This is a genomic window from Haloechinothrix sp. LS1_15, assembly GCF_033042135.1.
In the GTDB taxonomy this organism is placed as follows: Bacteria; Actinomycetota; Actinomycetes; order Mycobacteriales; family Pseudonocardiaceae; genus Haloechinothrix.
This window is the reverse complement of sequence record NZ_WBXM01000005.1, coordinates 1-115,343: the sequence shown is the minus strand read 5'-3', so window position 1 is coordinate 115,343 and position 115,343 is coordinate 1. Positions and strand designations below refer to the sequence as shown.

102 protein-coding genes, 1 tRNA gene and 1 riboswitch are annotated in these 115,343 nt (G+C 69.7%); of the genes, 64 read left to right on the top strand and 39 right to left on the bottom strand.

The window, feature by feature from the left end; genetic code table 11:
- Positions 1-33: 33 nt before the first annotated feature.
- The 3 genes from F8178_RS09800 to F8178_RS09790 form a co-directional block, all read right to left on the bottom strand.
- Complete coding sequence (locus F8178_RS09800; RefSeq protein WP_317494403.1) at positions 34-1,008, bottom strand: beta-ketoacyl-ACP synthase III; 975 nt, start codon at positions 1,006-1,008, stop codon at positions 34-36.
- A gap of 2 nt (positions 1,009-1,010) precedes the next feature.
- Positions 1,011-1,973 (bottom strand): ACP S-malonyltransferase, encoded by a 963-nt coding sequence (locus F8178_RS09795; RefSeq protein WP_317494402.1) that lies wholly within the window; start codon positions 1,971-1,973, stop codon positions 1,011-1,013.
- 95 nt (positions 1,974-2,068) lie between these two features.
- Positions 2,069-3,337 (bottom strand): helix-turn-helix domain-containing protein, encoded by a 1,269-nt coding sequence (locus F8178_RS09790; protein ID WP_317494401.1) that lies wholly within the window; start codon positions 3,335-3,337, stop codon positions 2,069-2,071.
- Positions 3,338-3,626: 289 nt separating this feature from the next.
- Here F8178_RS09790 and F8178_RS09785 point away from each other — a divergent pair, with 289 nt between their 5' ends.
- Positions 3,627-4,379 carry a mechanosensitive ion channel family protein gene (locus F8178_RS09785; protein ID WP_317494400.1) on the top strand — a complete coding sequence of 251 codons (753 nt, stop codon included), beginning with the start codon at positions 3,627-3,629 and terminating at the stop codon, positions 4,377-4,379.
- A 94-nt stretch (positions 4,380-4,473) separates the two neighbouring features.
- Here F8178_RS09785 and aceE read toward each other — a convergent pair whose 3' ends face one another.
- Positions 4,474-7,293 (bottom strand): pyruvate dehydrogenase (acetyl-transferring), homodimeric type, encoded by a 2,820-nt coding sequence (gene aceE, locus F8178_RS09780; protein ID WP_396345223.1) that lies wholly within the window; start codon positions 7,291-7,293, stop codon positions 4,474-4,476.
- A gap of 351 nt (positions 7,294-7,644) precedes the next feature.
- Here aceE and F8178_RS09775 point away from each other — a divergent pair, with 351 nt between their 5' ends.
- The 3 genes from F8178_RS09775 (at position 7,645) to F8178_RS09765 (ending at position 8,814) form a co-directional block, all read left to right on the top strand.
- Complete coding sequence (locus tag F8178_RS09775) at positions 7,645-8,070, top strand: DUF3052 domain-containing protein (RefSeq protein ID WP_317494399.1); 426 nt, start codon at positions 7,645-7,647, stop codon at positions 8,068-8,070.
- Positions 8,071-8,241: 171 nt separating this feature from the next.
- A complete protein-coding gene (locus F8178_RS09770) occupies positions 8,242-8,706 on the top strand; it encodes a peroxiredoxin (protein ID WP_317494398.1) in 465 nt (154 codons plus the stop codon).
- Positions 8,707-8,742: 36 nt separating this feature from the next.
- Positions 8,743-8,814, top strand: a tRNA-Val gene (locus tag F8178_RS09765).
- A 78-nt stretch (positions 8,815-8,892) separates the two neighbouring features.
- On the opposite strand, the gene moaA is transcribed toward F8178_RS09765, so the two are convergent.
- On the bottom strand, positions 8,893-9,936 hold the full coding sequence (moaA, locus tag F8178_RS09760) for a GTP 3',8-cyclase MoaA (protein ID WP_317494397.1): 1,044 nt from the start codon (positions 9,934-9,936) through the stop codon (positions 8,893-8,895).
- Positions 9,937-10,022: 86 nt separating this feature from the next.
- On the opposite strand from moaA, the gene F8178_RS09755 reads away from it, so the two are divergent.
- From F8178_RS09755 to F8178_RS09705, 11 genes are all read left to right on the top strand, one after another.
- A complete protein-coding gene (locus tag F8178_RS09755; protein WP_317494396.1) occupies positions 10,023-10,628 on the top strand; it encodes an HAD family phosphatase in 606 nt (201 codons plus the stop codon).
- A gap of 108 nt (positions 10,629-10,736) precedes the next feature.
- Positions 10,737-11,543: an ABC transporter ATP-binding protein gene (locus F8178_RS09750; protein ID WP_317494395.1), complete on the top strand. Its 807-nt coding sequence runs from the start codon at positions 10,737-10,739 to the stop codon at positions 11,541-11,543.
- Positions 11,544-11,614: 71 nt separating this feature from the next.
- The gene (locus tag F8178_RS09745; RefSeq protein ID WP_317494394.1) at positions 11,615-12,586 is read left to right on the top strand and encodes an iron-siderophore ABC transporter substrate-binding protein; all 972 of its coding nucleotides are present in this window, start codon (positions 11,615-11,617) and stop codon (positions 12,584-12,586) included.
- A gap of 52 nt (positions 12,587-12,638) precedes the next feature.
- The gene (locus F8178_RS09740) at positions 12,639-14,624 is read left to right on the top strand and encodes an iron ABC transporter permease (RefSeq protein ID WP_317494393.1); all 1,986 of its coding nucleotides are present in this window, start codon (positions 12,639-12,641) and stop codon (positions 14,622-14,624) included.
- 116 nt (positions 14,625-14,740) lie between these two features.
- A complete protein-coding gene (locus F8178_RS09735; protein ID WP_317494392.1) occupies positions 14,741-16,258 on the top strand; it encodes a pyridoxal-dependent decarboxylase in 1,518 nt (505 codons plus the stop codon).
- A 2-nt stretch (positions 16,259-16,260) separates the two neighbouring features.
- Positions 16,261-17,682: a SidA/IucD/PvdA family monooxygenase gene (locus F8178_RS09730; RefSeq protein ID WP_317494391.1), complete on the top strand. Its 1,422-nt coding sequence runs from the start codon at positions 16,261-16,263 to the stop codon at positions 17,680-17,682.
- Positions 17,683-18,888 (top strand): MFS transporter, encoded by a 1,206-nt coding sequence (locus F8178_RS09725; RefSeq protein WP_317494390.1) that lies wholly within the window; start codon positions 17,683-17,685, stop codon positions 18,886-18,888.
- A complete protein-coding gene (locus F8178_RS09720) occupies positions 18,860-20,575 on the top strand; it encodes an IucA/IucC family protein (RefSeq protein ID WP_317494389.1) in 1,716 nt (571 codons plus the stop codon). The genes F8178_RS09725 and F8178_RS09720 overlap by 29 nt, the downstream gene beginning before the upstream one ends.
- A 44-nt stretch (positions 20,576-20,619) precedes the next feature.
- Positions 20,620-22,479 carry an IucA/IucC family siderophore biosynthesis protein gene (locus F8178_RS09715; RefSeq protein ID WP_317494388.1) on the top strand — a complete coding sequence of 620 codons (1,860 nt, stop codon included), beginning with the start codon at positions 20,620-20,622 and terminating at the stop codon, positions 22,477-22,479.
- Positions 22,476-23,042, top strand: a complete 567-nt coding sequence (locus tag F8178_RS09710) for a GNAT family N-acetyltransferase (RefSeq protein ID WP_317494387.1) — start codon at positions 22,476-22,478, stop codon at positions 23,040-23,042. Before F8178_RS09715 ends, F8178_RS09710 begins: the two co-directional genes overlap by 4 nt.
- Positions 23,043-23,072: 30 nt before the next feature.
- Positions 23,073-25,034, top strand: coding sequence for an aconitate hydratase (locus tag F8178_RS09705; protein ID WP_317494386.1), 1,962 nt, complete (start codon positions 23,073-23,075; stop codon positions 25,032-25,034).
- A 95-nt stretch (positions 25,035-25,129) separates the two neighbouring features.
- On the opposite strand, the gene F8178_RS09700 is transcribed toward F8178_RS09705, so the two are convergent.
- The 3 genes from F8178_RS09700 to F8178_RS09690 all read right to left on the bottom strand — a co-directional run bounded on the left by F8178_RS09700 (position 25,130) and on the right by F8178_RS09690 (position 27,408).
- Positions 25,130-25,708 (bottom strand): hypothetical protein, encoded by a 579-nt coding sequence (locus F8178_RS09700; RefSeq protein ID WP_317494385.1) that lies wholly within the window; start codon positions 25,706-25,708, stop codon positions 25,130-25,132.
- Between the two features lie 100 nt (positions 25,709-25,808).
- On the bottom strand, positions 25,809-26,786 hold the full coding sequence (locus tag F8178_RS09695) for an oxidoreductase (RefSeq protein ID WP_317494384.1): 978 nt from the start codon (positions 26,784-26,786) through the stop codon (positions 25,809-25,811).
- A gap of 76 nt (positions 26,787-26,862) precedes the next feature.
- Positions 26,863-27,408, bottom strand: coding sequence for a hypothetical protein (locus F8178_RS09690; RefSeq protein ID WP_317494383.1), 546 nt, complete (start codon positions 27,406-27,408; stop codon positions 26,863-26,865).
- A gap of 210 nt (positions 27,409-27,618) precedes the next feature.
- Here F8178_RS09690 and F8178_RS09685 point away from each other — a divergent pair, with 210 nt between their 5' ends.
- The gene (locus F8178_RS09685) at positions 27,619-28,317 is read left to right on the top strand and encodes a TetR/AcrR family transcriptional regulator (protein WP_317494579.1); all 699 of its coding nucleotides are present in this window, start codon (positions 27,619-27,621) and stop codon (positions 28,315-28,317) included.
- Positions 28,318-28,351: 34 nt separating this feature from the next.
- Here the strand turns inward: F8178_RS09685 and lipB are convergent, their stop codons facing one another.
- From lipB to lpdA, 4 genes are all read right to left on the bottom strand, one after another.
- Positions 28,352-29,107, bottom strand: a complete 756-nt coding sequence (gene lipB, locus F8178_RS09680) for a lipoyl(octanoyl) transferase LipB (protein WP_396345284.1) — start codon at positions 29,105-29,107, stop codon at positions 28,352-28,354.
- 88 nt (positions 29,108-29,195) lie between these two features.
- Positions 29,196-30,101: a TIGR01777 family oxidoreductase gene (locus tag F8178_RS09675; protein WP_317494578.1), complete on the bottom strand. Its 906-nt coding sequence runs from the start codon at positions 30,099-30,101 to the stop codon at positions 29,196-29,198.
- A gap of 83 nt (positions 30,102-30,184) precedes the next feature.
- Complete coding sequence (gene sucB / locus F8178_RS09670; protein WP_317494381.1) at positions 30,185-31,966, bottom strand: 2-oxoglutarate dehydrogenase, E2 component, dihydrolipoamide succinyltransferase; 1,782 nt, start codon at positions 31,964-31,966, stop codon at positions 30,185-30,187.
- Between the two features lie 163 nt (positions 31,967-32,129).
- Complete coding sequence (gene lpdA / locus F8178_RS09665) at positions 32,130-33,503, bottom strand: dihydrolipoyl dehydrogenase (protein WP_317494380.1); 1,374 nt, start codon at positions 33,501-33,503, stop codon at positions 32,130-32,132.
- 281 nt (positions 33,504-33,784) lie between these two features.
- Here lpdA and F8178_RS09660 point away from each other — a divergent pair, with 281 nt between their 5' ends.
- Positions 33,785-34,153, top strand: a complete 369-nt coding sequence (locus tag F8178_RS09660; protein ID WP_317494379.1) for an oxidoreductase — start codon at positions 33,785-33,787, stop codon at positions 34,151-34,153.
- A gap of 31 nt (positions 34,154-34,184) precedes the next feature.
- On the opposite strand, the gene F8178_RS09655 is transcribed toward F8178_RS09660, so the two are convergent.
- Together F8178_RS09655 and F8178_RS09650 are read right to left on the bottom strand one after the other, a co-directional pair.
- A complete protein-coding gene (locus tag F8178_RS09655) occupies positions 34,185-35,450 on the bottom strand; it encodes a hypothetical protein (protein WP_317494378.1) in 1,266 nt (421 codons plus the stop codon).
- 13 nt (positions 35,451-35,463) lie between these two features.
- Positions 35,464-36,969 (bottom strand): leucyl aminopeptidase, encoded by a 1,506-nt coding sequence (locus F8178_RS09650; protein ID WP_317494377.1) that lies wholly within the window; start codon positions 36,967-36,969, stop codon positions 35,464-35,466.
- A 256-nt stretch (positions 36,970-37,225) separates the two neighbouring features.
- Here F8178_RS09650 and F8178_RS09645 point away from each other — a divergent pair, with 256 nt between their 5' ends.
- Both F8178_RS09645 and F8178_RS09640 read left to right on the top strand, forming a co-directional pair.
- Positions 37,226-38,158 (top strand): hypothetical protein, encoded by a 933-nt coding sequence (locus F8178_RS09645; protein WP_317494376.1) that lies wholly within the window; start codon positions 37,226-37,228, stop codon positions 38,156-38,158.
- Between the two features lie 122 nt (positions 38,159-38,280).
- Positions 38,281-39,384, top strand: a complete 1,104-nt coding sequence (locus F8178_RS09640; protein WP_317494375.1) for a branched-chain amino acid aminotransferase — start codon at positions 38,281-38,283, stop codon at positions 39,382-39,384.
- A gap of 6 nt (positions 39,385-39,390) precedes the next feature.
- Here the strand turns inward: F8178_RS09640 and F8178_RS09635 are convergent, their stop codons facing one another.
- Entirely contained in the window at positions 39,391-40,575 is a 1,185-nt protein-coding gene (locus F8178_RS09635; protein ID WP_317494374.1) for a nicotinate-nucleotide--dimethylbenzimidazole phosphoribosyltransferase, read from the bottom strand.
- 27 nt (positions 40,576-40,602) lie between these two features.
- Positions 40,603-41,277: a DUF3043 domain-containing protein gene (locus tag F8178_RS09630; protein WP_317494373.1), complete on the bottom strand. Its 675-nt coding sequence runs from the start codon at positions 41,275-41,277 to the stop codon at positions 40,603-40,605.
- A gap of 169 nt (positions 41,278-41,446) precedes the next feature.
- On the opposite strand from F8178_RS09630, the gene F8178_RS09625 reads away from it, so the two are divergent.
- Positions 41,447-41,821, top strand: a complete 375-nt coding sequence (locus tag F8178_RS09625) for an iron-sulfur cluster assembly accessory protein (RefSeq protein ID WP_317494372.1) — start codon at positions 41,447-41,449, stop codon at positions 41,819-41,821.
- 113 nt (positions 41,822-41,934) lie between these two features.
- Here F8178_RS09625 and F8178_RS09620 read toward each other — a convergent pair whose 3' ends face one another.
- Both F8178_RS09620 and asnB read right to left on the bottom strand, forming a co-directional pair.
- On the bottom strand, positions 41,935-42,111 hold the full coding sequence (locus tag F8178_RS09620; protein ID WP_317494371.1) for a hypothetical protein: 177 nt from the start codon (positions 42,109-42,111) through the stop codon (positions 41,935-41,937).
- 206 nt (positions 42,112-42,317) lie between these two features.
- A complete protein-coding gene (asnB, locus tag F8178_RS09615; RefSeq protein ID WP_317494370.1) occupies positions 42,318-44,246 on the bottom strand; it encodes an asparagine synthase (glutamine-hydrolyzing) in 1,929 nt (642 codons plus the stop codon).
- A 246-nt stretch (positions 44,247-44,492) separates the two neighbouring features.
- Between asnB and F8178_RS09610 the strand changes: the two genes are divergently transcribed.
- Positions 44,493-45,416: a cytochrome c oxidase subunit II gene (locus F8178_RS09610; RefSeq protein WP_317494369.1), complete on the top strand. Its 924-nt coding sequence runs from the start codon at positions 44,493-44,495 to the stop codon at positions 45,414-45,416.
- A gap of 78 nt (positions 45,417-45,494) precedes the next feature.
- The gene (locus F8178_RS09605; protein WP_317494368.1) at positions 45,495-45,917 is read left to right on the top strand and encodes a cytochrome c oxidase subunit 4; all 423 of its coding nucleotides are present in this window, start codon (positions 45,495-45,497) and stop codon (positions 45,915-45,917) included.
- 60 nt (positions 45,918-45,977) lie between these two features.
- Here F8178_RS09605 and trpD read toward each other — a convergent pair whose 3' ends face one another.
- Both trpD and F8178_RS09595 read right to left on the bottom strand, forming a co-directional pair.
- Positions 45,978-47,066 carry an anthranilate phosphoribosyltransferase gene (gene trpD, locus F8178_RS09600; protein WP_317494367.1) on the bottom strand — a complete coding sequence of 363 codons (1,089 nt, stop codon included), beginning with the start codon at positions 47,064-47,066 and terminating at the stop codon, positions 45,978-45,980.
- A complete protein-coding gene (locus tag F8178_RS09595; protein ID WP_317494366.1) occupies positions 47,063-47,497 on the bottom strand; it encodes a hypothetical protein in 435 nt (144 codons plus the stop codon). Before F8178_RS09595 ends, trpD begins: the two co-directional genes overlap by 4 nt.
- 238 nt (positions 47,498-47,735) lie before the next feature.
- Here F8178_RS09595 and F8178_RS09590 point away from each other — a divergent pair, with 238 nt between their 5' ends.
- The 4 genes from F8178_RS09590 (at position 47,736) to F8178_RS09575 (ending at position 52,114) form a co-directional block, all read left to right on the top strand.
- Positions 47,736-48,365, top strand: coding sequence for a heme-copper oxidase subunit III (locus F8178_RS09590; RefSeq protein WP_317494365.1), 630 nt, complete (start codon positions 47,736-47,738; stop codon positions 48,363-48,365).
- Between the two features lie 76 nt (positions 48,366-48,441).
- The gene (locus F8178_RS09585) at positions 48,442-49,269 is read left to right on the top strand and encodes a c-type cytochrome (protein WP_317494364.1); all 828 of its coding nucleotides are present in this window, start codon (positions 48,442-48,444) and stop codon (positions 49,267-49,269) included.
- Positions 49,266-50,441 carry a ubiquinol-cytochrome c reductase iron-sulfur subunit gene (locus F8178_RS09580; RefSeq protein WP_317494577.1) on the top strand — a complete coding sequence of 392 codons (1,176 nt, stop codon included), beginning with the start codon at positions 49,266-49,268 and terminating at the stop codon, positions 50,439-50,441. Before F8178_RS09585 ends, F8178_RS09580 begins: the two co-directional genes overlap by 4 nt.
- Positions 50,438-52,114: a cytochrome bc complex cytochrome b subunit gene (locus F8178_RS09575; RefSeq protein WP_317494363.1), complete on the top strand. Its 1,677-nt coding sequence runs from the start codon at positions 50,438-50,440 to the stop codon at positions 52,112-52,114. The genes F8178_RS09580 and F8178_RS09575 overlap by 4 nt, the downstream gene beginning before the upstream one ends.
- A 37-nt stretch (positions 52,115-52,151) precedes the next feature.
- Here the strand turns inward: F8178_RS09575 and F8178_RS09570 are convergent, their stop codons facing one another.
- Positions 52,152-53,870 (bottom strand): DEDD exonuclease domain-containing protein, encoded by a 1,719-nt coding sequence (locus F8178_RS09570; RefSeq protein WP_317494362.1) that lies wholly within the window; start codon positions 53,868-53,870, stop codon positions 52,152-52,154.
- Between the two features lie 239 nt (positions 53,871-54,109).
- Here F8178_RS09570 and F8178_RS09565 point away from each other — a divergent pair, with 239 nt between their 5' ends.
- The 3 genes from F8178_RS09565 to F8178_RS09555 all read left to right on the top strand — a co-directional run bounded on the left by F8178_RS09565 (position 54,110) and on the right by F8178_RS09555 (position 58,815).
- Positions 54,110-55,921: a D-alanyl-D-alanine carboxypeptidase family protein gene (locus tag F8178_RS09565; RefSeq protein ID WP_317494361.1), complete on the top strand. Its 1,812-nt coding sequence runs from the start codon at positions 54,110-54,112 to the stop codon at positions 55,919-55,921.
- Positions 55,922-56,563: 642 nt separating this feature from the next.
- A complete protein-coding gene (locus tag F8178_RS09560) occupies positions 56,564-57,607 on the top strand; it encodes an NlpC/P60 family protein (RefSeq protein ID WP_317494360.1) in 1,044 nt (347 codons plus the stop codon).
- 41 nt (positions 57,608-57,648) lie between these two features.
- Positions 57,649-58,815 carry a glycosyltransferase family 4 protein gene (locus F8178_RS09555; protein WP_317494359.1) on the top strand — a complete coding sequence of 389 codons (1,167 nt, stop codon included), beginning with the start codon at positions 57,649-57,651 and terminating at the stop codon, positions 58,813-58,815.
- Between the two features lie 4 nt (positions 58,816-58,819).
- On the opposite strand, the gene F8178_RS09550 is transcribed toward F8178_RS09555, so the two are convergent.
- On the bottom strand, positions 58,820-59,263 hold the full coding sequence (locus F8178_RS09550) for a hypothetical protein (protein WP_317494358.1): 444 nt from the start codon (positions 59,261-59,263) through the stop codon (positions 58,820-58,822).
- Complete coding sequence (locus F8178_RS09545) at positions 59,256-59,621, bottom strand: hypothetical protein (protein WP_317494357.1); 366 nt, start codon at positions 59,619-59,621, stop codon at positions 59,256-59,258. The genes F8178_RS09550 and F8178_RS09545 overlap by 8 nt, the downstream gene beginning before the upstream one ends.
- A 132-nt stretch (positions 59,622-59,753) precedes the next feature.
- On the opposite strand from F8178_RS09545, the gene F8178_RS09540 reads away from it, so the two are divergent.
- The 5 genes from F8178_RS09540 to F8178_RS09515 all read left to right on the top strand — a co-directional run bounded on the left by F8178_RS09540 (position 59,754) and on the right by F8178_RS09515 (position 65,106).
- Positions 59,754-61,034: an adenosylmethionine--8-amino-7-oxononanoate transaminase gene (locus F8178_RS09540; RefSeq protein WP_317494356.1), complete on the top strand. Its 1,281-nt coding sequence runs from the start codon at positions 59,754-59,756 to the stop codon at positions 61,032-61,034.
- Between the two features lie 107 nt (positions 61,035-61,141).
- On the top strand, positions 61,142-61,861 hold the full coding sequence (gene bioD, locus F8178_RS09535; protein ID WP_317494355.1) for a dethiobiotin synthase: 720 nt from the start codon (positions 61,142-61,144) through the stop codon (positions 61,859-61,861).
- Between the two features lie 170 nt (positions 61,862-62,031).
- The gene (gene bioB / locus F8178_RS09530) at positions 62,032-63,069 is read left to right on the top strand and encodes a biotin synthase BioB (protein WP_317494354.1); all 1,038 of its coding nucleotides are present in this window, start codon (positions 62,032-62,034) and stop codon (positions 63,067-63,069) included.
- A gap of 284 nt (positions 63,070-63,353) precedes the next feature.
- Positions 63,354-63,950, top strand: a complete 597-nt coding sequence (locus F8178_RS09520) for a DUF2567 domain-containing protein (protein WP_317494352.1) — start codon at positions 63,354-63,356, stop codon at positions 63,948-63,950.
- 82 nt (positions 63,951-64,032) lie between these two features.
- The gene (locus tag F8178_RS09515) at positions 64,033-65,106 is read left to right on the top strand and encodes a M48 family metallopeptidase (RefSeq protein WP_317494351.1); all 1,074 of its coding nucleotides are present in this window, start codon (positions 64,033-64,035) and stop codon (positions 65,104-65,106) included.
- An 18-nt stretch (positions 65,107-65,124) separates the two neighbouring features.
- Here the strand turns inward: F8178_RS09515 and F8178_RS09510 are convergent, their stop codons facing one another.
- Positions 65,125-65,760, bottom strand: coding sequence for an NUDIX domain-containing protein (locus F8178_RS09510; RefSeq protein WP_317494576.1), 636 nt, complete (start codon positions 65,758-65,760; stop codon positions 65,125-65,127).
- A gap of 149 nt (positions 65,761-65,909) precedes the next feature.
- Between F8178_RS09510 and nadA the strand changes: the two genes are divergently transcribed.
- From nadA to nadC, 3 genes are read left to right on the top strand one after another with little or no spacing between them, the layout of a single operon-like run.
- On the top strand, positions 65,910-66,929 hold the full coding sequence (gene nadA, locus F8178_RS09505) for a quinolinate synthase NadA (RefSeq protein ID WP_317494350.1): 1,020 nt from the start codon (positions 65,910-65,912) through the stop codon (positions 66,927-66,929).
- Positions 66,926-68,647, top strand: a complete 1,722-nt coding sequence (nadB, locus tag F8178_RS09500; protein WP_317494349.1) for an L-aspartate oxidase — start codon at positions 66,926-66,928, stop codon at positions 68,645-68,647. The genes nadA and nadB overlap by 4 nt, the downstream gene beginning before the upstream one ends.
- Entirely contained in the window at positions 68,644-69,546 is a 903-nt protein-coding gene (gene nadC, locus F8178_RS09495) for a carboxylating nicotinate-nucleotide diphosphorylase (RefSeq protein WP_317494348.1), read from the top strand. Before nadB ends, nadC begins: the two co-directional genes overlap by 4 nt.
- Here nadC and F8178_RS09490 read toward each other — a convergent pair.
- Positions 69,500-70,378 carry a carbon-nitrogen hydrolase family protein gene (locus F8178_RS09490; RefSeq protein WP_317494347.1) on the bottom strand — a complete coding sequence of 293 codons (879 nt, stop codon included), beginning with the start codon at positions 70,376-70,378 and terminating at the stop codon, positions 69,500-69,502. The genes nadC and F8178_RS09490 overlap by 47 nt on opposite strands.
- Before the next feature lie 49 nt (positions 70,379-70,427).
- Between F8178_RS09490 and hisD the strand changes: the two genes are divergently transcribed.
- From hisD to F8178_RS09465, 5 genes are all read left to right on the top strand, one after another.
- On the top strand, positions 70,428-71,753 hold the full coding sequence (gene hisD / locus F8178_RS09485; RefSeq protein WP_317494346.1) for a histidinol dehydrogenase: 1,326 nt from the start codon (positions 70,428-70,430) through the stop codon (positions 71,751-71,753).
- A 15-nt stretch (positions 71,754-71,768) separates the two neighbouring features.
- On the top strand, positions 71,769-72,917 hold the full coding sequence (locus tag F8178_RS09480; RefSeq protein ID WP_317494345.1) for an aminotransferase class V-fold PLP-dependent enzyme: 1,149 nt from the start codon (positions 71,769-71,771) through the stop codon (positions 72,915-72,917).
- A gap of 72 nt (positions 72,918-72,989) precedes the next feature.
- A complete protein-coding gene (locus F8178_RS09475) occupies positions 72,990-74,126 on the top strand; it encodes a histidinol-phosphate transaminase (protein WP_317494344.1) in 1,137 nt (378 codons plus the stop codon).
- Positions 74,127-74,211: 85 nt separating this feature from the next.
- Entirely contained in the window at positions 74,212-74,811 is a 600-nt protein-coding gene (gene hisB, locus F8178_RS09470; RefSeq protein ID WP_317494343.1) for an imidazoleglycerol-phosphate dehydratase HisB, read from the top strand.
- A 65-nt stretch (positions 74,812-74,876) separates the two neighbouring features.
- Entirely contained in the window at positions 74,877-75,023 is a 147-nt protein-coding gene (locus tag F8178_RS09465) for a hypothetical protein (protein ID WP_317494342.1), read from the top strand.
- 34 nt (positions 75,024-75,057) lie between these two features.
- On the opposite strand, the gene soxR is transcribed toward F8178_RS09465, so the two are convergent.
- Entirely contained in the window at positions 75,058-75,519 is a 462-nt protein-coding gene (gene soxR / locus F8178_RS09460; RefSeq protein ID WP_317494341.1) for a redox-sensitive transcriptional activator SoxR, read from the bottom strand.
- 54 nt (positions 75,520-75,573) lie between these two features.
- On the opposite strand from soxR, the gene F8178_RS09455 reads away from it, so the two are divergent.
- The 5 genes from F8178_RS09455 (at position 75,574) to priA (ending at position 79,989) form a co-directional block, all read left to right on the top strand.
- Positions 75,574-76,278, top strand: a complete 705-nt coding sequence (locus F8178_RS09455) for a transketolase (protein ID WP_317494340.1) — start codon at positions 75,574-75,576, stop codon at positions 76,276-76,278.
- Complete coding sequence (locus tag F8178_RS09450) at positions 76,275-77,234, top strand: transketolase (protein WP_317494339.1); 960 nt, start codon at positions 76,275-76,277, stop codon at positions 77,232-77,234. The genes F8178_RS09455 and F8178_RS09450 overlap by 4 nt, the downstream gene beginning before the upstream one ends.
- Positions 77,235-77,308: 74 nt before the next feature.
- Positions 77,309-78,496, top strand: coding sequence for an MFS transporter (locus F8178_RS09445; RefSeq protein ID WP_317494338.1), 1,188 nt, complete (start codon positions 77,309-77,311; stop codon positions 78,494-78,496).
- Between the two features lie 11 nt (positions 78,497-78,507).
- Complete coding sequence (gene hisH / locus F8178_RS09440; protein ID WP_317494575.1) at positions 78,508-79,128, top strand: imidazole glycerol phosphate synthase subunit HisH; 621 nt, start codon at positions 78,508-78,510, stop codon at positions 79,126-79,128.
- A 129-nt stretch (positions 79,129-79,257) separates the two neighbouring features.
- Positions 79,258-79,989 (top strand): bifunctional 1-(5-phosphoribosyl)-5-((5-phosphoribosylamino)methylideneamino)imidazole-4-carboxamide isomerase/phosphoribosylanthranilate isomerase PriA, encoded by a 732-nt coding sequence (gene priA / locus F8178_RS09435; protein WP_317494337.1) that lies wholly within the window; start codon positions 79,258-79,260, stop codon positions 79,987-79,989.
- A 7-nt stretch (positions 79,990-79,996) separates the two neighbouring features.
- On the opposite strand, the gene F8178_RS09430 is transcribed toward priA, so the two are convergent.
- Positions 79,997-80,413 (bottom strand): PPOX class F420-dependent oxidoreductase, encoded by a 417-nt coding sequence (locus F8178_RS09430; protein ID WP_317494336.1) that lies wholly within the window; start codon positions 80,411-80,413, stop codon positions 79,997-79,999.
- Positions 80,414-80,491: 78 nt separating this feature from the next.
- On the opposite strand from F8178_RS09430, the gene hisF reads away from it, so the two are divergent.
- The 8 genes from hisF (at position 80,492) to lgt (ending at position 87,976) form a co-directional block, all read left to right on the top strand.
- Complete coding sequence (hisF, locus tag F8178_RS09425; protein ID WP_317494335.1) at positions 80,492-81,265, top strand: imidazole glycerol phosphate synthase subunit HisF; 774 nt, start codon at positions 80,492-80,494, stop codon at positions 81,263-81,265.
- Positions 81,262-81,624, top strand: a complete 363-nt coding sequence (gene hisI / locus F8178_RS09420; protein ID WP_317494334.1) for a phosphoribosyl-AMP cyclohydrolase — start codon at positions 81,262-81,264, stop codon at positions 81,622-81,624. Before hisF ends, hisI begins: the two co-directional genes overlap by 4 nt.
- 60 nt (positions 81,625-81,684) lie before the next feature.
- Positions 81,685-83,313 (top strand): anthranilate synthase component I, encoded by a 1,629-nt coding sequence (locus F8178_RS09415; RefSeq protein ID WP_317494574.1) that lies wholly within the window; start codon positions 81,685-81,687, stop codon positions 83,311-83,313.
- On the top strand, positions 83,306-83,860 hold the full coding sequence (locus tag F8178_RS09410) for a Trp biosynthesis-associated membrane protein (protein ID WP_317494333.1): 555 nt from the start codon (positions 83,306-83,308) through the stop codon (positions 83,858-83,860). Before F8178_RS09415 ends, F8178_RS09410 begins: the two co-directional genes overlap by 8 nt.
- A 185-nt stretch (positions 83,861-84,045) precedes the next feature.
- Complete coding sequence (gene trpC, locus F8178_RS09405; protein WP_317494332.1) at positions 84,046-84,855, top strand: indole-3-glycerol phosphate synthase TrpC; 810 nt, start codon at positions 84,046-84,048, stop codon at positions 84,853-84,855.
- Entirely contained in the window at positions 84,834-86,078 is a 1,245-nt protein-coding gene (gene trpB / locus F8178_RS09400; RefSeq protein WP_317494331.1) for a tryptophan synthase subunit beta, read from the top strand. Before trpC ends, trpB begins: the two co-directional genes overlap by 22 nt.
- The gene (gene trpA, locus F8178_RS09395; RefSeq protein WP_317494330.1) at positions 86,075-86,860 is read left to right on the top strand and encodes a tryptophan synthase subunit alpha; all 786 of its coding nucleotides are present in this window, start codon (positions 86,075-86,077) and stop codon (positions 86,858-86,860) included. Before trpB ends, trpA begins: the two co-directional genes overlap by 4 nt.
- 102 nt (positions 86,861-86,962) lie before the next feature.
- Complete coding sequence (lgt, locus tag F8178_RS09390) at positions 86,963-87,976, top strand: prolipoprotein diacylglyceryl transferase (protein WP_317494329.1); 1,014 nt, start codon at positions 86,963-86,965, stop codon at positions 87,974-87,976.
- Here the strand turns inward: lgt and F8178_RS09385 are convergent.
- The 6 genes from F8178_RS09385 to F8178_RS09360 all read right to left on the bottom strand — a co-directional run bounded on the left by F8178_RS09385 (position 87,920) and on the right by F8178_RS09360 (position 93,944).
- Positions 87,920-88,990, bottom strand: coding sequence for a diacylglycerol kinase (locus F8178_RS09385; protein ID WP_317494328.1), 1,071 nt, complete (start codon positions 88,988-88,990; stop codon positions 87,920-87,922). The two genes, lgt and F8178_RS09385, sit on opposite strands and share 57 nt — an antisense overlap.
- Before the next feature lie 46 nt (positions 88,991-89,036).
- Positions 89,037-89,825 carry an SDR family oxidoreductase gene (locus tag F8178_RS09380; protein WP_317494327.1) on the bottom strand — a complete coding sequence of 263 codons (789 nt, stop codon included), beginning with the start codon at positions 89,823-89,825 and terminating at the stop codon, positions 89,037-89,039.
- 54 nt (positions 89,826-89,879) lie between these two features.
- Positions 89,880-90,674, bottom strand: coding sequence for an ABC transporter ATP-binding protein (locus F8178_RS09375; RefSeq protein ID WP_317494326.1), 795 nt, complete (start codon positions 90,672-90,674; stop codon positions 89,880-89,882).
- A complete protein-coding gene (locus tag F8178_RS09370) occupies positions 90,671-91,720 on the bottom strand; it encodes an iron ABC transporter permease (protein ID WP_317494325.1) in 1,050 nt (349 codons plus the stop codon). The genes F8178_RS09375 and F8178_RS09370 overlap by 4 nt, the downstream gene beginning before the upstream one ends.
- On the bottom strand, positions 91,717-92,685 hold the full coding sequence (locus F8178_RS09365; protein ID WP_317494324.1) for a helical backbone metal receptor: 969 nt from the start codon (positions 92,683-92,685) through the stop codon (positions 91,717-91,719). Before F8178_RS09365 ends, F8178_RS09370 begins: the two co-directional genes overlap by 4 nt.
- Positions 92,686-92,836: 151 nt before the next feature.
- A riboswitch (cobalamin riboswitch) is annotated at positions 92,837-92,907 on the bottom strand.
- 47 nt (positions 92,908-92,954) lie between these two features.
- Entirely contained in the window at positions 92,955-93,944 is a 990-nt protein-coding gene (locus tag F8178_RS09360) for an Acg family FMN-binding oxidoreductase (RefSeq protein ID WP_317494323.1), read from the bottom strand.
- 228 nt (positions 93,945-94,172) lie between these two features.
- Between F8178_RS09360 and F8178_RS09355 the strand changes: the two genes are divergently transcribed.
- The 6 genes from F8178_RS09355 to F8178_RS09330 all read left to right on the top strand — a co-directional run bounded on the left by F8178_RS09355 (position 94,173) and on the right by F8178_RS09330 (position 104,842).
- A complete protein-coding gene (locus tag F8178_RS09355) occupies positions 94,173-94,844 on the top strand; it encodes a CBS domain-containing protein (protein ID WP_317494322.1) in 672 nt (223 codons plus the stop codon).
- 157 nt (positions 94,845-95,001) lie between these two features.
- The gene (locus F8178_RS09350; RefSeq protein ID WP_317494321.1) at positions 95,002-95,673 is read left to right on the top strand and encodes a CBS domain-containing protein; all 672 of its coding nucleotides are present in this window, start codon (positions 95,002-95,004) and stop codon (positions 95,671-95,673) included.
- A gap of 389 nt (positions 95,674-96,062) precedes the next feature.
- A complete protein-coding gene (gene gltB / locus F8178_RS09345) occupies positions 96,063-100,649 on the top strand; it encodes a glutamate synthase large subunit (protein ID WP_317494320.1) in 4,587 nt (1,528 codons plus the stop codon).
- Positions 100,642-102,147: a glutamate synthase subunit beta gene (locus F8178_RS09340; RefSeq protein ID WP_317494319.1), complete on the top strand. Its 1,506-nt coding sequence runs from the start codon at positions 100,642-100,644 to the stop codon at positions 102,145-102,147. Before gltB ends, F8178_RS09340 begins: the two co-directional genes overlap by 8 nt.
- 170 nt (positions 102,148-102,317) lie before the next feature.
- The gene (locus F8178_RS09335) at positions 102,318-103,379 is read left to right on the top strand and encodes a peptidase (RefSeq protein WP_317494318.1); all 1,062 of its coding nucleotides are present in this window, start codon (positions 102,318-102,320) and stop codon (positions 103,377-103,379) included.
- A gap of 59 nt (positions 103,380-103,438) precedes the next feature.
- Positions 103,439-104,842 (top strand): class II 3-deoxy-7-phosphoheptulonate synthase, encoded by a 1,404-nt coding sequence (locus F8178_RS09330; protein ID WP_317494573.1) that lies wholly within the window; start codon positions 103,439-103,441, stop codon positions 104,840-104,842.
- Between the two features lie 38 nt (positions 104,843-104,880).
- Here F8178_RS09330 and pknB read toward each other — a convergent pair whose 3' ends face one another.
- Positions 104,881-106,818 carry a Stk1 family PASTA domain-containing Ser/Thr kinase gene (pknB, locus tag F8178_RS09325; RefSeq protein WP_317494317.1) on the bottom strand — a complete coding sequence of 646 codons (1,938 nt, stop codon included), beginning with the start codon at positions 106,816-106,818 and terminating at the stop codon, positions 104,881-104,883.
- 115 nt (positions 106,819-106,933) lie between these two features.
- On the opposite strand from pknB, the gene F8178_RS09320 reads away from it, so the two are divergent.
- Positions 106,934-107,302 (top strand): Rv2175c family DNA-binding protein, encoded by a 369-nt coding sequence (locus tag F8178_RS09320; RefSeq protein ID WP_317494316.1) that lies wholly within the window; start codon positions 106,934-106,936, stop codon positions 107,300-107,302.
- An 88-nt stretch (positions 107,303-107,390) separates the two neighbouring features.
- Here F8178_RS09320 and F8178_RS09315 read toward each other — a convergent pair whose 3' ends face one another.
- Genes F8178_RS09315 through F8178_RS09300 form a run of 4 tightly spaced genes read right to left on the bottom strand, consistent with a single transcriptional unit; the run spans position 107,391 to position 111,778 of the window.
- Positions 107,391-108,179, bottom strand: a complete 789-nt coding sequence (locus F8178_RS09315; protein ID WP_317494315.1) for an LLM class F420-dependent oxidoreductase — start codon at positions 108,177-108,179, stop codon at positions 107,391-107,393.
- 10 nt (positions 108,180-108,189) lie between these two features.
- The gene (locus F8178_RS09310; protein ID WP_317494314.1) at positions 108,190-109,158 is read right to left on the bottom strand and encodes a phytoene/squalene synthase family protein; all 969 of its coding nucleotides are present in this window, start codon (positions 109,156-109,158) and stop codon (positions 108,190-108,192) included.
- Between the two features lie 4 nt (positions 109,159-109,162).
- A complete protein-coding gene (crtI, locus tag F8178_RS09305; RefSeq protein ID WP_317494572.1) occupies positions 109,163-110,650 on the bottom strand; it encodes a phytoene desaturase family protein in 1,488 nt (495 codons plus the stop codon).
- A 45-nt stretch (positions 110,651-110,695) separates the two neighbouring features.
- Positions 110,696-111,778: a polyprenyl synthetase family protein gene (locus tag F8178_RS09300; protein ID WP_317494313.1), complete on the bottom strand. Its 1,083-nt coding sequence runs from the start codon at positions 111,776-111,778 to the stop codon at positions 110,696-110,698.
- A 127-nt stretch (positions 111,779-111,905) separates the two neighbouring features.
- On the opposite strand from F8178_RS09300, the gene F8178_RS09295 reads away from it, so the two are divergent.
- Positions 111,906-113,597, top strand: a complete 1,692-nt coding sequence (locus tag F8178_RS09295) for a DUF885 domain-containing protein (RefSeq protein WP_317494312.1) — start codon at positions 111,906-111,908, stop codon at positions 113,595-113,597.
- Positions 113,598-113,624: 27 nt separating this feature from the next.
- Positions 113,625-114,566 (top strand): undecaprenyl-diphosphate phosphatase, encoded by a 942-nt coding sequence (locus F8178_RS09290; RefSeq protein ID WP_317494311.1) that lies wholly within the window; start codon positions 113,625-113,627, stop codon positions 114,564-114,566.
- Positions 114,567-114,673: 107 nt separating this feature from the next.
- Here the strand turns inward: F8178_RS09290 and F8178_RS09285 are convergent.
- The coding region (locus F8178_RS09285; RefSeq protein ID WP_317494310.1) for a DUF222 domain-containing protein at positions 114,674-115,343 on the bottom strand (670 nt) is incomplete at its 5' end.

The following is a 115,343-nucleotide window of genomic DNA, read 5'->3' as shown; positions in this document are numbered from 1 at the left end:
CCTTTCGGTTTTCTTCCTCTCACACCCTCCCCTTCAGGGAGCGATGATGACCTGCCCAGCGTAGGAGAGACCCGCGCCGAAGCCGACGATCAGTACCACGTCCCCCTTGGTGACCTGCCCTTTGACCCGCATGTGGTCGAGAGCCATGGGGATGGACGCTGACGAGGTGTTGCCCGAGTACACGATGTCGTCGGCGACGACCATGTCCTCCCTCGCCCCGTGCGTGCGCAGCCGTTTGCCGATGGCTTCCACGATGCGCAGGTTCGCCTGGTGGGGGATGAGCGCGTCGACGTCGGCGGCCGACAGGCCTGCCGCCTCGACGGCGCGCAGGGCCACCGGGGCGATCTTGGTGGTGGCCCACCGGAAGACCGCCTGGCCTTCCTGGTAGATGTACCGGTGGTCGCGCATGTAGATGGTGTCGACCAGGTCGCCTGCGCTGCCCCAACTGACCGGGCCGATCTCCGGCTGCTCGGCGGCACCCACCACGGCCGCTCCGGCGCCGTCGGCGAAGATGATCGCGTTCGCGCGATCGTACGGGTCGACCACGTCGGTGAGCTTCTCCGAACCGATGACGAGCACGGTTCCCGCGGAGCCCGCCTTGATCAGGTCAGAGGCCACCCCGAGCGCGTAGCAAAACCCCGCGCAGGCAGCGTTGAGGTCGAAGGCGCCCGCAGCTTGGATCCCGATCCGGTCGGCGACCTGCGCGGCCGCGTTCGGAATGGGGGCGGGCATGGTGCAGTTGGGCACGATCACGGTGTCGACCTCGGCGGCTGTCAGGCCCGCGTCGGCCAGCGCGCGCGTGCCCGCCTCCACGGCCATGTCGACCAGACTCACCTCCGGCCCCGCGAAACGCCGCTCGACGATGCCGACCCGTTCCCTGATCCACTGGTCGTTGGTATCCATCCTCGACGCGAGGTCGTCGTTGGTGACCACCGTGTCGGGCTGGGTGCTGCCGACGCCGAGAATGCGGGTCGCCGGGGCACCGGAAAGCTGTTTCAGGGCAGTCACCGTCACACCTCGTGAGCCTTGGCGGGCACCGTCGCGATATCGGCCGGTGTATTCACCGCCACTGTACTGGTCACCGTGCCTTTCAGTTGACGTTTGACCAGTCCGGTCAACGTTCCTGCGGGCACGAGCTCGACCGTGCCGGCGACCCCGAGCTCTGCCAGGGTGTCCATGGTCAGATCCCAGCGCACCGGGCTGGTCACCTGCCGGATAAGGCGTTCCAGGTACTCGGCACCGGAGTCGACGACAGCGCCGTCGGTGTTCGACAGCAGCGGCCTCGTCGGGTCCGCCGGTCGGATCCCGGCCGCGTGCTCGGCGAGCGCGTCGCGTGCTGGGGCCATGTACGAGGTGTGGAACGCGCCCGCCACCTTCAGCTCACGGACCTTGGTCCCGGCCAGCGGCTCCGCCACGATCCGCTCGATAGCCTCCGCCGAACCGGAGGCCACGATCTGCCCTGCCCCGTTCCGGTTGGCCGCGGAAAGTCCGTTGCTTTCCAGCCAGCCGACCACTTCCTCCGGTTCACCCAGCATCACCGCCGCCATGCCGGTGGGTTCGAGCGCGCAAGCCTTGGCCATCTCGGCGCCCCGTACGGCGGCCAGCGCCACCGCCTCGCCGTCGTCGAGCACGCCTGCGAGCGCGGCCGCGGCCAGCTCGCCGACCGAGTGGCCAGCCACCGGGCCGTCCGAGGGCAGCGCGCCGTGCCGTTCCAGCTCGCGAGCTGACAGCAGCGAGGCCGCCACGATCAACGGTTGGGTGATCGCCGTGTCCTGGATCTGCGCGGCGTCGGCCTCGGTGCCGAGGTGCAGCAGGTCAAGGCCCGCACGCTCCGACCAGTCCCGCAGTCTCGCCCGTGCCTCGGCGGCAGCGTCGCTGCCCGCTGTGCCGTCGTCGGTCACCCACGGGGTGAGCATTCCGGGGGTCTGCGAACCTTGTCCTGGCGCGAGTACGGCGGTTCGATCGGCGGTCACTGTCACTCCTTCAGCAAACACGGTGCCTCACGGTCATAGGGATGCTGGCACCTACGAAGTACCCGGGTCATTTTTGGAGGCTGCCGCCAATGGACTCACATCAGCCCTCGTGCCCGTGCGAGCCGCCCCACGATCAGGGCGATCCGCAGCACGAGCGCGTCGCGAGAGTTCGAGGCGTCCCGCCCGGTCAGCTCGGCGACACGCTTGAGGCGGTAGCGCACCGTGTTGGGGTGGACGTACAAGGTGCGTGCGCACATCTCGAGCACCCCGCCCACCTCCAGATAGGTGGTCAGTGTCTCCACAAGGCCGGTGCCGGAACCCTCCAGCGGGTCGACGATGGTCTCCACCAGCTGCCGCTCGGCTTCGGCATCGCCTGCCAGCGCCCGCTCGGGTAGCAGGTCTCCCGCACGTACCGGCCGGGGTGCCGACGGCCAGCCCGCGACCGCGCGCAGTCCGGACAGCGCCTCGGTTGCGCTGATGTAGGCCTCGGTAAGGCTCGGCACCGTCGGGCCGGCGACGACCGCGCCGTCGCCGAAGGCCTCCGCGATGCGTGGCAGTGCCTCGCCCGCGTCCCTGATGTCCCTGGCTTCCCTGGTGTCCCGGCGCTCGTTGCCCTGCCGTTCGGCCACGGTGCCTTCGGTCGCCCCACCGAGGATGACGACCAGTCGGGATCCCTGGACGCCGAGCAGTACCGGCCGCTCCAGCCGGGATGCCTTGCCCCGTACCGCCGAGACCACGGTCGGCGGATCCTCGGAAGGGGCGTGACCCACGATCACTGTGGCCGCGGCGTCGGGATCCCAGCCGAGCGCCGAGGCGCGGGAGAGCAGCGATTCTTCTGCGTCACCCCGGACGATGCCGTCGACGACCAGGGCTTCCAATCGGGCGTCCCAGGCTCCGCGGCTCTCCGCCGCGGCAGCGTAGGTGGTGGCGGCGGTGAAGGCGATCTCCCTGCCGTAGCGGAGGATGCCTTCGGTGAGGACGGTGCGCTCGGTCTCGTCGGCGGCGAACTCGGGTAGTTGCTCCTCGAAGACCTCCGTCGCGATCCGGATCAGGTGGACGGTATGGCGCAGGTTGATCCATCGTGACAGCTCCCTCGGCGCTTCCCGGAAGGCTTCGGTGGTCAGCTTCAGCGCCCCCTCGGGATCGCGGAGCCAGTCGATGAACCCCGCCACACCGGTCTGTGTGATGAGCAGGACGCTGGCGCGCTGGTCGGCAGGCATCCGGGAGAACCAGGGCAGCTGCTCTTCCATCGCCGCGACGCTCTTGGCGGCGAGCTCACCGGAGGCGCGTTCCAGGTTCCGCACCGTGGCGGCCGAGAGGTCGGTCCGCTGCTGCCCGGTGCGCTCCGCGCGATGTCCGCTCATGGTGCTAACAATCCCATGCTTGCCATCGAACCGTTCGCATGCGCTCGATCAGGGGAAATCACCCGTCGGGGTCCCCGTGTCGAGTTGCTGACCTCCCTTCGCTGGCGAAAGATCGCCTCACCACAGGCAGTGAACGAACAGTGAACGAAAGCGACGCCGGGTGATGGACCGCTTGTGACGAAGGACACCCTCCGGGTGTCCTGATCCGGCGGTCACCAGCCGCGTACGGGGCTGACGGCCGGGTCGTCCATCACCCTCATCGGCGCCGGGAGCAAGGAGGAACACTGTAATGGACCAGCTCAGAGACGGGCTGGGTGAAGCGTGGAGCCTGATCACCACGTTCGTACCCAAGCTCGTTTTCTTCCTGATCATCCTGCTGATCGGCTGGTTGATCGCGAAGGGTGTGGCGAAAGCGTTGAGCATGCTGCTCGACAAGCTCGGCTTCCCCAGCCTGGTGGAACGAACCGGTCTGTCAGGCGTGCTCAACCAGGCCAATATCGACGCGAGCGCGCTGGTCGCGAAGATCGCGTACTTCTTCATCCTGTTGATCGCATTGCAGTTGGCTTTCGGTGCGTTCGGGCCGACCAACCCCGTGAGCGAGCTGCTCGATGAAGTCATCGCGTTCCTGCCGCGCGTGGTGGTCGCGATCGTGCTGGTTATCGTGGCGGCGGCCATCGCCCGGATGGTGCGTGACGTGATCAGCTCGGCACTGGCAGGCCGCCCCATCGGTGGCGTGCTGAGCTTCGCGACCTACTGGTTGATCGTGGCGCTCGGTGTTATCGCGGCGCTCAACCAGGTCCAGATCGCGACCACGGTGACCACCCCGGTGCTGATCGCCGTACTGGCCACCATCGGCGGCGTCATCGTCGTCGGGTTCGGCGGTGGCCTGATCAAGCCGGCGCAGGAGCGGTGGGCGGTATGGCTGGACAGCCTGCAGAGCCAGCTCGGCTCGGGCAACCAGCAGTCAGGGACCCGCTCAGGGCAGGTGGGTGGCCCCGGCTCGCAGGAGCCGCCGACACCGCCGCACGGCACCCAGCAGTAACCGGCACGACCGGCAAGGACTGCCCCCGGGGCGTTCGCCCCGGGGGCAGTCGCGCTTGGTCGTCCTGTCGCCAGCGTCGCCGTGTCGCCCGATGTCAGCCCGGTTCGGCGGTGTCGGCCTCCTCGGGGGCCGCGGCGAACACGTCGTCGATCCGGTAGTGCCGCGCCGCCTCGACCACGGTGCGTTGGGCGACCTCACCCCTGCGGGCCAGCGAAGCCAGCGTGGCGACCACGATCGATTCGGCGTCGACGAGGAAGTACCGACGGGCAGCCGGGCGCGTGTCGGAGAACCCGAACCCGTCCGTGCCGAGCGTGTACATGTCTCCCGGCACCCACGGGCGGATCAGGTCGGGGACGGCGCGCATCCAGTCGGATACCGCCACCACAGGCCCCTCGGCCTGCGACAGCGCGCGGGTCACGTACGGCACCCGCGGCTCGTCGTCGGTGTGCAGCAGGTTGTCCCTGTCGACCTCGATGGCTTCCCTGCGCAGCTCGGACCAGGATGTCGCCGACCACACGTCGGCGGCCACACCCCACTCGGTAGCCAGGAGCCGCTGCGCGCGCAGCGCGTCCGGCATGGTGACACCGGATACGAGGATCTGCGCCCTCGGCCCACCGGTGGGCTCGCCCTCGGCGTACCGGTACAACCCGCGGAGCAGCCCATCGATGTCGAGGTTCTCCGGCTCGGGCGGTTGCTGGTACGGCTGGTTGTACACCGTCAGGTAGTACATGACGTTCTCGCCGTTGCCGTCCGGGCCCGTCTCGCCGTACATGCGGCGCAGCCCATCCCGCACGATGTGCGCGATCTCGAACGACCACGCCGGGTCGTAGCTGACCACGGCCGGGTTGGTCGCCGCGAGCAGGTGCGAGTGACCGTCGGCGTGCTGCAGCCCCTCGCCGGTGAGGGTGGTCCTGCCCGCCGTAGCGCCGAGGACGAACCCGCGGGTCATCTGGTCAGCGGCGGCGTAGAAGCTGTCGCCGGTCCGCTGGAACCCGAACATCGAGTAGAAGATGTAGATCGGGATCATCGGCTCGCCGTGCGTGGCGTACGAGGTGCCGATCGCGGTGAGCGAGGCGACCGAGCCTGCCTCGTTGATGCCCTCGTGCAACAGCTGACCCCGCTCGCTCTCCTTGTAGGCGAGCATGAGCTGGGCGTCCACCGAGGTGTAGATCTGGCCCTGTGGGTTGTAGATCTGCGCGGTCGGGAACATCGAGTCGAGCCCGAAGGTCCGCGCCTCATCGGGGATGATCGGTACGACGCGGTGCCCGAGCTCGTCGTCCTTGGCGAGCTCGCGCACCAGCCGCACGAACGCCATGGTGGTGGCGACTTCCTGCTTGCCAGAGCCCTTGCGCAGCGATTCGTAGAGCCGGTCGCCGGGTAGCACGAGCGGCTTGGCCTTGCTTCGCCGCTCGGGCAGGAAACCGCCGAGCGTGCGTCGCCTGCCGACCATGTACTCGATCTCGGCGGAGTCCTCGCCGGGGTGGTAGTACGGGGGCAGTTTCGGGTTCCGCTCGAGCTCCTCGTCGCTGATCGGGATGCGCTGGGCGTTCCGGAACAGCTTGAGGTCGTCGAGGGTCAGCTTCTTCATCTGGTGCGCCGCGTTGCGGCCCTCGAAGGAGGCGCCGAGGCCGTATCCCTTGATGGTGTGCGCCAGGATCACCGTGGGTTGGCCGTGGTGCTCCAACGCGGCCTTGTAGGCGGCGTAGACCTTGCGGTAGTCGTGCCCGCCGCGCTTGAGGTTCCAGATGTCGGCGTCGGATAGGTCCTTGACCAGCTCCTTGGTACGCGGGTCACGTCCGAAGAAGTGCTCCCTGACGTAGGCGCCGTCGTTGGCCTTGTACGTCTGGAAGTCCCCGTCCGGCGTAGTGTTCATCAGGTTGACCAGGGCGCCGTCCCGGTCGGCGTGCAGCAGCGCGTCCCACTCGCGGCCCCAGATCACCTTGATGACGTTCCAGCCCGCACCACGGAAGTACGCCTCCAGCTCTTGGATGATCTTCCCGTTGCCGCGTACCGGTCCGTCCAGCCGCTGGAGGTTGCAGTTGATGACGAAGGTCAGGTTGTCCAACCCCTCGCCGGAGGCGATGTGGATCAGGCCCCGTGACTCGGGCTCGTCCATCTCGCCGTCCCCGAGGAAGCACCAGACATGCTGGTCGCTGGTGTCCTTGATGCCGCGAGAGGCGAGGTAGCGGTTGAAACGGGCCTGGTAGATCGCGTTCATCGGGCCGAGCCCCATGGACACCGTCGGGTATTCCCAGAAGTCCGGCATCAACCTCGGGTGGGGATACGAGGGCAACCCGCCGCCGGGGCCGGCGTGCGAGTACTCCTGCCGGAAGCCGTCCAGCTGGTTGGCCGTCAACCGGCCTTCCAGGTAGGCACGTGCATAGATACCGGGGGAGGCGTGGCCCTGGATGAAGATCTGGTCCCCGCCCCCGGAGTGGTCCTTACCGCGGAAGAAGTGGTTGAAGCCCACCTCGTAGAGGGCCGCGGAGGAGGCGTAGGTCGAGATGTGCCCACCGACCTCGACACCCGGGCGCTGCGCGCGATGCACCATGACCGCCGCGTTCCACCGGATGAACGCGCGGTAGCGGCGCTCGACCTCCTCGTCGCCGGGGAACCACGGCTCGTTCTCGGTCGGGATGGTGTTGACGTAGTCGGTCGCTGTCAGCGGCGGCACGCCGACATTGCGCTCCCGTGCCCGTTCGAGCAGGCGCAGCATCAAGAACCGCGCGCGCTGCTGCCCGCCGTGCGCCAGCGCGGCGTCGAAGGAGTCGAGCCACTCGGAGGTCTCCTCCGGGTCGATGTCGGGCAGGTGTGCGGCCATTCCGTCCCGGATCACGCGGACGCGTTCCGGCGGGCGCTGGCGGGTCGTCTCGGGGCCGGTAGGGCCTTGACCGTGCGTATTCTGCTGGGGCAAGGGGTCTCCTAGCCTGAACTGTGATGGTGTGGTCTTCCTCATTGTCTCGCGTTACAGCGCGCGTATGGGAACCCGTTGCGGTATTCGCGCACGCGTATCCCTGCCATCGTTACATGCCTCCAGGGGCGGTGGCGCCCGAAATAGGCATCTACCGCGGAGTAATATGAGTGGATCGAAACGGCCTCGGAGTCGCGGTTCGCGTCGTCACTCGGTGCGCTCAGATGACCACTGATTTCCCCGATATGCGGTGTTGGTGGTTGCGCGTCGCGCCTTGCGGGTGTTCGCTGAACGTGGATGACATGGCAACTGCGGTAGGTTACTGCCGCACAGGAAGATGGAGGATTAACGCTCGTGGTCGCCGCGGGAGACGTTGACAAGAACAACGTCGCCGACAGGCTCGGTATCGAACCGAACATGGTGGTCCAGGAACTGGGATGGGACTCGGATGTCAGCGAGGAAGTACGTGCAGCCATCGAGCAGCGTATCGATGGCGAACTCCTCGACGAGAGCGCCGACGAGGTCATCGATGTCGTGCTGCTGTGGTGGCGCGACGGGGACGGCGACCTCGGCGACGCGCTCGTCGACGCGCGGGCCCCGCTGGACGAGACCGGCGTGATCTGGGTACTCACCCCGAAGACCGGCCAGCCGGGGCACGTCGAACCCGCCGAGATCGCCGAGGCGGTGCCCACAGTCGGGCTGTCGCAAACGTCCAATGTCAGCCTCGACCAGGAATGGACTGGGGTGCGGCTGGTTCCGCCGCGACAGTCACGGCGCTGACGGCACCGGGGCGCCTGGCACCGTGGGCTGTCGTCGGCATGCGGCGCGAGGGCCGATAGGCTGTGGATGGCAGGCCCCGCTCAGTCACCCGTACCGTGCGAAGCCCGGTGACACCGGGGTGGTGCGGGGACGGAGGGGTCGATGGAACCCAGCGAGCGAGAGGAAGCTTGAATGGCGGTCGAGGTTGGCTCGCAAGCCCCGGACTTCACGCTCAACGACTACAACAAGCAGCCGGTGACGCTGTCGGACTTCCGCGGTGACAAGCCGGTACTGCTGGTGTTCTACCCGTTCGCGTTCAGCGGCATCTGCCAGAGCGAGCTCTGCCAGCTGCGGGACGAGTTCGCCGACTACGACGGCAAGGGTGTACAGGTCATCGGCGTGTCGGTGGACACGCCGTTCTCGCTCAAGGCCTGGGCCGAGCAGCAGGGTTACCAGTTCCCGCTGCTGTCGGACTTCTGGCCGCATGGCGAGGTGGCCACGACCTACGGTGTGTTCAACGAGAAAGCCGGGCTGGCCACGCGCGGCACGTTCCTGATCGACACCGAGGGCGTCGTTCGGTACGCCGAGGCCAACGAGCCCGGTGAGCCCCGCGACCAACAGGCCTGGAAGAAGGCCGTCGCGGACCTCGTGGCGTGACAAGCTAGGGTGTCCCGGGACCTCGGGGCACCCTCCGGGCGCATAGCTCAGCGGAAGAGCACTTGCCTTACAAGCAAGGGGTCGCTGGTTCGAACCCAGCTGCGCCCACCGATTCCAGGTGAGCTGAACGCGACATTCGTTCCCGCTACGGCGCGGAGCGTCACGTTCAGCCCCCACACCTCGGCGCTAGCCTCCGATGTAGGACATCTCCACTTTGGGGTGCCGGGCCGTCTCGGCAGTGCGCAGTTCAGAGTAGCGGTCCGCACGCACGCGCCAGATCGAGCGCAGTCGCTCGTCCAGCTCCTCGTCGGTCGCGCACTCGTCGCGCAGCAGGCCGCGCAGATCGTGGCCCTTGGTGCCGAACAGGCAGGTGAACAGTTCCCCCTGGGCCGAAAGCCGGGCGCGGGTGCAGGTGCCGCAGAAGGGCTGGGTGACAGAGCTGATGACGCCGATCTCGCCTGCCCCGTCGGCGTACCGGTAGCGGTTGGCCACCTCACCCGAGTAGGCGGGCTCTACCGCCTCCAGCGGCCATTCGGCGTGGATGCGGTCGACGATCTCGCGGGCGGGGACCACGTCGTCCAGCCGCCACCCGTTGGTGGTGCCGACATCCATGTACTCGATGAAGCGCACCACCCTGCCGGTCTCCCGGCCGTGCGCGGCCAGCCCGAGGATGTCGTCGCCGTCGTTGAGCCCGCGCTTGATCACCGCGTTGATCTTGACCGGGGTCAGGCCCGCCTGCTCGGCCGCCGCCATCCCGTCCAGCACCCGTGTCAACGGGACCTGGGTGTCGCTGATCGCGGCGAACCTTTCGGGGTCCAGCGAGTCGAGGCTAACCGTGACCCGGGACAACCCGGCCTCGCGCAGCGTGGCGGCCTTCGCGCCGAGCAGCGAGGCGTTGGTGGTGAGTGCGATGTCGGTGATGCCCTCGACGGCGGCCACCATCTCGACCAGCCGTTCCAGCTCGGCCCGCAACAGCGGTTCGCCCCCGGTCAGCCGGATCTTGCACACCCCGAGCCCGGCGAAGGCCCGCACCAGCCGGGTGATCTCCTCGAAGCTCAACAGCTCCGCCTTCGGCAGGAAGGCGTGCTCGGGGCCGAACACCTCGCGTGGCATGCAGTAGCGACACCGGAAGTTGCAGCGATCCGTCACCGAGACGCGCAGGTCCCGCAGCGACCTGCCCATCTGGTCGGACGGCTTCGCCCGCTCGCTGGTACCGACCGGCATCTCCATCGCGGTTCTCCCATCCTCGCTGCCGTCTCCCGGCACCTTCCACGGTAGGTGCTGGGAGCGTAACCGACTACGATATCGTGCCGAACGTGCACGCGGCCGTCTTCGACCTCGGCGGGGTCCTGCTTGATTGGAACCCTGAGTACCTGTACTCCACCCTCATCCCGGACGAATCCGAACGGACCTACTTCCTGTCCGAGGTCTGTCCCGCCGAATGGAACGCCGAGCAGGACGCCGGGCGTCCATGGGGCCGGGCAGTCGCCGAGCGCGCCGCCCGGTTCCCCGGCTACGCGGATTTCATCGGGGCCTACCACGACCGCTGGGACGAGATGATCGCCGGACCGATACCTGGCATGCCCGAGGTGCTCGACGAGCTCCGGCAGGCCGGGATCCCGCTGTACGTGCTCAGCAATATCTCGCTGGCGAAGTGGCGGGACGCGGTGGCCTCCTGGGACTTCCTCGGCGGCCTGCACGGTGCCGTAATCTCGGGGCAGGAAGGGGTGACCAAGCCTGCGCCTGCGATCTATCGGACGTTGCTGGAGCGGTACGGGCTGCGCCCGGAACGGACCTTCTTCACCGACGACCTGCCCCGCAACATCGAGGCAGCGCGTGCGCTGGGTATCGACGCCGAACACTTCGTCGACGCCGAAACCACCAGGAAACAGCTCGGCCGCCGCGGGCTGCTCGACGGCTGAGAACCGCTGCTCCGTTGTGACGTATCTGATACCGTCAGGATTCCCAGATCGTTAGGTTTGCCTTACCTTCTTCGTTAGAGTGGCTCCGTCGTCACGCGGGAGGTGGGTATGACGTACGGCCGGGTGCTGCTCAGCGTGGACGGGCTGGCAGCTGGACACGGCGCGCATCGCGTGGTCAGCGACGTATCGCTCGGCTTCACCGCCGGTGAGCTCACCGTGCTGGTCGGCCCGAACGGCTGCGGGAAATCGACGGTGTTGCGCACGATCGCCGGTCTGCAACCGGCACTGGCCGGGGAGGTGCGGGTCGGGGGCGCGCCGCTGGAGTCGTACTCGCGCCGGGCGCTGGCTCGTCGGGTGGCGTTCTTGCCGCAGACACCGCAGGTGCCTGCCGGGCTGACCGTGCGGGAACTGGTACGGCACGGCCGTTACGCGCACCGGGGCGCGCTCGGCCGCCACCGCCCGGAGGACACCGAGGCCGTCGAGTGGGCACTGGCGGTCACCGACGCCGAGCCGCTGGCCGCCGCTCGACTGGACGAACTGTCCGGTGGTGAGCGGCAACGCGCTTGGCTGGCGACGGTGCTGGCGCAGCGCGCGGACATCGTGCTGCTCGATGAGCCCACCACGTACCTGGATCTGCGGCACCAGTTCGAGGTGCTGGACGTGGTACGGGCGCTGGCTCGCGACCACGGCATCGCGTGCGGTGTCGTGTTGCATGACCTGATGCAGGCCGCCGCTTACGCCGACACGGTGGTGGTGCTCGCCGAGAAAGGCGTGCTGTGTTCCGGACCGCCCGAGTCGGTGCTCACCTCGAGCGCGATCCACCGGGCGTTCGGCATCGACGTCACGGTGATGCGGGACCCGGAGTCCGGTTACCTGGCGTGCTTCCCGCGACGGCGGGAGCCGGTGACGGCGTGAGTACACACCCGACGATTCCCTCCTGGTGAGTTTCCAGCGGTTCAATCGATTTCCGATAAGGAGTGTGAAGTATGGACACCAGTCGCGCTCGCAGCTCGGCTGTCTTGGGTTGTGCGGTGGTGCTGGCGTTCACCGTGGCCGGCTGCGGTGCGGGCACCGCGGATGAGGCTGGCGCTGACGGGGAGATCACCGTGAACACCGCGCGGGGTGAGGTAGCCTTGGACGAGCAGGCGACGAACGTGATCTCGCTCGAGTACTCCGCCACCGAGAATCTGCTCGCGCTCGGCGTGGAGCCGGTTGGGGTGGCCGACACCGAGGGCTATCAGGAGTGGGTCTCGGCAGCTGGTGCCGAACTTCCGGACGGCGTGACCGACGTGGGCACCCGTCAGGAGCCCAGCATCGAGTCGATCCGCGCGCTGGAGCCCGACTTGATCGTCTCCGATGACGAGCGGCTGGCCGAGAATTACGATCAGCTCTCGGAGATCGCGCCGGTGCTGGCATTCGATCCGACGGCGGACCCCGAGTTGGAGACGATGCGCACCAACTTCACCGAGCTCGCCACCGCGGTCGGCAGGGAGGACGAGGCCGCCGACGTCCTGGAGGCGCTGGAGGAGCGCATCGCCGAGACCGGCGAACGGCTCGCCGAGGCAGGCGCCGAAGGAGCGACCTTCGCCCTAGCGCAGGGCTTCTCTGAGGAAGGCGCTCCCACGATCCGGCTGTTCACCAGCGAAGCCATGGCCGCGATGCTGCTCGAGGAAGCCGGCCTGCACAACGGTTGGCAGGGTGATCCCGACGAGTGGGGGATGACCACGGTCGGTGTCGAAAGCCTCACCCAGATCGAGGACGATGCGACGTTCCTGTACGTATCTTTGCCCGGCGACGACCCGTTCGCAGGCGAGCTCAGTGATAACGCCGTGTGGCAGGATCTGCCGTTCGTGGCGGAGGACAGGGTGGCAGCCCTCGATCCGGGAACGTGGCTGTTCGGTGGCCCGCTTTCGGCGATGATGCTGCTGGACGAGTCGGCGTCGGCCATTGCTGACTGACCCGGCGCCGAGCAGGACACGCCGGTTACCGCGCCGCCCACCGGTCACGTTGGTGGGCGGCGCGGTCGTGGCGGCGCTGGTTGGTGTCGTGCTCGTCCACATCGGTCTCGGGGCCTCCGAGGTCGGGCTTGCCGATCTTGGAAGCCTGCTCGCGGGAACGGCCGACCCGCGCACCGAGGCGGTGTTCTGGGACAGCAGGCTGCCTCGCACGCTCGCAGGGCTCGTGACCGGCGTAGCGCTGGGGCTCTCGGGGGTCCTGCTGCAAGGCGTAACGCGAAATCCGTTGGCCTCTCCTGACACCCTGGGCGTCAGCGCGGGTGCCTACCTCGCGGTGGTCCTGGTGACGGTGACCGGGGTCAACGTGGGCGTGCTCGGCGGTGGACTCGTCGCCTTCGCCGGTGGCCTGCTCGCCGCGCTGGTGGTGTATCTGCTGGTTTCGGGTGGGGTGCTCACCCCGGGCAGGGTGCTGCTCGCCGGTGCGACCGTCATGCTGGCCGCCACAGCAGCCGCGGATTTCCTGCAGATCGTCGACGAGAACAGCACCAGGGGCCTGTACTTCTGGGGACACGGCTCGTTGCTGCAGTCCGGGCTGGACCGGCCGCTGCTGGCTGGCGCGGTCGTGCTGGTCGCCGCGGTCGTCGCGCTGGGGTTCGCGCGGCAGCTCGACTTGCTGGCGCTCGGCGACGAAACCGCGGAGGCCATGGGGGTGCGGGTACACCGGGTCCGCCCAGCCGCTCTGGTCGTGTCGGTGTGGTTGGCCGCCACTGCCGTCACCGTCGCAGGGCCCGTGGCGTTCGTCGGGTTGATCGCCCCGGTTGCGGTGCGGTCGATCGGCGTGACCGCCCACGGGACACGCCTGCCGCTGGCTGCCCTGCTGGGGGCAACCCTGGTGCTGACGGCCGACGCGACCGCGCAGCTGGTGCAGCCACCCTCGGCTGGTTACGGCGAGCTGCCCGTCGGGGTGCTCACGGCGCTGCTCGGCGGTCCGGTGTTCGTGCTGCTGGCCCGCCGCATCACCACAGGGGATGCCGACGTCGGCGCGGCGGTGACCGCCGCGCGGGTGTTGCCTGCGGGGCGGTTCACGGCCGTACTGCTCGCGGCGCTGGCCGCGCTCGGCGTCGTGGTGCTGCTCGGGCTGCGGGCAGGCGATGTACCGGTTGCCTGGGGGGAGTTGGCGGCGGTGCTGTTCGGATCCGGCGACGGGGGCGCCGACGCCGTGGTCTCGTACCGCGCTCCGCGCATCGTGGTGGCCGCGCTTGCTGGCGCGTGCCTGGCCGTGGCCGGTGTGGCGGTCCAGGCGGTGGTGCGCAACCCGATCGCCGAGCCCAACCTGATCGGCGTGACCCAGGGCGCGGCGGTGGGGGCCGTGCTGGTGATCCTGGTGCTGCCCGCTGCGCCTGCCGTCATGCTTCCACTCTCGGCCGCGGTGGGCGGGGTGCTCACGCTCGGACTGGTGTTGCTCATCGCGGGCACGTCCTCGGGCATCGATCCCACCCGCGTGGTGCTGGTCGGCCTCGGCTGCGGGTACACGGCGCAGGCGCTGGTGCACCTCATGGTCACCGGGGCCGAGATGAACCTGTCCTCGGCACTGACCTGGTTGTCTGGCAGCACCTACGCGCGCGATCTCACGGCGGTCGGCTGGCTCGTGCTGCCGGTGCTGATCGTCGCGTTGCTGGTGGTCCTCGCCCGGCCGGTGGACCTGCTTGCGCTGGGTAACGTGTTGCCGAGGGCGCTCGGGCTGGGGCTGTCCCGTACCCGCGTGTTGGTTCTCGGCGGTGCGGCGGTGCTGGCCGCGGGAACCGCGGCCGCGGTAGGCACGGTCGGGTTCGTCGGGTTGGTCGCGCCCCACCTCGCCCGGCGCATCGTGGGGTCGGCAACGGCCCGGCTGGTGCCCGTCGCCGCGTTGCTGGGCGCGACCCTGGTGGTCGGCGCCGACGCGGTTGGCCGAACGCTGCTCGCTCCCGTGGAGATCCCGGTCGGGGTCGTCACGGCGCTGATCGGCGCTCCCTACTTGATCTGGTTGCTCCGGCGCGTGTGACGCGCTGTGACGAGCGTATCCCCGGATCGAGTTCGTTTTCCCCTCTTGTAGGTTAGCCTTACCTATTATAGGTTAGCCTTGCCTAAGATGATCTTTTCGTCGTTGGGAGCGAACCCATGTCGGTGGATGTCAACACCGCACCACCCGCCGCGCTCGGCCATGGCGAGCAGTGGCCCTTGGTCCCGGGAGCCGAGCTGGCGGCCGGGCCGAGCGGACCTGCCCGGCTGTCCCCGCTGATCGGCACTGCGGTCGAGGCGCTCGCGGCCGGGATCGCCGAGCGTGGCGGGCCCGCTCCCGCCCGCGCGCCGGAGGAGCTGGCCGAGCGCGTCCGTGATGCCCTCGGCTGGGTGTTACCCGACACCGGAACCGGGTCCCATGAGGCGCTCGACCGGTTGAGCCGGATGCTGGCCGCGGGGTCGGTGGATCCTGCGGATCCAGCGTGCGCCGCGCACCTGCACTGCCCGCCACTGGCGGTGGCCGTGGCCGCCGAGGTGGTCAGCGCCGCGTTGAACCCGTCGCTCGATTCGTGGGACCAGGCACCGGCGGCGACCACGGTGGAGACCGAGGTGATCGCGGCGCTGGCGAGGTTGACCGGCTACCGGCCGGACCGGGCCGCCGGCGTGCTCACCGGGGGTGGCACCGAATCCAATCTGATGGGGATGGCGCTGGCCAGGGATGCGGCGCTGCGGCAGCACGCGGGCACCGAACCCGCCTACGACGGCGTGGGCGGTGCCGGGTACCGGTTACGGATTTTCTGCTCCGCGGCCGCGCACTTCTCGGTGCAGCGCAACGCCGCGCTGCTCGGACTCGGTGAGGCCTCGGTGACCGCGGTCCCCGTCGATGACCGTCACCGGATGGACCCGGCCGCGCTTGCCAGGGCGCTGGAGCAGTGCACGGGGATCCCGGCCATGATCGTTGCCACCGCCGGCACCACCGACCTCGGGGCGATCGACCCGCTGCCGGAGATCGCCGAGATCGCCGCGGAGTACCGTGTCTGGCTGCACACCGATGGCGCCTACGGGGGAGGCGCGCTGCTGTCCGGGGCGCTGGCGCCGCTGCTTGACGGCATCGAGCGCAGTGACTCTGTCGCGTTGGACCTGCACAAGCTGGGGTGGCAGCCGATCGCGTCCGGGGTGTTCCTGGCAGCCGATGGCAACACGCTGGAACCGCTTGCGCGGCGCGTGGCTTACCTCAACCCGGCCGATGACGAGGATGCGGGCTACGACGGGTTGCTCGGCCGGTCGCTACGCACCACCAGGCGCGCCGACGCCTTCAAGATCGCGGTGACGATGCGCGCGCTTGGTAGGAGCGGGCTGGGTGAGCTGGTCGAGCGCTGCCACGCGCTCGCGAGGTACGCCGCCGAGCAGATCGAGGCTCACCCCGCGCTGGAGCTGGCCGCGCACCCCACGCTGACCACGGTGGCCTTTCGGTACCGGGCGTTCGGCAGGCCGGACCGGGTCAACGCGGAACTGCGGCGCAGGCTGCTGCGGAGCGGCAGGGCAGTGGTGGGCCGCACCGAGTTGTTCGGTGCGGTGTGGCTCAAGCTCACGCTGCTCAACCCGCACGCCAGCGAGACCGACATCGATGCGGTGATCAACGAGATCGTGATGGCCGGAACCGAGGAGGACGGTTAGGGATGACCGGACACAGGCAACCGGCGGCCGAATACGACCTGGTGGGAGTCGGTATTGGGCCGTTCAATCTGGCACTGGCCGCGCTGGCAGACGGTGCCGCGGGTGAGGGTCGGACGCGGGCGTTGTTCCTGGAGGACAGCGAGCGCTTCGCCTGGCACCCCGGCATGCTGCTCGAGGGCACCGTGTTGCAGGTGCCGTTCCTCGCCGACCTGGTGAGCCTGGTCGACCCAACCAGCCGTTGGTCGTTTCTGAACTACCTGCGCGAGCACGGCAGGCTCTTTCCCTTCTACTTCGCCGAGCGGTTCCACATCCCGCGGCAGGAGTACGACCACTACTGCCGGTGGGTAGCCGACTGCCTGCCCACCTGCCGGTTCGGATCGCGGGTGGAGCGGGTGAGCTGGGATGCCGACGCCGAGCACTTCCTTGTGGAGTACCGCGATGTCGGTTCCAGCGCCGCCACCACGGTCGCCGCCCGCAACGTGGTGTTGGGGGTCGGGACCGCCCCGGCAATCCCGACCGTGTTCGACGGGCTCACCGGCCAGCGGGTCTTCCATTCCAGCCGCTACCTGGACAACCGCGCGTCCCTGCACACCGCGAGCGACATCACGCTGGTCGGCTCCGGACAGTCCGGCGCGGAGATCTTCCTCGACCTGTTGCGCGCGCAACCGGAGTACGGGTGGCGCCTGCGGTGGCTGGCGCGCACCCCAGCGTTCGCGCCGATGGAGTACTCCAAGTTGGGTCTCGAACACTTCACCCCCGACTACGTCGAGTACTTCCGGCAGCTACCTGCGGATACCCGCGAGCGGCTGATCCCGGCGCAGTGGCAGCTGTACAAGGCGATCAGTGACGACACCATCGGTGCGATCTACGACCTGCTGTACGAGCGCGGCATCGGGGGGCAGTGGCCGGACGTGACGCTGGCGCCCAACGTGGAGGTCACCTCGGCGAGCGCGGAGCGAGCCGGTTACCGGTTGAACTGCCGCCAGGTCGAGCAGCGGCACGACTTCACGGTCACCACCGACCGGGTGGTGCTGGCGACCGGGTACGCGCCGAGGGAGGTCGAGTTCCTGCGCCCGCTGCGGCAGCTGATCGACTGGGATTCCCTCGGCAGGTACCGCGTCGACGGCGACTACCGGGTGGCGCTGGATCCCCAGGTCACCGGCGGGTTGTACGTGCAGAACGCGGAGATGCACAGCCATGGCGTCGGCGCGCCCGACCTCACCCTCGGGGCGTGGCGCGCGGCGCGGATCCTCAACCACCTCACCGGCCGCACCGTGTACCCGCTGCCGGATCGGGCCGCGTTCACCACCTTCGGGGTCCCGCCCAGCGCCACCGAAACCAGCGAGCCCAGCGAGGTCAGCGACTCAGGCGAGGCCGCCGGTCACGGCCGAAGCGTGCCCTCTCGAGTAGGAGCCCGGCACTGAATGCGTGCGGAACGGGCGGCACGACCGGTGCTCATGCTGGTCATCGGGTTGTTCCTGGTTGGAGAGACCGCGCTGGCGCCGTTCCTGCCGCAGCTGTTCCGGGAGTTGTTCGGCATCGACGACCTGCAAGCCACCGGCGCGTTCGTGTGGATCTCGCGGCTGGCCGGGCTGCTCGCGTTGCCGCTGTGGGGGCTGGCCGCACGCCGGTGGCCGATCCGGCGGCTGGTCATCGTCGGGCTGTGCTGTGCGGCGGTGTCCGAGGCCGCGCTGGGCCTGGCACCCGGATACGTCGCGTTCACCGCGCTCGCCGCCGTCGTGGTGGCGGCCAAGAGCGCCCTACTGCTGGCCTACCCGGCGCTGGTGGCCAGCTACGAGGGCAGCGGCGACCGCATCACCGGGGTACGGGCGTTCGTCGCGGTGTTCCACACCGCGATGGTGCTCTCCACCCTGCTCGGCGCCGCGATCGTGGCGCTGCCGGAACCGCGCTGGGGGATTTCGGCGCTCGCGGTGCTCGATCTCGCCCTGGCCATCGCCTGCTGGCGGGTGCTCGGCCGCGGCAGGCGTCCCGGATCCGGTGGCACGCGGCGCGCCCGTCCGCCCGGGCGGGGGCGGACGCGTTGCGCGCGTGCAGGATCGGCGCTAGTCGCGATCGCCGCGCTGGCCATGATCTTCGAGATGGCCACCACCATGATCCGGCCGTTCTTCACCGAGTACGTGCTGTCCGGCGGCATGTCGCCTGCCGCGGCGGCTGCGCTGTTCCTGCTGCCGCACGTCTCGGCGCTGGCGATCATACCGCTGGCAGGCCCGCTCCAGCGCAGGTTCGGCCGTGCGCTGCTGCCCGCGGCACTGGTGCTGGCAGCAGCCGGGCTCGCCTGCCAGGCTGTCGGCTTCGGACCGGCGGTGCTGGCTGCGGGGCGGGTGGTGTTCGGTGCCGGGCTCGCGCTCGCACAGATCGCGGTCGATCTACGGATGTTCGAGGTCACCGGCACCGGGGGGCCCGCCTACGCCGCGGTGCAGACGGCGCGTGCCGCCGCGCTGTTCGTCACCCCGTGGATCGCCGCGGTCGCCGCCTCGCACCATCTCGCGCTGCCGCTGGCACTGGCGGCGGTCCTGTACCTGGCTGCGGCCGGGGTAGCGCCCCGACTGACATCCCCAACGCACGACAAGGAGGAGCACCGTGACCGTGACCTCGCCTACGCGCGCTGAGCCGCTACCGATCGCCCGCTGGTCGCGGCGGGCGGAGGCGGCGGCATGCGACGCGCTGCTGCGCTGCTGGGTGCGTGAGACAGCGCTGCCGGTACCCGCCGGTGGCAGCCTCACGATCGAGCTTCCCATCTGCGGTACCCGGCTGGAAGTCGACGTGATCCACCGGTCACCCGCTGGCTTCCACCGGTTCGATGCCGCCCGGTTCCCCTCTGGACAGTCGGTGAGCGCGGTCACGCTAGCCGCATTGCTGGTCACCGAATCCGCTGCCGCAAGGGGTGGCGCGCTGGATCAGGTCACCGACCTCGTCGCGCGGGTCGCCGACTCCACCCACCGCATCGCTACGTTCCTGGCAGCGCGCACGACGCCGGAGGAAGCCGAACCCGAGCCCACGCCGTTCCTGGCAGCTGAGCAGGCACTGGTGCTGGGTCACCCGCTGCACCCGGCGCCGAAGAGCAGGCTCGGGTTGACCGACGCCGAGGCGGCCCGGTACTCGCCGGAGGTGCGCGGCAGTTTCCCACTGCACTGGTTCGCCGCCGACCGTTCCGTCGTGGCGGCCGACGGGGACCCGGAGAACCTGCTCGCCCCGTTTTCGCCGGAGGTGCCAGAGGGTTATGTCGCGGTGCCCGCGCACCCCTGGCAGGCACGTGAGGTGCGGTACCGGTCAGGGGTGACGGAGCTGCTGGCGGCTGGCGCGCTGCTTGACCTCGGCCCGCACGGCCCGCAGTGGTACCCGACGGCATCATTGCGCACCGTATACGCCCCCGATGAGGCGGTGATGCTCAAGCTCTCGCTCGGCCTGCCCATCACCAACTCCCGGCGTGAGAACCTGCGTACCGAGCTGTATCGCGGGGCCGAGATCGACCGATTACTCGACGCAGGCCTGGCCGACGACCTCACGACGCACCATCCCGGGTTCGGCATCGTGCGCGACCCTGCGTGGCTGGCGGTGGACCCCGCAGCGGGAACCGGGCGTGCCGAGTCCGGCCTGGAAGTGGTGGTCAGGGACAACCCGTTCGGCCACGCCGACCGCGTCTGGTGTGTGGCTGGGCTGCTCGCCGAGCGGCCGGATCGGGGCCACGCCGGGATCACCCGGGTCATCGAGCGGCTGGCGCAGCACACCGGGCGGGACAGGCAGGATATCGCCGAGCGGTGGTGCGCGCGCTACTTCGACACCGTCGTGGCCCCTGTGCTGTGGCTGTACCGGCACTACGGGCTCGGCCTGGAGGCCCACCAGCAGAACACCCTGGTGACCCTAGACGCCGATGGCTGGCCGTGTGGCGGCTGGTACCGGGACAACCAGGGGTACTACATCTCGCAGCGGCGGATCGACGCGCTGGATCGGCTGTTGCCCGGCGTCGGGTTGGCCGGGGACAACCGCTGCGACGACGCCGTCATCGACGAGCGACTCGGTTACTACATCGGCGTGAACAACCTCATCGGCCTGGTCGGTGCGTGCGGTTCGCTCGCAGGCTGCGACGAACGACCGCTGCTGAAGCTGCTGCGGGCCCGGTTGCGCGCGATCGACGACCTCCCGCTGGCTGCCGAGTTGGCAGGCGCGCCGACGCTTCGCTGCAAGGCGAACCTGCTCACCAGGGTGGACGGGCTGGACGAGCTCGTCGGTCCACTAGAGACACAGTCGGTGTACTGCGACATTCCCAACCCATTCACCACGACAGCCACGGCATGAACCACCTATCGGGTACGCGCCCGGCCACCGGAGAAAGGAGACGTATGTCGCTGACCGTTCCGAGCTCGCTGAATCGACAGACCTGGCGTCGGGCGGGGGCCGAGCTGCTGGCTAAGACGCTGGGCGAGTTGTCGTACGAGGACCTGTTGCGGCCGCAGCCGGTCTCCGGCGAGGAATACCGGATCGAGCTGCCCGGCGGGGTGACCTACGAGTTCACCGCCCGCCGTGGGGCGTTCGCCGACTGGCGTGTCGCCCCCGACCGCATCGTGCGTGTGGTCGGCGCGACCCGCGAGCAGGCCACCGACCCGCTTCTGTTCCTGCGCGACGCGCACACCGCGCTCGGCATCAGCGGCGACACGGCCGGTCACCTGGCCCGTGAGCTCACCGCGACGCTGGCGGCCGACACGCGGCTGCGTGGTTCGAACACCCTCTCGGTGGCCGAGCTGGCCGAGGTGCCGTACGCGGAGCTCGAGGGGCACCAGACGGGGCATCCCTGGTTGGTGCCGAACAAGGGCAGGGTCGGGTTCTCCGCGAGCGACTCCGAGCGGTACGCCCCCGAGGCGCGGCAACCGTACCGGCTGCCGTGGATCGCGGTACACCGCTCGCTGGCGACCTACCGTGCCGTGGCGGGTCTGGACCGGGATGTGTTGCTGGCTGGCGAGCTCGACGAAGCGACTCGGCACCGGTTCACCGTGGCGCTGGCCGCTCATGGCGTGGCCGTCGAGGAGTACGAGTGGCTTCCGGTGCACCCGTGGCAGTGGGACGAGGTCGTGTTGCCGACCTTCGCCGCCGATGTGGCACACAAGCGGATCGTGCCGCTCGGTGAGGCCCCCGACCGGTACCGGCCGCAGCAGTCGATCCGCACGCTGAGCAACATCGATCAGCCGCAGCGGCATCACGTGAAGCTGCCGCTGTCCATCTTGAACACGCTGGTCTGGCGCGGGTTGCCGACCGAACGGACGGTCGCCGCTCCCGCGGTGACCGCCTGGGTGCTTGACCTCGCCTGCTCCGACCCGTTCCTGCGCGACGAGACGGGCGCGATCCTGCTCGGTGAGGTGGCCTCGGTCACCGTGCGGCACACGGACCTGGAGAGCATCCCGGAGGTGCCGTACCAGTACCGGGAGTTGCTCGGCGCGATCTGGCGCCAGCCGCTGGAGGCGCGGCTGTCCCCTGGCGAGCGCGCCCGGACCCTGGCCTCGTTGCTGTACGTGGACGGACACGGCGAGGCGTTCGTCGCCGAGCTGGTGCGCCGTTGTGGTCTCGGTGCCGAGGAGTGGCTGGCGCGGCTGTTCGGTGCGCTGCTGCCGCCGCTGCTGCACTTCCTGTACCGCTACGGTGTGGTGTTCTCGCCGCACGGGGAGAACACCATCGTGGTGTTCGATGGTGACGTTCCCCGGCGGCTGGCGGTGAAGGATTTCGTCGACGACGTCAACGTCAGCGAGAGCGGGGTGGCCGAGCTGGAGAGCATGCCAGCCGAGGTCGACGCCGCGCTGCTGCGCGAGCCGCCCGAGTTTCTGCGTCAGTTCATCCAGAGTGGCCTGTTCGTCGGCCACTTCCGCTATCTGGCACCGATCGTCGAGCAGCACCTGGGCGTCGACGAGGACCGGTTCTGGACGCTGGTCGCTGACGAGGTGATCGCCTACCAGAAGCGCTTCCCGGAGCTCGCCGAGCGTTTCGCACTGTTCGACCTGTTCACCCCGGAAATCGACCGGCTGTGTCTGAACCGCAACCGGCTGCTGCTCGACGGGTACCGTGACCGTCCGGAGCGTCCGCACGCCGCGGTGCACGGCACCGTCCCCAACCCGCTGTACCACAGCATCTCGAAGGGCACGGAGAACGCCGGGAACACCGACAGCGCAGGAGGCGGCGCACCGGCGGGCGGCACGGCGGGGGCCGGCACGTGAACGTGCCGGGACCGCCGCGGCCGGATCCCGGCGCGCCGTGGTCGGTACGGGTGGCCCGCGCCGAGGAGGACATCGCACTGATCCACCGCTGGATGCACCAGCCCCACGTGGTGCCGTTCTGGCAGCAGGACTGGTCGCTGCCGCGGTGGCGGGAGGAGATCGCTACGCAGCTGGCTGGAGAGCACTCGCTGCCTTGCCTGGTCGCGCGGGACGGCACCGATATCGCCTACCTCGAGGTGTACCGGGTGCTGCGCGACCGGCTCGCTGGCTATTACCCGCACGCCCCGTACGACCTCGGGGTGCACGTAGCGATCGGGGAGTGGGGGTGCACCGGGCGCGGGATCGGCCGGTCGCTGCTGGCCGAGATATCCGCCGCTTTGCTGCGACAGGACGGGCGGTGTTCCCGTGTGGTGGCCGAACCGGACACGACCAACCAGCCCTCGCTGGCGGCGTTCGAGGCAGCGGGGTTCCGCGCCACCGGGGAGATCGCGCTGCCCGAGAAGGTGGCGACGCTGATGGTGCGAGCGCGTCCCGGGACGCCCGATCCGGTCACGGGTGATTGAAACTGTCCCGGTCGCGGGTATACCGGAGGCATGGCACGCAATGTCGCACAGAAGATCATCGCCTCGCACCTGACCAGTGGGCGGATGGAGCCCGGTGAGGAGATCGGCCTGGCGATCGACCACACCCTCACCCAGGACGCGACCGGCACGCTGGTGATGCTCCAGCTCGAAGCCCTCGGCTTGGAGCGCACCCAGGCGGAGGTCAGCGTGCAGTACGTGGACCACAACCTGCTCCAAACCGACCAGCGCAACGCCGAGGACCACGCGTTCCTGCACTCGGCCTGCCTGCGCTACGGCCTGTGGTTCTCCAAGCCGGGCAACGGCGTTTCCCACCCCACGCACATGCAGCGCTTCGGCGTGCCCGGCAAGACCATGGTGGGATCGGACTCACACACCCCGGCTGCGGGGTCGCTCGGCATGTTGGCGATGGGCGTCGGCGGGCTCGAGGTCGCCATGGCCATGGTGGGGGAACCGCTGTACCTGCGGATGCCGGAGATCTGGGGCGTGCGGCTGACGGGATCGCTCCCGCCGTGGGTCTCGGCCAAGGACGTGATCCTGGAGATGCTGCGGCGACACACCGTCTCCGGCGGCGTCGGCCGCATCATCGAGTACCACGGGCCGGGGTTGGCGGAGTTGTCCGCGATGGACCGGCACGTCATCGCCAATATGGGAGCCGAGCTGGGCGCGACGACCACGGTCTTTCCCGCCGACGAGGCGGTGCGACAGTTCCTGCGCGCCGAGGGGAGGGAGCACGACTTCGCCCCGCTCGACGCCGACGAGGGAGCCGGGTACGACGTCACCGAGGAGATCGACCTGTCCACCCTCGAACCGCTGATCGCCAAGCCATCGGCGCCGGACAACATCGTTCCGGTCGCCGAGGCCGCAGGCGCCGAGGTCAGCCAGGTAGTGATCGGCTCGTCAGCCAACCCAGGGCTGCGCGACTACGCGATCGCCGCGGCGATGGTGCGCGGCAGGCAGACCCACGCGGCTGTGAGCTTCGACATCAACCCGAGCTCCCGGGAGATCTTCGCCGATCTGACCAAGATGGGCGCCACCTTCGACCTGATATCCGCGGGTGCGCGCATCCACCAGGCCGGCTGCATGGGTTGCATCGGTATGGGCCAGGCACCCGCCGTTGGGCAGAACTCGTTGCGGACGTTCCCGCGCAACTTCCCGGGACGTTCCGGAACCAGCGAGGACTCGGTGTGGTTGTGCTCGCCGGAGACCGCGGCGGCATCGGCGTTGACCGGTGTGGTCACCGATCCGCGCGAGCTGGCTGAGAAGCTGGATATGGGCTATCCGGAACTGGCGCTGCCGGAACGTGCCTCGGTCAACACCGACATGCTGGTACCGCCACCGCCACCGGAGGAGTCGGCGAAGGTGGAGCTCGTCAAGGGCGACAACATCTCGGCGTTGCCGGACTTCCCGCCGTTGCCCGAGCGGATCGCCGCGCCGGTGCTGCTCAAGGTCGGCGACAACATCTCAACCGACGAGATCTCCCCGGCCGGGGCGCGGGCGCTGCCGTACCGCTCCAACATCCCGAAGCTCGCCGAGTTCACCTTCACCCAGATCGACGAGACCTACCCCGAGCGCGCGGGCGAGCTCGCGGGTGGTAGCGGGCACATCGTGGTCGGCGGCGCGAACTACGGCCAGGGATCGTCACGGGAACACGCCGCCATTACCCCGCGCCACCTGGGACTGCGTGCCGTGATCGCGAAGTCGTTCGCCCGGATTCACTGGCAGAACCTGGCGAACTACGGCATCCTCGCGCTCGAGTTCGCCGACCCGGCCGACTACGACCGCATCGAGCAAGGGGACACCGTGGAACTCGACGCGGTGCGAGAGGCGCTGAGCTCGGGTTCCGAACTGAGCGTCCGCAACCTCGACAAGGACGAGCGCTACCGGCTGGTGCACCAGCTCTCGCAGCGCCAGGTGGACGCGGTGCTGGCTGGTGGCCGCATCCCGTTGCTTGCCGCTGGCGACCAGCGGTGACTCGGCGCTTGGGACTCGCACCCAACCCGCACGATTGGATCCCGCTCCGATCGAGTATCGGAGCGGGATCGCGTCATGCGTGAGCCGCGTGCGCTCTACCGGCTCGCGCTGCCCGACCCGCTACGCGCGCCCGGATCCTGCGTGTACGGTTCGCCCTGCGAGGCCGCTTCGCTTGCGGTGTCGGAGGAACCGCCGGACTGGGGCGCGCCGAAGCTGGTTTCATGCGGGCGGGTGAGCGCGCCTCCGAGGAGGCCACCTATGACCGCGGCAATCAGCCCGATCAGGATGCCGAAGAAGGACGCCCACGTCGGTCCCGCGCCGATCTCAGGCAGCTCCGCCTGGAACACGTCGAACAGGCGCAGTGTGGCCGGCAACGGGAATGCCACGCTGGCCACCAGCACAAGGCCCCACACCGTCAGGCCATGCAGCAGCCCCGTGCCGGGTCCTCGGACGCCGGAGAGCCAACCGGCGAACAAGCCAGCGATTAGCAGCGCGACGACCGCGGAAACGAACGAGTACCAGTGCAAGTTGTTCGACACGGCGGTCACGTCCTGCGCGATCGCCACCCACAGGGACGACAGCAGGACCATGACACCGATGCCGATGACCGCACCGGCGATGATGGCGCCCCAGCGTATCCAGCCAGGACTGTACAATTGTTCGCTCCGTGCCATCTGAACCACCTTTCGTCACTGTGTGACAACGGATCTGCCGACTGGATACCCAGTGACAATGCGACGAAACGGCTATGGTTCAGGTGAGCGTGCGTTCCGGTCAGCTGGGGTCGGGTGTGACGCCGGTCAACGAGGCGGTCAACTCCCACAAGCGCCCGCCGAACTCCGGGTCCCGTGCCGGGCGCAGCGGCTTCACCGATGTCGGTTTGCCCCGCATCTGGCGGAAGCCGTCCGGCCCGAAGTACCGGCCGCCGTCGACCTCGCTTGCGGTGGCCGCGTAGAGCTGGGGCAGGCTGCCCTGATTCACGCCCTGCGCGAGTACGTGGTCGCTGATCCAGCTACCCGCCTTGAGAACCGTCGAGATCACGGGGTTGCGGTAGCTGCCCGCCATCGTGCCCGCCAGCCCTGTCGCGGTCAGGCCGGGGTGGGCGGCCACGCTGATCACGTTCTCCCCCGCGGTGCGCAGCCTGCGGTCGAGCTCCAGCGCGAACACCTGGTTGGCCAGCTTCGACTGGCCGTAGGCCGACCACGGGTTGTAGGAGCGGTGCTGGTAGTTGGGATCGTCCAGATCGATCTTGGCCTGCGTGGCGGCGATGCTGGAAACGGTGACCACCCTGCTGGGCCTCTCCGTCCCCGCCTCCCGGAGTGCGGGCATCAGCTGCCAGGTCAGTGCCGCGTGCCCGAGATGGTTGGTGCCGAACTGGCGCTCGAAACCATCCTTGGTGAACTCCTTCGGGGTCGCCATCACCCCGGCGTTGTTGATCAGTAGGTGCAGACGGTTCCCGGTGGTCTCGACGACCTCGCTCACGCACTGACGCACCGAGTCCAAGTCGGCCAGGTCCAGCTGGACCAGGCGGGGCTTCTCGCCGGTGGCCTGTCCGCTCACGGTGGCCAGCGCGTCGCCACCGCGCTCCGGGGAGCGGCAGGCCAGCAGCACCTGCGCACCCTTGCTCGCCAGCACGGTGGCGGTACGCAACCCCAGCCCGGAGTTGGCGCCGGTCACCAGCGCGGTCGTACCGGACAGGTCGGGAATATCGGCCTCGGTCCACCTGCCGTTGTGTTGTGCTCGCTGTGCCATGGTCACACCCTAGTGCTCGATCGGCTCGACGACGGAAGCCGCGGGGCGGAAGGTCGGGTGCCGGCGCCTGCCTTGGTCAGGCGCTGGCTGCCAGCCTGCGGAGCACACTGGCAGCGCTGCGGCTGCTGCGTTCGGCAGCGGTCGAATCCGCGTGGCGGGTCAGTGCCAGGAACGCGGACCCGACCTTGGCAACCTCCTCGGGCGGCTCCGTCGGCTCCGCGAGGCCCGCGGTCATCGCGAGCACCCGCTGTTCACGCTCCAGCGCGGGCACGCCGACATCGGGAAAGCGGTCGATGTTGGCGTCGAGCACGGCGCGCAGCGTGGCATGATCCGCGGCAGCGCGTCGCCAGGCACGCGCGACCCGGTCGGCGTGATCGGAGTCGTCCCTGCCCTCCGGCGCGTCGTGGTTGTCCTCCGGCCCGGCGGCCTCCGCGCGCAAGTAGCCGGTCATCAGCTGCATCCAGTCGTAGTACAGCGCCAGCAGCAGCTGCCGTTGGTCTCCGAAGGCCTCGGCGGCACCGTCGACCTCGGTGAACGGTAACGGGCCATCCGGGTTACGGCTGGCCGCGCGCAGAACGGCATCGATCACCTCGCGCCGGCGGTAGAAGTCCTCCCAGCTCATGGCCTCGTCTCCTTCCGGCTGATGCCCGGCGACTCCCGCGTGGCTGTGGCGCGGGAGTGCTCATTCCCCCGTTGTGTAAGGGTATGGCGCGCCACTCGTGACGTGCGCCATACTCGGAGTTTGCGCCATACTCTCGGTATGGACCACCGGGTCCAACCTACCACGGATCGCCGCGCGAGCTGGGTTTGTCAGGATGTGAGGGTGACGACAGTGAGGTCCAGACGGCTAGAGTACTCGGAATCCACGCGCAACGCGCTCGTCGACAGCGCGACCGCGCTGTTCACCAAACGCGGTTACGCGGGCACCTCGCTGGACGAGATCGCCAAACGGGCCCGGGTAACCAAGGGAGCGCTGTATCACCATTTCAGCGGCAAGCAGGCGTTGTTCGAGGCCGTGTTCGACGCCGTCGAACGGCGGGTGCACAGCAAACTCACGGCCGTGACCGAAGGTGACGGCGCACCGTGGGAGCGTGCCGTCGAGGGTCTGCGGACCTTTCTCGATATCTGCCTCGAACCGGAATACCAGCGCATCGTCATCCACGAGGCGCCGGTGGTCATGGGGGCCGAGCGGTGGCGCGAGGCCGAGAGCCACTACAGCTACGGGGTGGTGCGGTCGATCGTCAACGACCTGGTCGAGGCAGGGGAGCTGATCCCGAGCCCGGTGGAGATCACCTCCAGGTTGGTGTTCGGCGCGCTGTCCGCGGCGGCATCGGCGATCGCGAGCTCATCGGATCCCAAAGAGGTCAGCGCGCAGACCGAGGAGGTCATCACGCAGATCCTGATCCGGGCAGGCGCCTCGGCCGAGGTAGCGAAGCAGCCACGATCACGCGACGCCTGCGGGCGGCGGAAGAAGACGCCCTCCGCGATCGCCGGCAAGATCAAGAACAAGGTCGCAGGCGAGGAAACCTGAGCCCGACCGCCGAGCCTGCCGCCACGACCGGGCGTCAGCTGTCCGGGAACGCGAAGGTGACCCCCGGTGCTTGCGGGGCCGAGCGCGCGGCCGTGCGCTCCAGCCACCGCGAGTCGTCCACGGGCAGCGTGCCGTCCAGCGCGGCGAGTACCGCTTCCTGAGCCATCGGCAGCACCTCGGCCACGGTGACGTCGCGGCCGACCTCGGCCGACAGCGAGGTCACCCCGGCGTCGCTGATACCGCACGGCACGATGCGGCCGAACGCCGCCAGATCGGCATCGCAGTTCAGCTCGAACCCGTGCATCGTGACGCCTTGCTGTACCCGGATACCGATCGCCGCGATCTTGCGTTCCGGTCCCCGCTCGTCGCCGGGCAGCCACACGCCGCTCCTGCCGTCCACCCGTCCGGTATGCACCCTGAACCGGTCGCACACCGCCATCATGGCCTCTTCGAGGCGCCGCACGTAGTGCAGGACGTCGATGGGATCGGCCAGCTTGACGATCGGGTAACCGACGAGCTGCCCCGGCCCGTGCCAGGTGATCTTGCCGCCCCGGTCGACGTCGATCACCGGGGTCCCGTCGGTCGGGCGCTCGCTGTCCTCGGTGCGCTTGCCCGCGGTGTAGACGGACGGGTGCTCGAGCAGCAGCAGGGTGTCGTCACCGCCCGCGGCTCGCGCGGTGGCGAGCTTGCGCTGCAATTCCCAGGCCTCGGTGTACTCGATGGTGCCGAGTTCCCGTACCGCGACGGGATCGGTCGACTCGCGGCAACTGTGCTGTGCAGAAGTCACGATCCGAGACTACTCCCTTCGTGTGCCTGCCCGTCTGGCTGCGGTGGTACCTGAGCCGGGTCAACGTCGATCGGTACGCCCCACCCCGATGTCACCCTCGGCTGCCCGCGAGCTCGTCGACCAGTGCCGCGTCCAGCTCGGTATGGGTAAATGAGAAACCAGCCGAGCGTAACGCCGCAGGCACGGCGCGCTGGCTGACCAAGGCCATCTCGTCGGCGGCTTCACTGAGCGCCATTCGCAACGCGAACGACGGCACCACCCAGGGGGCGGGCCGGTGCACTGCCCGGCCGAGCGCCCGAGTGAACTCGGCGTTGGTCACCGGGTTCGGAGCGGACAGGTTGGCAGGACCGGACACCTCGGCGTGCTCGACGGCATAGCGGATCGCCGCGATCTGGTCGGTCAGGCTGATCCAGGGCATGTACTGCTCGCCCGCGCCGAGCCGCCCGCCGAGCGCGAGCGAGAACAGCGGCTTGAGCACGCGGAGCAAACCGCCGTCGCTGCCCAGGACGATCCCGGTGCGCAGCCGCACGACACGCGCTCCCGCTCGCTGCGCCTGCCGGGTGGCCTGCTCCCAGTCCGCGCACAACTCGGCGAGGAACCCGCTGCCCGCGCCCGCCGACTCGTCGACGAGCGTGTCACCGGTGTCGCCGTAGTAACCGACGGCCGAGGCATTGATCAGGCTAGGGACGCCGTGCTCGGCGACCGCCTCGGCCAGTACCTCGGTCGGCACGATACGGCTGTCGCGTAGTTGCTGCTTACGGGCCTCGCTCCACCGACCCGTCAGCGGGGCGCCGCACAGGTTGACCACCGCGTCGACACCGTCGAGAGCCTCCGAGGAGAGGGCGCCTCGTGGCGGGTCCCATGCGTACTCGGTATCGCCGCCGACGTTGCCCGGCTGCCTACGGACCAGGGTGCGAACCTCGTGCCCGGCACCGCGTAACTCGGTGGTCAGCGCGCTGCCGATGAAACCGCTCGATCCCGCGATCAGTACCCGCATCATCGACACCTTTCCGCCGCGTTGCAACCGCGCGGGTGGGCGGGGACCCGGCGCCCACCCGCGCGACACCACACCCGAAGCGCCTACAGGCCGAGCTCCGCTTCGAAGTTGCCCTCCTCCAGCCGCTTCTTGATGGTGGTCACGAACCGCCCGGCATCCGCACCGTCGATCAACCGGTGGTCATAGGTCAGCGCAAGGTAAGCCATGGAGCGGATGGCGATGCTGTCGCCGTTCTCGCTGTCCGAGACCACGACCGGACGCTTGACCACCGAGCCGACCCCGAGGATGCCGGACTGGGGTTGATTGATGATGGGCGTGTCGAACAGGGCGCCGTTGCTGCCGAGGTTGGTCACGGTGAACGTGCCACCGGACAGCTCTTCCGGCTTGATCTTGTTGGTGCGCGTGCGGTCAGCCAGGTCCGCGATGCGCGCCGCCAGCCCGGCGAGGTTCAGTTCGCCCGCGTTGTGCAGCACCGGCGAGATCAGCCCACGATCGGTGTCGACCGCCACGGCGAGGTGCTCGGCGTCGAAGTAGGTGATCTGCTGCGCCTCCTCGTCGAGGTAGGCATTGACGTTCGGGTGCTGCTTCAGCGCCTCCACCGTGGCCTTGGCGAAGAACGGCAGGAAGGTCAGCTTGACCCCCTCCCGCTCCTGGAACGAGGCCTTGGCCCGGTCCCGCAGCCGCGCGATCGCGGTGACATCCACCTCGTGTACCTGCGTCAGCTGAGCCGACGTCTGCAGCGACTCCCTGGTCCGCTTGGCGATGGTCATCCGGACGCGATTGGCCTTCTGCGTACTCCCGCGCAGCCCGGACGTGTCCGGGGCTGCGGGCGCCGGTGCGGCCGGGGCCGCCGCCTGCTGGGTCGCGGCCTGCGGCTCCGCAGGCTGGGCCGCGGCCTCGCGCTGCTGCTTCGCCTCGACCGCGGCCATGACGTCCTGCTTGCGGATGCGCCCACCGACGCCGCTGCCCTGGACGGCGTTCAGGTCGATGCCGTGTTCCGCGGCGAGTTTGCGGACCAGGGGGGTGACGTACGGTGTTTCGGTCCCAGCCCCGTCCGCGGTCGTCACCTCGCCGTTACTCGGGGCAGGGGTCGGTTCCTGCCGCTGGGCTTGTTGGGCGGTGCCCGGTGCGGGCTGTTCGGGTTGCGCTTGCTGCGGCTGGCCAACGGTCTGCTCGGGAGCCTGCTGGGGCGGCGGTTGCTCCTGTTGGGCGGGCTGCTGAGGCGGCGCGCCGCCCCCCGCCGGTGCGCCGTCACCGATCACGGCGAGCTGCGAGCCCACCTCCACCGTCTGATCCGCCTCCGCGGTGATCTCCAGGACGGTACCGGTGACGGGGGAGGGGACCTCGGTGTCGACCTTGTCGGTGGAGATCTCCAGCAGGGGTTCGTCCACCTCGACGCGGTCGCCGACCTGCTTGAGCCACCGGGTGACGGTGCCTTCGGTGACGCTCTCACCCAGCTCGGGCAGGGTCACCGGCGTCCCTTGGCTCGCCTGTTGGGCGGGGGCTTGCTGGGCGGCGGCCGGCGTGGGCTCCGGTTCCGGCGGCGCGGCCGCTTGCTGGGCGGGTTGCTCCTGCGACTGCTCGGCAGCCTGCCCGCCCTGGCTCGCGGGCGCGGCATCGCCGCCGGAACCGTCGTCGATGACCGCGAGCTCGGACCCGACCTCGACGGTCGTGTCCGCCGTGGCGACGATCCGGGTGACGGTACCGGCGACGGGGGAGGGGACCTCGGTGTCGACCTTGTCGGTGGAGATCTCCAGCAGGGGTTCGTCCACCTCGACGCGGTCGCCCTCCTGCTTGAGCCACCGGGTGACGGTGCCTTCGGTGACGCTCTCGCCGAGTTCCGGCAGTGTGAGGGAGAAGGCCATCTCTTGCAGACTCCTCAGGCTCTGGTTAGCGGAGGGTTATTCGCCGCCTGCGGGTGTTCACCCGCCTGCGGGTCGGGGCTGTTGGGTTCGCTGCCCTCGCCCTGTGGCCGAATAACCCGACTGGTGTGCATGGGACTCTCGTGCTGGTCTGTCGCTTCTTGGGTCAGCTGTGAACGTGCAGTGGCTTCCCGGCCAGCGCGAGATGCGCCTCGCCGAGCGCTTCGGTCTGGGTCGGGTGCGCGTGGATCAACGGCGCCACATCTGCGGGGAACGCCTCCCAGTTGTAGATCAGCTGGGCCTCGCCGATCAGCTCACCGACGCGGTCCCCGACCAGGTGCAATCCCACGACGGGGCCGTCGGGGGCCTGGATCACCTTGACCGCGCCCGAGGTCTTGAGGATCTGGCTCCTTCCGTTGCCGCTGAGGTCGTAGGTGAACGAGGTGACGTTCGGCCCGTACCGCTCGCGAGCCTGGTCCTCCGACAACCCGACCGAGGCGACCTCAGGGCGGCAGTAGGTCACGCGGGGGATACCGGCCTCGTCGATCGGCTGCGGCTGCTGCCCCGCGATCTCCTCGGCCACGAAAATCCCCTGCGCGAATCCGCGATGCGCCAGCTGGTACCCGGCGACGATGTCGCCGACAGCGTAGACCCCTGGCAGGTTCGTCCGCAGCCGTTCGTCGGTGGTCACGAAACCGTTCTCCATGGCCACCCCGGCCTCGGCGAAGCCATGGCCTGCCGTGTTCGGTCCCCGCCCGACGGCCACGAGCAGCAGATCGGCCTCCAGCGTCTCGCCGGTCTCCAGCGAGACCTGCACGCCGTTGTCGTCCTGGGTGGCCCCGGTGAACTTCACGCCGGTCTTGAAACCGATCTTGCGTCGCCGGAACGCGCGCTCGAGTTGCTTCGACGCGAACTCGTCCTCGGCGGGTACGAGCCGGGGCAGTGCCTCGACGATCGTCACGTCGGCTCCGAACGATGCCCAGACGCTGGCGAACTCCACCCCGATCACGCCCCCGCCGAGCACCACGACGCGCTCGGGAACGTAGTCGAGGGTGAGTGCCTGCTCGCTGGCGACGACCCTGCCGCCCAGTTCCAGGCCCGGTAACGTCTTGGAATAGGAGCCGGTGGCAAGCAGCACGTTCGTTCCGGTGTAGCGGGTGCCATCCACCTCGACGGTGTTGTTGCCCACGAAGGTGCCACTGCCTTCGACGAAGGTGACGTTGTGCGCCTTCGCCAATCCGTGCAGGCCCTTGTACAGGCGGTTGACGATGCCGTCCTTGTACTTGTTGACCCCGGCGATGTCGACGCCCTCCAGGGAGGCCTTCACCCCGAACTGATCGGCCTCCCGTGCCGCATCGGCGATCTCGGCGGAGTGGAGCAGGGCCTTGGTGGGAATGCACCCGCGGTGCAGACACGTCCCTCCGAGCTTGTCCTTCTCGATAAGGGTCACGGACAGGCCCAGCTCGGCCGCACGGAATGCTGCGGCATAACCGCCCGATCCGCCACCAAGGATCACCAGGTCAGCGGAATGATCAGACACTTCGTACTCTCCTTGTGCAGGCTGTGCAGTTGAAGACGTCGACTCGTCCTCCCTGCCACCGGTGCTGCCGTGTGACCGGTGGCATACATCATCTTGTCACTCCCGTTGCCACCGTAGCGAGTTACCCGCGGGTGCGCGTGACCAACAGGGGAAAGATCGTGGTGATAATGGGAACAGGTACGGCGACGGTACGGAGCCGTTACCGCGCGTGCCGGTTGGCCTGCCGCGGCGGGGGAACCAGCCGTGGCGTAGTGGATCGACTGGAACTGAGGTGGTGTCGCGTGGGTCTATTCGACGCGTTTCGCAGGCGTCGCAGGTCGGGCCGGACTGCGGGGGTGGCGGGCAAGGCCGCCAAATCGGACTCCGAGGACATCGCGCATCTCGACGAGTGGGCCGCGCAGCGGCGCGGTGTCGAGGCGTTCGTGGAACCGGCCACCCGGATCACCGAGACCACCGTGGTGCTGATCGCCCATGACGGTGAGTGGACACGTCGCAGGATCGGCAGCCTGGACGCCGCCCAGAAGTTCGGCCACGAACGCGCGATGCCGGTGTACGAGGTCTCCAAGGTGGGATACCCGCAGCGGATGCGGGACTATACCGAGCGGCAGCGGATCATGCAGCGGCGCAGGCGACGCCAGGAGGACAGCTAGCGGGCGGCCAGTACCACCACATGTCAGGGGGTCACCCGCGGGAGCGCCGCAGCAGGTGCAGGTGCCCCTCCAGTAGTTCGCGGAAGCTCGCGTAGACGGTCGAACCGAGCTCGGGGTCGTACTCGATGGCGCGCCAGCCACTTGCCCCGCTCGCCACCCGTCGGATCTCGGCGGGCACGTCACGGGCGCCGGTGCCGCCTGCCGCGAGCGTGATGTCCACCAGCAGCACCAGCGCTGCGGTGAGCGGTGCGGGCTCGCTCACCGGCACCACCCCGCGCTCGGCTCTTGGGCGCAGTTCGGCCGCGCCGAGCATCCGGGGAAAGGCGACATCGGCGGGTAGGCCGTCGCTGGTCAGCAGGAACTCCCGGTAGTCGGGGGGAAGCTGGAGGCGCAACCGGCGTTCGGCCGCGCTGACGGCGGCGGGTGGCGCCGGCGCGGGTAGCGGGGCGGCGGGAAGGTCAGGGTGGCCGCGCATTGCCAGTATCTCTTCGAGGAGTTCGCGCATGCCACGCCCGCCGGAGCGGTCGATCTCGTCCCTCGGGTACCGCTGCCGGATCGCGGCCTGCAACTCCCCGGCGCAGCGCTGCGCCCAGTCGTGGTCGACCCCGAGCGACCCCGCGAGCGCGCCGTCGCGCAGCATCGGCGCCAGTGAGCGGCAGGCGCCGAGCATGGCCACCGGAGGCCACGTCCGCTGCCGCGCGAGCTCGCACCAGCGTCGCAGGGCAGCGTCCGTGGCTGCGCCGTCACCGCCGCGAGCGGCCTCGTCCGCTTCCCGCGCAGCCGCCCTGAGCGGATCGGCAGGCGTGATCCCGCCCTCCGCCGCGGCGATGTCGCGCGCGAGACCTGCGAGCGCGCCCGCGACGTCGTCCCCGGCGCGCTCGTCCCGATCTCCGTCCGCAACGGCACCCTCGGCCCCCTCCGCGACGTCGGCCCGTTCCCGCGCGAGATAGCGCTGGTGATCGCGCTCGACGGCGTCGAGGTCGGGCGGTGGCAGCTCGCGCGCCCAGCCTGGGCGGTCGGTCCGGTTGGCGAGCTGCACGGTGAGCGCCCTGGTGGATACCGCGTCGGTGTGCAGCTCGCCGACCTGCCCGCCGGTCGCGCGCCACCACGTGTCGATCACCTGGTCCGATGCGGCCTCGAACCCGCAACACGACAGCAGCAACCCGGTATGGGTGACGGTGGCGGCCAGCTGCGCGCGCGAGGCCGTCAGTGCGGTGCCGACCACCAGCTCGACATAGCCGTCCGGCTGCCAGCCCGGCAACCGTGGCTCGGGCAGCGGAACCGGGGACCAGGACACCCGCGTACTCCCGTCAGTCCCCGCTTCCCGCGATCTCCGCCAGCACGGCAGCCAGCGTACGCACCGGAACGCCGGTACCGCCCTTGCCGGTGTAGCCCCAGGCGGAGGTGGTGTTGTAGGCAGGACCCGCGACGTCGATGTGTGCCCAAGGCAGGTTCTCGGCCACGAACTCGCGGAGGAACACCCCGGCGACGAGCATGCCGCCCCAGCGATTGCCCGTCACGTTGGCGATGTCGGCCACCCGCGAATCGAGATCGGCACGCAGCTCCTCCGGCAGCGGCATCGCCCAGCCTCCCTCGCCGGTGCGCCGGGCCACGTCGGCGACGCGGTCCCGGAACTCGTCCGAACCCATCACCCCCGCGGTGCGGTTGCCGAGCGCGATCGGCTGCGCACCCGTGAGCGTGGAGGTCTCGATGAGGTAGTCCGGATCGTCCTCCGCTGCCCGCACGATGGCATCGGCCAGCACCAGACGCCCCTCGGCGTCGGTGTTGATCACCTCGACGGTCTTGCCGCCGTACATCTCCAACACATCCCCCGGCCGGTAGGCCGTGGCCGACGGCATGTTCTCCGCGAGCGGGAGGTAGGCGGTGACCTCGAGCGGGTAACGTAGCTTCGCGGCGAGCACGGCCGTCGCCAGCACCGCGGCGGCACCGGCCATGTCGGAGGTCATGTTCTCCATGTTCGCTGCGGGCTTGATGGAGATCCCGCCGGTGTCGAAGGTGATGCCCTTGCCGACGAGCGCGACCTTGGCCACCGGCCGCTCGCCCCGGTACCGCAGGCGCACCAGCCGCGGCTTCCTCGCCGAGCCACCGCCGACCCCCAGGATGCCGCCGTAACGGCCGCGCTCCAGGTCCTTCTCATCGAGCACCTCGACGCTCAGGCCCTCGGCCTCGGCCTGCTCGCGTGCCCGGTCGGCGAACGACGCCGGGAACAGCTCGTTGGGCGGGGTGTTCACCAGGTCCCGGGCGAGCGCGACCGCCGAGGCGATGGCCGACGCCGCGGTGAGGGTGTTCCGGTGCTCGTCGTGCTCTCCTGACACCGGCCGCAGCACCTCCACCTCGGTGAGGGAGTGGCCGTTCGGTTCCGACTTGTACTCGGTGAAGGTGTAGGCGCCGAGGGCGGTGCCTTCCACGCTCGCCTGCAGGTCTATCGCGGAGAGCGTGGTCAGCGCATGCGAGGCGCCGTTCAACGCCCTGGCCGCGGCGCCGCTGGCGCGCCGCACCTGCTCGGCGGTGACCCCGCCCTCGGCACGCTTACCCAGCCCTGCCGCGACGACCACGGGCGCGGTGAGCCTGCCGAATGTGGGTATCTTGACGACCTCGTCGGCCTTGCCCTTGGCGCCGAGCGCGCTGAGCACCTCGGTCAGTGTGCCGTCGAACGCGGCATCGACCGCCTGCGCGCCGTCGGCGACCTCGACGCCGTCCTCGCCCTGTACGGTGCCGATGATGACGGCCTCGGCACGGCTCGCGGTCACGGCGTCGTCCCGGTTGTCGATGAGCGTGAACTGGGGAAGGGTCACGAGTTGCTCCTTGCTTCCTGGTCGAGGATGTGGTCGAGCGTCGGGTCCCGGACGGTTGTGCACGGTCCAGCGGGCGTGGCCGGACTGAGTGCCATGCTATTGACGGGGCGCGCGGTGGTGTCACGAGAGGGTCGGTTGCACAGGCGGGACGGGTGCTCCGGAGTTCGCGCAGCGGGGAGGCTCGCGCTGGCCGGATGCGAGGCCGTGATAGTGGGTGCGCCGGACACGGTCGAGGTGGAGAGGGCGGTGACTGCGGGTGCTGCTCGGCGGCGGGCTGTTGATCGGTATCGCCGTTGGCGCGGCCGTCGGCGGCTGGTGGCTGCTCGGCGGGCTGCTGCTCGCGGGCGCGGTTGCCGCTGTCTCGGTGTGGTTCGACCGTCCTGCCTGGCCAGAAATGCGTGTCGCGGCGGCGATCGGTCTGGCGGCGCTGCTCGCGTCGACCTTCGCGCGGTACCTCGCCCCGGACCACGAGACGCTCGCCGGACTAGCGGTGCTGCTGGTCGCCGCCGCGATCACGGCGATGGACCCGCCGGTGCCGCGGCCGGTGTCGTGGACGCTCACCGCGACGCTGGCGGTGGCCGCCGTCGCCTTCGTGGCGGTCTGCGTTGCCGTCGCCCCCGTACCCTCGGCAGGAGCGAGCCCGGAAACCGAGCTGGCAGCAGCCGGGCAGGCGTGGTTGCCAGCCTTCCTGGCCGTGCCTGCGAGCGCCGCGGTGATGTTCGGGCTGTTCACTGTGACCACCCCCGTGAGGCGGCGCGCTATACCGCTGCTGCGGGTGGCCGGGTCGACCGCGGTGGCCGTCGCGGTGTCCGCCGCTGCGCTGTACCAGCTGGGCCCCCACAGGCTCGGACTGTCGCCGGTTCCGGTGCGGGACGCGCTGGTGGCCGCCGACGCAGCGGCGCTGACCGGCATGCTGCACGGTGTCGTGGTGCTGGCGACCGTGCCTGGGGCGGTCGTCGCGCTCCGCATCGCCGCCGACGGGCTCGTCGCCACACCGTTACCGGGAGCAGCAGCCGCCGGTAGCCGTGTGGCGCTGCCTGCGGTGGTGGCGGCACTCATGGCGTCGTTGCTGACACCGGTAACGGCGCTACTGCTGGCGTCGGGAGTTGCCGTGGTCGGCGTGGCGGCGGGGTGGGTGTACCCGCGTGGGAGGGGCGATCGCCGCGCCGCCACCAACGGTTTAAGCTGAGAGGCCTCGCGGGCGGAGCCGAGGTGCCCGCGCCGGGGAGCACCGGCGGTACCGGTGCCACGCCCGCGGCCCGTTGCGAAAAGACCTACCGGACGATTCCAGCTCGAGGATACGGTTCTGCCATGACGACCTCACTACCATTCACGCGAAACCTCAGCACCTCACCGGCGACCCCGGAGCGCGTAGCTGAGGTACTGGCGAATCCCGGTTTCGGCACCCAGTTCACCGACCACATGGTGACGGTGCGCTGGGACAGCGACCGCGGCTGGCACGACGCCACTGTCGAACCGTACGCGCCGATCACGCTGGATCCCGCCACCTCGGTGCTGCACTACGGTCAGGCGATCTTCGAAGGGCTGAAGGCCTACCGGCAGCCCGACGGATCGATCGCGTCGTTCCGGCCGGGACGCAACGCCGTTCGGTTCCGCCGCTCGGCCCGCAGGCTGGCCATCCCGGAGCTGCCGGACGAGGTCTTCCTCGACTCGCTGACGGAGCTGATCGCCGCCGACGGCCGGTGGGTTCCCGAGGGTGAGGGCGCCTCGCTGTACCTGCGGCCGTTCACCATCGCGACCGAGGCCAGCCTCGGTGTGAACCGGCCTGCCAATCGGTACCTCTACATGCTGATCGCCTCGCCTGCGGGATCGTACTTCGCCGGGGGAGTCAAGCCGGTCAGCGTGTGGCTGTCCACCGACTACACGCGCGCCGCCCCCGGGGGCACCGGCTACGTCAAGTGTGCAGGCAACTACGGTGCCTCGTTCGTCGCGCAGGCCCAGGCCGTGGAGCAGGGCTGCGACCAAGTGGTGTGGCTCGACGCGGTGGAGCATGCCTGGGTCGAGGAAATGGGGGGCATGAACCTGTTCTTCGTGTTCGGGTCCGGCGAGAACGCCCAGATCGTCACCCCCGAGCTCACCGGGAGCCTGCTTCCCGGCGTGACCCGGGACTCGCTGATCACGCTCTGCCAGGACTTCGGCTACCCGGTGACCGAGCGCAAGATCTCGACCGACGAATGGGAGAAGGCGGCTACATCGGGGGAACTTACCGAGGTGTTCGCCTGTGGCACCGCCGCGGTGATCACCCCGGTCGGGCACGTCAAGCATTCCGGTGGGGCCTTCGACATCGCCGGGGGCCAGCCGGGCGAGGTGACAATGCGGCTGCGTGAGGCACTGATCGGGATCCAGACGGGTCGGGATGCGGACCCGCACGGCTGGCGGTACACGCTGTCCTGAGTGGCCTCAGGCGCTCCCGACCCCGGAGCCGGGGTCGGGATGCGTCTCGTCGGGAGCCGCCCTGCCGTGATCGGCGTGCGCAGCCGTCGCCATCACCAGCACCGACAGTGCGGCGGGCGCCGCAGCGGCCGCCATCGGCAGCTCGAGGACCGGCTCCAGCTCCAGCCGGTCGAGCACCGCGGGGTGCGCGGGCTCCGGCAGCCGGTGGGTGGGGCGCCACCAGGCACGGGCACCGGGCACCAGCTCGGCTGCCATCAGCGCCGCCGCGGCCGCACCCAGACCGTCGAGTAGCACCGGGGTGCGTCGCACCGCGGCCTGTGCCAGGAAACCGGTCAGCGCCGCGATATCGGCGCCGCCGACGGTGCGCAACACCGCGACGGGGTCGGCCAGTACCGACCGGGCACGGCGCAGCGCATCCCGAACGGCAGCGGCCTTGCGCATCCACGCCGCATCGTCGATGCCGGAACCTCGGCCGGTGACGGCGACCGGCTCGGTACCGGTCAGCGCCGCGATGATCGCGGCGGCAGGAGTGGAGACCCCGACGCCGAGGGCGGTACCGAGCAGCAGATCGCTGCCGGAATCGATCTCGCCGTCGGCGATCGCCCTTCCTGCAGCCACGGCGGCGCGGGCCTCTGCATCGTCGAGCGCGTCGGCCACATCGATGGGCCGGGAGGAGCGGCACACCCGGAAGCGGGTATCGGCCAGGTGCGGATCGAGCTCACCCGCGAGACCGATGTCGACCATCCTCGGAGCGGGGTCGCCTGCCGAGCGCAGCAACCGCATCGCCGTTGCCGGGGGAGCGGGCTCGGTCAGCCACGCAGCCGTCGACCCCGCCGCGCGTACCGAGACGCCGCGTTCGGCGATACCGTGATCGGCGGCGAAGATCACGTGCCGTGGCCGTGCCAGCGGCTGCGGCGGGTAGTGGCCCTGGCACGCGGCGATCCAGCCAGCCAGCTCGTCGAGCACGCCGAGGCCATCGGCACGGGCCCCGCCACGCGCGCCCGCATGGGTGTGCCCGGTTGCCTGCCGTGCGGACTGCACGGGCGGTCCGCACGGCACCGGTGTGCTGAGTAGCGGCGGACCCGCGCGGGTCAGCGCCGCGGTGCGGGCCTGCTCGTCGGGGGTCGCGGCGCGGTCGAAGGTGACGGCCTGGGCGGCCGGGTCGTCACCTCCGGTGTGCTCGGGCGTCATGGCTGGCGACATCCTGGGGCTCGCCGGTTACCGCACCTTGACCGGATCACCCGGTTTCACCCGCGGCCGTGGGACGCGGAGCCTGCGCAACTGAGTGGCGCGCACGAAGGCGTACCAGCCGATCGAACGGCCCTTGATGGTCTCGTTCGGGAAGTGCTCCCTGGCAAGGCGGGTGATCCTGCGACCGTTGGACACGCCCTCGATCACCATGCCGAACAGCATCACCGTGGTCACCAGCGTGGCCCACTGCTGGATGGCGGGATCCGGCACCAGCAGCGACATGAACACGATGATCGCCAGCGGCATGAACAGGCCGAGCAGGTTGCGGCGCGAGTCGACCACGTCGCGGACGAAGGCCTTCACCGGGCCGCGATCCCTCGGCAGCAGGTACCGTTCGTCCCCGGCCATCATGCGTTCCCTGCGTTCCTTGGCCGCGGCCTTGCGCTCCTCCTTGGTCATCTTCGAGGCAGGGCTCTGCTTGCGCAGCTGCCTGCTCCGTTTGATGGCCTCCCGGGTGTTGCGCGGTGGCGGTGGCACGGGGCCGCGCTTACCCGGCGCGGCCTGGTTCCGGCGCGGGGTCGGCCGCCCCTTCTTCGGGGTAGCCCCCTTCGGAGCCTGCTGGTCCACCTCGTCGACGCCTGCCTCGGTCTCGCTGTCGGCGTCGTTGTCAGCTGCGGACGTGTTACGACGGAAGAACCTCACTTCACCAGGGTATTGTAGGGGTCACGTTGATGTTCAGGTGGCCACGGCATGTGTCACCATGGACGTGGTGCCATCAACGCCGGAGCTCATCGGAATGCTCCGGGTCGATGGTGACGTTCACCCTGGTGGACGCGAACGACGCACCAGAGCGACACCGTAAGGGAGTGCCATGACGACTGCTGAGCAGACCGGCGAACAGCCGGGAACCGCCGAGGCCACGCACGGGGTGGTCCTGACAGACGCTGCGGCGGCCAAGGCGAAGGCCCTGCTCGAGCAGGAGGGCCGGGACGACATGCACCTGCGCCTCGCTGTGCAGCCTGGTGGGTGTGCGGGCCTCCGCTACCAGCTGTTCTTTGACGAGCGCACGTTGGACGGGGATCTCTTCCGCGAGTTCAACGGCCTGCAGGTGGCTGTTGACCGGATGAGTGCTCCCTACGTGCAGGAAGCCGTCATCGACTTCGTCGACACCATCGAGAAGCAGGGTTTCACCATCGAAAACCCCCAGGCCACGGGGTCGTGCGCCTGCGGGGACTCGTTCAACTGAGATCGTGCGCGCCGCCGTCGGCCGTGGCGAGGCGTGACGGAGTTGTCGCGAGTGGGGCCGCGAGCCTGCAGGCTCGCGGCCCCACTGCCTAATTCGCGGTGGTCTGGCCGGGGCTAGACGTACTCGTCGAGCTCGGCGACGTGTTGCCGACAGCGCTCGTCGATCTCCCACGCGGGCGCCGTTTCCGCTGCCCGGCTCGCCGTTGCGGTCGCAGCAGCACGCATCCTGGGGATCGCACCGCAATCCGCGATCAGTTCCTGCAAGCTTTCCGGCTCCGTTACCTTCGTCACATCCGCGACCGTAGAGGGTCGAGCAGGAACGCGACACCCTTACCTCCGAGTAATATCCACCAGCCTCCGCTGCGGTCACCCGTCCGAGGGAAGCCGGAGGCAAGGCTGGTGAGCCGAAGGCCTCCTTCGGTACATATCCGGTACCCGAGGACCCCTTCGGCTCGCACCGCCGAACCGAGCGCAACCGGGGTTTTGGCTTTCCGGAGTCAGAGCTTCACGGGGTAGTGGGGCTCCGGAACCTCCGGTTTGATGCGGCCCTCGATGAAGATGCCGTGCCAGAGCATGAAGACCAGCAGCGCCCAGATGCGCCTGCTGTGGTCGACGTTCCCGTCACGATGATCCGCGAGCATACGCAGCACGGCGGGCTTGTCGATCACCTCGTTGGTGGCCGAGTCATTGATGATTCCTTGCGCCCAGTCGTACATCTCGTCGCGCAGCCAGTAGCGGATCGGGACAGGGAAACCGAGCTTGCGGCGGTTCAGCACGTGTTCCGGGACGATCATCGCCAGCGCGCGACGCAGCGCGTGCTTGGTGGTCTCCTTGGTGACCTTCTCATCCAGCGGGATGTCGGCCGCGACCTCGAAAACCGCGGAGTCGAGAAACGGCACGCGCAGCTCGAGCGAGTTGGCCATGGTCATCTTGTCGGCTTTGACCAGAATGTCGCCGCGTAGCCAGGTGAACAGGTCGACATGCTGCATCCGGGCGACCGGGTCCCATCCCTGGGAGATGCGGTAGGGCTCGGCGGTGACGTCGCGGTGCCCCACGGTGCCGTCGAAGCAGCGCAGCACCTCGGCGAGCTGGTCCTGGCGGAACAACCGGGCATTGCCGTAGTAACGCTCCTCCAGCGGCAACGACCCGCGACGCAGGAGATCCTTGCCTCGTCTGCCCTCCGGCATCCGTGTCGATACCGCTGCGAGCAACCTCCGGATTCCGCCGGGCAGCTTCTCGAACGGTGCCAGTGATATCGGCTCGCGGTAGATGGTGTAGCCGCCGAAGAGCTCGTCCGCGCCCTCGCCGGACAGCACGACCTTGACGTGCTTGCGTGCCTCTCGCGCGACGAACCACAGCGGCACCAGCGCTGGGTCGGCCACCGGGTCATCCAGGTACCAGACGATCAACGGCAGTACGTCCATCATCTCCTGTGCGGAGACGGTCCGCACCACGTGCTCGACTCCGATGGCCTCCGCCGACTCCACCGCGACATCGACTTCCGAGTAGCCCTCGCGCTCGAAGCCGGTCGTGAAAGTGATCAGGTTCGGGTTGTGTTCGGCCGCCAGCGCGGCGATCGCGGTGGAGTCGATACCCCCCGACAGGAACGCGCCGACGGTGACGTCGGCGCGCATGTGCTTGGCCACCGAGTCCCGCAGCACCTCGGCGATACGGTGATGCAGCGCATCAGCCTCCCCGCTGCCGGTGACCTGCCGTGCGGTGAACTCGGGGAAGAAGTACCGCTCGATCACCGGCTGCTCACCTGGCCGCACCGTGATCGAGCAGCCGGACTCGACCCGCCGGATGGTGGTGTGCAGGCTTTCCGGCTCCGGGACGTACTGCAACGTCAGGTAATGCTGCAAGGCCGTGCGGTCCAGCTCCTCGGCGATACCCAGTGTGCCCGCGAGCTCGAGGAGGCTCTTCTTCTCGCTCGACAATGCCGTGCCGGTGGGGCCGGTGGCGTAGAACAGCGGCTTGATGCCGAACGGGTCGCGCGCGCCGAAGGCCAGACGCTGGTGCGCATCCCAGATCACGAACGCGAACATGCCGCGGAGCCTGCGCAGCGCCGCCGTGCCGAGGTAATGATATGCGGCGATGATCACTTCGCTGTCGCCTGAGGTGTGAAACACAGCACCGTACTGTGTGATCAGTTCCTCACGGAGCTCGAGATAGTTGTAGATCTCGCCGTTGAACAGCAGCGTGTAGCGGTCGGGCGCATCGGAAGGTCCCCAGGTCAGCGGCTGATGGGAGTGTTCGATGTCGATGATCGACAGGCGGTTGAAGCCGTAGACCACCTCGTCGGCGGCCCAGGTGTCGCTCTCGTCCGGTCCGCGATGTCGCTGACAGTGCAAGGCCGACGCGACCGCGGGGCGGGCGCGCTCCGCGCTGTCTGTCGTGCCGCAGATGAGTCCGAGCAAGCCGCACACGCCGATCCTCGCAATCCGTCGCCGTCACGCACCATCACGTACGTCCTGGTCGCTCACCAGGCCCGGAACCGCCTGGCCGGTGGCATCCCAGTATGCCGCGCGCGCCGAGGCCGACGATCACCGGTGGGGCCAGGGCACCGGCAGTCCGGGTCCGCCGAGCACGCTCCCCCGCGCGCAGAATCCGGTGGAGTTTCGGCTAGGCTCCGCTCCAGCGTTCGACATACATTGCTGAGGAGGCGTGGCGCAGTGACTCTGAAGGAGCGCAACCCGGCAACGCGATTGTCCAGGGTCGGCAAGGCCACCGCGCTTGCCGGCGCGGTGGCACTCACGGTGACGGGTTGCTCGGCCGAGGAGGTTCTGCGATTCGGATGGCCGGAAGGCATCACCCCGCAGGCCGAGGAGATGCGTCATCTCTGGACCGGCGCGACGGTGGCCGCCCTGGTCGTCGGCGTGATCGTGTGGGGTCTGATCCTCTGGTCGGTTGCCTTCCACCGGAAGAAGAAGGGTGACTCCGACGAGCTCCCCCGGCAGTTCCAGTACAACGTGCCGCTGGAGCTCTTCTGCGTGGTCATCCCGGTCGTGATGGTGTGCGTGCTGTTCTTCTTCACGGTCACCACCGAGTTCTCGGTGCTCGAGGAGGAGGACGACCCCGACGTGTCCGTCGAGGCGATCGGCTTCCAGTGGAACTGGGAGTTCCGCCATCACAACGCCGAAACCCCGGACGGAAACCCGGTCAGCACCGTCGGCAGTACCGACGAGATCCCGATCCTCGTGTTGCCGACCGACCGCACGATCGAGTACGAGGTGCGCTCCACGGACGTGATCCACTCGTTCTGGGTGCCGGAGTTCCTGTTCAAGCGCGACGTGTTCCCCGAGCCCGAGCGCAACAACCAGGACAACACCTTCCAGAACACCATCGAACGGGAAGGCTCGTTCGTCGGCCGGTGTGCCGAGCTCTGCGGCACCTACCACTCGATGATGAACTTCGAGGTGCGCGCGGTCTCCCCGGAGCAGTACGACGAGTACCTCGGCCTGAAGTCGCAGATCAACGAGCAGACCGGTGAGCCGTACACCACCCCGGAGGCGCTGGACGAGATGGGCTTGCCGCCGCGGGCCGAGACGACCACGCCGTTCGACCCGGATCGCACCGCCCGCGAGCCGTCCGGCTGAACCGCCGGTCATGGCGCGGTTCGGGACCGTCTACCCTGCAGACTGTCGTCATAAAGCGCAAGGAGTGAGGGCCTTTCCATGAAGGTCGAAGCCCGGATATTCGACATCGTCACAGTGTTCGCCGTGGTCGTGGCGGTGATCTACGGTGTGGGCACCCACCTGTGGATGCCGTACGGGATCGAGCCGATCGGCACGATCGCGTTGATCCTCACCGCCGGGCTGTCGCTGATGATCGGCAGCTACTTCCGCTTCGTGGAGCGCCGGATCACGCACCGGCCGGAGGACCGCGACGATGCGGAGATCCACGAGGGTGCGGGCGATCTCGGATTCTTCAGCCCGGGAAGTTACTGGCCGCTCGGTATCGCCGCTGGTGCGGCGTTGGCGGGGATCGCGCTGGCGATCGGGCAGTGGTGGATGGTGATCGTCGCTACCGGAATGATCCTGATTACGGTGGGCGGGCTCGTCTTCGAGTACCACTCACGCCCGCCGCAGAAGACCTGATCAGCTCGCTGAGACGGCAGCGGCACCGGACACCGCGTTTCCTCTTACTAGATCGACGTGTCAGTCCTGTTGCGCCTGCCGCAGGTGCTGTGAGGTCCGCGCCCAGTCGTCGAGCAGCGTGGCCGCCTTGCCGGAATCCACGGCCGCGGCTGCTTGCTCAAGGCCAGCGCTGAGGTCGTCGTCGAGCGAGGTGGAGAAGCCGCGGTGCGCCGCGAGGGCGGCGGCGGCGTTGAGCAGCACGGCGTCCCTGACCGGCCCGCGCTCGCCCGCGACAAGACTGCGTATCACCCGGGCATTGTGTGCGGCGTCGCCGCCGCGTAGGTCATCGGCTTTCGCCAGCGGGATGCCGAGTCTCTCGGGATGCACGGTGGCCTGCCGTAGCTCGCCCCGGTCAACCACCCAGGCTGTGCTCGTGGTCGTCGTGGTGAGCTCGTCGAGGCCGTCGTCGCCACGCACGACCATCACGCTGGCCGATCGCCCGGCGAATACCTCGGCCAGCACGCGCACCTTCTCGGGGTAGGCACAGCCGATGAGGCCCGCCCGTGGCTGCGCCGGGTTGGTCAGCGGGCCGAGCAGGTTGAACGTAGTGGGTACCCCCAGCTCCTTGCGGGGCGAGGCGGCGTGCCGCAACGCCGGGTGGAACAGCGGAGCGAAACAGAACCCGATGCCCACCTCGGCGACGCAGTCGACTACGGCAGCGGGGGAAAGGTCGATGGCCACGCCGAGTGCCTCGAGCACGTCCGCGGTTCCGGCCTGCGAGGATGCGGCCCGGTTGCCGTGCTTGACCACAGGGACGCCTGCCGCGGCGACGACAAGCGAGGTCATCGTGGAGATGTTCACAGTTCCCGCGCGATCGCCCCCGGTACCGACGATGTCCACCGCACCCGTCGGGGGGGTTGGTACCTCGATCCGGTGCGCGTGGGCGAGCATCTCGTCGGCCATCCCGGCGATCTCGTGGGCCGTCTCACCCTTGGCGCGCAGCGCCGTGGCAAAGCCCGCGATCTGCGCGGGGGTGGCATCGCCCGACATCACCTCGCGCATGACCCACGCCGTCTCCTCCGCGGTGAGATCGATGCCACGGATGAGCCGGTCGAGCACGCCTGCCCAGCTGTGTTCGGCCCGCCCGGTGCGCTCGGCCTGCCCGGTCACTGCGCTGCTCCCTGCCCCCGCAGCTCGGTCGGCGCGGGCAGGTTCCTGCCGCGGAGCAGCTCGGCAACGGTGTCGGCGGTCGCGATCGGATCCAGCGGGTGCACCAGTACGGCATCGGCACGCGACCAGGTGGCCAGCCAGCGATCGTCGCGCCTGCGGGCCGTCACCAGGATCGGTGGGCATTCGGCCACCTCGTCCCTGAGCTGCCGCGCCAGCCCCATCCCGCCGGTCGGCTGCGCCTCCCCGTCCAGCACGGCCAGGTCCACGGTGCCCGCGTCGACCTGGGCGATCACGTCGGCCACCCGAGCTGCTTCGATGTAGCTCACGCGTCCGATGTCCGCGGCTGGGCGGCGGCCGATCGCTGTGATGATCGACTCACGTACATCATCCCGGTGACTGTAGACCAGGATGGTGTGCGGTTCACTCCTCATAACAACCGCCTTCGAGGTTGGATCCGGCTAGCTACCGGCGAGCCGCCTGTCGGCTGCCGACCAGCTGCCGACTGGCACTGCTGGTACGGCGATCGTAGCCGGAGCCGCGCTGTGCACACCCCAGGGGCGGTGCCGGCACCGGCGCCGGGTGATGATCGACTTCGTAGCCTGCGGTGAGGCAGGCCGATCGCGGCAAGAGGTGGACCCGACGGTAAGTCCGGGGTCAAGGGAGGACATAATGCCAGGCGTGAGTACGGCAGCGCCCACGATGAGCCATCGCGTGCACTCGCTGAACCGGCCCAACATGGTCAGCGTCGGCACGATCGTCTGGCTCGCCAGCGAGTTGATGTTCTTCGCTGGGCTCTTCGCGATGTTCTTCACCGTGAAGGCCCAGAACCAGACCGGTGTCTGGCCGCCGATCCACCCGGATACGGGTGAGCAAATCTACCTGGACCTCGGACACGCCCTCCCGTTCACGATCATCCTCGTGGCGTCCTCGTTCACCTGCCAGCTAGGGGTGTTCGCGGCCGAGCGGGGGGACGTCTTCGGGCTGCGTCGCTGGTACCTGCTCACCTTCGTGATGGGCTCGATCTTCGTGGCCGGAGCCATCTGGGAGTACATCAACAAGGCTGCGCAGCAGGTGACGATCTCCTCCGATCCGTTCGGCACGGTGTTCTACATGACCACCGGCTTCCACCTGCTGCACGTGATCGGCGGGCTCGCCGCGTTCGTCTACCTGTTGATCAGGACACACCTGGCGAAGTTCACACCGCAGCAGGCGACCTCGGCGATCGTGGTGTCCTACTACTGGCACTTCGTCGACGTCGTGTGGATCGGCCTCTTCACGGTGATCTACTTTGTGCCGTGACGTGCCGCGCGGCGAGCGCAGCACGACAGCGACCACAGCTTGACAGCCCGAACTGAACAGTAAGGTTGCCGCAGACATGACCACCAGTTCCGACCCAGCGAGCAAGCGCAGGCGCCCACTGCGCGCGCGGGGCAAGTTCCAGCGCCGCCTCGCGGGCACCCTGGCGCTCGGCCTTGCGCTTGTGACCGCGGGTGCGATGTACGCCGTGTTCGCTCCCCAGCCGCAGGAGGCGCAGGCCGAGGCCGACCCGGCACTGCTGCAGGAAGGCGAGCAGATCTACAACAACACGTGCATCACCTGCCACGGCGCGAACCTGGAGGGCGTCGAGGACAGGGGGCCGAGTCTGATCGGCATCGGCGAGGCCTCGGTGTACTTCCAGACATCGACTGGGCGCATGCCGATGGTGCGTCAGGAGGCGCAGGCGCCGGAGAAGCCGCCGCAACTCGACCCGGACGAGGTCGAGGCCGTCAGCGCGTACGTGCACGAGCACGGCGGCGGCCCGGAGATGCCCGAGGAGAGCGGCACGGACCTGCAGGGCGACGACCCCGCACGCGGCGGGGAACTGTTCCGGACGAACTGCACGTCATGCCACCACTTCACCGGCCGTGGCGGCGGTATGTCGTCGGGCAAGTACGGCCCGCAGCTCGACGGGCTCGATGAGGAGACCATCTACTCGGCGATGGCCAGCGGGCCGCAGAATATGCCGAAGTTCTCCGACCGGCAGCTCACGCCGGAGGAGAAGAAGGACATCGTCGCGTACGTCCAGTCGGTCACCGACGGCAACAACAGCCCCGGCGGTAACCCGCTCGGCGGGTACGGCCCGATGCCGGAAGGCCTGATTGCCTGGATCGTCGGGATCGGTGGACTGGTTGCTATCACCATGTGGATCGGAGCGAGGCGGTGACCAGCGAGCACCCGAGAAACGAAGAGGAGCACGGCGCGGGCGAGCAGCGGCTGCCCAGCGAGGCCGAGCTGTCGGAGATGAGTCGCGAGGATCTCGTCAAGCTCGGCGGCAGGCTCGACGACGTGGAGATCGTCGAGTACCACGACCCGTGGCCGGTGAAGGGAACGCGTGCGGAGAAGCGTTCGGAACGCCTGGTCGCCGCGTGGTTCGGCCTGGCAGGGCTGTCGGCGCTGGCGTTCATCGGGATCTTCATCTGGTGGCCGTGGACCTACGAGCCGCCGAGCCCGGGTAACGAGCGGGCACACTTCCTGTACAGCCTGTACACGCCGCTGATCGGTACCACGCTTGGCCTGTCGATCCTGGCCGTCGGTGTGGGCATCATCCTCTACACCAAGCGCTTCATCCCGCACGAGGTCGCCGTCCAGCAGCGTCATGACGGCCCATCCGAGGAGCTGGACCGGCAGACCGTGGCTGCCCACCTTGCCGACGCGGGAAGCCGCAGCACCATCGGCAGGCGCAAGCTGATCAAGCGCACGGCGGGCTTCGGCGCGGGAACCTTCGGGTTGGCCTTCGGGGTGTACGCCCTCGGCGGACTGGTCAAGAACCCGTGGGCGGATCCGGAGAGCGAGCACTCGCTGGCCAATACCCGGTGGCAACACCGGTATCCCGGCGAGAAGGTGTTCCTGCGCAGGCACACGGGGAACTTCAACGAGATCTCGCTGGTCCGCCCTGAGGACCTGGTGCCGGGATCGATGGAGACGGTCTACCCGTTCCGCGAGGAGGAACGCGGCGATCACCACGAGCTGGTGCACGCGATCAAGGCAGGTGACGCCCCCGTCATGCTGGTCAGGCTGCGTCCGGAGGACTCAGCGCAGGTAATCAAGCGTGAGGGGCAGGAGGACTTCCACTACGGCGACTTCTACGCCTACACGAAGATCTGCAGCCACCTCGGATGCCCGACGTCGCTGTACGAGCAGCGTACGAACCGGTTCCTGTGTCCATGCCACCAGTCGCAGTTCGACGTGCTGGCCTACGCACGGCCGATCTTCGGGCCTGCCGCGCGGGCACTGGCGCAACTGCCGATCACCGTGGACCCGGAAACTGGCTACTTCATCGCGACGGGAGACTTCCCCGAGCCAGTCGGTCCTGCTTACTGGGAGCGCGAGTCATGAGCGAGCTGACCACACCGACCAAGGGGCCGCATCCGGCGGAGAAGGCCGCCGCCGCCACCGGTAGAGCGATGGACGAGCGGTACCACCTCTCCGGCGGGATGCGCCGCCAGATGAACAAGGTATTCCCCACGCACTGGTCGTTCCTCCTCGGCGAGATCGCGCTCTACAGCTTCATCATCGTGTTGCTGTCCGGCACGTACCTCGCGCTGTTCTTCGACCCCTCGATGGAGGAAGTGACCTACCAGGGGGTTTTCACCAACCTGCGTGGTCTGGAGATGTCGCGGGCCTACGAGACAGCGCTGGAGCTGTCCTTCGAGGTTCGGGGCGGACTGTTCGCACGGCAGGTGCACCACTGGTCGGCGCACCTGTTCATCGCCGCGATCGTGGCGCACATGTTCCGGGTTTTCTTCACCGGAGCCTTCCGCAAGCCACGTGAGGGTAACTGGGTGATCGGTGTGCTGATCCTCGGCGTGGCGATCATGGAAGGCTTCACCGGCTACTCGCTGCCGGATGACGTGCTCTCCGGCGCCGGCCTGCGGATCATGTCGGGCCTGTTGCTCTCGTTCCCGGTGATCGGCACGTGGACGCACTGGTTGATGTTCGGCGGGGACTATCCGGGAACGGAGATCATCCCGCGGCTGTACACGCTCCATATATTCGTACTACCGGCGATACTGGCGATACTGATAGCCATTCACCTGGCCCTGGTCTGGTACCAGAAGCACACCCAGTTCCCCGGGGTGCGGCGCAAGGAGAACAACGTGGTCGGCGTGCGGATCATGCCGACGTTCGCCCTCAAGGGCGGGGCTTTCTTCGCCATCGTCACCGGTGTCACTGCGATGATGTCCGGCCTCTTCCAGATCAACGGCATCTGGAACCTCGGCCCGTACAACGCCTCACAGATCTCCGCTGCGACGGTGCCCGACTGGTACATCGCGTGGACGGACGGGTTGCTACGACTGTGGCCTGCCTGGGAAGGCTACTTCGGGCCGTATACGCTGTCAGCGACCTTCTTGCCGTTCATTACCGGCCTGCCGTTGCTGATTGCGGTTGCGCTGTTCTATCCATGGATCGAGCGCAAGTTCACCAAGGACCACGCCAACCACAACCTGCTGCAGCGGCCGAGGGATGTACCAGTGCGGACCGCGCTGGGTGCCATGGCGATCACCTACTTCATGGTGGCGCTGGTCTCCACCGGCAACGACGTCATCGCCGACAAGTTCTTCATCTCCCTGAACGCGATGGTGTGGGCGGGCCGGATCGGCATCCTGATCCTGCCGCCGCTGGCCTTCCTGATCACCTACCGGATCTGCCTCGGCTTGCAGCATTCGGACAGGGAGGTGCTGGAGCACGGTATCGAGACGGGCATCATCAAGCGGCTGCCGCATGGTGAGTTCATCGAGGTGCACCAGCCGCTCGGCGGGGTGGACGAGCACGGCCACGCGATCCCGTTGGAGTATCAGGGTGCGCCGGTGCCGAAGAAGATGAACGAGCTCGGTACGGCTGGTAAGCCGATCCCCGGCGTGCTGACCCCCGATCCCGCCGAGGAGACCCAGGCACTGGAGCGGGCACGGGCCGTGCATGACGGTCACGGCAACGGCGAGGTGACCGCGGGGGTCGAGTCCGCGGAGGCCACCGACGCCACGACCGGCTCCGGCGAGCAGTCCAGCTGAACCAGCTGAAGCAAGAGGGGCGCGGGCCGCTGGTGACTCAGCGGTCCGCGCCTTCCATCGTGCGGGGTGTTCGTTCGAGTGTGGACGCCTCGGCTGCCAGCTCCAGCCACTCGCGCCACGGGCCGGCAGCGACCGCGGGTTCGGCCCAGCCTTCGGTGGCACGGACCAGGCGCGTTCCCGGGCGGTCCAACCAACGCAACAGGGCCGCTACCTCGTCGGGAGCGGCGCCGCGCAGCGGGCCGTCGCCGGGCAGGACCGTCTCCGCCGCCGCGGTCAGCGCCTCCACGATCGGCATCGGCGCGGTGCCACGCCGCGCGGTGCCCGCCGCAGCGAGCCTTCCGTAGCGGATGACCGCGAACTCCCACCCGCCCGCACCGTCGGGTGCGGCGGCGACCATCTCGGTGATCCGGGCGAGCGCGGACATGCGGTGCGCGCGATCCACCGCACGGACCAGTGCGGCCAGTTCGTCGCGGAGCTGCGCGGCTCGTTCGAAATGGTGCGCGGCCGACAGGCGGGCGATCTCGCGCTCGGTGGCCCGTAGCGGCTCCGCGCCGGAGCCGGTGACCAGCTCGGTGATGGCGCGGGCGGCAGGCGCGTAGTCCGCCGCGTCCTGCTTGCCAGCGCAGGGGGCGCCGCACCGCCCGAGGTCGAACTCCGCGCACGGGCTGCCGTCCGGAGAGCGGACGGCGATCCGCTGGGTACAGGAGCGCAACCCCACCGCGGCGGTGAGCGTCGCGGCGGTCCGCGCAGCCGATCGCCTGCTGCCGAACGGCCCCAACGCGCCGGGCCGCTCGCGGCGCACCACCGAGAGCCGGGGGAAGGACTCCGAGGTCAGCGCGATCCACCAGGAGCGGTGCGGATTCTTAGCGCGCCGGTTGTAGCTGGGCCGGTGCGCCGCGAGCAGGCGTTGCTCCCTTACCTCGGCTTCGAGGGCGGTGGCGCACTCGACATGCGCCACCGAGGTGGCCAGCGTGACCATCTCGCGCATGCGGCTGCGGGTCTCGGAGCCGGTGAAGTACTGCTGCACCCGGTTACGTAGGTTGCTCGCGGTACCGATATAGAGCACCTCGTCGTTCGGGCCGCGGAACAGGTACACGCCGGGCGCTGCGGGCAGGTGTGCGGCCAACGAGCGCTTGCGGCGCTGCTGCGGACTCACCCGGGCTTGGAAGGCGACCAGTTCGTCGATGGAATGCACGCCCAGCGAGCCCACGCGCTCCAGCAGTGCGTGCAGCACGTCCACTGTGGCGCGCGCGTCGTGCAGTGCGCGGTGCTCCGGGGTTCGTGCCCCGAACAGCGTGGCAAGCGCGGACAGCTTGCAGCTGGGCGCGTCCCTGCGGGAGAGCACGTGCCGTGCCAGTCGGACGGTGCACAGCACCCGATGGTCGGGCCGTGCGTAGCCGTGCGCGCTACAGGCGGCCCGGAGGAAACCCAGGTCGAACCGGGCGTTGTGGGCGACGAGGACGTCGCCCGCGGCGAACTCCAGGAACGCGGGCAGCACCGTCGCGAGTTCGGGAGCGTCGGCCACCATGGCGTCGGTGATCCCGGTCAGCGAGGCCACCTGCGGCGGGATGGGCCGCCCCGGGTTCACCAGCGTGCTGAACTCGCCGAGCAGCTGCCCGCCGCGAACCTTGACCGCGCCGATCTCGGTGATCCTGTCGTGGGCTGGCCTGCCGCCGGTGGTCTCCAGGTCGAGCACGACGAAGGTGACCTCGTGCAGCGGCGTGCCGAGCTCGTCGAAGGACAGCTGGGTCGCCATGATCGGCACGATAGGCCATCCGCCCGACAGCGGACGGTGACCAGGGGAGGGGCGGCACTGCTACCCACGTCACGATTGACCCCGTGAACGGTGTTCATGGTGGGTCGCGTCACGTAAGCTGGAGCACATCGTTGTGCTGGTAGTGAGATTTCTTCCGGGGTGCGGCGCCGAGGGGTACGCGTTCCCGGGTTTCCTTCGTGACGGCGGGACGGCCCGCTCGTCGGGTGCGGGAGGTACGGATGCGGGCTAGCAGGGCGAGTGGTGCGCTACTGGCGGCCCTGTCCCTGGCACTGGGGTTGGTGGTCGTCCTTCCCGCGGCTGCGGAGGACCATGCGCCGAGCGAGACCGACGAGGTTCCCGTCGAGGCGGGGGTCGCGCCCGATGTCGGGGTGCCGGATCCTCGCCCTGGGGAGGCGTTCGCGGATCCGGAGATCGCGGACCTGCAGGTGTCGGCCACCGAGGTGCAGGAGGAGCTCGATGCGCTCAGCGGGCGCATCGCCGAGGCGCAGCAGGAACTCGACGAGGCCACCGCGAGGCTGGACAGCGCCACCGAGGAACGGCGGGCCGCCGAGGCCGAGCTGGCCGATATGCAGACCGAGGTCGACGATTTCTCGCGCACCGTGTTCACGGCCATGGGACGCCCCGATGAGGTGCGGGTGCTGCTGACGGCGGGCAGCCCGAAGGATGCCCTCGCAGGCTCGGAGATGATCCGGCTGTTGCGGTCCGAGCAGGACGAGCAGCTGCTCGCCGCGCTGGAACGCCACAGATCCGCGGTCGAGACCGAGCGCAAGGCCGAGGAGCTGGAAGAGGAAGCCGCCGAGCGCGCCGAGGAACTCGAACGTCGCAATACCGACGCGTCACACCGCGCTGATGCGATCTCCTCGGAGTTGCGCGGACCGATCGGGGAGGCCAACGAGGCGGTGATCGCGCAGCAGGAAGCGCAGCGCGAGCGCAACACGGAGACCGCAGCCAGTTGGGAGGCATACCTAGACCGGCTGGACGATGCGGGGGTGACGTTGCCGAGCGCCGCGGCACTGTCCGATCCGGATTCCCTGCCGTCCGGCATGCGTCCCGTCCAAGGTGAGGACGGCGAACCCCAAGCCGGAGTGGCGCAGGTCACCGTGGACGGTGAGCGTCTGCTCGTGCTCCCGGCGGAAACGGCCGACGCGGTATCGGATGCTGTGGACGAGCTCGGCAAACCGTACGTGCCGAAGGACGAGGGCACCGGCCCCGTGGCTTACTCGTGCGACGGGCTGGTTCACGCGGTCTACGACGGGAACGATCTGGACATGCCGCGCGACGCGGCCGCCCAGCTGGCACGAGGACGTCAGGTTCCCTACGAGGACGCGCAGCCCGGCGACGTGGTCTTCGTTGGGCCCGCGAAGTACGGGGTGCAGCACGTCGGTATCGTGCTCGACGACCGCACCATGCTCGCCGCCGACGGTCGCATCGCCAGTGTCGCGGTGACCGACCTGCCAGCCAGCGATTCCGCGCTCGGGGTGATACGTCCCGCACTGGGGCAGCGCAGCCAGGCGCGTGACGTGCCCGAGCGTGAGGATGGGGAACTGACCTGGCGTTGCGGTGGTGTGGAGCTGCCGATCTCCACCGGATCCGGCGGGGAGCAACAGTACGACAGCGCCGGTGCGTGGGGTGGCTACCCTAACGGGCTGATTCCGCGGTCGGCGCTGTGTTCCATCGGGGTGGGCAGCCATGTGTTGCGATGCGATGCGGCGCAGCGGTTCGTGGCGCTGTCGGCCGCGTACGCCGAGGAGTTCGGTGACGGGCTGTGCGTGACGGACTCGTACCGCACGTTCGATGCCCAGGTCGATCTGTATCACCGCAAGCCGGCGCTCGCCGCGGTGCCCGGCACGAGCAATCACGGCTGGGGTCTGGCTGTGGATCTCTGCGCGGGTGTGGAGTCGTTCGGTACACCACAGCATCGCTGGATGGTGAACAACGCGCCCGCGTTCGGCTGGATCCACCCGCAGTGGGCACGGCAGGGCGGCGGCAGGGAGGAGCCGTGGCACTGGGAGTACGTCGGCCGCGGCTAGTTCCGGGAGTTCCCGCAGGGGTGGCCGTCCGGACCGGCATCACCGGCACCGTGCGGCACGCCGGTCACCGCATAGTTACGCATCGTGTTCGTTTTCGGGGTCGCAGTGCATGGCCGGCCCGGGAACATTACGGGGGTGTGTCGTCACGCACTGCGACGAACGGTTGATCCGATCGGTGAGCGGCCGGTGAACGTCGCCGCTACTTCTGTAGCGTTTATCACAGGGCGCGATGACCAGCTCCGCTGAACGAGTTTCGCCGAACGGACTGGGCCGAATGGCCGATTCGGGCTGGACGTCACTCGATCGGTTTCGTAACCTGTTCGAGACCTCACGGAAGGCAGTCGCTGTACGACAGGAGGCGGCGCCGTGGGGTTGTCGCCGAGGCAGCTTGTCGGGGGGCTGTTCCGGGGCTGCCGCGAGACCGCGTACGGTTCGCAGCGTTCGACAACAGTCCGGCACGGCCGACAGTGAGTGTCGCCGAGTGTCGCCGAGCACCGCCCCTGCACGGGGTGTTGCGGTCGAACGCGCCGCGATCCGGCGGGATGCGCTTCGATGCGAGCGCCTCGCGGTAGGAGAGGACCCCGACCTCTCCGTATCCCGGCTCCCGGATAGGCGACCGGACGCAAAGGAGAGACGCGCGACGTGAAGTCGCATAATGTGAAGCGAATGCTGACCGGCGGGATCGCCGCCGCAGCCGTCATCGCAGTCGTCGGCGTCCACACTCCCGCCGTCGCAGACCCCGACCCACTTCCCCCCGGTGCCTCCGAGGAGCTGCGCGAGTATCGCGAGCTCGTCGCCGAGGCCGAGCAGCTCAACGAGGCGCATCTCGAGGCTCAGGACGACCTGGAGGTCGCTGAACGGGAGCTCGAGCAGGCGGAGGCCGATCTCGAGGCCGCGGAACGTTCCGAGCGCGAGGCACTGGCCGAGCAGCGCGAGTACCGCCACGTCGTCGACGCTTTCGCCAGCGCGAGCTACACCAACGGCGCCGAGGTCACCACGATGTCCGCGCTGCTCGCAGGGCAGTCCACCCAGGACTACCTGGAGCGCTCCACCGCACTGGACGTGCTGGCCGCGGACCAGAACGAGGCGATGGAGCGGCTCAGCAGCGCCGTGGAGCAGGCCAGCGTCGCCCAGCGCGACGCCGAGGACGCGGCGACCCGCGCCGAGCAGGCCAGGGAAACCGCCGAGGAACTCGTCGTCGACATCGAGGCCAGGCAGGCCACGCTCGATGAGCGGATCGAGGAGGTGCGTGAAGCCGCCGGCCTGCTCACCGACGAAGACCAGCAGATGCACCAGAGCGAGGGTGCTGACGCGCCCTCGCAGATCGTGGCTCCCGGCGCGGCTGCACAGCAGGCGGTGGATGCGGCCATGGGCAAGCGCGGCAGCCCTTACGAATGGGGTGCCGATGGTCCCGACCGTTTCGACTGCTCAGGCCTGACTTCATGGGCCTATCAGCAGGCGGGGATCAGCATCCCGCGGTCGAGCAGGGCACAGTCCACCCACGGTCAGCCGATCCCGCGTGACCAGCTGCAGCCGGGTGACTTGGTGTTCTTCTACGAACCCGTGTCGCATGTGGGCATCTATGTCGGTGATGGCAAGATGGTGCACGCCCCGCAGCAGGGTGACGTGGTGAAGGTCGCCGAGATGATGGAGGGCGACTTCAGCGGTGCCCGCCGCGTCGCGTAGCGGTCCTGCTCGGCGCGGGGGCGAGTAGGTAGCCTCGTCCCGTGCGTCGAACACTGCTCGTCACCAACGACTTCCCACCCCGCGCGGGCGGAATCCAGGCCTACCTGCACAGCCTGGCGCGTCACCTGGAGCCGGAGGACCTGGTGGTGTACGCGCCCTCCGGTGACGGTGCCTGGCCGGGAGCCGGCTCGCAGGCGCGGTTCGACGCGCGGCAACCGTTCGAGGTGGTGCGGCATCCCGGATCGCCGATGCTGCCCACGGCTGCGGTGCGGCGGCGTGCGGTCGAGCTGGTGCGGGCATACGGCATCGAGGCGGTGTGGTTCGGTGCGGCCGCCCCGCTCGCGCTCCTGGCGCCCGCGCTGCGCCGGACGGGGGTCGAGCGGGTGGTGGCCAGCACGCACGGGCACGAGGTCGGCTGGTCGATGATCCCCGGTGGCAGGCAGGCTCTGCGGAGGATGGGCAACACCACCGATGTCGTGACCTACGTCAGTGACTACACGCGCAGGCGGCTGGCCGGGGCGTTCGGGCCGTTGGCGGGGCTGGAGTACCTCCCGTCCGGTGTAGATACCGGGCGGTTCCGCCCGGACGGCGCCGCTCGCGAGACCATCCGCGCCAGGCATGGTCTCGGCGATCGCCCGACCGTGGTGTGCGTCTCGCGGCTGGTGCCGCGTAAAGGCCAGGACATGCTGGTGCGGATCCTGCCGGAACTGCGGCGCCGGGTGCCGGAAACGGCGCTGCTGCTCGTCGGTGACGGTCGCGACCGTGCCCGCATCGAGTCGTTGGCTGGCAGGCACGGGATAGCCGCGCACGTCGTCGTGACGGGAGCGGTGCCGTGGGAGGAGCTGCCTGCCTACTATGCGGCCGGGGACGTGTTCGCCATGCCTGCGCGGACCCGCGCCTGCGGGCTCGACGTGGAAGGCCTCGGCATCGTCTACCTGGAGGCTTCGGCGACCGGGTTGCCTGTGGTGGCCGGGCAGTCGGGTGGTGCGCCGGAGACCGTGCTCGACGAGGTCACCGGGCACGCGGTACACGGCAGGGACCGGCACCAGCTCGTCGACACGCTGGCGAGTGTGCTGGCGGATCCGGCACGCGCGCGCAGCATGGGTCAGGCGGGCCGCCGGTGGGTGACCGACCACTGGCGTTGGGAGCGGTTCGCCGGACGCCTCGCGATGCTGCTCGGTGACACTGCCGCACCCGACCGCTCATGACTGGCTACGCGCCGGTACCGGTACGTGGCGCTGTGCGGCGGAGCCACCACAGGCCGAGCACCGGTAGCACCAGCGGGATGTAGAGGTAGCCGCGGCCGAAGTGCGACCACACCGTGGCATCCGGGAACGCCTGGGGCACCAGCAGGCTGGCTGTTCCCACGATCAGCACCCCGAGCAGCTCGATAAGGCAGAAAACGGTGGCCATCGTCCGCGAGGTGAGACCGCCCCTGGCCAGCGCGATGGTGGCCAGCACGTAGACGACGGCTGCGAACGCGGACAGTAGATACGCCAGCGGTGCCTCCTCGAACCGTGTCGCGATCTGCACCGCGGACCGGGAGGTGGCCCCGATCGCGAAGATCGCGTACACGGTGATCAGCACCCGGCCGGGTCCGCTGCGCGTGGCCTGGCGCACCGCCCTGTCGCTTGCCCCGGCCTTACCGTCAGACACCCTCGCCCGCCCAGATCTGGTTCATCCGCAGGATCATCACCGGGATGGCCAGGCAGCCGATGAGTAGCACGGCGTTTCCCCACCTGCTGCGTTCTGCCAGCGCCCACGCGGTGGCCACGGGCAGGATGAACAGCGTTCCGATCAGGTAGGCGACGAACGACAGGGTGTCGATCTCCCGGTCCGTGCCGGTCAGGGCGACGATTCCCAGCACGGCGAGGACGATGAGCCCGATCTCGATCAGCGCGAGCGCACCCAGCAGGATCCGGTCAGGGCCGCGGTCGCGCACCAGGGGAATCAGGGTCCATGCCGCGGTCAGTAGCGCCGCGATCGTCAAGGCGTTGGGCAGGAGTTCGGGCACCGTGCGAATCCCTTCACACCGGATGGTTCGTTCGGCTCGGTAACGCGCTCGGTCGCGCGGGACCTCCGCACTGGATTCCGGAGATCCGATCCGCCTGTACCAGGCGATGTGGCCGACTCATAGGCTACAGGCATGGACAGCGCCAGGTTGTTGGAGCTCGATACCCGGCACGTATGGCACCCCTACGGTCCGATGCCAGGCACCGTGGAGCCGTTGCTGGTGGAATCCGCCGAGGGTGTTCGGTTGCGGCTCGCCGACGGGCGCGAGCTCATCGATGGGATGTCCTCCTGGTGGGCTGCTATCCACGGTTACCGGCACCCGGTGCTCGACCAGGCCGTGCATGACCAGGTAGGTCGGATGAGCCACGTGATGTTCGGCGGGCTCACCCACGAACCCGCCATCGCGCTGGCCACGAACCTCGTGGAGCTCACCCCCGAACCACTGGAGCACGTGTTCCTGTGCGATTCGGGGTCGGTATCGGTCGAGGTCGCCATCAAGATGTGTCTGCAGTACTGGCGGTCGCTGGGTAAGCCAGCCAAGCAGAAGCTGCTCACCTGGCGGAGCGGATATCACGGGGACACCTTCCACCCGATGAGCGTGTGCGATCCGGAGGGCGGGATGCACTCGCTGTGGCGCGGCGTGCTGCCCGAACAGATCTTCGTGCCCCCACCACCGTCTGGGTTCGGCGTCGCCTGTGACGAGGCCTACACCAGGGAGCTGGCCGAGGCGGTCGCTCGGCACGCCGACGAGCTGGCCGCGGTGATCGTGGAGCCGGTGGTCCAGGGCGCGGGCGGCATGCGGTTCCACAACCCGGAGTACCTGCGGGTGCTGCGCGAGGTCGCCGACGAGCACGAGGTGCTGCTGATCTTCGACGAGATCGCCACCGGCTTTGGTAGGAGCGGCGCGCTGTTCGCGGCCGACCACGCAGGCGTGAGTCCGGACGTGCTATGCCTCGGCAAGGCGCTGACCGCCGGGTACCTGACCATGGCGGCCGCGCTGTGCACGTCCCGGGTCGCCGAGGGGATCTCGCGGGGCGAACTGCCGGTGCTGGCGCACGGCCCGACCTTCATGGGAAACCCGCTGGCCTCGTCGGTGGCCAACGCGTCGATCGGGTTGCTGCACGACAACGAGTGGAGCGCGCAGGTGGCCAGGATCGAGGCGGGTCTACGGTCCGGGCTGGCCGCGGCAGTCGAGTTGCCTGGCGTGCGCGAGGTGCGCACGCTCGGGGCGATCGGGGTGATCGAGCTGGACCACGACGTCGACATGGCGGTGGCGACCGAGGTCGCCACCGGTCACGGGGTGTGGCTGCGGCCGTTCCGGAACATGGTCTATGCGATGCCGCCGTACATCACCACCGACACCGAGCTGGCGGCGATCACCACCGCGATGTCGGCGGTCGCCGAGCGCGCATGAGAGCCGATCGTGGCGTTGACTGGTGCGAATCCGCCTGAGTCCACCTCGGCGCTCGCCGCCGGTGCCGCGATCAGGTGGCGCCGATTGCGGTACTACAGTGAAACTTTGTGAGCGTGCTGGTGATCACCGGAACGGACACCGGGGTCGGCAAGACCGTGGTGTGTGCCGCCATCGCGGCGATGCTCCGCGAGCAGGGTCACCGCGTGGCGGTGCTCAAGCCCGCGCAGACGGGCGTGGCGCCTACCGAGGAGGGCGACCTCGACGTGGTCCGCCGTTTCGCGGGCGAGGTGACCACGAGCGAGCTCCGCCGTTACCCGGAACCGCTCGCTCCGGAGGCCGCCGCACGGCGCAGCGGGCTCGAACCTCTCACCCCTGGCGCGATCGCCGAGGAGGCCGTACGGCTCGCCGAGACGCACGATCACGTGCTTGTCGAGGGGGCAGGGGGGCTGCTTGTGCGGTTCGGGCCGGACGGCGGCACGCTCGCCGACGTGGCGTGGTCGCTCGGCGCGCCGCTGGTGATCGTGGCCCGGGCCGCGCTGGGAACGCTGAACGCCACCGCGCTGACCGCCGAGGTCGCCACGCGCCGTGGCGTGGACGTCGCCGGGGTGGTCATCGGCGCCTGGCCGCGCGAGCCGGGCCTGGCCGAACGGTGCAACCTGGTCGACTTACCGGAGGTGGCGGGCGCGCCGCTGCTGGGGGCGTTGGACGAGGAGTTGAGCGACGCGCAGGCCCCCGAGTTCCTCGCGGCGGCACGCAGGGGACTCTCGCCCAGGTTCGGTGGTGAGTTCGACGCGGTGCGATTCCGCGGCGACTCCGCGAGAACCTGACCACGCGAACGTGATGTTGCTCGCTGTGCAGGCGGGGCGCCCCTAGTAGCGTGCACGGCAGCCGCCGTGACCTGCCCGCGCGGCCGTGGTGCGGCGGTATGCCCTTCGCCCCGCCGGGCTACGATGCCCGTGGGTGTGCACGCCTGTCGCAGCCGACGTTAGGAGTATTCGTGACCGCAGCGACGCAGCAGGTCGAACCGACCACCGCCGATGAGGACATCCTCGCTGTCGCGCGTGAGCAGGTGCTCGAGCGCGGGGAAGGGCTGTCGCAGGATCAGGTGTTGCGGGTGCTGCGGTTGCCGGAAGGGCGGCTGCAGGAGCTGCTCGGGCTGGCCCACGAGGTTCGGATGCGCTGGTGCGGCCCGGAAGTAGAGGTCGAGGGCATCGTCAGCGTCAAGACAGGCGGGTGCCCGGAGGACTGTCACTTCTGCTCGCAGTCCGGGCTGTTCGCCACCCCGGTGCGGTCGGCGTGGCTGGATATCCCCGGCCTGGTGACCGCGGCGGCGGAGACGGCCGAGACGGGGGCGACGGAGTTCTGCATCGTGGCCGCGGTGCGCGGGCCGGACCGCAGGCTGATGGATCAGGTACGCCAGGGGATCGCCGCGATCCGGGAGTCGGGCAATGACATCAACATCGCCTGCTCGCTGGGGATGCTCACCGCCGAGCAGGTCGATGAGCTGGCGGAGATGGGGGTGCACCGCTACAACCACAACTTGGAGACGGCCCGGTCGCATTTCCCGAACGTGGTCACCACCCACACCTGGCAGGAGCGGTGGGAGACGTTGCAGCTGGTGCGTGACGCCGGCATGGAGGTGTGCTGCGGCGGCATCGTGGGGATGGGCGAGACCGACGAGCAGCGGGCCGAGTTCGCGGTGCAGCTGGCCGAGCTGGATCCGCACGAGGTGCCGATGAACTTCCTGATCCCGCAGCCGGGCACGCCCTACGAGCACTACGAGCCCATCGAGGGGCCGCAGGCGCTGCGGATCGTGGCGGCCTTCCGGCTGGCGCTGCCGCGCACCATGCTGCGCTTTGCGGGCGGTCGCGAGCTCACTCTCGGCGACCTCGGTGCCGAGCAGGGCATGCTCGGCGGCATCAACGCCATCATCGTGGGCAACTACCTCACCAACCTCGGCCGCCCCGCCCAGCGTGACCTGACCATGCTGGACGACCTCCAGATGCCTATCAAAGCCCTCAACGACACGCTGTAGGGCCCGACGAAGCAGGAGAGCGTGTTGTGGCCGAGTCCTACTGCGTACACTGCGGCAAGGTCGCAGGCGAGTGCGACAGGTCCGCCTGCCGGAACGCGCGAACGGCGCTGGAGCCGCCCCGCTTCTGCGCGCAGTGCGCCCGTCGGATGATCGTGCAGATCACGCCGAACGGATGGGCGGCCCGGTGCAGCAGGCACGGGGAAACCCGCAGCCCGTCACAGCCCGCGTAGCCGGACGCGCTAGCCTGCCAGGGACAAGCGAGGCGCAGAACCCGGAGGTCGAGCGTGCCCGGTCCGCAGGTGGACGAGGAGGACTCCGGACGCACCGGATCGCCGTACCTTCCGGTTCCGGTGCCCCCGCAGCGCGAACGGTCCAAAGTGGTGATCAAGGCCGACTTGCTGCCCGCCGTGTCCGTGCTGTCCATGGTCGGGCTGATCGGCATCCCCCTCGGCTGGTTGTGGGCGCAGCTCGCCCCGCCGCAGCGTTCCCAGGTCCTGCCGGACGGTTCGCTCGTGCCGACCGAGCTGGAGAGCTGGCACCAGTTCGACGCGCTGGTCATCTTCGCGCTGTTCGGACTCGGCGCGGGCATCGTCATCGGTGTGCTGGTGTGGCTGTTGCGGGAACGGCGGGGACCGGTGATCATGATCGCGGCGGTCGCGGGGTCACTGCTCGCGGCATGGCTAGCGAGCCTGATGGGGGAGGCGTTCGTCGGCGGCATGTACGAGATCACCGAGCCCCCCGAGGTGGGCGATGTGGTGACCGAGGCGCCGCAGCTCGATACCCCATGGGTGCTCGTCGCCCAACCCTTCGCCACGGCACTGACCTACGGCTTGCTCGCGGCGTGGAACGGCACCGACGACCTGGGCAGGCGGCTCGGCTGAGCATCGGCATTCCCTCGGGGGTGCCTTGGCCGTATCACGGTACGTAGGCTGGCGGTGGGGGCGCGAGGAACCGGAGGTAGCGGTGTCGGACGAGAAGCCGGAACGATCGGGCAGGCGGGTACGCTTCCCGGGGATCAGCCCGCGCGCCTACGAGCACCCGGTGGACAGGGGAGCGCTCGGGGTGCTGCGGTCGGTACCGGGATTCGCCGAGGTGATCAGGACCGTATCGGGGTTCTTCGTCGAGCGTGGTGAGCGCATGATGGCGCTCTCGTCGATGATCCGCGTCGGGCCACAGCAGTACCCGGAGATCGACCGCATCCGCAACGAATGCGCGGACACGCTGGATCTCGAACGTGTCCCCAAGGTTTTCGTGGCACGGTCGCCCGATATGGCCGCATACACGTTGGGGCTCGACGAGCCGTTCATCGTGCTGACGACCGGCATGCTCGACAAGCTCGACAATGCGGGATTGCGGTTCGTCGTCGGGCACGAGATGGGGCATGTCCTCTCCGGGCACGCGGTGTACCGCACGATCCTGCACCGCCTGCTCAGCCTGCAGACGGCCGTGGGGTGGATGCCGGTGAGCGCGCTGGGACTGCGCGCGATCATCGCGGCGCTGTTCGAGTGGTACCGCAAGGCCGAGCTCTCCTGCGACCGGGCCGGGCTGTTGTGCGGCCAGGATCCGGAGGCCGCGTTGCGGGTGCACGTCATGCTGGCAGGCGGCCTCGATCCCGATGAGGTGGATATCCCCTCGTTCCTCGAGCAGGCGAGCGAGTACGAGGGCGTAGAGGACATCCGCGACAGCATCCACAAGCTCCGCAACGTCGAGCACCTGTCGCACCCGCTGGCCGTGGTGCGGGCCGCTCAGCTCCAGCAGTGGGCGAACTCGCCGGAGTACCGCGACATCCTGGCCGGTCACTACCCCCGCCGGGACGCCGACGAGGAACAGCCGGAATGGACCGACGACATGGCTGCCGCAGCCCGCTCCTACAAGGAGGCGTTCACCTCGTCGGCGGACCCGCTGTCGAAGGTTTTCACCGATGTCGGCAATGCCGTCTCCGGCGTGGCGGGCAAGGTGTGGGATCGCGTCGGCTCGCGGCGGCGTACCGGCGAGGAAGGCGATGCGCGCGACGAGGGGACCGGCGGCGGTTCGTGAGGATCCCGGTCCGTCGGATCACCGTTCGGCGGGTGGCCGGAACACCGCGAACGGGTCGGTGACCTGCATGCCGTGTTGCGCGAAGCGGAACAGCGCGGCTGGTCTGCCGCCCGTCCGGCCCGGTGCGACCGTGTCCCCGGTGGGAATCAGCGCGCCCCGGCGCGACAGCACGCGTTGCAGGTTCGTCGCCGAGACGCGGTAGCCGAGTGCCGCCGAGTACAGCTTGCGCAGCGCGGAGATGGTGAAGATGTCGGGGGCGAGGGCGAAGCCGATGTTGGTGTAGCTGAGTTTGGAACGGAGCCGGTCACGGGCTCGCAGCGTGATGGCACCGTGGTCGAATGCCATGCGTGGCAGGTCGGCGACCGGATGCCAGGTGGTGTCCTCCGGTACGGCCGGATCGACGTCGGAGGGTGCCAGGCCAAGGAAGGCTGTGCCGATCACGCGCGGACCGGGCACCCGGTCGGGAGCGCTGAAGACCGCCAGCTGCTCGACATGCCGTACGTTGCGCAGGTCGACCTTCTCCGCGAGCTGCCTCCGGATGGAGGTCTCGACGTCCTCGTCAGGGCGTAGCCTGCCACCCGGCAGTGACCACCGGCCGAGATGAGGTTCCAGCGCGCGGCGCCAGAGGAGAACCTGCAGGGTGTCCGACCGCACCTGTAGCACAACACACAGCACCTCGTGTGCCACCCGGGTGTCGGTGTTAAGATGGCTACGCACGTTTTCGATCCTAAGGCTAAAACTGAGCGTCGTAAAGCGGCCACGCTCGGCAGGCATGGGATCGCGCCGCACGAGGAGGGACGGCGATGACAGAGACACTGGTTCGCTCCGAAGGCGAAACCGCACCCTATACGGGAGTGGCCGCGGACGATGCCTGGTTCGACGAGGTGCGCAGGTTGGCGGCCCAGCGCGACGCCGTGTTGCTCGCGCACAACTACCAGATCCCCGAGATCCAGGAGGTCGCCGATCACGTCGGGGACTCGCTGGCGCTGTCGCGGATCGCCGCGGAGGCCGACGCGGCCACGATCGTCTTCTGCGGCGTGCACTTCATGGCGGAGACCGCGAAGATCCTCAGCCCGGACAAGACGGTGCTGATCCCGGACGCGCGTGCGGGGTGCTCGCTGGCTGACTCGATCACTGCGGAGGACCTGCGCGAGTGGAAGGCCGCGCATCCCGGGTCAGTCGTTGTGTCCTATGTGAACACGACGGCGGAGGTGAAGGCGGAGACGGATATCTGCTGCACCTCCTCGAATGCGGTGGATGTGGTCCGGTCGGTTCCGGAGGACCGGGAGGTGCTGTTCTGCCCGGATCAGTTCCTCGGCGCGCACGTCAAGCGCGAGACCGGCAGGCAGAACCTCCACATCTGGGCGGGGGAGTGCCACGTGCACGCTGGCATCAACGGGCAGGAACTCGCCGAGCGCTGCGCGGAGAACCCCGACGCCGAGCTGTTCATCCACCCGGAGTGCGGCTGCGCCACCTCGGCGCTCTATCTCGCGGGTGACGGCACCGTCCCTGAGGACCGGGTCAAGATCCTGTCCACAGGAGACATGGTCAAGCACGCGCGCCAGGCGAGCTCGGATTCCGTGCTGGTGGCCACCGAGGTGGGGATGCTCCACCAGTTGCGCAAGGCCGCTCCCGAGGTGGACTTCCGTGCCGTCAACGACAGGGCCTCCTGCCGCTACATGAAGATGATCACTCCTGCCGCGCTGCTGCGCGCGCTGCGACACGGTGTCGACGAGGTGGACGTGGCCGAGCGAACCGCCGAACGCGCCAGGGAGTCGGTGCGTCGCATGATCGCGATCGGGCAGCCGGGTGGCGGCGAATGAGTGTTCCGCCCACCCCGGTTAACGACGGGCAGTCGAAAACACCGCACGAAGCGGTGTGGGAAGCCGACGCCGACCTAGTGGTGATCGGTACCGGTGTGGCCGGGCTGAGCGCCGCGCTGCGGGCGCACGAACTCGGCCTGCGCACATTGGTGCTGACCAAGGCCACGGTGACCGACAGCAACACGCGCTGGGCGCAGGGAGGCCTGGCGGTCGTGCTCGGCGGCCGTGACGGCGACACCGGCGCTACGCCCGATTCGGTGGAGCGGCACGTGGCCGACACGGTGGCGGCCGGCGTCGGGCTGTGCGAGGCGAGCGCGGTGCGATCGGTGATCAGCGGGGGAGCGGCTGCGGTGGAACGGCTCCGCGCCAGGGGCGCGGTGTTCGATACCGCCAGCGGTGACCGGCACACCGGGTCCAGGTCTGCGCTGGCACGAACCCGCGAGGGCGGGCATTCGGCGTTCCGGGTGATCCATGCGGGCGGCGATGCCACCGGGGCCGAAGTGCAGCGGGCATTGGTCGAGGACGCCGCCCGAACCGGGGTTCCGGTGCTCGAACGGCACATCGCCGCCGATGCCATGCTCGACCAATCGGGCGCGATCGCAGGTGTGTGCGTGCTGGACCACCGCGGGCGTAGGGGCGTGGTGCGCGCGCAGGCCGCGCTGGTGGCCACCGGGGGGTTCGGGCAGCTCTACCTGGCCAGCTCCAATCCGGAGATCGCCACCGGAGATGGGCTCGCGCTGGCGATGCGCGCCGGGGCGGCGGCGGCCGACCTGGAGTTCGTGCAGTTCCACCCCACGGTGCTGTACACACCGGGGGCAACCGGCCGGTGCCCGCTGGTCACCGAAGCCGTTCGCGGTGAGGGCGGTGTGCTGGTGGACGTCACGGGCCACCGGGTCATGGCAAGGGCACACCCGCAGGCGGACCTGGCGCCGCGTGACGTGGTCTCCGCCACGATCACTCGGCACCTGGCCCGTGCTCCCGGTGGCGTGGACGACCACGTATTCCTCGACGCCACTGGTATCCGGGACTTCCCGCGCCGCTTCCCCACGGTGCACGCGGCGTGCCGCGCGGCAGGGGTGGACCCGGTGCGCGAGCCGATCCCGGTGGCCCCGGCTGCGCACTTCGCCTGCGGTGGGGTGGTGGCCACACCGCAGGGCCGGACCGAGGTTCCCGGGCTGTACGCCGCGGGGGAGGTGGCGCGCACCGGTATGCACGGCGCGAACCGGCTGGCTTCCAACAGCCTGCTCGAGGGCCTGGTCGTCGGGGAACGGGCGGCCGAGGCGGTGGCCGCCGATCGGGCGACCGCCCGGCGCGGCCACGCCGGTCCGGCCGTGCCGTCCCGAACGTCGCAGGCTTCGCTGCCTGAGGTGCCGGTCACCCGGATGGACCGGGCGGCCTTGCAACGCGCGATGAGCCGCTATGCCGCGATCGGGCGTGACGATGCGGGGTTGGACGCGCTGGCCGGGACCATCGAGTCGGCGCGCGTGCCCAGCGGGTGGCATAGCCACCGCGACGTGGAGGACGCCGCGCTGACGCTGGTGGCGCGGGCGCTGGTGGCAGCGGCCGTGGCCCGGACCGAGTCGCGCGGGTCGCACGTGCGCACCGACCGGGCCGGCCGCGACGACGCGCGATGGCGGTACAGCCAGTGCGTCCGCCTGACCCGGGAAGGTACTCCGGAAGTCACCGGCCCCGTTTCGGCTATCGGGGTCGCGGCATGACCGGTGGGGTAACCGGCCGCGACGGTGACACCGCGACGCTACTGCGCGGGTGCGGCCTGGATCCCCACGAGGTCGGGCGGCTGGTACGTACCGCGCTCGACGAGGACCTGCGTGACGGGCCCGATGCCACCACACGGGCGACGGTGCCCGCCGAGGCTACCGCCACCGCCCGGTTCGCCGCCCGCGCGAGCGGGGTGCTCGCCGGAGTGCCAGTGGCGCTGGCGGTGCTGGACGCCGTGCTGGGGGAGGACGTGCGGGTGCTCGCGCGGCACGACGAGGGTGGCTCGCTGGCGGCCGGGCAGGCCGCCCTTGTGGTGCGCGGACCCGTACGGGGCTTGCTCACCGCCGAGCGCACCGCGCTGAACCTGCTGTGCCACCTGTCCGGAATCGCCACGGCCACCGCGGCATGGGTGACTGCGGTGGCCGGTACGGGCTGCCGCATCCGGGACTCCCGCAAGACGCTTCCCGGGCTGCGCTCGTTACAGAAGTACGCGGTACGGGCCGGAGGTGGCTGCAACCACCGCATGAGTCTCGGCGACGCGGTGCTGATCAAGGACAACCACGTGCACGCCTCGGGCTCGGTCGGCGCGGCGCTGGCGGCGGCGAGGCGACGCGCTCCTGGGCTGGCCTGCGAGGTGGAAGTCGATAACCTCGACCAACTGGGCGAGGCCCTCGACGCCGGTGCCGACGAGGTACTGCTGGACAACTTCCCCGTCGAGGCGTGCGCGGAGGCGGTCCGGCGCAGGGACGCGATGTCGCCGGGAACCTGGCTGGAAGCCTCGGGAGGGCTCGGGCTGGACCGTGCCGGCGAGTATGCCGCCACCGGGGTGGACTACCTGGCGGTCGGGGCGCTCACCCACTCGGCTCCTGCGCTGGATCTGGGGATGGATCTGACGTGACCCCGGGCCTCGGTGCGACGCCATCGCCTGCCTGAGCGCCAAGTACGCGGTTGGCCAGCACTCCAGTGGCACGGCGGGAGCTGTGGGCGAGCTCGTCGTCGATGTCGACCAGCAGCATGCCGGGACCGGCGTCGAGGGAATCGTGGACCCGGCCGAACGGATCGGCGACCAGGGAATGGCCGATTCCGGTCGGGGCCTTGCCGGACACCTCGATGCCGCTGGCTGCGGGATCGGCCTGGCCGCAGCCGGCCACCCAGCAGCCCGAGTCGAGCGCGCGGGCGCGGACCAGTAGCTCCCACTGCTCCCGCTTGCCCTGGCCTGCCCCCCAGGAGGCCGGTACCGCGATCGCGGTGGCACCGCGGTCGGCCAGTGCCTGGAACAGCTCGGGAAAGCGCACGTCGTAGCAGGTGGCCAGGCCGAGGCGGATGCCTGCGACGTCCACGGTGAGCGGCTGCGCGCCGCGCGCCACGGTCCGCGATTCGAAGAACCCGAACGCGTCGTAGAGGTGGATTTTGTGATACGCGGTGTGCTGCCCCTGCCCGGTGACCAGCAGCGTGTTGTACACCCGGTCGGCCTCAGCCGGGGTGAACATGCCCGCGATCACCACCACCCCTGCCCGGTCGGCGATCGCGGCGACCTCGCTCGCCCATGGCCCGTCGAGCGGCTCGGCCAGCGCCGCCAGTCGGGTGCCGAACCGCGCCATGGTCGCTTCGGGAAACATCACGACCCGCGCGCCTTCGGCACGGGCCGCGGCCACCCCGGAGCGGACGTGGTCGAGGTTGACGGCGGGGTCGTCGCTGGCGGTGAACTGCCACAGTGCGATGCGGGGCATGCGCGGGCCTCCCGGTCGGTTGGATCTTTCTCCACATTAAGGTGGAGACATGCTCGAACGCACCGACCTACGCGGCTCGCTCCCGCCACTCGGGGAGCTGCGCGCGCGGCTGCCCCGCGCCGAGCTCAACGTGGACGACGCGTTGCACGCGGTGCGCCCGCTGGTCGCCGACGTGGCCAAGCGAGGGGTCGCCGCCGCCCTCGATTACACCGAGCGGTTCGACGGTGTCCGGCCGGAGGCGGTGCGCGTCCCGGCGGGCGAGCTCGACCGGGCGTTGGCCGCCCTCGCCGCTCCGGTGCGGGCGGCGCTGGAGGAATCCATCGCCAGAGCACGGCGGGTGCACGCGGATCAGCGTCCCGCCGACGTCACAACGGACGTGGTCGGCGGTGGCACCGTCACCGAGCGGTGGGTCCCCGTTGAGCGGGTCGGCCTCTACGCTCCCGGCGGGTTGGCGGCCTACCCCTCGAGCGTGGTGATGAACGCCGTGCCCGCCCAGGAGGCCGGGGTGGATTCGGTGGTGCTGTGCACCCCGCCACAGGCCGAGTTCGGCGGCCTGCCTCACCCGACCACGCTGGCGGCCGCGGCGTTGCTCGGCGTGGACGAGGTTTGGGCCGTCGGCGGGGCGCAGGCCGTTGCATTGCTGGCGCACGGCGGCACCGACACCTCGGGGGAGGTACTCGCCCCGGTGGACATGGTGACCGGTCCCGGAAACGTGTACGTCACCGCCGCCAAGCGGACCCTGCAAGGGGTCATCGGTATCGACTCGGAGGCGGGTACCACCGAGATCGCCGTGCTCGCCGACGACACCGCCGATCCCGGTTACGTGGCCACCGACCTGATCAGCCAGGCCGAGCACGACCCGGCTGCGGCGAGCGTGCTGGTCACGCCGTCGGAACAGCTCGCGGACGCGGTCGACGCGGAACTCGCCGAGCGGGTTCCCGCGACCCGGCACCACGAACGCATCGACGCGGCGTTGCGGGGCCCGCAGTCCGGCACGGTGCTGGTCAACGACCTCGCTGACGGCGTGCGGGTGGTCGACGCCTATGCCGCCGAGCACCTGGAGATCCATACCGAGGCGGCGCGCGAGATCGCCGGTCGCGTCCGCAACGCCGGGGCGATCTTCGTGGGGCCGTACGCCCCCGTTTCGCTGGGCGACTACTGCGCGGGTTCCAATCACGTGCTGCCGACCGGCGGTTCGGCCCGGCACTCCTCGGGCCTGTCGGTGGCCAGCTTCCTGCGCGGCATCCACGTGGTGGACTACAGCGCCGAGGCGCTGCGCGAGGTCGCCGACCACGTCGTCACCCTCGCCGAGGTGGAGGACCTCCCGGCGCACGGCGAAGCCGTGCGTGCGCGCTTCCCGCACCGTGGTGCCTGACCGGGCGTGGCGTCGGTGGCTACGGCCGGAACCAGCGGGGTGTTCCTCGACAGTGCGGGTTCGTCGCTGCCGCCCGGTCCGGTGCTGGAGGCCGTGACGGCCCACCTGCACCGGGAAGCCGAGATCGGCGGGTACCGCGCGGCCGAGGAACGGTCGGCCGACCTCGAGGCGTGCTACACCACGCTGGCCGGGTTACTCGGTTGCCAACCCGACGAGGTGGCGCTCACCGACAGCGCCACCCGGTCGTGGCTGGGCCTGCTCGATGCGGTCCCGTTCCGGCAGGGTGATCGGGTACTGGTCGGGGAGTCGGAGTACGCCGCCAACGCGGTCGCGCTGCTGCGGCTGGCCGAGCGCGCGGGGATCAGCGTGGACGTGGTGCCGTCCGACAGCGACGGGCAGTTCGACGTGACCGCGCTCGCCGAGCGGCTCGACGACCGGGTCGCGCTCGTCTCGGTGGTGCACGTGCCCACCTCCAGCGGGCTGGTCAACCCGGTTACCGAGATCACGGCTGCGGCGCACCGCGCGGGCGCGCTCGTGCTGCTCGATGCCTGCCAGTCCGTCGGCCAGCTACCGGTGCGGATGGACGAGCTGGGCGTGGACATGCTCTCGGGCACCGGGCGCAAGTGGCTGCGCGGCCCGCGGGGTACCGGTTTCCTCGCCGTGCGGCGCGCGGTGCTGGAACGGTTGCGGCCGCGGTTGGTCGACCACGCCGGCGCGCGGTGGGTGAGTCAGCGCCGCTACCGGCTGCGGGACGACGCCCGCGTGTTCGAGCTCTGGGAATCGGGGGTGGCCGAGCGTCTCGGCCTGCTGCGAGCGGCGCAGTACCTGCGCGGCCTCGGAGTGGACGCGGTCGCCCGCGCCGTGCGCGACCGCGGTGCCTACCTGCGGGAACGGCTGGCCGCACTGCCCGGCGTGCGGGTGCATGATCCCGGTGCGCGCCGCTGCGGCATCGTGACCTTCACCGTCGACGGCGTCGCGCCGGAACGGGTGCGGGATCGGTTGTGGCAGCGGGGTGTGGCGGTGACGGTCAGCACGGCGGCCTCGAGCCGGTTCGACCTGCCCCGTCGGGGACTCCAGGCGGTGGTCCGCGCGTCCCCGCACTACTTCGTCGGGTACGGGCAGCTCGACAGCGCGGTGCGCCGGGTGGCCGAGCTCACCGGCTAGCGGCGCCGTACGCTGGGGGACGTGCCGCCGGCCGGCTGGCGCGAGTGGTGGAGAGCGAGCTCGAGGACGGTGATGAGCGCAGACAGGGTCGACGGGGCGGATGCGGTGACGCTGGATGACCTGCCGCTGCGGGAGGACTTGCGCGGGCGCAGCCCTTACGGTGCCCCGCAGCTGGACGTCGCCGTCCGGTTGAACACCAACGAGAACCCGTTCCCACCACCGGAGGGTCTGGTGGCCGACGTCACGGCCGCGGCGGGACGGATCGCGGGCACGCTGCACCGCTACCCCGACAGGGACGCGGAGGCGCTGCGCGAGGACCTGGCTGGGTATCTCAGCGAGGCCACGGGTGTGGCGTTGAGCCTGCGGCAGATCTGGGCGGCGAACGGGTCGAACGAGATCCTGCAGCAGGTACTGCAGGCCTTCGGCGGGCCGGGACGCACGGCGCTGGGGTTCGTGCCGTCGTATTCGATGCACCCGATCATCGCGGCGGGCACCCGCACCGAGTGGGTGGCCGAGCCGCGTCGCGAGGATTTCACCCTGGACGTCGAGGCCGCCGTGGACGCGGTGACCCGCCTGAGCCCTGATGTGCTGTTCGTGACCAGCCCGAACAACCCCACCGGCTGCTCGGTACCGGTTGCCGGGCTGCGGGAGCTGCTGCGGGTCGCGCCGGGGATCGTGGTAGTCGATGAGGCGTACGCAGAGTTCTCCTCGCAACCGAGCAGCGTCGAGCTGCTCGACGAGTTCCCCACCAAGCTGATCGTGTCGCGGACCATGAGCAAGGCCTTCGCCTTCGCGGGCGGCAGGCTCGGCTACCTCGCGGCCGCTCCCGCGGTGGTTGACGCGCTGCAGCTGGTGCGGCTGCCGTACCACCTGTCGGTACTGACCCAGGCGGCCGCGCGTGCCGCGCTGGCACACCGTGCCGCCACGTTGGAGTCGGTGGCCACGCTCGCGGCCGAACGGGATCGCGTCAGCCGGTCACTGTCCGATATGGGATTCGACGTGGTACCGAGCGACGCCAACTTCGTGCTGTTCGGCCGCTTCACCGACGCCCATCGGGCGTGGTCGTCCTACGTCGACCACGGAGTGCTGATCAGGGACGTCGGGATCGCCGGGCACCTCCGCGTGACGATCGGCACCCCGGAAGAGAACGACGCCTTCCTCGCCGCGAGCACGGCCCTGGCGGGATCGGAGCATGCAGGGTGGAGCTGAACGTGACATCGGGTGCCCTAGATGGCACGGAGGCCACGTTCAGTTCCGGATGTAAAATCGGCACCCGGACGAAGGAGCGGACAGCGTGGGCCGTATCGGCAAGGTAGAGCGCAGCACCAGTGAGTCGCGGATCGAGGTCGAGCTCGACCTCGACGGAACGGGGGCGGTCGAGGTCGCCACCGGTGTGCCGTTCTACGACCACATGCTCACCTCCTTCGGCGTCCACGGCGCGCTCGACCTCCGGGTACACGCCGACGGCGACGTGCACGTCGACGCGCACCACACGGTGGAGGACACCGCGATCGTGCTCGGCGCGGCAATCCGCGAGGCGCTGGGCGACAAGCAAGGGATCCGGCGTTTCGGCGACGCCTGGGTGCCGATGGACGAGACGCTGGCCCACGCCGCGATCGATGTCTCGGGCAGGCCGTACTGCGTGCAGCTCGGGGAACCGGAGCGTTTCGAGGCCTTCACCATCGGGGGCAACTACCCGTTCGTGCTGACCAAGCACGTGTTCGAGTCGCTGTCCTACCACGCCGGGATCGCGCTGCACCTCCGCGTGCTGCACGGCAGGGATCCGCACCACATCGCGGAGGCACAGTACAAGGCCGTGGCACGGGCGCTGCGCGCAGCGACGGAGGCGGACCCGCGCATCGGGGGGATCCCGTCGACCAAGGGAGCGCTGTAGGTAGGCTCGACCGCCACATCGGACGAGGCTACGCACAGGGGTGAGGATCGCTGTCCCAGGAAGTGATGATCATCGTGTTGCTGGCGCTCGCTGGGTTCCTCGCCGGGGGCGTCTACAGCACGTGGAAGACGGCGAAAGGGCTGGCGATGCTGCTCGCTGTCGGGCTGGTGCTGGCGGTGGGCGGTGCTGCCGCCTGGTGGTTCTCGCTGTGACGGGGGCGCGGCGGTAGCAGCCGCGCGCTATCGTTCAGCGGCCGTCCTCGGCGGCCGGTGCCAGTCCCGATGCGCCGGGGCCGTGCGCGGCCATCGCATCACCGGCGTTGTGCAGCGCGCACGAGCGCAGCGAAAGGCAGCCACAGCCGATGCAGCCGGTGAGGTTGTCGCGTAGCCGTTGCAGCGCGTCGATGCGCGCGTCCAGCTCGGCGCGCCACTGCGTGGACAGGCGCGTCCAGTCGGCCTTGGTGGGAGCGCGGTCGTCGGGCAGCGTGTCCAGCGCGTTTCGGATCTCCTCGAGGCTCAGCCCAATCCGTTGCGCCGCCGGGATGAGGGCGCCCCGCCGCAGCGTCGATCGGGCGTAGCGGCGCTGGTTCCCCCCGGTGCGCTCCGCGGAGATCAACCCGCGCTGTTCGTAGAACCGCAACGCGGTGGTGGGAACGCCGCTACGCTCGGCGAGCTGCCCGATGGTGAGCCTGTCCGCCGTCGGTGACATGGCCGCTAGCCTACCCTTGACTTCACGTTAAGTCGAAGTCGCACGCTGTGTGTCATGGCTACGACGACCACACCGACCGGCCCGGCCGAGCTGTCCCGGCTCATGAGCCTGATGACCGGGGACGAGAAACACAGTGCCGCCGCGACGTCCACACTGGATGTGCTCTGGGTGCTCTACGATCGCGTGCTCGCGGTCTCGCCCGAGCGGATTGGCGATCCCGAGCGCGACCGGTTCTACCTGTCCAAAGGGCACGGCCCGATGGCCTACTACGCCGTGCTCGCGGCGAAAGGGTTCATCGATCCCGCCGAGCTCGCCGGGTGGACCTCGGCGGGATCGCGGCTCGGCTTCCATCCTGACCGGCAACGTGTGCCCGGCGTGGAGATCAGCAGCGGATCGCTCGGGCACGGGCTGGCTCTGGGGCTCGGAACCGCCCTTGGCCTGCGCGCGCAGCGGCGCACCCGTCCCGCGGTGGTGGTGCTGCTCGGCGACGGCGAACTCGAGGAAGGCTCCACCCACGAGGCGATCGCGCTGGCCGGACGGCTGGGGGTGGAGCAGCTGACCGCCGTGGTCATCGACAACGCTTCGTCGACCCACGGTTGGCCGGGCGGGATCGGGTGTCGATTCGAGGTCGAGGGCTGGGCCACCCGCACCGTGGACGGCCGGGACCACGACAAGCTGACCGAGGCGTTCACCGCGCCCCATGCGGGCAGTCCGCTCGCGGTGACGGCGCTGGTCCGGAAGGAGGGCGAGACGCCATGACGCAACCGGCATGGACCGAAACGGCTGGGGTGCCGTTCACCCCCACGGCGTCGTCGATGCGGGAGAGGTTCGTCGCGACCGTCTCCGAGGCGATGGATGGCGACGACCGGCTGGCTGTGGTGCTGGCGGCGATCAGCGTCGCGCAGTTCGCCCCGGCCCGCCGCCGCCACCCGGACCGGGTGATCGATGTGGGCATCCGGGAACAGGCGATGGTCGGAGTCGCGGGTGGGCTGGCGCTGGCGGGGATGCGTCCTGTGGTGCACACCTTCCCGCCCTTCCTCGTCGAACGAGCCTACGAACAGGTCAAGCTCGACCTGACCCACCAGGGCGTCGGGGCTGTGCTGGTGTCGAGCGGCGGGTCCTACGACATGGCGGCAGCGGGGCGTACGCATCAGTCGCACGCCGACGTCTCGCTCATCGACAGCATTCCCGGGTGGTCGGTACACGTGCCGGGACACCAGGAGAAGGTCCGCGCCCTGCTGCACGGTGCCCTCAGCGCCCTTGGCGACGACCGTTCGGTGTACATCCGACTGTCCGCGCGGGAGAACGCCTCGGCGCATCCGGCGGGCGAGACCACCGTGGTGCGGCGGGGCAGCAGGGGGGTGGTGCTGGCCGTGGGGCCGACGCTGGACGCGACACTGCGGGCCACGCGAGGGCTGGGAGTGACCGTGCTCTACACCGCCACCGTGCGCCCGTTCCCCGCAGCGCGGTTGCGCGCTGCGGTGGAGTCGGCGGAAGGGGCGGCGGTCGCGCTCGTCGAACCGTACCTGGCGGGAACGTCCGCCCACTGCGCAGGCGAGGCATTGCGGGACGTGCCGCACCGCCTGCTGACGCTGGGAACCCGCCGGGACGAGGAGGTGCGGTTGTATGGCACGCCCGAGGACCACGACGCGGCGCACGGGCTGGACGCCGAAGGGCTGGAGCGCTCCCTGACCCTGTTTTTCCGGCCCGGCTGAAGCCTCCCGGACGGGGTGTGGACAGGCCGCCGGCCGACCGGCGCCCCCGGCAGGTGAGCGGGTACAAAGGTTGGGTGTCGACCACCGACCACAGCACATCACCGCCGGTGAGCGGCTCGCCCTTGCGCAGCAGGCCGTTCCTGGCGTTACTCGTCGCCTCGGCCGGGATGTTCTTCGGGTTCTCCTTGCTGGTCGCGGTCGTGCCGCTATGGGTGGTCACGCGCGGCTCCGGGGAACTCGCCGCCGGCGCGGCGACCGGGGTGTTCATGGCGAGCACCGTGCTCGCACAGCTGGCGATGCCCGCACTGGTGCGCCGCTTCGGCTACCGGGCGACGGCGATCGCGGGCGCGGTGTTCCTCGGCGCGCCCGCCCCGCTGCTGATCGTGTCCACCGGTTGGGAACCGGTGTTGGCGATCTCCTTCGCGCGTGGGATCGGGTTCGGGTTCGTCACGGTGTGCGGCAGCGCGCTGATCGCCGAGCTGCTGCCGCGCGGCATGCTCGGTCGCGGTTCCGGGCTGTACGGCCTTGCCGTCGGCATCCCGCTGCTGGTCGGGTTGCCTGCCAGTACCTGGGTAGCGCAACACGCCGGGTTCGCCGTGGTGTTCCTCGCCGGTGCCACGCTGCCCCTGCTGGCGATCCTCCCACTCGCCTTGTTGCCCGCCACACCGGCCAGGCGCGAGCGACCCGCGGGTGGCGCCGCGGGTGCGGCACGTGCTGTCTGGCGGCCCTGGCTGGTGATGTTGTCCGGGTCGCTCGCGTTCGGCGCGCTGGTGACGTTCCTCCCGCTGGTGTTCGTCGAATCGGCCATGGTGGGTTCGCTGGCGCTGCTGCTGGTGGCGGCGACCGCGCTCGGCGGGCGATGGCTGGCTGGTATCTACAGCGACCGCGTGCTCGGCGCGGGCAGGCTACTGGTCGTCGGGCTCCTGGCCACTGTGGCCGGCCTCGCGGGGCTCGCCATCGGCGCGGCCGGTACGACGGCGGCGGCGATGGCGCTCGGCGTGACCTGCGTGGCGCTTTACGGTGCCGGGTTCGGTGCGATCCAGAACGAAGCCCTGGTGGTGATGTTCGGCAGGGTCTCGGCCGCGCGGGCCAGCGTGGCCTGGAACATCGCCTTCGACGCCGGGCAAGGGGCCGGGGCGGTGGCCGTTGGTGCGGTGGTCGCCGTTACCGGCTACCCGGTCGCGTTCGGCCTGCTCGCGGTGCTCGGGCTGCTCCTGCTGCCCGCGGCGTGGCCGCAACGGATGCGGCCAGTACGCTCGTAGGCGTGCCTCGTGTGGTGATTCTGGATTACGGCTCGGGAAACCTGCGTTCTGCGGAACGGGCGGTGCAGCGCGCCGGAGCAGAGGTGGAGGTCACGTCCGACCCTAAGGTCGCGGTCGACGCCGACGGGTTGGTGGTGCCCGGGGTGGGTGCGTTCTCCGCCTGCGCCGACGGGCTACGCCGTGTCGGTGGCCACAAGCTCATCGGCAAGCGGCTGGCCGGGGCGCGCCCGGTGCTGGGGATCTGCGTGGGCATGCAGATCCTGTTCGAGCGCGGCATCGAGCACGGCATCGAGAGCGAAGGCATCGCCGAATGGCCGGGCGTGGTGGACCGGCTCCAGGCGGACGTGCTGCCGCACATGGGATGGAACACGGTACGCCCGCCAGAAGGCTCGGCCTTGTTCGCGGGCCTGGATGCCGACACCCGCTTCTACTTCGTGCACTCCTACGCCGCGCGCGACTGGCAACTGGAATCCGGGCTGCCCGACAGGCAACCGCTGATCACGTGGGCACATCACGGCGAGGACTTCATCGCCGCCGTGGAGAACGGCCCGCTGTGCGCCACCCAGTTCCACCCGGAGAAGTCCGGCGACGCCGGGGCACAGCTGCTCCGCAACTGGCTCGCCACCTTGTAGCGGGGTGCGAGCCGAATGTCTCCTCGGGTACGTATGCGGTACCGAAGGAGTCCTTCGGCTCTCACCCCGCCGGTGCGGAGTCGCACCCACCCGTCGGGAGTGCCGGGGTGGGCTCTATAGGGTTGGGGCGTGACATTGACCTTGCTTCCCGCAGTGGATGTCGCCGATGGCCAGGCCGTGCGCCTGGTCAGGGGCGAAGCCGGCACCGAGACACGCTATGGTTCCCCGCTGGAGGCCGCGCTGGCCTGGCAGCGGGACGGAGCCGAGTGGATCCACCTCGTCGACTTGGACGCGGCGTTCGGGCGGGGCTCCAACAGCGAGTTGCTCGCCGAGGTGGTCGGAGCGCTGGACGTGCATGTCGAGCTCTCCGGTGGTATCCGGGACGACGCTTCGCTTGAGGCTGCGCTGGCCACCGGAGCCCGGAGGATCAACCTGGGCACCGCGGCGTTGGAAGACCCCGACTGGACCGCGAAGGTCATCGCGCGTCACGGGGACCGCGTCGCCATCGGCCTCGACGTGCGTATCTCGGAGGCCGGGCACCGGCTGTCCGCTCGCGGCTGGACCGCCGACGGCGGTGACCTGTGGGAGACCCTGGAGCGCCTTGACCTGGACGGGGCCGAGCGGTACGTGGTCACCGACGTGAGTAAAGACGGTACGTTGCACGGCCCCAACCTCGAACTGCTGCGGGAGGTCACCGCGCGCACCGACGCCGCGGTGATCGCCTCGGGCGGGGTGTCGACCGTGCAGGACCTCGTCGACCTGTCCCGGCTCGAACCCGACGGGGTGGAGGGCGCGATCGTGGGTAAGGCGCTCTACTCAGGGGCCTTCACGCTGCCCGAGGCGCTGGCCGCCGTCCGGTGACGGCCGGTCACGGGCCTTCCGCGTCGTCGCCGGTGCCCGCACCGTCAAGGCTGATCGCGATCCCGATCGTGCGCTGCTTGCCGCCGCGCAGCATGCTGCCGTAGACGCCGATCGTGCCGAGCAGCCCGTACTTCGCGCGGATCGCGGCGCGCACCTCATCGGATTCCCGCTCGTCGAGCAGGCGGGCGGTGCCTGCCACCGCCGAACCCCACGTCCGCGAGCCCCTGGCGTCGCAGGCGGTCACCTCGACCGGGCTACCCGCGCGGATGCGCTTGACCTTGCCGCTGTCGCGTGGCGTCCACACCAGCAACGCGCTCTCACCTATGGCGACCCAGACGGGAGTGGGCACCGCCCGACCGTCGCGGCGGAAGGTCGTCAGCCGCACGTACTTCTCGTTCCCGAGGCGCTCCAGCTCCGTCGACATGACCTCGAGCATAGTGGCCCCTTGCCTGCTACCGCCCTCGTCCGGCCGGTGGCGGGCGCGGGCCGTAAGCTGGGGAGCATGTCGGTGGCCGTCAGGGTGATCCCGTGCCTGGATGTCGACGCCGGTCGTGTCGTGAAAGGCGTCAACTTCACGAACCTGCGTGATGCGGGCGATCCGGTGGAGCTCGCGCGCGCCTACGACGCCGAGGGCGCCGACGAGCTGACCTTCCTCGACGTCACAGCGTCCTCCGGGGACAGGGAGACCACCTACGACGTGGTGCGGCGCACCGCCGAGCAGGTCTTCATCCCGCTGACGGTGGGCGGCGGTGTACGTGCTGCCGAAGACGTCGATCGGTTGCTGCGCGCCGGGGCGGACAAGGTCAGCATCAACACTGCCGCGATCGCCCGCCCCGAGCTGCTGCGTGAGGCATCCCGGCGGTTCGGTGCGCAGTGCGTCGTGCTGTCGGTGGACGCCAGGCGGGTGACCGGCGACGTCGAGCCGACGGAGTCCGGCTTCGAGGTCACCACCCACGGCGGCAGGCGGGGAACCGGTATCGACGCGGTGGCCTGGGCCGCGCGTGGCGAGGAACTCGGGGTGGGGGAGATCCTGCTGAACTCCATGGACGCCGATGGCACCAAGGAAGGCTTCGACCTCGAGCTGATCCGGGCAGTGCGGGCGGCGGTGACCGTGCCGGTGATCGCCAGCGGCGGTGCGGGCACGATCGAGCACTTCCCACCCGCGGTGCACGCCGGCGCCGATGCGGTGCTCGCCGCGAGCGTGTTCCACTTCGGTGAGCTGAAGATCGCCGACGTCAAGGAGGCCATGCGGGCGCAGGGGATCGAGGTTCGATGAGCACGGCGCTGGATCCGGACATCGCGAGCAGGCTCAAGCGCACCGCGGACGGGTTGGTGGCCGCGGTCGCGGTCGATCACGCTACGTCCGCCGTGCTCATGATGGCCTGGATGGACGACGAGGCGCTGCGGCAGACGTTGGCGACGCGGCGCGCCACCTACTACTCGCGGAGCAGGCAGCGGCACTGGGTCAAGGGTGAGAGCTCAGGGCACACTCAGCTGGTGCGCGAGGTGCGCCTCGATTGCGACGGGGACACCGTGCTGCTGCGGGTCGACCAGACCGGCCCGGCCTGCCACACGGGGACGGGGACGTGCTTCGACGGGGCCGACCGGCTGCTGCTTGCCGACGATCGCCGGTGACGGGCGGCCGTTCACCGTGCCGAACACCCGGTGGCCAGGCCGGATGTCGCTCCGGGCACAATGGCGCGCATGGTGCATTCCGGCAGCGTCGGCCTCGGCTCGGTGAGCCCCGGCAGGCAGGAGTTCCGCGCCCTGGCGCGTGAGCGCCGGGTGATTCCCGTGGCGCGCACGCTGCTGGCGGACGCAGAGACGCCGATCGCGCTCTACCGCAAACTCGCCAAGGACCGTCCCGGCACGTTCCTGTTCGAGTCCGCCGAGAACGGCCAGTCGTGGTCACGGTGGTCGTTCATCGGGGTGCGTAGCCCCGCGGCGCTGACCGTGCGTGATGGTCAGGCGCGGTGGCTGGGTACGCCGCCGGTGGGGTTGCCGTCCGGGGGTGATCCGCTGGACGCGCTGCGGGAGACGGTCAGGACGCTGCACAGCGAGCCGTTGCCGGACATGCCGCCGCTGACCGGGGGCATGGTCGGCTACATCGGCTACGACGCGGTCCGCTGGCTGGAGCGGCTGCCTGAGCAGGCCGTCAACGACCTGCGCATCCCTGAGCTGATCATGCTGCTGGCGACCGACCTGGCCGCCTACGACCACCACGAAGGCACCGTGACGCTAATCGCCAACGCGGTGAACTGGGACGACTCTCCGAAGCGCGTGGACGCCGCCTACGATGACTCGGTTCGCAGGCTCGACGAGATGTCCCGGGCGCTGGGTGCCGCGGCACCGCCGAGCGTGTCCACCTTCGACAGGCCGTCGCCGCAGTTCCGGCGGCGCAGGACCCCGGAGGAGTACCACGCCGCGGTGCGGGGGGCGGTCGAGGCGATTCACGCCGGAGAAGCGTTTCAGATTGTGCCATCGCAACGTTTCGAGATGGCTACTGGTGCCGACGCGCTGGATGTCTACCGGGTACTGCGCACCTCCAATCCCAGCCCGTACATGTACCTGCTGCGGTTGGACGGCTTCGACAGCGACGGTGAGCACGTGACGTTCGATATCGTGGGATCGAGCCCGGAGTCGCTGGTGACCGTGCGCGACGGCCGGGCGACGACGCACCCGATCGCGGGCACCCGCTGGCGGGCCGAGGATCCGGACGAGGACGCGCTGCTCGCCAAGGACCTGCTTGCCGACGACAAGGAACGCGCCGAGCACCTGATGCTGGTCGATCTGGGGCGCAACGACCTGGGCCGGGTGTGCAAGCCGGGTACGGTTCACGTCGTCGAGTCGTTCGCGATCGAGCGGTACAGCCACGTCATGCACATCGTGTCCACCGTGACGGGCGAACTCGCCGAGGACGCCACGGCGTTCGACGCGATCGCCGCGTGCTTTCCCGCGGGTACGCTGACCGGCGCTCCGAAGGTGCGCGCTATGGAGCTGATCGAGCAGCTCGAGCCGAGCAGGCGTGGCCTGTACGGCGGCGTGGTCGGCTATTTCGACTTCGCGGGCGACGCCGACACCGCGATCGCGATCCGCACCGCGCTGATGCGTGACGGCGTGGCCTACGTGCAGGCGGGTGGTGGCGTGGTGGCCGACTCGGAGCCCGAGTACGAGGACAACGAGTCGCTGAACAAGGCGCGCACGGTTCTTGCCGCCGTCGCCGCCGCGGAGACCATGAGCCCTCCGGAACAGGCGGCGGACCCAGCGGCTACCGGGGCCGAGCGGGTCGTCGCCGACCCGGTCGGCGGGGGCGGCGGTGGCTGAACGCGCGACGGGCGGTGACGGGCACCGCAGGTTTCGCGTCCGGCTACTGTGGTTGGTCCTCATAGGATTGTTGCTGGGTGCGGCCGCGCTCTGGCTGTCGTCGCGGATGCGGTGGAGTGCCGAGCCCGTCGCGCACGGGCTGGCGGGCACAGTGGAGCAGCCCGAAACAGGGGCCGAGGCCGTGCCTGCGCTGGTGCCGCTGGCCGTGCTGGTGCTCGCCGGTATCGCGGGAATGTTGGCCACCCGTGGCTGGGGGCGCCGCGTGCTGTGTGGCGTCGTCGGGCTGGCGGGCACCGGTGGTGCCGCGCTCGCGGTGACGGGCGCGCTCGACGGCCCGCAGCCCGCGCACGGCGTCGCGTTGCTCGGCGGGCTCCTGGTGCTGTGCGCGGCCACGGTCGGTGCGGTCGCCGCGGCGACCATGCCAGCCATGGGAGTGCGGTATACCCGCGGTGCGCAGGCCGAGCACGGACAGCGCGCGACCGGTTACGGCGACACCGAGCTCTGGGACGCGCTCTCCGCGGGCGACGATCCCACTACCGATCGGTAGCCCGCACGCTGGAGACCCCAGCGGGCCGTGCCGGTGGCGAGCGGGTTAGCATCCTTAAGGCGGGAAGGACAGTTCTTGTGGGTATCGGCAGTGGTGCAAGCGGCAGTGAAGCTGATACGAAGTTCGGGGTCGTCACGGTACGGCTGGTGCCGTACGGCGCGCGACCCTGGCGTGGATGAGGTGCCGTGAGCGTACTGGATGACATCGTTGCCGCCGTGCGGCAGGACCTCGCCGAGCGCGAGGCGTCACTGCCGTTCGACGAGCTCAAGCAGAAGGCGGCGAACGCGGGCGAGCCGAAGGATGCCCTCGCGGCGCTGCGAGAGCCGGGCGTCGGCGTCGTCGCCGAGGTCAAGCGCAGCAGCCCTTCCAAGGGAGAGCTGGCGCCGATCACGGATCCCGCCGCGCTGGCGGCGGACTACGCCGACGCGGGGGCTCGGGTGATCAGCGTGCTCACCGAACCACACCGGTTCGGTGGTTCGCTGGCGGACCTGGACGCGGTGCGTGGCGCGGTCGATGTGCCATTGCTGCGTAAGGACTTCATCATCAGCCCGTACCAGGTCCACGAGGCGCGGCTGCACGGCGCCGACATGGTGCTGCTGATCGTGGCCGCGCTCGAGCAGAACGCGCTCACCGCGCTGCTGGACAGGGTCGAGTCGCTCGGCATGACCGCACTGGTCGAGGTCCACAACGCCGAGGAGGCCGACCGGGCGCTCGAGGCGGGTGCCACGGTCCTCGGGATCAACGCCCGCAACCTGCACACGCTGGAGGTTGACCGGGACGTCTTCGGCAGGTTGGCTCCCGGCCTGCCGGGTGAGGTCGTCAAGATCGCCGAGTCCGGTGTGCGAGGGCCGCGGGATCTGATGACCTATGCAGGGCACGGTGCCGACGCGGTCCTGGTTGGCGAGGGGCTGGTGACCGCGGAGGACCCGAAGGGCGCGTTGGTGCAGCTGGTCACGGCCGGATCGCACCCGGCATGCCCGAGGCCGAGCCGGTGAGCCAGGCGCACGATCCGAGCCACGGTCGGTTCGGGCCGTACGGTGGCCGGTTCCTGCCGGAGGCGTTGATCGGCGCGCTGGACGAGCTCGCCGCCGAGTACGACAAGGCTCGCCAGGATCCGGAATTCGGTGCCGAGCTGCACCGGTTGCTCACCAGCTATGCCGGGCGGCCGTCGGTGTTGACCGAGGCCGCCCGCTTCGGCGAGCACGCCGGTGGGGCACGGGTGTTCCTCAAGCGCGAAGACCTCAACCACACCGGCTCGCACAAGATCAACAACGTGCTCGGTCAGGCGCTGCTGACCAAGCGCATGGGTAAGACACGGGTTATTGCCGAGACCGGCGCAGGCCAGCACGGCGTCGCCACGGCGACCGCGTGCGCGCTGCTCGACCTCGACTGCGTCATCTACATGGGCGCGGTGGACACCGAGCGGCAGGCGCTCAACGTGGCCCGCATGCGGCTCCTCGGTGCCGAGGTGATTCCGGTGGACACCGGTTCACGCACGCTCAAGGACGCGATCAACGAGGCGCTGCGTGACTGGGTCACCAACGTCGACACCACCCACTACCTGCTCGGCACCGTCGCGGGAGGTCACCCGTTCCCGCTGATGGTGCGCAACTTCCACGCGGTGATCGGCGAGGAGGCCCGGCAACAGGTGCGCGAGGTCGCAGGCAGGTTGCCGGACGTGGTCACCGCCTGCGTCGGTGGCGGATCGAACGCGATCGGCATCTTCCACGCCTTCCGCGACGATCCCGACGTGCGGTTGGTCGGTGTGGAGGCAGGCGGCCACGGTATCGATTCCGGGCAGCACGGTGCCACGCTGACCTCCGGATCGCCGGGCATGCTGCACGGTGCGCTGTCGTACCTGCTGCAGGACGCCGACGGGCAGACCATCGAGGCGTACTCGATCTCTGCCGGTCTGGACTACCCGGGAGTGGGGCCGGAACACGCGTGGTTGAAGGACTCCGGGCGCGCCGAGTACCGCTACGCCACCGACGCCGAGGCGATGGACGCGTTCCAGCTGCTCGCGCGCAGCGAGGGCATCATCCCCGCGATCGAGTCGGCACACGCGCTGGCCGGTGCGCTGCGGCTCGGCCGGGAACTGGGACCGGAGGCGGTGATCCTGGTCAACCTCTCCGGGCGCGGTGACAAGGACATGGACACCGCCGCCCGGTACTTCGGTTACGTCGCCGAGCGTGACGGGCAGCGGGAGGAGCGCTCATGAGCGGGTTGGACGCGGTGTTCGCCGCGGCACGCGCCGAGCGACGCGGCACCCTCATCGGCTACCTCCCCGCGGGCTTTCCCACGGTCTCCCGCTCGATCGAGCTGCTCGGCGCGATGATCGATGGGGGAGTGGACCTGGTCGAGGTGGGCGTGCCCTACTCGGATCCGGTCATGGACGGGCCGACGATCCAGGCCGCCGCCAACGAGGCGCTGCACGCCGGGTTCCGGCTTCGCGACACGTTCCGGGTGGTGGAGGCCATCGCCTCCCGCGGCGGTCACGCGGTGGTGATGACCTACTGGAATCCGGTGCACCGCTACGGCGTCGACGCCTTTGCGGCGGATCTCGCCGCGGCGGGCGGGCACGGGCTGATTACGCCCGACCTCATCCCCGACGAGGCCGGAGACTGGCTCGCCGCGTCGGAAGCGCACGGCCTGAGCCGGACGTTCCTGATCGCGCCGTCGTCGTCGCGCGAACGCATCGCACGCGCCGCAGGCGCCAGCACCGGCTTCCTCTACGCCACCGCCGTGATGGGCGTGACCGGGGCGCGGGAGCGCGTCGGATCCGGAGCCGCCGAGCTGGTCGGGCGGGCACGAGAGGTCACCGACCTGCCCGTCGGGGTGGGACTCGGGGTGCGTTCCGGACAGCAGGCCGCGGAGGTGGCTTCGTTCGCCGACGCGGTGATCGTGGGGTCCGCCTTCGTCACCGCCGCCCGGACCGGACCCGCCGCCGCCGGTGAACTCGCCGCCGAACTCGCGGGCGGCGTCCGCGACGGTGGCGGGTGAGCCGAAGGACTCCCTCGGTACATATCCGATACCCGAGGACCCCTTCGGCTCGCACCCGACCCCTGGCCGCGGCGGGCCCCGGCTGCGGGTTACGGTAGCCGGGTGAGCTACACGGCAGGAGCTGTTCTCGCCACCATCCCCAGCCCGCCCCGGGGAGTCTGGGAACTGGGGCCGGTACCGATCCGGGCGTACGCGCTGTTCATCATCCTCGGCATCGTCATCGCGATCCTCTGGGGCGAGCGGCGATGGGTCGCCAGGGGCGGTGAGCGTGGCCTGATCACCGATGTCGCCGTGTTCGCGATTCCCTTCGGGTTGGTCGGCGGCCGGCTGTACCACGTGGCCACCGACTGGCAGCGGTACTTCGGCGAGGGCAACGATCCTGTCGACGCGTTGCGGATCTGGGACGGCGGGCTCGGTATCTGGGGCGCGATCGCGCTCGGTGCGGTGGGCGCGTGGCTGGCGTGCCGCCGCCACGGCGTGCCGCTGCCCGCCGTCGCCGATGCCACCGCACCCGGCATCGTCCTCGCCCAGGGGATCGGCAGGCTGGGTAACTACTTCAACCAGGAACTCTACGGGCGCGAGACCGACCTCCCATGGGGCCTGGAGATCTACGAGCGTGTCCATCCGGACGACCCGGCACGACCGGCGGGGGCAGACGGCGTAGCGGTGGACACCACCCCGATCGCCGTGGTGCACCCGACCTTCCTGTACGAGCTGCTGTGGTGTTTCGCCGTGGCGGCGCTCGTGGTTTGGGCCGATCGCCGGTTCCGACTCGGCCACGGCAGGGCGTTCGCGCTCTACGTCGCAGGCTACACCGCCGGTCGCTTCTGGATCGAGCTGCTCCGGATCGACGAGGCCTGGCGCCCGATCCTCGATGTGCGCATCAACGTCTGGACAGCGGCCGCTGTCTTCCTCGGCGCCGTGGCGTACCTGGTGCTGGCGCGCAGCCGCGGTCCTCGAGAGGAACCGCATGTGCTGGCACCCGCCGCGGCCACCGGCTCGTCCAGCGCAGGGCGCGGCGATCAGCGGAGTGACCAGCCTGACCAGTCTGACCAGGCGTCAGGGTCGGACGAGTCCCCGCCCGGTGATCAGGGGAAGGTCCAGGGCGGTCAGTAGTCCCGGTGGCGCATCCACCACCGCGGGGATGGCGTTGACCAGCCGCATGGCGGTCGCTTTCAAACCCGCCGTGTTGTGGTCACCGTCCGAACCGAGCAGTTGCAGGTCGAGGGTGTAGTTCGGCTCGCCGCTGATGGCGACCCGGTAGCACCCGGCCCCTGCGGGTTGTGGCCAGTCCGGTGCCAGGTCCTCGCGCAGCCGGGTGACGTGTTCCAGCACGCAGACGGGCTTGCCGTCGCGCAGGCCGCGCACCTCGAAGCGCAGCGCTGCCGCAGTGTCCTTGGCGATCTCGCCGGAGGCGATCGGGAACGTCTCCGGCGCCGGGACGCGCTCGTAGCGCTCGTCGACCCCGTCGAGCTCGACGCCGAGCCCCGCGGCGAGCTGGCGTACCACGCTGCCCCACGCCATGGACAGCACGCCGGGCTGCAGCAGCATGGGCACGTCATCCACCGGCTTGCCGAAGCCCATGATGTCGAACAGCACCGTGGGGTTGTCGTAGGTGCTGTAGTCGAGGATCTCCAGGCACCGGACCTCGTCGATGCGCTCGCACACGCTGGTGAGCACCAGCGGTAACCAGTCGTTGGCGAAACCGGGATCGACGCCGTTGATCCACAGTGACGCCCCACCCTCGGCTGCGGCCTCGCGCACCGGCGCCGACATCTCCTCGGGCACCACGCCGTCCGGATACTGCAGGAAGACCGGGGAGCTGGAAACGACGTCGATCCCGGCGCGCAGGAAGCCGGCCAGGTCCTGGATGGCCTCCTGGATGCGGTCGTCGGCCATGGCCGTGTACACCACACAGTCGGGCGCGGTCGCCAGTGCCTCCTCAGGATCGGCGGTCGTGGTGACCCCGAGCGAGCGCCCCAGTCCGGCGATCTCACCGGCGTCCCTGCCCGCCTTGGCGGGATCGGACACCCACACCCCGGCCAGCTCGAGATCGGGGTGCGTGTCGATGCCGGCGATGGTGTTCCTGCCGACGTTGCCCGTGCTCCACTGCACGACGCGGTAGCTCATGTCTTCCTCCCTGGTGATCGATACGGATGCCGCGCTGGGGTGGGCTTCACAGGTCGGGAAGTCCCAGTTCGAGGTTCGGTCGCTGCAGGCCGCCGTCGACCTCGAGTACCTTGCCGGTGATGTAGCTTCCCGCGTCCGCGGCGAGGAACAGCGCGCTGGCCGCGATCTCCTCGGGCTCACCGATCCGACCGAGCGGCGTGTTGCTCTCCAGCTGGTGCCGCAGGGAATCGTCGCCGGCCACGACCTCCAGCGCCGAGGTCGCGACCGACCCGACGGCGATGGCGTTCACCCTGATGCGCGGGGCGAGATCGTAGGCTGCCAGCCGCGTGTAGTGGGACAGCGCGGCCTTGGCTGTGCCGTAGGCGAGGAAACCCCTGCCGCTGACCCTGCCCATGACCGAGGAGATGTTGACGACCGAGCCCCCGCCGGTTTCCAGCATCTCCGGTACCGCCGCACGGGTGAGCGCGTGCGCGGTGGCGACGTTGAAGCGGAACGCCTCCTCGAGGAAGTCGGCGCTGGTATCCAGGAAGGGGCGTGGGTAGGTACCTCCCACGTTGTTGATGACGATGTCGAGCCTGCCGAAGGTTTCGCGGGCAGCAGTAACAAGTTCTTCCGTGTTTCCCGGCTCGGACAACTCGGCGGGAACGATGGCTGCCTTGCGTCCCGCGCGCTCCACCTCTCCTGCGACGGAGGCCAGATCGGACTCCGTCCGTGCCGAGATCACCACGTCCGCACCTGCTTGGGCAAGGGCCACCGCTGTTGCGGCACCGATGCCCCTGCCTGCGCCGGTGACAACGGCGACGCGGTCAGTCACGTGAAATCGATCCGCAATCATCCACGAACTATAACAGGTTCTAGTAATGGGAGGCCATGTTCGGCGCTGCTGCGATCACCCGCGGTCGCGACGCGGCGCGACGACGATCCCGCCGTCCCGGTGCAGGACGTCCACCGTCGCCGCGTAGTGATGCTCGATCCGCCGGGTGGTCAGCACCTCGGCCGGGCGGCCGTTGGCGACCGCCTCACCGCCGCTGAGCAGCAGCAGGTCCTCGGCGTACTGCGCGGCCGAGGTCAGATCGTGCACGGTGGACACGACGGTGAGGCCGTGCGTGGCGCGCAGCTGGTCGACCTGCTCGAGAAGTGCTTGCGCGTGCCCCAGGTCCAGACCGGTCGTTGGCTCGTCGAGCAGCAACACGCTCGCTCGCTGCGCCAGCACCCTCGCCAACACGGCACGTTGCCGCTCCCCACCGGACAACGTGTGGAGCCGCCGTGCCGCGAATGCGGTGAGATCCATCCGCGTGAGCGCGTCGGCCACGACGGCGTGATCGGTGCTGCCGTCGCGCGCAAGTGGGCCGAGATGGGGTGTCCGCCCGAGCAGAACGTAGTCGGTGACAGTCAGGCCCTCCGGGATCGCGGGCTGCTGCGGCGCGTATCCGATCGTGCGCGCGAGGCGCTTGCGCGGCAGGCTGCCCAGCGTCTGCCCGAACAGCAGGATCTCGCCGGTGGCGTGCGCCAGGCCCGCCATGGACTTGAGCAGGGTGGACTTGCCCGCGCCGTTCGGTCCGACGACGGCGAGCCAACCACCGGCACGGACGGTGACCGTGATCCCATGCAACACCGGGGCATCGCCGTAGCCCGCGCTGACCTCGCTCAGCGTGAGAGCCGGGGACCTCGACTCACCGGTCATGTCGCAGCCTCCCGGTTGCGGTAGAGCACCAGTGCGAAGAACGGCGCCCCCGCGAAGGCGGTTACCACGCCAAGCGGGAGCTCGCCGGGAAGGGCGCTGCGCGCGATCTGGTCGGCCAGGATCACGAACACCGCCCCGGTGATCAGCGACATCGGTACCACCACCCGGTAGCTCCAGCCGAACAGCAGCCGCACGATGTGCGGGACCACGATGCCGACGAAACCGACCAACCCGCTGACCGACACGGCAGCCGCGGTGGCCAGCGACGCTGCTCCGAGCAGCGCAAGGCGCAGCACGCCGGGACGGATGCCGAGCGCGCGTGCCTCGGTGTCGCCGAGGGCAAGGACGTCCAGCAGCCGGGCACACGCGAGCAGCACACCGGCGGCGGCGATCACCGACGGCAGTGCGGCGGAAAGCTCGCGCCACCCGCCCGTGGCGAGCCCGCCGAGCATCCAGGTATAGACCTGCTGCAGCGAGTCGGTGTCCAGTTGCTGCACGAACGCCTGTACCGCGCTGAGGAAGGCGGCGACGGCGATACCGGCCAGCAGCAGCGTGGCGGTGCCAGCTCCACCGACGGACCGGCTGAGCAACCAGCTCAACCCGACCCCGCCAAGCGCACCGGCGAACGCCGCCAGCTGCACCGTGCCGAGCACCCAGCCGGGCCCCGCGGGCGCGAGCACCATGACCAGCGTGGCGGCCAGTCCCGCGCCGGAGGCGGCGCCGAGCAGGTAGGGATCGGCCAGCGGGTTGCGGAACACCCCCTGGAACGCCGCACCCGCCCCTGCCAGGGCCGCGCCCACGACGGCGGCCAGCGCTACCCTCGGGGCTCGCAGCTGCCACACGATCGCCGCTTCCCGCTCGTTCAGCGGCGATGTCGAACCGGTCAGCTGGGCGAGTACCTCACCGAGAACCCGTTGCCAGCCGAGATCGACGGCGCCGAGCAGCACGGCGCCCGCGGCACACAGCAGCAGCGTGGCGAGCCCGCCTGCCACCGCGAGCGGGCGTAACCGGGTAACGCCGGGGCGCTCGGCGGTGCGGGTGGTCATGACCCCGCGTCGCGTACGGCCTCGCGCACCGCGTCGCTGACCGCCTCGGCGAACTCCACGATGCGTGGCCCCCACCGGGATGCGGTGTCGTCGTCGAGCTCCACGATCCTGCCCTCGGCCACCGCATCCAGCGCCTGCCATCCCGGGCGCTCGGCGACCGACTCCGCGGTGACCCCGCAACAGACGGTGTCGGCTAGGAAGATCAGATCCGGGTCGGTGTCGAGGACGCGTTCGGCGGGCAACTGCGGGTATCCGCCAAGCGCTTCCGGGTCGTCGCCGTCGGCGATGTTGTCGAGCCCGAACCGGCTGTACACGTCGCCGACGAACGTGGCAGAGGTCGCGGTGTAGAGATCGGGATCGAGCTCGTGGTAGATGCTCAACGGCTCTGCGGGGTCCGGAGTGCCTGCGACGAGCTCGTCGATAGCATCCGCGACCTCGCTCGCGAGCCGTTCCGCCGCTTCCTGGTGCCCGGTGGCGGTGCCCAGCATGCGGTACCGGTCGTAGGCACCGTCCAGCGATTCGGCGTCCGGCACCACCAGGGTGTCGATGTCCACCTCGGCCAGCGCGCCCGCGAGGCCCTCGACCTCGTGGGCGACCAGCACGAGATCGGGATCATGCGCGGCGATGGCTTCCGGATCCGGGGTCAACCCGGAGAGGCCTGTGGTGGGGGCCCACTCCGGGTGATCGGACTGCTCGTCAACGGCCACCACCTGCTCGCCCGCCCCGACTGCGTACAGCACCTCGGTCACGGTGGGCGACAGCGAGACGAGCCGTTCCGGCAAGGAGTGCAGGGTCACGGCATCGCCGTTTCCCGGCGCCTGGACGGTGACCGGGAAACCGTCGCCGGAGCCGCCAGCCGGTTCCTCATGGGCGCGATCGGCGCAACCGAGTAGCACCAGCGTGCCCGCGACGGCCAGCGCGGCGGCACGGATGCGGCGAGGGGGGCGGAAACGCGTGATGGGCATGCTGACCTCGGTGGTGTCGGCCGGTGTGGGAGCGCGGCCGCTTCCCCCAGGAGGTCACGGACGCCGCGCTCCTGGACCGGGAGCGGGTCCGCGCGCCACGCCACGGCAGTGACGCGACGGCGACGATGGCGTCTGGCGAGAGGGCAGGCGACCTGGCTGAGGCGGTCGCGCGCATCCGCGCCGCCATCACAGTTGCGGCACAGCGCCGGATTCGCACCGGACTTCGCTGGCCCCCAACGCCGGTCGGCGGGTGCCGACGGTCGGCCAGCCTACCAGCGAGGGGCTACAGCGTGGTGGCTCGCCACATCCGTGGCTGGACGCCGTGGTGTGGCGTCGCGCGCCGTGCCGTAGCCGATCCGCAGCAGGGTGTGGATCTCGGCGTGCTCGCCAGCGACGCCGAGTGCTCCCGGCAGCTGGGAGCGCACCTCCGGTACTTCGAAGGGCTGGGAGAGGAAGGATGCGCTGAGCCCGACCGTGCAGCCTGCCAGCAGGGCGCGCTGCATGGCGGCGCCCGCGATCAGGTCATAGCGTGGACCCGCGGCCGAGGTCAGGATCGCCGCCAGCAACGGTTGGTTCTCGAATCGCCGTGCAGGCAGCGGGTTGGGGCGGTAGTGGGCGCGCAGCGCGAGGTTCCTGCTGGGAACCGCCGGTGGCCCCACGGCGGTGAGCGGGATTCCGTCCCTCCTGCCATCCGCTCCGCCCACCCATCGCTTGATCTCCACCTGGTACGCACCGTCGCTGTCCTGGGCGCGCTCGGCACGGCGCACGAGTTCGGCGAGCTTGCCGTAGCGTTCCGGGTCGTCGACGAGCTCCAGCCGCGCACCCTCCGCGCGCGCGGCGGTGGTCAGCAGCGATCGCGCGGCCGGTGGTACATCACGGTTACGGAACGGGTGGCGGTTGGTACGGCGCAGTGGGATCGCGCGGGCGAGTTCGAGGTCGGTGGCGGTGGCGATGCGCTCGCCTGCGATCCGGGTCACGGCGAGCAGGTCCGGGTCGTTGCCATCCGGCAATAGCGTCACCAGCGCCACCCTGCCGTGCGCGCGCAGCGCGATGCGCAGGTTGCACAGCGCGGCCCCGCAGGACAGGCGGGCCTCGCGCGCCTGCGGGTCGGCGACCGGCAACACCCTGCTGCGATCCAGCCACAGTGCGATCCGATCACCGTCGACGTCGAACGCCCACGGCTGCGTGTTCATCGGAGAAGGGGCGCGTACCGCAGCGTCGAGCGCATTCGCGATCGCCGCTGGCGTCGTTGTGGTCATCGTTGTACCCCTACGCGAGAACATCGGATCTCTGAGTGATGAGTCCTAGCCTGGCTGGCCGTCCCGCGGTGCGGCACGGGCATAGGTCCCTCCGTACGGGGACCTAGGGTCGCTACGGATCCCGGTCGGTGCCGGAAGTCCCAGTGGCATGGGGGACTTCGCCCCTGCACGGCCGGCACCACGCGTTCCTACGGTGAATGTACCCGGCAGCAACGACGTACGGAGGGCATGATGAGAGCGACCGTCGCGTCGGTGATGACGGCCGACCCGCGGACGGTTCGGGTGCACACACCGTTCAAGGAGATCGTCCGACTCCTCGCGGACAACGGGATCAGCGCGGTACCTGTACTCGACGCGTTCGGTGAGCCGGTCGGTGTGGTCTCGGAGATGGATCTGGTAGTCAAACATCTGCATCATCCAGGCGAGAAGCGTCCCGGCTTCCTGGTGAACCCGTTGCTGCGGCGCCGATGGCGTAAGGCCGAGGCCCTGGTGGCCAGGGACCTGATGACCGCGCCAGTGCGTACCGTTGACGCGCGCGCTTCGATCCAGGATGCGGTGAACGCGTTGCTGCACGAGGGGATGCGCAGGTTGTTCGTCGTCGACGGCGGCAAGGTAGTCGGGGTACTGAGCCGCCGCGATCTGCTCCGGATCTTCCGGCGACCCGATCGCGATATCGCACGTGACGTCGAAAGCGGCCTCGTCCGGGACGCGCACCGGTCGGATCCCCACGAGGTGCAGGTTGATGTCGAGGACGGTGTGGTCACCTTGCTCGGCACCGTCCCGCGTCGTGGCGACGCCTCACGCGCCGCCGAGCTCGCCAGCCAGGTTCCTGGTGTCGTCGGGATTCGCAATCGCTTGGTGCCCACTGTAGACGCCATCGATCGCGGTCAGCTCGCCTAGGACGCGAGCCGGTGAGCCCATGGTGCCGGGTTGACGGAACCGCCCCAGCGTGCGAGGACATTGGTCCCCTCAAGCGGCGACTCTCGGCACTGCCGCACGCCGTGCGGGTCGGGCGACGATTCCGGTATCCACGACACCTCACCGCAGGGAGGTCACCATGCTGACGTCGACAGTCGCGGACGTGATGACCAGGGACGTCATCAGTGTCTCGCCGACGACCCCGTTCAAGGAGGCTGCCCAGCTGCTCGCCGAGCACGAGATCAGCGCGCTGCCTGTGGTCGGTCCGGGAGCGCAGCCCGTTGGCGTGGTATCGGAAGCGGACTTGCTGGTCAAGGAGCGCACGCGGGGGCGGTTGCGGAGCCCGGGACTGTTGGCGAGCCGGGGCAGCAAGCGCCGGTATCGACAGGCGCGAGCGACCACGGTCGGCGATGTGATGACGCCGAAGGTACGGACGATCGGCCCAGAAGAGCCGCTGGCACGAGCCGCTCGGGAGCTGCAGGCAGGGCGGCTGCGCAGGCTGTTCGTGGTCGATGGCAGCGACGCTCTCGTCGGTGTCGTCTCCAGACGGGACGTGCTGCGCGTTTTCACCCGCAGCGACCGCGAGCTCGCCGAGACGGTCCGGCGTCAGGTGCTGCGGTTCGCGTTGTGGGCACCACCCGAGGAGATCGCGGTCCGGGTGGTCGAGGGTGAGGTCACCCTGGACGGCGTCGTGGACACCAGGAGCGAGGCGGAGCGAGCGGTCCAGCTGACCGGGCAGATTTCCGGCGTCGTTGCGGTGCACAGCAAGCTCGCCTTCGCCGTCGACGACATCGAGGCCGCGCGGGCCTGACGGTAGGCGGGAACGGGAGAACCCGGCACGAGTCGGGTGTCGCGCGGGCCGGGCCATGGGACCACAGTGGACACGACACGACCGCGTAATCCCTTCTCGGGCGCGCCGGGAGAAAGGCGGCGTACGGCTCCGCTGTGAAGCGAGCCATCGAGCAGCGCACCGGATCCCGACGACGTACGCCACGCGTCACAGCACGTCCCCAGGGGCGCTGGCGTGAGCTGGATCCCTGGCCGCATGTTGACTTCTCCTGCTGGACGCGCACACTGAGAGGGACAGGTGAGCTGCTCGGCAGTACCGATCACCGCCGTCCAGCGCCTGTGACGCGCCGACCGGAGTCACCTCGTTCGGGGCGCGGCCCCATCGCTTGAGCAGGTCAGGGAGTTGACCAGGTGGCCACTTCCGGGATTCCTCACCGAGCGGGGCTGTACGATCCCGCCACCGAGCACGATTCCTGCGGCGTGGCGATGGTGGCCGACGTCGCAGGCCGTGCCTCGCACGCGATCGTCAGCGAGGCGCTGGCCGCGCTGGCCAATCTCGACCACCGGGGAGCTGCGGGTGCCGAACCGGACAGCGGTGACGGCGCCGGGCTGCTGGTGCAGCTCCCGGACAGCTTCCTGCGCGAGGTCGCGGGTGCCTCCGGCATCACGCTGCCGAGCCCGGCCCCCGAGGGCGCGGCCAGGTACGCCGCGGGCCTGGCGTTCCTGCCGGCCGAGCAGGCATGGCGTCGGTCCGCCGTCCAGCTCGTCCACCGGCTGGCGGCGGAAGAGGGATTGCGCGTGCTCGGCTGGCGGGACGTGCCCGTGCGGCCCGACGCTACGGGACTCGGCCCCACCGCGCGCTCGGCCATGCCGCACATCGCGATGCTGTTCGTTACCGCGGCGGCGAACCACGGCGCCGCGTCAGCCAGCGGCACCGAGCTGGACCGGCTGACGTTCTGCCTCCGCAAGCGGGTCGAGCACGCCAGCAGGGCGGCAGGCTGCGACACCTACTTTCCCTCGCTGTCCGCGCGCACCCTCGTGTACAAGGGTATGCTCACCACAGCGCAGCTCCCGGTGTTCTTCGGTGACCTGACCGACCCGCGGTTGGAGTCCGGCATCGCGTTGGGGCACCGCCGGTTCTCCACCAACACCTTCCCTTCCTGGCCGCTGGCCCATCCGTTCCGGTTCGTGGCCCACAACGGCGAGATCAACACCATCCGTGGCAACCGCAACCGGATGCGCGCCAGGGAAGCGCTCCTGGAATCGGACCTGCTGCCCGGCGATCTGAGCAGGCTGTACCCGATCTGCTCTCCGGAGGTCTCCGATTCGGCCGCCTTCGACGAGGTGCTCGAGCTGTTGCATCTCGGTGGCCGCAGCCTGCCGCACGCGGTGCTGATGATGATCCCGGAAGCCTGGGAGAACCACGACGGGATGGGTCCCGATCACCAGGCTTTCTACCGGTTCCACGGCAGTCTCATGGAACCGTGGGACGGGCCGGCCTGCGTGACGTTCACCGACGGCACTGTGGTCGGCGCCGTGCTGGACCGCAACGGGTTACGGCCCGCGCGGTGGTGGCGCTGCGCGGGCGGCCGGATCGTGCTGGCGAGCGAATCCGGCGTCGCCGACATCGAGCCGGCGGAGGTGATCGCTAAGGGCCGGGTGCGGCCGGGACGGATGTTCCTGCTCGACACCGCGGCGGGCAGGCTGCTCGACGACGACGAGATCAAGGACGAGCTCGCCGCGCAACACCCGTACCGGGAGTGGGTGCACGCCGGGCTGCTGCGCCTTGCCGACCTGCCGGAACGCGAACACGTGATGCCCACCCACGAGTCGGTGCTGCGCCGCCAGCTCACCTTCGGCTACACCGAGGAGGAGCTGTCGGTGCTGCTGGCACCGATGGCCACCACCGCGGCGGAGCCGATCGGGTCGATGGGAACCGACACCCCGCAGGCCGTGCTCTCGCAGCGCCCCAGGCTGCTGTACGACTACTTCGTGCAGCACTTCGCGCAGGTCACCAACCCGCCACTGGATGCCATCCGTGAGGAGCTGGTCACCTCGATGGCACGCATCATGGGGCCGGAGCAGAACCTGCTTGCGCCCGCCCCGGCCTCGTGCAGGCACATCCAGCTACCTACTCCGGTCGTCGACAACGACGAGCTCGCCAAGCTCGTGCACATCAACGACGATGGCAACCTGCCTGGGCACGCGTGCCAGGTGCTGTACGGTACGTACCCGGTCGACGGTGGCGGCGAGGCGCTGGCCGCGGCCATCCGGCGTGTGTGTGCCGAGGCGTCCGCGGCGATCGCGGCTGGGGCGGGCACGCTGGTGCTGTCGGACCGCGGCTCCACAGCTACGTATGCTCCCATCCCGTGCCTGCTGCTGGTCTCCGCGGTGCACCATCACCTGATCCGCACCAAGGAGCGGCTGCGGGTGGCCCTCGTGGTGGAAAGCGGCGACGCGCGGGAGGTGCACCACATCGCGTTGCTGCTCGGCTACGGTGCCGCCGCGGTCAACCCGTACCTGGCTTTCGAATCCATCGAGGATCTGCTGCTTTCGGGTGTGGTCACCGGGGTCGACGCGGGCACCGCACTGCGCAACTACATCGACGCGCTCGTCAAGGGCGTGCGCAAGGTGATGTCGAAGATGGGGATCTCGGCCGTCGGCGCGTACACCGCGGCGCAGGTCTTCGAAGCGTTCGGGCTGGATCAGCGGCTGCTCGATGAGCACTTCACCGGCACCAGCTCCCGGCTCGGTGGGGTGGGGCTCGACGTGCTCGCAGCCGAGGTGGCTGAGCGTCACCGCAGGGCCCACGCGCCGGGCAGGGGCGAGAGCGCGCACCGCTCGCTGGAGGCCGGTGGTGAGTACGCGGTTCGGCGCGAGGGGGAGCTGCACCTGTTCACCCCGGAGACGGTGTTCTTGCTGCAGCACGCGGGCAGCTCGGGACGCGACCGGGCCTACCGCGCCTACACCGAGCAGGTGCACCGGCTGGAACGCGAGGGCGGCACGCTGCGCGGGTTGTTCACGCTACGGAGCGACCGAGATCTGGTGCCGGTGGATGAGGTGGAGCCGGTCGAGGCGATCTGCCGCCGGTTCGCCACCGGCGGCATGTCCTATGGCGCCCTGTCGGCTGAGGCGCACGAGACGCTGGCGATCGCGATGAACCGTATCGGTGGCCGCTCCAACTGCGGTGAGGGCGGCGAGGACGCCGACCGACTCTACGATTCCGAGCGGTGCAGCGCGGTCAAGCAGGTGGCCAGCGGGCGGTTCGGGGTGACGAGCGAGTACCTGGTCAACGCCACCGACATCCAGATCAAGATGGCCCAGGGCGCGAAACCGGGGGAGGGCGGCCAGCTACCCCCGAACAAGGTCTACCCGTGGATCGCCAGGACACGCCATTCCACACCCGGTGTCGGGCTGATCTCTCCGCCGCCGCACCATGACATCTACTCGATCGAGGACCTGGCGCAGCTGATCCACGACCTCGCCAACGCCAACGACCGGGCGCGCATCCACGTCAAGCTCGTCAGCGCCCTCGGTGTCGGCACGGTCGCCGCGGGGGTGGCCAAGGCCAAAGCCGACGTTGTGCTGATCTCCGGCCACGATGGCGGGACGGGTGCGGCTCCGCTGACCTCGCTTAAGCATGCGGGCACTCCGTGGGAGATCGGTCTGGCGGAAACCCACCAGACGTTGCTGCTCAACGGGCTGCGCGACCGGATCGTGGTGCAGGTCGACGGCGGGCTGCGGACCGGGCGCGATGTGGTGATCGCCGCGCTGCTCGGTGCCGAGGAGTACGGATTCGCCACCGCGCCGCTGATCGTCGCCGGTTGCGTCATGATGCGGGTGTGCCATCTTGACACGTGCCCTGTCGGAGTCGCTACCCAGAACCCCGCACTACGCGAGCGTTATGCCGGCCGGGTCGAGCACGTGGTGAACTACTTCCGGTTCGTCGCTCGGCAGGTACGTGAGCTGCTTGCCGGGCTGGGCCTGCGCAGCCTCGACGAAGCGATCGGGCGGGTGGAGATGCTCGACACCGGCGCGGCCGAGCAGCACTGGAAAGCGCGCGGTCTTGACCTGGGCCCGATCCTCGACGTGCCCACCCGCGACCCTGATGGCGTGGCACGGTTCGCCACCCGCGGGCAGGACCATGGTCTCGATCGCGCGCTCGACCGGACGCTGATCCAGCTTGCCGAGGCGGCGCTGGAGGACGCCCACCCGGTTCGGCTCGAGCTGCCGGTGCGCAACGTCAACCGCACCGTGGGAACGCTGCTCGGCGCGGAGGTGACCCGCCGCTATGGCAGCGCGGGTCTGCCGGAGGACACCATCCGGATCCGGCTGACCGGCTCGGCAGGGCAGTCGCTCGGCGCGTTCCTGCCCACCGGGATCACGCTGGAACTCATCGGCGACGCCAACGACTACCTCGGCAAGGGGTTGTCGGGCGGTCGCATCGTGGTGCGCCCGCCGGAGGAGACCGGGTTCATCGGGTCGGGGGCGCAGGATCACGTCATCGCGGGCAACGTGATCGCCTACGGGGCCACCGGCGGCGAGATCTACCTGCGCGGCCAGGCCGGGGAGCGGTTCTGCGTGCGCAACTCCGGCGCCTGCGCGGTCGCCGAAGGCGCTGGTGACCACGCGTTCGAGTACATGACCGGAGGGCGGGCCGTGGTTCTCGGCGAGTGCGGCCGCAACCTCGCCGCCGGCATGTCCGGCGGTGTCGGGTACGTGCTCGACCTCGATCCGGCCAAGGTGAATCCCGCTATGGTGGAGTTGCAGCGGCCGGGCGCCGCTGACCTCGCGTGGTTGCGGGAAACCGTGGCTCGGCACCGGGAGGCGACCGGCTCGACCGTGGCCGCGGGTGTGCTCGCCGACTGGCCCCGACGATCCGCCGCGTTCACCAAGGTGATGCCACGCGACTACCAGCGGGTGCTCGACGCGGCACGGCGCGCCCGCGAGCAAGGCAGGGATGTCGACGAGGCGATCATGGAGGCGGCTCGTGGCTGACCCGACCGGTTTTCTCACCCACGCCCGCGCCGAGGCCCCCAAGCGGGACGTGCGCAAGCGGGTCGCCGACTGGCGCGAGGTCTACGCCGAGCTCGACCCACACGAACGCAACGAGGCGGTCCGCACCCAGGCCAGCCGGTGCATGGACTGCGGGATCCCGTTCTGCCACTCTGCGGGAGCCGGGTGCCCGCTTGGCAACCTGATCCCCGAGTGGAACGAGCTGGTGCGGCGCGGCGAGTGGGAACGCGCCAGCGAGCGGCTTCACGCCACCAACAACTTCCCCGAGTTCACCGGCATGCTGTGCCCCGCACCGTGCGAGGCCGGGTGCGTGCTGGCTATCACGCCCGCACTCGGCGGGCCCGTGACCATCAAACGGATCGAACAGGCCATCGTGGACACCGCGTGGGAGCGGGGCTACATCCGGCCGCTGCCGCCGGAGGCGCACACCGGCAGGCGGGTCGCGGTGGTGGGTTCCGGGCCTGCCGGGTTGGCCGCCGCGCAGCAGCTGCGGCGTGCGGGTCATGCGGTGACGGTGTTCGAGCGCGACGACCGGTCGGGCGGGCTCCTCCGGTACGGCATCCCCGAGTTCAAGATGGAAAAGCAGCGCATCGACCGCCGGTTGTGGCAGCTCGAATCCGAAGGCGTCGAGTTCGTCACCGGCTGCGAGGTGGGTGTCGATCTGCACGTGCCCGACCTGCGGTCGCGGTTCGGCGCCACGGTGCTCGCGGTTGGTGCGCTGCGGGGCAGGGACGATCGCGGCATCCCTGGCAGGGAGCTCGATGGCATCCACCTGGCGATGGAGCATCTCGTTCCGGCCAACCGGGAATGCGCAGGCGACGGTCCGAGCCCGATCACCGCGCGTGGCAAGCACGTCGTGATCGTGGGCGGCGGCGACACCGGCGCGGACTGTTACGGGACGGCCACCCGGCAGGGGGCGTTGTCGGTCACCCAGCTCGACCAGTACCCGCGACCGCCCGAGGAACGCGACGACACCCACTCGCCGTGGCCGACGTGGCCGCATATCCTGCGCACCTACCCGGCGTACGAGGAAGGGGGCAGCAGGGTCTTCGGCGTCGGGATCACCCGCTTCCTCGGGGACGATGCCGGTCACGTACGCGAGATCGAGTTGAGCGAGGTGGCCGTGCGGCGCGATCCGGAAAGCGGACGCCGCGAAGTGACCCCGGTCGGTGAGCCCGCGCGACTGCCTGCCGACCTGGTGCTGCTGGCGATCGGCTTCACCGGGGTAGAACCGATGCGGCTGCTCGACGATCTGGGGCTGAGGCCGACCGCGCGAGGCACGTTGGGTTGCAGCAGCGACTGGCAGACCGCGGCCGACGGGGTTTTCACTTGTGGCGACGCCCATCGGGGGGCGTCACTGATCGTCTGGGCGATCGCGGAGGGCCGTGCGGCGGCGCACGCCGTCGACGCCTACTTGACGGGGGAGTCGCGGCTACCCGATCCGGTGCATCCCGCGGCAATGCCGCTGTCGGTGGTGTGAGTGACCGGGAGCCGTCGGTACTGGGCGGAACGGAGCAAGGTGCTGGGCCGTTCGGAGTGATTTGCGTCATGAGATCACTGTGATACCGGTAACGCTTTCTACAGTAGGTCAATGGACCGGACCTGCCCCCGCGATGCGGCCAGCACCCCTGGCCAGGGACGAGGTGAGCGATGAATCGAGTCTACCGCCGGACTGCCGCCCTGCTGTGCACCGGCGCGTTGACGGCCACGGCTTTCGCCGCACCGGCAGCCGCCTCGGCGAGTGAGCCTGCAGCGAGCGGGCTCAGCGGGACCATCGACTCTGCGGTGGCCGGCACCGTGTCCGGCACCGTGCTCAGCGATACCGCCGAGGAAGTCGTCGGCTCGTGGACGGCGGAGCGGATGCGCGAGGCCGTGCCGATGGACCAGCTCATCACCGAGGACCGCAAACGTGTCAGCCTCGGCGAGGTCGTCGACACCGTCACCGGCGGCGAGCCGGTGTCGATCCCGTCGACACCGCGGTTGAAGCTGGATGACCTGCTGCCCGGTCTCGACGGCCTGCTCGGCTTGTTCCGCACGGCCTCCGGTGAGCCCTGGCCCGGTGGTGGTGAGGTCGCCGATACCGCGGGCCGGGTGTTCTTCACCTTCGACGGCCAGGACGCCTCCTGTAGTGGTAACGCGGTGACCAGCGAGAACGGCAGCACCGTGATGACAGCCGGGCATTGCGTGAAGATGGACGGCTCCTGGCACGAGGACTGGGTCTTCGTGCCGGGATACCACGATGGCCAGGCCCCGCACGGCGAGTGGCCCGCGGAGGTCACGATGGCCACGCAGCAGTGGGTGGACAACGAGGACATCAATTACGATGTCGGGGCCGCCGTGGTGCACGAGCAGGACGGCCAGCGGCTCACCGACGTGGTCGGTGGGCAGGGCATCGCGTTCAACCAGGAGCGTGGCCAGCACATGGACGCGTTCGGTTACCCCGCTGCCCCGCCTTACGACGGCAGTGAGCTGATCCGCTGCAGCGGCGATACGTTCAACGACCCGCTGTTCAGCACCGCGATCGGCATGCGCTGCGACATGACCGGCGGCTCCAGCGGCGGTCCCTGGTTCCTCGGCTTCGACGAGCAGGCGGGCACCGGGGTGCAGAACTCGGTGAACAGCTTCGGCTACATCTTCCTGCCCGGTGTGATGTTCGGGCCGTACTTCGGTGACGCGGCACAGGAGGTCTACGAGCGCGCTTCGGTGAGCTAGCGACGGCGGTACGGCCGTCCGGGGCGCGGGCACACGCCGGACGGGATCGGCGGACCCGTATTCTTGGGTGCGTGAACTGGACAGTTGACGTGCCGATGGAGACGCTGCCCGCGCTGCCGCCGCTGTCGCCCGAGCTGCGACAGCGGCTGGACGAAGCGCTGGCCAAGCCGGCGGCACAGCAGCCGGAGTGGCCGGACGAGCAGCTCATGCGCCACGCGCGCGGGGTGCTGGAATCGGTGCCGCCGATCACGGTTCCCGCCGAGGTCGACCGGTTACGGGAGCGCCTGGCGATGGTGGCCCGCGGCGAGGCGTTCCTGTTGCAGGGTGGGGACTGCGCGGAGACGTTCGAGTCCAACACCGAGCAACACATCCGCGCGAACCTGCGCACGCTGCTACAGATGGCCGTGGTGCTTACCTACGGCGCCAGCCTCCCGGTGGTCAAGGTCGGCCGGATCGCCGGGCAGTACGCCAAGCCTCGCTCGAAGAGCACCGACGCCCTCGGTCTGCCCGTCTACCGCGGCGACATCGTGAACTCGTTGGCGGCCACCGAAGAGCTGCGGGTGCCCGACCCCGGGCGGATGATCCGGGCGTATGCCAACTCGGGGGCGGCGATGAACCTCGTGCGCGCGCTGACGGCGGCCGGGATGGCCGACCTCGGCAAGGTGCACGACTGGAACAAGGACTTCGTACGCACCTCTCCCGCAGGTGAGCGGTACGAAGCCCTGGCAAGCGAGATCGACAGGGGGCTGCGGTTCATGTCGGCGTGCGGGGTGGACGACCGGTCCCTGCACACCACCGAGATCTTCGCCAGCCACGAGGCGCTGCTGCTCGACTACGAGCGGGCCATGCTGCGGCTGGACCACCCCGAGTCATCCGACGCGAAGCTGTACAACCTGTCCTCGCACTTCCTGTGGATCGGCGAACGCACCCGGCAGCTGGACGGCGCGCACATCGCCTTCGCTGAGCTGATGGCGAACCCCATCGGTTTGAAGATCGGCCCGACCACGACCCCAGAACAGGCGGTGGAGTACGTCGAGCGGCTGGACCCGCACAACCAGCCGGGTCGGCTGACGCTCATCGCCCGCATGGGCAACGGCAAGGTGCGGGATGTGCTGCCGCCGATCGTGGAGAAGGTCGAGGCCGCCGGTCACCGGGTGATCTGGCAGTGCGACCCGATGCACGGCAACACCCACGAGTCCTCCAACGGCTATAAGACCCGCCACTTCGACCGGGTGGTCGACGAGGTGCAGGGGTTCTTCGAGGTGCACCGTTCGCTGGGAACCTACCCCGGCGGTATCCACATCGAACTCACCGGCGAGAACGTCACCGAGTGTCTCGGAGGGGCGCAGGACATCACCGACACCGATCTGGCTGGCCGCTACGAGACCGCCTGCGACCCCCGGCTGAACACGCAACAGTCGCTCGAGTTGGCCTTCTTGGTCGCCGAGATGCTGCGCAACTAGCGCCTCGTCTGCCAACGACCGCGGTCGTTGGCAGGACGTCACGGGAAGGCGTCGATGGTGACCGTGCCGCCCGGCTCGATGAGCTCCCCTGAGGACGGGCTCTGGCTCACCACGATAGAGAACCGGCCCGCGCCACCGTCGACCTCGGCGGTGAGGCCGTGCTCGGCGAGGATGCTCTCGGCCTGGCTGATGGTGCGGCCGGTCACGCCGGGCACCTCGACGGCATTGGACACCACCACGCCCACCCGTGGCGTATCGCCTTCGGGAGTGGCCCCGGCCTCCGGGTCGGTCCGGACGACGTGCCCGGGTTCGACCCCCTCGGCGAACTCCTCACCGGCCTCGTACGGGTCGAAACCCTCCTCGCGGAGCCGGTCGAACGCGTTGTCCCGCGACATACCCGTCACATCGGGGACGGGGTCGGGCGGCGGCCCCAACGACAGCACCATGGTGACCTCGGAGCCGATGTCCAGCTCGGATCCCGGCTCCGGCTGGACACGGATGACATCACCCTCGGCGACCGAACGGTGGTACTCGTCGGCGCCGGGATCATGGTTCGGAACCAGCTCCACCTCGGTGATGGCCGCCTCCGCGTCGGCGCGATCGGTTCCCTCGGTGATGTGGGGCACGACCGGTCTGCCCGCCGAGATCAGCAGCTCCACGGAGTCCCCCGTGTCCAGCTGGCTCCCTGCAGGGGGTTCGGTGCCGATGGCCAGCCCCGCTTCGACGGTGTTGTGCCTTCGGTGGGATACCTCCGCGGTGAGTTCGGCCTGGCGCAGCTCGGCTTCGGCCTCGTCGACGGCCATGCCTTCGACGTCCGGAACGGTGGTCGACTGCGCCGCGCCGAACCACCAGACACCGGCGCCGACAAAGGCCAGCGCGAGCAGTCCCAGCAGCGCCAGCAGGACGGCGCGGCGCCGCCACGAGCGCCCTGCGACTCCCGCACCTGCGTCCTCGTCTGCGGCCAGCGGGACCGCGCGTGACAGCGCACGGGTGGTGCGCCCGGCGTGGTTACGGGCGGAGACCGGCACGGTGTCGCCGGTCGTGGTGTCCTGATCGCGGTCGGGAGGGGGCAGGGCGGGAACGGCGACGGCGGGCACGCCGAGATCCTGCCGGACGCGGTCCAGCTCGGTCAGCAGCGCCCTGGCGTCGTCGAACCTGGCCTCTGGGGCGCGTCGGGTGGCACGCAGCACCAGCTCGTCCAGCGCGGGCGGGACGTTCGGGTTCAGCGAGCTCGGCGCGGGAACGTCCTCGTTGACGTGCCGGTAGGCGACCGATAAGGCGGTATCCCCGGTGTAGGGCACCTGCCCGGTCAACATCTCGAACAGCAGCACGCCGAACGAGTAGACGTCGCTGCGCGCCGTGGCATCACCGGTGGTGACCTGCTCGGGGGCCAGGTAGGTGACGGTACCGAGGATGACGCTCGAACTGGTGGTGCTGGCGGTCGCCATCGCGCGCACCAACCCGAAGTCGGCTACCTTGGCGATCCCGCCGCCGGTGGCTGATGCCTGGCGGTCACGGCCGAGCAGCACGTTCTCGGGCTTGACGTCGCGGTGCACGAGGCCCGCGTCGTGCGCCGCAGACAGCGCCCGCAGGGCGGGCAGCGCGATAGCCACCGCCAGTGGGACGTCGATGGCGCCGCGCTCGGTGAGCAGGTCCCGCAGTGTCCCCCCGTCGACCAGTTCCATGACGAGGAACGGATACGCCTGGTCGCCGTGCTGATCGACGCCCTGGTCGTAGACCGCGACGACATGGGGGTGATGGAGCTGCGCGGCGGCCCGCGCCTCCCGCTCGAACCGCTCGGCGAACGTACGGTCAGCGGCGTACTGCGGATGCATGACCTTGATCGCTACTTGGCGGTCCAACCGGGTGTCGACCCCCCGGAACACCGTCGCCATTCCCCCGCGGGCCAGCAGCCCCATGACCCGGTACCGGCCGTCGAGCAGCGTCCCGACCAGGGTCGCATCCGCTTGTGTCACATCAGTGGATGGTATCCGGGCCGGATCGGCCGCGGTGGGCGGGCGGTGAGAAACGCCGGCACGAGGGTGATCGACCTGATGCCGGAAGGTGGGGGTGTATGGCAGGCTGATACTTGTGAGTGCGATTCCTGTCGCCGAGGACGTGTTGGACGCCGACGTCGCCGTGATTACGCTCGACGAGGCGGCGAACCGGCTCGGAGTCCCGGTCAACAAAGTACGTCAGATGGTGCGAGACGGTCATCTCATCGCCCTACAACGCGGAGGCGAACACTGCGTCCCCGAGGACTTCATTGCCGAGGGTGCCCTGGTCAAAGGGTTGGTGGGCACGCTGACGGTGCTCTCGGACGCGGGCTTCGAGCGCGCGGAGATGCTGGACTGGCTGTTCACCGAGGACGAGAGCCTGCCAGGCGGCACTCCGATCAACGCGCTACGCAGCAACCGAGGGACGGAGGTCAAGCGGCGCGCGCAGGCCTCCGCGCTGTGACCCTGCCGCGGCCCGAGCCCGCGGGGCCGGTCGAGCCTGCGGGCACGGGCGTGCGACGGAACCTGGCCGTTGGGCTGACCTTGGCGACTCAGCCGTTCTGCTTGTCACGCCACGCGATCCACTTGCGCAGCAGCTCGAGATCGTAGTCCGGGCCGCCCACCCCCACGGTGAACTGCGTGACGCCGAGTTCCAGCAACTGTGGACCGAGCTCGTCGGGCACATCGCCGACACCGACGGAGCGTTCGATCTCCGCGGGGTCGCGAGCCAGGTCGGCGCAGTGACCGTCCAGCACGCGGACCTTGCGGGCGACGGTGTCCGGGTCGCCGAAGCCGTGCCAGATATCGGCGTGCTTGGCCACCAGGCGTAGCGTCTTCTTCTCGCCACCGCCGCCGATGAGGATCGGGATCCTGCGGGTCGGTGGTGGGTTGAGCTTCGCCAGCCGATCCTCGATGCGCGGCAACGCCTCCGCGAGGTCGTCCAGCCTGCTTCCCTTGGTGCCGAACGGGTAGCCGTACTCGGTGTAGTCCTTCTCGAACCAGCCGGAGCCGATGCCGAGGATAAGGCGCCCCCCGCTGATGTGGTCCACCGTGCGTGCCATGTCGGCAAGCAGGTCGGGATTGCGGTAGCTGTTACAGGTCACCAGGGCGCCGATCTCGGCTCGGGACGTGCTTTCCGCCCAGGCACCGAGCATCGTCCAGCACTCGAAGTGCTTGCCGTCCGGATCACCGTACAGCGGGTAGAAGTGATCCCAGTTGAAAACGATGTCCACCCCGAGATCCTCGGCCGCGCTGGCGGTGGCGCGTATCGCGGTGTAGTCGGCGTGTTGTGGTTGCAGCTGAAGGCCAATGCGGACTGGTCGGTTCTTACCTGTACTCATGCCCGCCAGCCTAGCGACGGGTCCACCGGTTTGCCGCCGCTCGGCGTGCCGTACCACGGTGCCCGCCGCGGGCCCCGAGCCACTCACCGAGCAGTGACCGGCCGATCAGGCCGATGCGACGGGCGCGGCCCACCACGGCACGGCGGTGCAGCACGTCGTAGCCTGAGGTGACGATCTCGTCCAGAATGCCTGCGTAGAGGTGCAGAGCGGCGCGAACGCATGGGCGGGATTCGGGACGGAGCTTGGCGATTCCCGGTTCCGCGCGCCGGTAGATCAGCCTGGTGCGATCGACCTGTTCGGCCACGGCGGCGCGGATCCGCCGGTCGCGCCGCCCGGTGCGCAGCGACCACCACAGCAGGTCGCGATCGACGCCGTGCCTGGCGAGATCCTCGGTCGGCAGGTAGATCCGTCCCCGTCGCAGGTCCTCACCGACGTCGCGGAGGAAGTTCGTGAGCTGGAACGCCTCACCGAGCGCGGCGGCCTCGGCGGCGGCTTCCTCGCGAGGCACGACGGTGCCGAGCACGGGCAGCATCTGTAACCCGATCACCGCGGCCGAACCGTAGGTGTACTCCGCCAGCGCCGCGTGCGTTGCGTAATCGGTGGTGTACAGATCCATCCGCATGGCGCGTAGGAAGGCGTCAAAGAGCTCGCGTTCGATGCCGTGACGCCGCACCGTATCGGCCACCGCCGCCAGCACCGGCTGGTGGCGCGAACGGCACGGCGAACCGTCGAGGGCACGGTGCAGCGCCCGCTCGAGGGAGTCCAGCTCGCGTTGCGGGTCGCTGCCCGGCCGGGGGTTGTCGACCATCTCGTCGGCTGTGCGGGCGAAGGCGTACAGCGCGTGCGTCGCCGGGCGCGCGCAGGCGGGTAACAGCGCGGTCGCCAGGTAGAAGGAACGCCCGTGACATGCATTGATGCGGCGGCAGTGGGTGTAGGCGGCGTGGAGCTCGGCGCGCGCCGTGCGGCCATGGGGTGCCATGCCGTTACCCACCCCGCCCCGTGACGCGCTCTGCGGCGAGCTTGCCCGAGATGACCACCGGCGGGATGCCGACGCCGGGAACCGTGCCGCAGCCTGCCAGCACCACGTTGCGGGCCCCGCGCACCAGGTTGCCCGGCCGGAACGGGCCGGTTTGCCGCAGGGTATGGGCCAGCGAGAAGGGTGTGCCCGCCACGAACCCCTGCGCCGCCCAGTCGCGCGGTGTCCGCAGCACGCTCATCTCGATCACCTGCGGCAGGCCCGAAACGCCACGCGCGCCCAACGTGGCGAGGAGCTCCTCACGGTAGGCGGGTCCCACGCGGTCCCAGGCGAGGCGTCGTCCCACGTCGAGGTTCGGTGCGGGCGCCAGGATCGAGACCACGTCCTTGCCCGGCGGGGCGAGGGTCGGGTCGGTCACGGTGGGGCGGGACACCAGCAACGACGGGTCACTCATCAATGAGCCGTCGCGGATGATCTCGGTGAACGTGCCGTCCCAGTTGTGTCCGAAGAAGATGGTATGGTGCCCGTCGAGCCCGCCGGGGGCATCGTGGCAGCCCGCGTGCAACACCACCGCGGACGGCGACGGGCGTAGCCGGGACGGGCGATGGGGACGTCCACGGAGCAACCCGTACGCGGTGGTGAGCTCGACGGACAGCACGGCGGCGTCGCAGCCGATGCGTTCCTCGGAGCCGGTGTGGACCGCGCGTACCCGGCCGTCGACCCAGTCCAGCCCGGTGACCTCGGTGCCGAACCGGACGTCGGCTCCCGCCGCGGCCGCTGCGTCCGCCATGGCGCGGGCCACCTCGCCCATGCCGCCGTGCGGGTAGTACACGCCGCCGACGGTGTCCATGTAGGCGATGACCCCGTAGGCGGCCAGCGCCGATCGTGGGGCCAGCCCCGCGTACAGCGCCTGGAACGAGAACAGCCTGCGTACCCGCTCGTCGTGGAAGTAGCGGGCGATCCGCGGCCCGAGCCTGCCGAACCCGCCGAGCAGGACCAGTCGGACGAACTCCGGGGACAGCAGGTCGGTTGGCGAATCGAAGTTGGTGCCGATGAACCGATCGGCCTGTACCCGGTACAGCTCACCCAGCCACCGGCGCAGCTCGCGGTAGCCGCGCGCGTCGCGGGGGCCTGCGGCACTGCGGATCTCCTCTTCCATGGCCCCGGCATCGGTACGTACCGCGAGCTGGCTGCCGTCGGCGAAGCGGGCACGGTAAGCCGGGTCGAGGCGGGACAGCCGGACGTGATCGGCCAGCGAGGTCCCCACGGCCGCGAAGGCCTCGTCGAGAATGCCTGGCATGGTCAGCACGCTCGCGCCGGTGTCGACTGTGAAGTCCCCGAGTCGGGTGGACGCGGCGCGACCGCCCGGCAGATCCTCGCGCTCCAGCACGGTGACGTGCCTGCCAGAGCCCAGCAGGTGCAGCGCCGCCGACAGGCCGGACAACCCGGCCCCGACCACGACCACGTGGTCGGTGGGGCCGTCGACGGTCCGTATCCTGGCGGGTCGTCGCTGCCTGCGCGCGGTGCTCGACATCGGTGCTCAGTAGGTCCTCGAGGTGGCCGCGTGAGCGAGCTCGGTGAGCCTGCTCGCCGCAGGCTCACCGAGCTTCGCATTGTCCAGAGTGGTCAAGGCAGCTTCGTTCAGCCTGCTGATCCGCAGCTCCACCGATTCCACCGCACCGGCGTCGATCAGCGCGCCGATCGCCCGCTTGATCTGCTCGTCGGACGGATCGGCTGCGTCGACGGCGTCGCGGATGGCACGCGCGCAGCCCGGCATGCCCCGCTGCGTGGCGTGCTCGAGACCGAGCGCGATCAGCAGCGTGCGCTTGCCTTCCCGGAGATCGTCCCCGGCGGGCTTGCCGGTGACCGCGGGATCGCCGAGAACCCCGAGTAGGTCGTCTCGCAGCTGGAATGCCACGCCGATGTCGTTGCCGAAGGACCGCAGCGCGTCGATGAGGTCCGCACCGGCCCCGCCGAGCGCTGCCCCAAGGTGGAGCGGTCGCGCTACCGTATAGGCGGCTGTCTTGAGCTCGTTCACCCGCATCGCGGCTTCCGGGGTCGGATCGCCGGTGACCTGGGTATGCACGTCGAGATACTGCCCGGCCAACACCTCGGTGCGCATCGCGTGCCACACGGGGCGGCCTGCGGTCATGGCGCTTTCCGGTAGCGCCGCCGACGTGAACATGTCGTCCGCCCATGCGAGCGCGAGGTCCCCGATGAGCACGGCGGATGCCAGGCCGAAGCGTTCGGCCGAGCCGCGCCAGCCCTGCTCGGCGTGCCGCTCGGAGAAGGCCACGTGCACCGTCGGCGCGCCGCGCCGTGAGTGTGAATCGTCCATCACGTCGTCGTGGATGAGCGCGCACGCCTGGATCAGCTCCAGCGCGGCCACCGCTCGCAGCGCCGCCTCGGCGTGCTCACCGCTGGCCGCGCCGCCTGCAGCGCGCCACGCCCACCACGCGAAGGTGGGACGGATGCGCTTACCTCCCCCCAGCACGAAGTCGGTCAGCGCACCGAGTGGTTCGGCGAAGGCGTCCACGTGGGCGATACCGTGCCGGGCGCTGTCGAGGTACTCGGCAAGCACCCGCTCCACATGACGCGGTAGGTCGGCGTCGAGATCGGTCACCCGTCCATGGTCCTGGCTCGCGGCGCCGTCACCGGTTCCGGGGGTCCGGTTTGGTGCCTGCACCACACGCCCGAGCCCGCGCGCAGGTCGTGTGCCGGTCAGCGGGCTCGGCAGGTAACGTGCCGCTATGGCTTCCAGCACACCAGGTATCCACGAGATCTGTGACCGGTACGTCGAGGACTACGCTGCCGTGCACCCGGTAGCGGCCACGTTCATGGGAGTCACAGGGCACGAGTCCGAGCTGACCGACTACTCGCCGGACGGCCATGCCGGGCGGGCCGAACTCACACGGCAAGCGCTCGCGGCGGTGTCCGAGCGCGAACCGGCCGATGCGGTGCAGCGGGCCGCCCGAGCGGTCTTCACCGAGCGGGCAGGCATCGAGCTCGAACTGCATGACGCTGGTCTGGACACCGCGGCGCTGAATGTGATCGAGAGCCCGGTACACGAGATCCGCATGGTGTTCGACCTGATGCCGAGGCAGCGGGTCGCGGACTGGGAGGTGATAGCGGCACGGATGAGCAAGGTGCCCGCGGCGATGGATCAGGTCCGTGCCTCGCTGCTGGCGGCGGCCGACGCAGGCAGGGTGGCCGCCCTGCGGCAGGTGTCGAAGGTCGCCGAGCAGTGTGACACCTGGGCGGGCCTGCACGGCGAGCCGGGCTTCTTCGACGCCCTGGCGGCCGACGCTGAAGCCGCTGACGGTGTGCCGGACTCGCTGCGTCGCGACCTCGCCCATCACGCGCACGCCGCGCAGGAAGCCTTCGCCGAGTTCGCCGGGTTCCTGCGCGCCGAGCTCGCGCCGCAAGCGCCGTCCAAGGACGCCGTCGGTGCCGATGTATACCGGTTGTGGTCGCGGTTCTTCACCGGTGCCGAACTCGATCTGCGTGAGGCCTACGAGTGGGGCTGGGAGGAGTTCAGCCGTGTCGAGGCGCGAGCGCGCGAGGTTGCCGACCGGATCAAGACGGGCGCCACGCTGGCGGAGGCTGCGGCGGTACTCGACGCGGATCCGCGCTACCTGGTCTCCGGGCAGGAGGAGTTCCGCCGGTGGATGCAAGGGCTGTCCGACGAGGCGCTGCGCTCGCTGCGCGGCATCCATTTCGACATCCCCGACGAGATCATGGCACTCGAGTGTTTGATCGCTCCGCCCGGCGGCAAGGTCGGGGCGTACTACACCGGGCCGAACGAGGACTTTTCCCGGCCGGGGCGCATGTGGTGGTCGGTACCGAGCGACAAGGCCGAGTTCCCGACGTGGCGTGAGGCCACGACCGTGTACCACGAGGGCGTCCCGGGGCATCACTTGCAGATCGCCACGGCGGTGTACCAGGGCGAGACATTGAACCGGTTCCAGCGGCTGATGGCGTTCACCTCGGGACACGCCGAGGGATGGGCGCTGTACGCGGAGCGGTACATGGAGGAGTTGGGTTACCTGTCCGACGACGGGAACCTCCTCGGCATGCTCGATGCGCACCTGTTCCGTGCGGCCCGTGTGATCGTGGATATCGGCATGCACCTGGAGCTGGAGATCCCTACCGGCACGGGATTCCACGAGGGCGAGCGGTGGACCCCGCAGCTGGGGCTGGAGTTCCTGCTGAACAGGACGATGACCGATCCCGAGCTGGTGAGGGACGAGCTGGATCGCTACCTCGGCTGGCCGGGGCAGGCGCCGTCCTACAAGCTGGGCGAGCGGCTGTGGCTGGCGGCCCGGCAGGACGCGGAGCGTCGCAAAGGTGCCGATTTCGACATCAAGGACTTCCACATGCAGGCCCTGCGCATGGGCGGGATGGGATTGGATACGCTCCGCGAGCAGCTCGCGTTCATGTAGCGAGCGGCGGGAGAGCGCGGGTATCGCGTGGCGAACGCGGCGACCCCGCCCGTCGGACGAATCGCGGAGGTGATGGTGGACCTGCTCGTCGCGGTCCTGCTGGGGGTCGTGCAGGGCCTGTTCATGTTCGTTCCGGTCAGCTCTACCAGCCACCTGGTGCTGGTACAGACCTGGTTGGCGGACAGGGGAGCGGAGGTACCACCTCCCGAGTCGCAGGAGATGGTGCTGTTCGACCTTGTGGTCCACGTAGGCACGCTGGTGTCCGTTGTGGTCGTCATGGGGGCTGGGCTGCGCCAGCTGGGTCGGGGGGTGCACCGCGAGATCGTCACGGGCAGGATCACGACGACCTGGCGGAAGGGCTTCCGTGGGGCGCTGGCGACGCGGCTGGTGATGCTGGGGCTCGTGACGACGTTCGTGACGGGCGTTCTCGGCCTGTTTCTGCGCGACACGCTGACCGAGACGGTGTTCGCGTCGACGACGGCGGTCGCGATCGCACTGTTCGGCACCGGGGCGATGCTCTGGTGGACCGACGCGATGACGCCGGAACGCGGCGGCCGGTGGCTGCGATTCGGCTGGGCCGGGCCACGTGACGTCAGCCTGATCATGGCGATCGCCGTCGGTGTGGCACAGGCCGCGGCACTCGCCCCAGGACTGTCCCGTAGCGGCACGACGATCTTCATCGCGTTGTTGCTCGGTATGGGACGCAAACTGGCCGCGCGTTACTCGTTCTACGTGGCGATTCCCACGATCCTGGCCGCTTCGGCGGTGCAGTTCGTGGATGTACTGGGGGACGGGGGGCTGACCGTGGTGAGCTGGACGGCCATGGCGACCGGGTTCGTCGTCGCGGCGGTCGTGGGCGCTGGCGCCCTCTGGGTGGTGCTACGACTGCTCGAAGCCGCCCGGTTCCGGATCTTCGCGGTGTACGTCTGGCTGCTGGCGGTGTTCGTGCTCGTCACCGGTGTCAGTTAGCGGGCGGGAAGAATCGGCGGGGCCGCCGCCGTACCGGCGACGGCCCCACCCGGCATGGCGTCGGGCACGCCGAGTCGTTAACGCGCAGTGGTGCGACAACCCCGACCTTAGGGGCAAGCGGGTACCGGTGAGGAAACGCGACGTGACGTTTCCGTGCCGGCTTGCCGAGCAGCACATGGCTTGCCACCGGCTCCCGCCGTGCTGGGTGGTGATCGCCATCGTGTCTGTTGGTGGGGCATGATGCGTCGCGTGGTGGGTGTCCAGGGTGGTGGGGTGCAGTAGGGGAGCTGGTCGGTTCCGATGTGGATCTGCCACTCGCTGTGGTGGATGCGTCGGTGGTGTTCGCCGCTGGGGAGGGCGGGGTTGTCGAGGTTGGTGGGTCCGCCGTGGGCCTGGTGGTGGATGTGATGCGCCTGGCACCAGCGCTCAGGCCGGGTGCAGCCGGGGAAGACACAGCCTCCGTCGCGCAGCGCCAGGGCGCGGCGTTGGGTGGTGGAGACGGTGCGTTGGCCGCGGCCGTCGAGTACGGCGGGGATCACTCCGGCGTCGCAGGCATGGCGGCGGGCCTGCTCGGCACTCAGCGGCAGCTCCCGGTTGAGCAGCGCAGTCGAGGCTGGTAGCCCGTCGGCACACAGCTCGCGCAGCGGGATGGTGATCACTAGGCGGGGTTTCTCCCCACCTTCGGCGGGAAGTTTGCCCTCGTCGAGTACGAGCCCGACCATGGCCGCGAACGCGTCACCCTGGCGCTGCTCCGGAGGCCGGGTATCGGGGGTGCCG

Excerpts from the sequence above, each read along its gene's own strand:
- F8178_RS09790 (WP_317494401.1), bottom strand. The coding sequence starts at position 3,337 with ATGAGCGGACATCGCGCGGAGCGCACCGGGCAGCAGCGGACCGACCTC.
- F8178_RS09785 (WP_317494400.1), top strand. The coding sequence starts at position 3,627 with ATGGACCAGCTCAGAGACGGGCTGGGTGAAGCGTGGAGCCTGATCACC.
- F8178_RS09770 (WP_317494398.1), top strand. The coding sequence starts at position 8,242 with ATGGCGGTCGAGGTTGGCTCGCAAGCCCCGGACTTCACGCTCAACGAC.
- moaA (WP_317494397.1), bottom strand. The coding sequence starts at position 9,936 with ATGGAGATGCCGGTCGGTACCAGCGAGCGGGCGAAGCCGTCCGACCAG.
- F8178_RS09750 (WP_317494395.1), top strand. The coding sequence starts at position 10,737 with ATGACGTACGGCCGGGTGCTGCTCAGCGTGGACGGGCTGGCAGCTGGA.
- F8178_RS09745 (WP_317494394.1), top strand. The coding sequence starts at position 11,615 with ATGGACACCAGTCGCGCTCGCAGCTCGGCTGTCTTGGGTTGTGCGGTG.
- F8178_RS09735 (WP_317494392.1), top strand. The coding sequence starts at position 14,741 with ATGTCGGTGGATGTCAACACCGCACCACCCGCCGCGCTCGGCCATGGC.
- F8178_RS09730 (WP_317494391.1), top strand. The coding sequence starts at position 16,261 with ATGACCGGACACAGGCAACCGGCGGCCGAATACGACCTGGTGGGAGTC.
- F8178_RS09725 (WP_317494390.1), top strand. The coding sequence starts at position 17,683 with ATGCGTGCGGAACGGGCGGCACGACCGGTGCTCATGCTGGTCATCGGG.
- F8178_RS09715 (WP_317494388.1), top strand. The coding sequence starts at position 20,620 with ATGTCGCTGACCGTTCCGAGCTCGCTGAATCGACAGACCTGGCGTCGG.
- F8178_RS09705 (WP_317494386.1), top strand. The coding sequence starts at position 23,073 with ATGGCACGCAATGTCGCACAGAAGATCATCGCCTCGCACCTGACCAGT.
- F8178_RS09700 (WP_317494385.1), bottom strand. The coding sequence starts at position 25,708 with ATGGCACGGAGCGAACAATTGTACAGTCCTGGCTGGATACGCTGGGGC.
- F8178_RS09695 (WP_317494384.1), bottom strand. The coding sequence starts at position 26,786 with ATGGCACAGCGAGCACAACACAACGGCAGGTGGACCGAGGCCGATATT.
- F8178_RS09690 (WP_317494383.1), bottom strand. The coding sequence starts at position 27,408 with ATGAGCTGGGAGGACTTCTACCGCCGGCGCGAGGTGATCGATGCCGTT.
- F8178_RS09675 (WP_317494578.1), bottom strand. The coding sequence starts at position 30,101 with ATGCGGGTACTGATCGCGGGATCGAGCGGTTTCATCGGCAGCGCGCTG.
- sucB (WP_317494381.1), bottom strand. The coding sequence starts at position 31,966 with ATGGCCTTCTCCCTCACACTGCCGGAACTCGGCGAGAGCGTCACCGAA.
- F8178_RS09640 (WP_317494375.1), top strand. The coding sequence starts at position 38,281 with ATGACGACCTCACTACCATTCACGCGAAACCTCAGCACCTCACCGGCG.
- F8178_RS09635 (WP_317494374.1), bottom strand. The coding sequence starts at position 40,575 with ATGACGCCCGAGCACACCGGAGGTGACGACCCGGCCGCCCAGGCCGTC.
- F8178_RS09625 (WP_317494372.1), top strand. The coding sequence starts at position 41,447 with ATGACGACTGCTGAGCAGACCGGCGAACAGCCGGGAACCGCCGAGGCC.
- F8178_RS09605 (WP_317494368.1), top strand. The coding sequence starts at position 45,495 with ATGAAGGTCGAAGCCCGGATATTCGACATCGTCACAGTGTTCGCCGTG.
- F8178_RS09595 (WP_317494366.1), bottom strand. The coding sequence starts at position 47,497 with ATGAGGAGTGAACCGCACACCATCCTGGTCTACAGTCACCGGGATGAT.
- F8178_RS09590 (WP_317494365.1), top strand. The coding sequence starts at position 47,736 with ATGCCAGGCGTGAGTACGGCAGCGCCCACGATGAGCCATCGCGTGCAC.
- F8178_RS09585 (WP_317494364.1), top strand. The coding sequence starts at position 48,442 with ATGACCACCAGTTCCGACCCAGCGAGCAAGCGCAGGCGCCCACTGCGC.
- F8178_RS09575 (WP_317494363.1), top strand. The coding sequence starts at position 50,438 with ATGAGCGAGCTGACCACACCGACCAAGGGGCCGCATCCGGCGGAGAAG.
- F8178_RS09570 (WP_317494362.1), bottom strand. The coding sequence starts at position 53,870 with ATGGCGACCCAGCTGTCCTTCGACGAGCTCGGCACGCCGCTGCACGAG.
- F8178_RS09565 (WP_317494361.1), top strand. The coding sequence starts at position 54,110 with ATGCGGGCTAGCAGGGCGAGTGGTGCGCTACTGGCGGCCCTGTCCCTG.
- F8178_RS09540 (WP_317494356.1), top strand. The coding sequence starts at position 59,754 with ATGGACAGCGCCAGGTTGTTGGAGCTCGATACCCGGCACGTATGGCAC.
- nadA (WP_317494350.1), top strand. The coding sequence starts at position 65,910 with ATGACAGAGACACTGGTTCGCTCCGAAGGCGAAACCGCACCCTATACG.
- nadB (WP_317494349.1), top strand. The coding sequence starts at position 66,926 with ATGAGTGTTCCGCCCACCCCGGTTAACGACGGGCAGTCGAAAACACCG.
- nadC (WP_317494348.1), top strand. The coding sequence starts at position 68,644 with ATGACCGGTGGGGTAACCGGCCGCGACGGTGACACCGCGACGCTACTG.
- F8178_RS09490 (WP_317494347.1), bottom strand. The coding sequence starts at position 70,378 with ATGCCCCGCATCGCACTGTGGCAGTTCACCGCCAGCGACGACCCCGCC.
- hisD (WP_317494346.1), top strand. The coding sequence starts at position 70,428 with ATGCTCGAACGCACCGACCTACGCGGCTCGCTCCCGCCACTCGGGGAG.
- F8178_RS09475 (WP_317494344.1), top strand. The coding sequence starts at position 72,990 with ATGAGCGCAGACAGGGTCGACGGGGCGGATGCGGTGACGCTGGATGAC.
- F8178_RS09465 (WP_317494342.1), top strand. The coding sequence starts at position 74,877 with ATGATCATCGTGTTGCTGGCGCTCGCTGGGTTCCTCGCCGGGGGCGTC.
- soxR (WP_317494341.1), bottom strand. The coding sequence starts at position 75,519 with ATGTCACCGACGGCGGACAGGCTCACCATCGGGCAGCTCGCCGAGCGT.
- F8178_RS09455 (WP_317494340.1), top strand. The coding sequence starts at position 75,574 with ATGGCTACGACGACCACACCGACCGGCCCGGCCGAGCTGTCCCGGCTC.
- F8178_RS09450 (WP_317494339.1), top strand. The coding sequence starts at position 76,275 with ATGACGCAACCGGCATGGACCGAAACGGCTGGGGTGCCGTTCACCCCC.
- F8178_RS09430 (WP_317494336.1), bottom strand. The coding sequence starts at position 80,413 with ATGTCGACGGAGCTGGAGCGCCTCGGGAACGAGAAGTACGTGCGGCTG.
- hisF (WP_317494335.1), top strand. The coding sequence starts at position 80,492 with ATGTCGGTGGCCGTCAGGGTGATCCCGTGCCTGGATGTCGACGCCGGT.
- hisI (WP_317494334.1), top strand. The coding sequence starts at position 81,262 with ATGAGCACGGCGCTGGATCCGGACATCGCGAGCAGGCTCAAGCGCACC.
- F8178_RS09415 (WP_317494574.1), top strand. The coding sequence starts at position 81,685 with ATGGCGCGCATGGTGCATTCCGGCAGCGTCGGCCTCGGCTCGGTGAGC.
- trpB (WP_317494331.1), top strand. The coding sequence starts at position 84,834 with ATGCCCGAGGCCGAGCCGGTGAGCCAGGCGCACGATCCGAGCCACGGT.
- trpA (WP_317494330.1), top strand. The coding sequence starts at position 86,075 with ATGAGCGGGTTGGACGCGGTGTTCGCCGCGGCACGCGCCGAGCGACGC.
- F8178_RS09385 (WP_317494328.1), bottom strand. The coding sequence starts at position 88,990 with ATGAGCTACCGCGTCGTGCAGTGGAGCACGGGCAACGTCGGCAGGAAC.
- F8178_RS09380 (WP_317494327.1), bottom strand. The coding sequence starts at position 89,825 with ATGATTGCGGATCGATTTCACGTGACTGACCGCGTCGCCGTTGTCACC.
- F8178_RS09375 (WP_317494326.1), bottom strand. The coding sequence starts at position 90,674 with ATGACCGGTGAGTCGAGGTCCCCGGCTCTCACGCTGAGCGAGGTCAGC.
- F8178_RS09370 (WP_317494325.1), bottom strand. The coding sequence starts at position 91,720 with ATGACCACCCGCACCGCCGAGCGCCCCGGCGTTACCCGGTTACGCCCG.
- F8178_RS09365 (WP_317494324.1), bottom strand. The coding sequence starts at position 92,685 with ATGCCCATCACGCGTTTCCGCCCCCCTCGCCGCATCCGTGCCGCCGCG.
- F8178_RS09360 (WP_317494323.1), bottom strand. The coding sequence starts at position 93,944 with ATGACCACAACGACGCCAGCGGCGATCGCGAATGCGCTCGACGCTGCG.
- F8178_RS09355 (WP_317494322.1), top strand. The coding sequence starts at position 94,173 with ATGATGAGAGCGACCGTCGCGTCGGTGATGACGGCCGACCCGCGGACG.
- F8178_RS09350 (WP_317494321.1), top strand. The coding sequence starts at position 95,002 with ATGCTGACGTCGACAGTCGCGGACGTGATGACCAGGGACGTCATCAGT.
- F8178_RS09335 (WP_317494318.1), top strand. The coding sequence starts at position 102,318 with ATGAATCGAGTCTACCGCCGGACTGCCGCCCTGCTGTGCACCGGCGCG.
- F8178_RS09315 (WP_317494315.1), bottom strand. The coding sequence starts at position 108,179 with ATGAGTACAGGTAAGAACCGACCAGTCCGCATTGGCCTTCAGCTGCAA.
- F8178_RS09310 (WP_317494314.1), bottom strand. The coding sequence starts at position 109,158 with ATGGCACCCCATGGCCGCACGGCGCGCGCCGAGCTCCACGCCGCCTAC.
- F8178_RS09295 (WP_317494312.1), top strand. The coding sequence starts at position 111,906 with ATGGCTTCCAGCACACCAGGTATCCACGAGATCTGTGACCGGTACGTC.